84 protein-coding genes (1 of these 84 only partly in view) are annotated in these 102,389 nt (G+C 44.9%); 53 read left to right on the forward strand and 31 right to left on the reverse strand.

The window, feature by feature from the left end; translation table 11 throughout:
* Positions 1–441, forward strand: the 3' portion of a protein-coding gene (locus IW644_RS16045; protein ID WP_269918442.1) for an ATP-binding cassette domain-containing protein. Its footprint begins 1,146 nt before the window's first position; the window shows 441 of its 1,587 coding nt (coding positions 1,147–1,587); the start codon falls outside the window, past its left edge; the stop codon is at positions 439–441.
* Here IW644_RS16045 and IW644_RS16050 read toward each other — a convergent pair.
* From IW644_RS16050 to IW644_RS16060, 3 genes are read right to left on the reverse strand one after another with little or no spacing between them, the layout of a single operon-like run.
* Complete coding sequence (locus IW644_RS16050; protein ID WP_269918443.1) at positions 431–2,005, reverse strand: sugar porter family MFS transporter; 1,575 nt, start codon at positions 2,003–2,005, stop codon at positions 431–433. The two genes, IW644_RS16045 and IW644_RS16050, sit on opposite strands and share 11 nt — an antisense overlap.
* A gap of 1 nt (position 2,006) precedes the next feature.
* Positions 2,007–3,008 (reverse strand): LacI family DNA-binding transcriptional regulator, encoded by a 1,002-nt coding sequence (locus tag IW644_RS16055; RefSeq protein WP_269918444.1) that lies wholly within the window; start codon positions 3,006–3,008, stop codon positions 2,007–2,009.
* Positions 3,009–3,028: 20 nt separating this feature from the next.
* Positions 3,029–4,387 carry a GH1 family beta-glucosidase gene (locus IW644_RS16060; RefSeq protein WP_269918445.1) on the reverse strand — a complete coding sequence of 453 codons (1,359 nt, stop codon included), beginning with the start codon at positions 4,385–4,387 and terminating at the stop codon, positions 3,029–3,031.
* 205 nt (positions 4,388–4,592) lie between these two features.
* Between IW644_RS16060 and IW644_RS16065 the strand changes: the two genes are divergently transcribed.
* Positions 4,593–5,855, forward strand: coding sequence for a sugar MFS transporter (locus IW644_RS16065; protein ID WP_269918446.1), 1,263 nt, complete (start codon positions 4,593–4,595; stop codon positions 5,853–5,855).
* Between the two features lie 12 nt (positions 5,856–5,867).
* On the forward strand, positions 5,868–8,420 hold the full coding sequence (locus tag IW644_RS16070) for a glycoside hydrolase family 3 protein (protein WP_269918447.1): 2,553 nt from the start codon (positions 5,868–5,870) through the stop codon (positions 8,418–8,420).
* A gap of 122 nt (positions 8,421–8,542) precedes the next feature.
* On the opposite strand, the gene IW644_RS16075 is transcribed toward IW644_RS16070, so the two are convergent.
* The 3 genes from IW644_RS16075 to IW644_RS16085 all read right to left on the reverse strand — a co-directional run bounded on the left by IW644_RS16075 (position 8,543) and on the right by IW644_RS16085 (position 16,262).
* A complete protein-coding gene (locus tag IW644_RS16075) occupies positions 8,543–10,426 on the reverse strand; it encodes a GGDEF domain-containing protein (protein WP_269918448.1) in 1,884 nt (627 codons plus the stop codon).
* A 138-nt stretch (positions 10,427–10,564) separates the two neighbouring features.
* The gene (locus IW644_RS16080) at positions 10,565–13,510 is read right to left on the reverse strand and encodes a TonB-dependent receptor (RefSeq protein WP_269918449.1); all 2,946 of its coding nucleotides are present in this window, start codon (positions 13,508–13,510) and stop codon (positions 10,565–10,567) included.
* A gap of 67 nt (positions 13,511–13,577) precedes the next feature.
* Positions 13,578–16,262 (reverse strand): glycoside hydrolase family 16 protein, encoded by a 2,685-nt coding sequence (locus tag IW644_RS16085; protein ID WP_269918450.1) that lies wholly within the window; start codon positions 16,260–16,262, stop codon positions 13,578–13,580.
* A 393-nt stretch (positions 16,263–16,655) separates the two neighbouring features.
* Here IW644_RS16085 and IW644_RS16090 point away from each other — a divergent pair, with 393 nt between their 5' ends.
* On the forward strand, positions 16,656–17,600 hold the full coding sequence (locus tag IW644_RS16090) for a cation diffusion facilitator family transporter (protein WP_269918451.1): 945 nt from the start codon (positions 16,656–16,658) through the stop codon (positions 17,598–17,600).
* Between the two features lie 128 nt (positions 17,601–17,728).
* Here the strand turns inward: IW644_RS16090 and IW644_RS16095 are convergent, their stop codons facing one another.
* The 4 genes from IW644_RS16095 to IW644_RS16110 form a co-directional block, all read right to left on the reverse strand.
* Positions 17,729–20,137, reverse strand: coding sequence for a TonB-dependent receptor (locus IW644_RS16095; RefSeq protein ID WP_269918452.1), 2,409 nt, complete (start codon positions 20,135–20,137; stop codon positions 17,729–17,731).
* A gap of 291 nt (positions 20,138–20,428) precedes the next feature.
* The gene (locus tag IW644_RS16100) at positions 20,429–22,156 is read right to left on the reverse strand and encodes a solute:sodium symporter family transporter (protein WP_269918453.1); all 1,728 of its coding nucleotides are present in this window, start codon (positions 22,154–22,156) and stop codon (positions 20,429–20,431) included.
* Positions 22,157–22,172: 16 nt separating this feature from the next.
* Complete coding sequence (locus tag IW644_RS16105) at positions 22,173–24,239, reverse strand: glycoside hydrolase family 31 protein (RefSeq protein ID WP_269918454.1); 2,067 nt, start codon at positions 24,237–24,239, stop codon at positions 22,173–22,175.
* A 199-nt stretch (positions 24,240–24,438) separates the two neighbouring features.
* Positions 24,439–25,191: a sulfite exporter TauE/SafE family protein gene (locus IW644_RS16110; protein ID WP_269918455.1), complete on the reverse strand. Its 753-nt coding sequence runs from the start codon at positions 25,189–25,191 to the stop codon at positions 24,439–24,441.
* Between the two features lie 98 nt (positions 25,192–25,289).
* On the opposite strand from IW644_RS16110, the gene IW644_RS16115 reads away from it, so the two are divergent.
* The 9 genes from IW644_RS16115 (at position 25,290) to IW644_RS16155 (ending at position 35,698) form a co-directional block, all read left to right on the forward strand.
* Complete coding sequence (locus IW644_RS16115) at positions 25,290–26,039, forward strand: GntR family transcriptional regulator (RefSeq protein ID WP_179984874.1); 750 nt, start codon at positions 25,290–25,292, stop codon at positions 26,037–26,039.
* Positions 26,040–26,355: 316 nt separating this feature from the next.
* Positions 26,356–27,309: an aldo/keto reductase gene (locus tag IW644_RS16120; protein ID WP_081366557.1), complete on the forward strand. Its 954-nt coding sequence runs from the start codon at positions 26,356–26,358 to the stop codon at positions 27,307–27,309.
* Positions 27,310–27,318: 9 nt separating this feature from the next.
* A complete protein-coding gene (locus IW644_RS16125) occupies positions 27,319–28,326 on the forward strand; it encodes a TauD/TfdA family dioxygenase (protein ID WP_269918456.1) in 1,008 nt (335 codons plus the stop codon).
* 4 nt (positions 28,327–28,330) lie between these two features.
* Positions 28,331–29,335, forward strand: a complete 1,005-nt coding sequence (locus tag IW644_RS16130) for a YeiH family protein (protein WP_269918457.1) — start codon at positions 28,331–28,333, stop codon at positions 29,333–29,335.
* A gap of 67 nt (positions 29,336–29,402) precedes the next feature.
* The gene (locus IW644_RS16135) at positions 29,403–30,701 is read left to right on the forward strand and encodes a sulfite oxidase (protein ID WP_333473899.1); all 1,299 of its coding nucleotides are present in this window, start codon (positions 29,403–29,405) and stop codon (positions 30,699–30,701) included.
* Positions 30,702–30,830: 129 nt separating this feature from the next.
* Positions 30,831–31,145, forward strand: a complete 315-nt coding sequence (locus IW644_RS16140) for a hypothetical protein (RefSeq protein ID WP_442864457.1) — start codon at positions 30,831–30,833, stop codon at positions 31,143–31,145.
* A 150-nt stretch (positions 31,146–31,295) separates the two neighbouring features.
* Positions 31,296–32,378 (forward strand): methyl-accepting chemotaxis protein, encoded by a 1,083-nt coding sequence (locus IW644_RS16145; RefSeq protein ID WP_269918459.1) that lies wholly within the window; start codon positions 31,296–31,298, stop codon positions 32,376–32,378.
* A 76-nt stretch (positions 32,379–32,454) separates the two neighbouring features.
* Positions 32,455–33,960: a sensor histidine kinase gene (locus IW644_RS16150; protein ID WP_269918460.1), complete on the forward strand. Its 1,506-nt coding sequence runs from the start codon at positions 32,455–32,457 to the stop codon at positions 33,958–33,960.
* 154 nt (positions 33,961–34,114) lie between these two features.
* The gene (locus IW644_RS16155) at positions 34,115–35,698 is read left to right on the forward strand and encodes a methyl-accepting chemotaxis protein (protein WP_269918461.1); all 1,584 of its coding nucleotides are present in this window, start codon (positions 34,115–34,117) and stop codon (positions 35,696–35,698) included.
* Positions 35,699–35,723: 25 nt separating this feature from the next.
* On the opposite strand, the gene IW644_RS16160 is transcribed toward IW644_RS16155, so the two are convergent.
* From IW644_RS16160 to IW644_RS16170, 3 genes are all read right to left on the reverse strand, one after another.
* Positions 35,724–37,028, reverse strand: a complete 1,305-nt coding sequence (locus IW644_RS16160; RefSeq protein ID WP_269918462.1) for an ABC transporter permease — start codon at positions 37,026–37,028, stop codon at positions 35,724–35,726.
* Complete coding sequence (locus tag IW644_RS16165; protein ID WP_269918463.1) at positions 37,028–37,831, reverse strand: ABC transporter ATP-binding protein; 804 nt, start codon at positions 37,829–37,831, stop codon at positions 37,028–37,030. Before IW644_RS16165 ends, IW644_RS16160 begins: the two co-directional genes overlap by 1 nt.
* A 248-nt stretch (positions 37,832–38,079) precedes the next feature.
* Entirely contained in the window at positions 38,080–38,367 is a 288-nt protein-coding gene (locus tag IW644_RS16170; protein WP_269918464.1) for a YebG family protein, read from the reverse strand.
* 261 nt (positions 38,368–38,628) lie between these two features.
* Between IW644_RS16170 and IW644_RS16175 the strand changes: the two genes are divergently transcribed.
* The 8 genes from IW644_RS16175 (at position 38,629) to IW644_RS16210 (ending at position 49,192) form a co-directional block, all read left to right on the forward strand.
* Positions 38,629–39,870 carry a GAF domain-containing sensor histidine kinase gene (locus tag IW644_RS16175; RefSeq protein ID WP_333473902.1) on the forward strand — a complete coding sequence of 414 codons (1,242 nt, stop codon included), beginning with the start codon at positions 38,629–38,631 and terminating at the stop codon, positions 39,868–39,870.
* 185 nt (positions 39,871–40,055) lie between these two features.
* Positions 40,056–40,457: a 30S ribosomal protein S6 gene (gene rpsF / locus IW644_RS16180; protein WP_269918465.1), complete on the forward strand. Its 402-nt coding sequence runs from the start codon at positions 40,056–40,058 to the stop codon at positions 40,455–40,457.
* An 11-nt stretch (positions 40,458–40,468) separates the two neighbouring features.
* Entirely contained in the window at positions 40,469–40,696 is a 228-nt protein-coding gene (rpsR, locus tag IW644_RS16185) for a 30S ribosomal protein S18 (protein ID WP_012519954.1), read from the forward strand.
* Between the two features lie 26 nt (positions 40,697–40,722).
* Positions 40,723–41,175, forward strand: coding sequence for a 50S ribosomal protein L9 (gene rplI, locus IW644_RS16190; protein ID WP_012519953.1), 453 nt, complete (start codon positions 40,723–40,725; stop codon positions 41,173–41,175).
* A 411-nt stretch (positions 41,176–41,586) separates the two neighbouring features.
* The gene (locus tag IW644_RS16195; protein ID WP_269918466.1) at positions 41,587–44,766 is read left to right on the forward strand and encodes an efflux RND transporter permease subunit; all 3,180 of its coding nucleotides are present in this window, start codon (positions 41,587–41,589) and stop codon (positions 44,764–44,766) included.
* Positions 44,767–44,779: 13 nt separating this feature from the next.
* On the forward strand, positions 44,780–45,898 hold the full coding sequence (locus tag IW644_RS16200) for an efflux RND transporter periplasmic adaptor subunit (protein WP_269918467.1): 1,119 nt from the start codon (positions 44,780–44,782) through the stop codon (positions 45,896–45,898).
* Between the two features lie 95 nt (positions 45,899–45,993).
* Positions 45,994–48,039 (forward strand): TonB-dependent receptor, encoded by a 2,046-nt coding sequence (locus IW644_RS16205; RefSeq protein ID WP_269918468.1) that lies wholly within the window; start codon positions 45,994–45,996, stop codon positions 48,037–48,039.
* Positions 48,040–48,052: 13 nt separating this feature from the next.
* On the forward strand, positions 48,053–49,192 hold the full coding sequence (locus IW644_RS16210) for a PepSY-associated TM helix domain-containing protein (RefSeq protein WP_269918469.1): 1,140 nt from the start codon (positions 48,053–48,055) through the stop codon (positions 49,190–49,192).
* Here the strand turns inward: IW644_RS16210 and IW644_RS16215 are convergent.
* The 3 genes from IW644_RS16215 to IW644_RS16225 all read right to left on the reverse strand — a co-directional run bounded on the left by IW644_RS16215 (position 49,161) and on the right by IW644_RS16225 (position 52,626).
* On the reverse strand, positions 49,161–50,603 hold the full coding sequence (locus IW644_RS16215) for a sensor histidine kinase (RefSeq protein WP_269918470.1): 1,443 nt from the start codon (positions 50,601–50,603) through the stop codon (positions 49,161–49,163). The two genes, IW644_RS16210 and IW644_RS16215, sit on opposite strands and share 32 nt — an antisense overlap.
* Positions 50,600–51,289: a response regulator transcription factor gene (locus IW644_RS16220; RefSeq protein ID WP_269918471.1), complete on the reverse strand. Its 690-nt coding sequence runs from the start codon at positions 51,287–51,289 to the stop codon at positions 50,600–50,602. The genes IW644_RS16215 and IW644_RS16220 overlap by 4 nt, the downstream gene beginning before the upstream one ends.
* A gap of 686 nt (positions 51,290–51,975) precedes the next feature.
* Entirely contained in the window at positions 51,976–52,626 is a 651-nt protein-coding gene (locus tag IW644_RS16225) for an MOSC domain-containing protein (RefSeq protein ID WP_269918472.1), read from the reverse strand.
* A gap of 209 nt (positions 52,627–52,835) precedes the next feature.
* Here IW644_RS16225 and IW644_RS16230 point away from each other — a divergent pair, with 209 nt between their 5' ends.
* From IW644_RS16230 to dnaB, 5 genes are all read left to right on the forward strand, one after another.
* Positions 52,836–53,342, forward strand: coding sequence for an RNA polymerase sigma factor (locus tag IW644_RS16230; protein ID WP_269918512.1), 507 nt, complete (start codon positions 52,836–52,838; stop codon positions 53,340–53,342).
* The gene (locus IW644_RS16235) at positions 53,335–53,847 is read left to right on the forward strand and encodes a hypothetical protein (RefSeq protein WP_269918473.1); all 513 of its coding nucleotides are present in this window, start codon (positions 53,335–53,337) and stop codon (positions 53,845–53,847) included. The genes IW644_RS16230 and IW644_RS16235 overlap by 8 nt, the downstream gene beginning before the upstream one ends.
* Positions 53,848–53,859: 12 nt before the next feature.
* Positions 53,860–54,873: a DUF4097 family beta strand repeat-containing protein gene (locus tag IW644_RS16240; RefSeq protein ID WP_333473909.1), complete on the forward strand. Its 1,014-nt coding sequence runs from the start codon at positions 53,860–53,862 to the stop codon at positions 54,871–54,873.
* Between the two features lie 266 nt (positions 54,874–55,139).
* Positions 55,140–55,610 carry a hypothetical protein gene (locus IW644_RS16245; RefSeq protein WP_179984857.1) on the forward strand — a complete coding sequence of 157 codons (471 nt, stop codon included), beginning with the start codon at positions 55,140–55,142 and terminating at the stop codon, positions 55,608–55,610.
* A 115-nt stretch (positions 55,611–55,725) separates the two neighbouring features.
* A complete protein-coding gene (gene dnaB, locus IW644_RS16250; RefSeq protein ID WP_179984856.1) occupies positions 55,726–57,111 on the forward strand; it encodes a replicative DNA helicase in 1,386 nt (461 codons plus the stop codon).
* A gap of 153 nt (positions 57,112–57,264) precedes the next feature.
* On the opposite strand, the gene IW644_RS16255 is transcribed toward dnaB, so the two are convergent.
* The 5 genes from IW644_RS16255 to rsd form a co-directional block, all read right to left on the reverse strand.
* Positions 57,265–58,461 (reverse strand): OmpA family protein, encoded by a 1,197-nt coding sequence (locus tag IW644_RS16255; protein ID WP_269918475.1) that lies wholly within the window; start codon positions 58,459–58,461, stop codon positions 57,265–57,267.
* 101 nt (positions 58,462–58,562) lie between these two features.
* Positions 58,563–59,000 (reverse strand): secondary thiamine-phosphate synthase enzyme YjbQ, encoded by a 438-nt coding sequence (locus IW644_RS16260; protein WP_269918476.1) that lies wholly within the window; start codon positions 58,998–59,000, stop codon positions 58,563–58,565.
* A complete protein-coding gene (locus IW644_RS16265) occupies positions 58,990–59,454 on the reverse strand; it encodes a chemotaxis protein CheX (protein WP_118491578.1) in 465 nt (154 codons plus the stop codon). The genes IW644_RS16260 and IW644_RS16265 overlap by 11 nt, the downstream gene beginning before the upstream one ends.
* Positions 59,444–59,917, reverse strand: a complete 474-nt coding sequence (locus IW644_RS16270) for a transcriptional repressor (protein WP_118491580.1) — start codon at positions 59,915–59,917, stop codon at positions 59,444–59,446. The genes IW644_RS16265 and IW644_RS16270 overlap by 11 nt, the downstream gene beginning before the upstream one ends.
* A 35-nt stretch (positions 59,918–59,952) precedes the next feature.
* Entirely contained in the window at positions 59,953–60,417 is a 465-nt protein-coding gene (gene rsd / locus IW644_RS16275) for a sigma D regulator (protein ID WP_179984853.1), read from the reverse strand.
* A gap of 224 nt (positions 60,418–60,641) precedes the next feature.
* On the opposite strand from rsd, the gene nudC reads away from it, so the two are divergent.
* The 3 genes from nudC to IW644_RS16290 all read left to right on the forward strand — a co-directional run bounded on the left by nudC (position 60,642) and on the right by IW644_RS16290 (position 63,498).
* Positions 60,642–61,475 (forward strand): NAD(+) diphosphatase, encoded by an 834-nt coding sequence (gene nudC, locus IW644_RS16280; RefSeq protein WP_269918477.1) that lies wholly within the window; start codon positions 60,642–60,644, stop codon positions 61,473–61,475.
* Positions 61,476–61,741: 266 nt separating this feature from the next.
* On the forward strand, positions 61,742–62,833 hold the full coding sequence (hemE, locus tag IW644_RS16285; protein WP_179984851.1) for a uroporphyrinogen decarboxylase: 1,092 nt from the start codon (positions 61,742–61,744) through the stop codon (positions 62,831–62,833).
* Between the two features lie 23 nt (positions 62,834–62,856).
* Positions 62,857–63,498: a hypothetical protein gene (locus tag IW644_RS16290; protein WP_269918478.1), complete on the forward strand. Its 642-nt coding sequence runs from the start codon at positions 62,857–62,859 to the stop codon at positions 63,496–63,498.
* 41 nt (positions 63,499–63,539) lie between these two features.
* Here the strand turns inward: IW644_RS16290 and queG are convergent, their stop codons facing one another.
* Positions 63,540–64,682 (reverse strand): tRNA epoxyqueuosine(34) reductase QueG, encoded by a 1,143-nt coding sequence (queG, locus tag IW644_RS16295; RefSeq protein ID WP_269918479.1) that lies wholly within the window; start codon positions 64,680–64,682, stop codon positions 63,540–63,542.
* A gap of 6 nt (positions 64,683–64,688) precedes the next feature.
* On the opposite strand from queG, the gene IW644_RS16300 reads away from it, so the two are divergent.
* The 14 genes from IW644_RS16300 (at position 64,689) to IW644_RS16365 (ending at position 81,861) form a co-directional block, all read left to right on the forward strand.
* A complete protein-coding gene (locus IW644_RS16300) occupies positions 64,689–66,188 on the forward strand; it encodes an NAD(P)H-hydrate dehydratase (protein ID WP_179984848.1) in 1,500 nt (499 codons plus the stop codon).
* Positions 66,189–66,257: 69 nt separating this feature from the next.
* The gene (gene tsaE, locus IW644_RS16305) at positions 66,258–66,740 is read left to right on the forward strand and encodes a tRNA (adenosine(37)-N6)-threonylcarbamoyltransferase complex ATPase subunit type 1 TsaE (RefSeq protein ID WP_269918480.1); all 483 of its coding nucleotides are present in this window, start codon (positions 66,258–66,260) and stop codon (positions 66,738–66,740) included.
* An 85-nt stretch (positions 66,741–66,825) separates the two neighbouring features.
* Positions 66,826–68,175: an N-acetylmuramoyl-L-alanine amidase gene (locus tag IW644_RS16310; RefSeq protein ID WP_269918481.1), complete on the forward strand. Its 1,350-nt coding sequence runs from the start codon at positions 66,826–66,828 to the stop codon at positions 68,173–68,175.
* A gap of 110 nt (positions 68,176–68,285) precedes the next feature.
* The gene (gene mutL, locus IW644_RS16315; protein WP_269918482.1) at positions 68,286–70,151 is read left to right on the forward strand and encodes a DNA mismatch repair endonuclease MutL; all 1,866 of its coding nucleotides are present in this window, start codon (positions 68,286–68,288) and stop codon (positions 70,149–70,151) included.
* Positions 70,135–71,088, forward strand: a complete 954-nt coding sequence (gene miaA / locus IW644_RS16320; RefSeq protein WP_179984844.1) for a tRNA (adenosine(37)-N6)-dimethylallyltransferase MiaA — start codon at positions 70,135–70,137, stop codon at positions 71,086–71,088. The genes mutL and miaA overlap by 17 nt, the downstream gene beginning before the upstream one ends.
* Before the next feature lie 78 nt (positions 71,089–71,166).
* Positions 71,167–71,415, forward strand: a complete 249-nt coding sequence (hfq, locus tag IW644_RS16325; protein ID WP_014951092.1) for an RNA chaperone Hfq — start codon at positions 71,167–71,169, stop codon at positions 71,413–71,415.
* A gap of 17 nt (positions 71,416–71,432) precedes the next feature.
* On the forward strand, positions 71,433–72,722 hold the full coding sequence (gene hflX / locus IW644_RS16330) for a ribosome rescue GTPase HflX (RefSeq protein ID WP_269918483.1): 1,290 nt from the start codon (positions 71,433–71,435) through the stop codon (positions 72,720–72,722).
* A 67-nt stretch (positions 72,723–72,789) separates the two neighbouring features.
* Positions 72,790–73,941: an FtsH protease activity modulator HflK gene (hflK, locus tag IW644_RS16335; protein ID WP_269918484.1), complete on the forward strand. Its 1,152-nt coding sequence runs from the start codon at positions 72,790–72,792 to the stop codon at positions 73,939–73,941.
* 5 nt (positions 73,942–73,946) lie between these two features.
* Positions 73,947–74,828 carry a protease modulator HflC gene (hflC, locus tag IW644_RS16340; RefSeq protein ID WP_269918485.1) on the forward strand — a complete coding sequence of 294 codons (882 nt, stop codon included), beginning with the start codon at positions 73,947–73,949 and terminating at the stop codon, positions 74,826–74,828.
* A gap of 294 nt (positions 74,829–75,122) precedes the next feature.
* Positions 75,123–76,724 (forward strand): AbgT family transporter, encoded by a 1,602-nt coding sequence (locus tag IW644_RS16345; protein ID WP_269918486.1) that lies wholly within the window; start codon positions 75,123–75,125, stop codon positions 76,722–76,724.
* Between the two features lie 210 nt (positions 76,725–76,934).
* Entirely contained in the window at positions 76,935–78,014 is a 1,080-nt protein-coding gene (hemH, locus tag IW644_RS16350) for a ferrochelatase (RefSeq protein WP_269918487.1), read from the forward strand.
* 88 nt (positions 78,015–78,102) lie between these two features.
* Positions 78,103–78,510, forward strand: a complete 408-nt coding sequence (locus tag IW644_RS16355) for a DUF4112 domain-containing protein (RefSeq protein ID WP_269918488.1) — start codon at positions 78,103–78,105, stop codon at positions 78,508–78,510.
* A 248-nt stretch (positions 78,511–78,758) separates the two neighbouring features.
* Positions 78,759–80,399, forward strand: a complete 1,641-nt coding sequence (locus IW644_RS16360; protein WP_269918489.1) for an acetolactate synthase large subunit — start codon at positions 78,759–78,761, stop codon at positions 80,397–80,399.
* 31 nt (positions 80,400–80,430) lie between these two features.
* A complete protein-coding gene (locus IW644_RS16365) occupies positions 80,431–81,861 on the forward strand; it encodes an aldehyde dehydrogenase family protein (RefSeq protein WP_269918490.1) in 1,431 nt (476 codons plus the stop codon).
* Positions 81,862–82,007: 146 nt separating this feature from the next.
* On the opposite strand, the gene IW644_RS16370 is transcribed toward IW644_RS16365, so the two are convergent.
* Positions 82,008–82,373 carry a DUF2237 family protein gene (locus tag IW644_RS16370; protein WP_269918491.1) on the reverse strand — a complete coding sequence of 122 codons (366 nt, stop codon included), beginning with the start codon at positions 82,371–82,373 and terminating at the stop codon, positions 82,008–82,010.
* 175 nt (positions 82,374–82,548) lie between these two features.
* Between IW644_RS16370 and ubiG the strand changes: the two genes are divergently transcribed.
* The 5 genes from ubiG (at position 82,549) to IW644_RS16395 (ending at position 86,988) form a co-directional block, all read left to right on the forward strand.
* Complete coding sequence (gene ubiG, locus IW644_RS16375) at positions 82,549–83,298, forward strand: bifunctional 2-polyprenyl-6-hydroxyphenol methylase/3-demethylubiquinol 3-O-methyltransferase UbiG (RefSeq protein WP_269918492.1); 750 nt, start codon at positions 82,549–82,551, stop codon at positions 83,296–83,298.
* A gap of 252 nt (positions 83,299–83,550) precedes the next feature.
* Positions 83,551–84,525, forward strand: coding sequence for an esterase/lipase family protein (locus tag IW644_RS16380; RefSeq protein ID WP_269918493.1), 975 nt, complete (start codon positions 83,551–83,553; stop codon positions 84,523–84,525).
* Positions 84,525–85,523 carry a lipase secretion chaperone gene (locus IW644_RS16385; RefSeq protein WP_269918494.1) on the forward strand — a complete coding sequence of 333 codons (999 nt, stop codon included), beginning with the start codon at positions 84,525–84,527 and terminating at the stop codon, positions 85,521–85,523. Before IW644_RS16380 ends, IW644_RS16385 begins: the two co-directional genes overlap by 1 nt.
* A 197-nt stretch (positions 85,524–85,720) precedes the next feature.
* Positions 85,721–86,329, forward strand: coding sequence for a glutathione S-transferase family protein (locus IW644_RS16390; RefSeq protein ID WP_179984834.1), 609 nt, complete (start codon positions 85,721–85,723; stop codon positions 86,327–86,329).
* Entirely contained in the window at positions 86,329–86,988 is a 660-nt protein-coding gene (locus IW644_RS16395; RefSeq protein WP_179984833.1) for a glutathione S-transferase family protein, read from the forward strand. Before IW644_RS16390 ends, IW644_RS16395 begins: the two co-directional genes overlap by 1 nt.
* Here IW644_RS16395 and IW644_RS16400 read toward each other — a convergent pair.
* A complete protein-coding gene (locus tag IW644_RS16400; RefSeq protein WP_269918495.1) occupies positions 86,981–87,880 on the reverse strand; it encodes a LysR family transcriptional regulator in 900 nt (299 codons plus the stop codon). The two genes, IW644_RS16395 and IW644_RS16400, sit on opposite strands and share 8 nt — an antisense overlap.
* 119 nt (positions 87,881–87,999) lie before the next feature.
* Between IW644_RS16400 and IW644_RS16405 the strand changes: the two genes are divergently transcribed.
* Positions 88,000–88,761: a hypothetical protein gene (locus IW644_RS16405; protein WP_269918496.1), complete on the forward strand. Its 762-nt coding sequence runs from the start codon at positions 88,000–88,002 to the stop codon at positions 88,759–88,761.
* Positions 88,762–88,793: 32 nt separating this feature from the next.
* Here IW644_RS16405 and IW644_RS16410 read toward each other — a convergent pair whose 3' ends face one another.
* Together IW644_RS16410 and IW644_RS16415 are read right to left on the reverse strand one after the other, a co-directional pair.
* Positions 88,794–89,699: a homocysteine S-methyltransferase family protein gene (locus IW644_RS16410; protein WP_269918497.1), complete on the reverse strand. Its 906-nt coding sequence runs from the start codon at positions 89,697–89,699 to the stop codon at positions 88,794–88,796.
* A 27-nt stretch (positions 89,700–89,726) separates the two neighbouring features.
* The gene (locus IW644_RS16415; RefSeq protein WP_269918498.1) at positions 89,727–90,899 is read right to left on the reverse strand and encodes an ROK family transcriptional regulator; all 1,173 of its coding nucleotides are present in this window, start codon (positions 90,897–90,899) and stop codon (positions 89,727–89,729) included.
* Positions 90,900–91,166: 267 nt separating this feature from the next.
* Between IW644_RS16415 and IW644_RS16420 the strand changes: the two genes are divergently transcribed.
* Positions 91,167–92,135, forward strand: a complete 969-nt coding sequence (locus IW644_RS16420) for a carbohydrate kinase family protein (RefSeq protein ID WP_269918499.1) — start codon at positions 91,167–91,169, stop codon at positions 92,133–92,135.
* Positions 92,136–92,252: 117 nt separating this feature from the next.
* Here IW644_RS16420 and efpL read toward each other — a convergent pair whose 3' ends face one another.
* From efpL to IW644_RS16440, 4 genes are all read right to left on the reverse strand, one after another.
* Positions 92,253–92,828, reverse strand: coding sequence for an elongation factor P-like protein EfpL (gene efpL, locus IW644_RS16425; RefSeq protein ID WP_025257482.1), 576 nt, complete (start codon positions 92,826–92,828; stop codon positions 92,253–92,255).
* A 100-nt stretch (positions 92,829–92,928) separates the two neighbouring features.
* Entirely contained in the window at positions 92,929–94,659 is a 1,731-nt protein-coding gene (locus tag IW644_RS16430) for a cisplatin damage response ATP-dependent DNA ligase (protein ID WP_269918500.1), read from the reverse strand.
* Complete coding sequence (locus IW644_RS16435; protein ID WP_269918501.1) at positions 94,659–95,675, reverse strand: ligase-associated DNA damage response exonuclease; 1,017 nt, start codon at positions 95,673–95,675, stop codon at positions 94,659–94,661. Before IW644_RS16435 ends, IW644_RS16430 begins: the two co-directional genes overlap by 1 nt.
* A gap of 274 nt (positions 95,676–95,949) precedes the next feature.
* Positions 95,950–97,161 (reverse strand): DUF418 domain-containing protein, encoded by a 1,212-nt coding sequence (locus tag IW644_RS16440; protein WP_269918502.1) that lies wholly within the window; start codon positions 97,159–97,161, stop codon positions 95,950–95,952.
* A gap of 273 nt (positions 97,162–97,434) precedes the next feature.
* Here IW644_RS16440 and IW644_RS16445 point away from each other — a divergent pair, with 273 nt between their 5' ends.
* From IW644_RS16445 to IW644_RS16455, 3 genes are all read left to right on the forward strand, one after another.
* Positions 97,435–99,933: a ligase-associated DNA damage response DEXH box helicase gene (locus IW644_RS16445; protein WP_269918503.1), complete on the forward strand. Its 2,499-nt coding sequence runs from the start codon at positions 97,435–97,437 to the stop codon at positions 99,931–99,933.
* Between the two features lie 39 nt (positions 99,934–99,972).
* Positions 99,973–100,677 carry a ligase-associated DNA damage response endonuclease PdeM gene (pdeM, locus tag IW644_RS16450; protein WP_269918504.1) on the forward strand — a complete coding sequence of 235 codons (705 nt, stop codon included), beginning with the start codon at positions 99,973–99,975 and terminating at the stop codon, positions 100,675–100,677.
* A 66-nt stretch (positions 100,678–100,743) separates the two neighbouring features.
* Positions 100,744–101,433 carry a hypothetical protein gene (locus tag IW644_RS16455; RefSeq protein WP_269918505.1) on the forward strand — a complete coding sequence of 230 codons (690 nt, stop codon included), beginning with the start codon at positions 100,744–100,746 and terminating at the stop codon, positions 101,431–101,433.
* Between the two features lie 41 nt (positions 101,434–101,474).
* On the opposite strand, the gene IW644_RS16460 is transcribed toward IW644_RS16455, so the two are convergent.
* Positions 101,475–102,389 (reverse strand): IS4 family transposase (locus tag IW644_RS16460; protein ID WP_269918506.1); only part of this gene is annotated, 915 nt, incomplete at its 5' end.

Below are 102,389 nucleotides of genomic sequence, written 5' to 3' on the forward strand. Positions count from 1 at the left end.
GTGACAAATTGGCGTTATGTAGAGCAGGAACCTGTCGTGTTATCTGGGAGTATATCTTTAAACCTAGACCCAGCGGGTAACGATATTTCTCAAAATGAAATGTATGATCTGTTATCCGCGCTTGGCTTGGAAGAGATCCTGCCTTTGACGAGTTGGGTAGGAAAAGCTGGAAGGCCTCTATCTGGTGGCGAGCGAAAGCGTTTGGCATTAGCTCGCGCAATATTAGCAAAGCCGCCAGTTCTTGCTGTAGATGAGCCTTTTGAAGGGCTAGACTCTTATACACAACAAAAGGTGAGCAAGGTACTGAATAGTCTTTCTTCTACTGCTTTGGTTTTGGTAGCGTCTCACACAACACCAGATACGCTAAAGGTAAAAAAGCACCTTCAACTAGGCGAAGCAGACATTAAGACTTCACGACAAACACAGTGCGCTATTTCATAGCCTTGTGTTCAAAGGTTCTTGTAATGTCTTCTAAGCTTCTACCCTTAGTTTCCGGAAATAGCTTAGCAACTAAAATGAGGCTGATTAATGCAAAACAGCCGTAAATAGCAAATGTTGTGGCTGCCCCTAAGTTAGCTAGCTCCCATGGAAAGATAATTTGAACTAGAAAGCTGGTTAAGGAGTTAATCACGCCCACCAAAGAGATAGCCAAACCGCGAGTTTGATTAGGAAAAATTTCGGCTAGCATCGCCCACATCACAGGGCCTAAAGACATAGCGAAAGAGGCTACAAACGCGATAATGCCAAATAGCACTAAGGGCGCGTTCATTGTGATACTGCTAGTTAGCAATGGCTGTTGGTAAGTATCAAAGTCTTCACTTGATAAAACAGTTTTAAGTGCCCGTTTAAACTCCACGTCCGAATAATAGACTTGGGTGGTTAAAGGCTCTAATTTGCTTGCTGCGACGGGTGAGCTTTGTTGAATAGTGCTAACGGCAGTTTGTTGAACTTGGTAAGTGGCTTGTTTGAAACCATAGGTGCAGATAGCCATGCTAATTACAACACCGGTCAAACCCACAATGAGTAGTGGCTTTCTACCCCACTTATCAATAGTCATCATTGCCACAACAGTAAAGGCGACATTCACTACACCAATCCATACTGCCTGCATAAAGGCGGCGTTGGTACCCACGCCACTTTGTTCAAAAATAGTAGGTGCATAGAAAAAGATAACGTTGATGCCGGTAATTTGCTGCGCAATGGCAATTATGATTCCTACCATCAAAGGAAAGCGCATGGCTTTTGCTTTTAAAAAACCAAGGCGCTCGCGTAGCGTCCAAGTCTTCTCATCAAGCGAAGACGCAATATCCTTAACAAGTGCATGGGCTTGTGCCTTATCGAAAAGGCGGTTTATCACCTGCTCTGCTTCTTCTTGCCTACCTTTTAGTACTAACCATCGAGGGCTACGCGGAATGGTAAATAGTAGGCCAAACCACAGCGCGGCTGGAATGACTTCAAGCCCTAGCATGTAGCGCCATAGGTGAGTGTCTAAACCCCAATCGGCAACCCAAGCTGCTCCGCTGCCGCTAAGTTGTAGCAAGTAGTAGTTAGTGAAATAGGATAGGGCGAAACCGAATACAATGTTGAGTTGATTCACCGATACCATTTTTCCACGGTTTTCTGGTGAGCTAATCTCTGAAATATACAGTGGGGCAATGATGAGTGAGCAAAATGCTATGCCGCCAATAAAGCGAGCCAGCACTAGCAGTTCGAAACTAGGGGCAAGGGCAGAGCCTATGGAGGAAAGCAAATACAAGAAAGCCACTAGAATCAGGGCTTTTCGTCTTCCGATTGCATCGCTTATGCCGCCTGCAAAGAGCATGGCAATAAGTGCGCCCAACGTAGGAGAGCTGACTACAAAACCTTGCTGCCAATCACTTAGGTTAAATTCGGCGTCGATAAAGCCATTGGCTCCGGCTATTACGCTGGCATCAAAACCAAATATGAATCCACCAAGGGAAACAATGAGCGTGTAGTATAGCGAGGGAGTCAGGGCTTTATGCATTTTATAATTTGCCTAGTGTGTCCCTATCGACGACTTCAGGAACAAATAAGTGCTCAATTGGGATAGGACTTTTAATGTCATAAACATGTTCAAGTACCCAATAAGCGGCCATTTCTCCCATAGCGTGAATAGGGTTATTAATGGTTGTTAGCTTAGGATAAAGATAGCGCGAAAATAGCACGTTATCGAAACCAACAATGGAAAGCTGAGTTGGGATATCAAATCCAGCTTCTCGAGCCGCCGTCATTGCGCCAGAGGCCATTTCATCGTTTGCGCATACAAGGGCGGTAAAGTCTGGGAACGTAGCTTGAAGGTGATGCATCCCTTCCTGTCCTGTAGACTCATGGAAGTCGCCTTCAAACAAGCTGTTGCTGTCAAATGTAAGTCCTGCTTCTTCAAGGGCTTTTTTGTGACCAGCAAGGCGATCGCTCGCATCTTTTTTAAATAGCGGTCCGCTAATATAAGCTATCTTCGTATGACCCGCGTCAATGGCCGCTTTCGTAGCTAAGTAGCCACCTTTTACGTTGTCTACAACAAAGCAATGTTGCTCTAGATCGTCTACTTTTCGGTTAATCACTACAACCGGGACTTTGCTGTCGACCAGCTTTTTCAAGTAGTCGTCAGAGACGGCCTCAGCGTGCAAGATAAGCGCGTCACAACGGCGGCTTTTCAAAAACTCTATGGCTTCGTGTTCACGCTCTTCATCGACGTGTCCCGCGGTTATGATTACATGCTTACCACTTTTCTTTAGCACGTGTTCAACCGTACTCATCAAGTCACCAAAGTATGAGCCATGCAGTTCGGAAACAAGTAAACCCACACTATTGGTACGGTTTGATGCCAGAGATTGTGCAATGGCGTTGGGCTGATAGCCCAGCGATGCCATAGCGTCTTCCACTTTTTTACGGGTGCGTTCGCTTACTTTCGCGTTTCCATTCATAACGCGAGAGACGGTAGCCAGCGATACCCCAGCTGCTTCTGATACTTGGTAAATTGTTGCCATACGGTTTCTAGTAATTGCCCTTATTTAATACCGCTAATGTACCCATTTATACGACTCTTAACCAGTTTTGAATAGGCTAAAGCACTTTGTTTTAAGGTGCGTTTTTGGGTTTCGTAGTCAACATATACAATGCCGAAACGTTTTGAATAACCCAGCGCCCACTCAAAGTTGTCCATCAGGCTCCATGCAAAATACCCGCGAATGTCTACACCCTTTTCCATCGCTCTATTTACGGCATTTAAGTGAGTGTGAAAATAAGCAGTACGCGTATCATCTATAACTTCGCCGTTATTAAGAACATCATCCATTGCCGCACCGTTTTCGGTAATATAAATAGGCGGTAAGTCGTAGCGCTCATTAAGATCAACCAGCAGTTCGGTAAATGCGTCAGGGGTAATTTCCCAGCCCATAGCGGTTAGCTCGTTTGTTGCTGGTGGAACAATCTCAAACCAACCATTTCCATCACTTTGATACAGAGTGCGTGTGTAGAAATTAATACCCAAATAGTCGATAGGTTGAGAAATGATATCCATATCACCCTCAAGTATTTCTGGTTTGCTATCAGCATCGAGCATGTCGATAACATCAGGGTATTTACCTTCTATTATCGGCTTTAAATACCACTGGTTATGGTAGTCGTCGGCCAGCTTAGCCGCGTGCTTATCTTCATTAGAATTCGTTGTTGTATGGCAATTGCTAAAGTTAAGCACAATACCGTTTTGACTATTCGGGCAATGGTTATTAAGTACTTTCAATGCTAATCCATGCGCAAGCAGCAGGTGGTGCGCTGCTTTACGCCCGTTGCCCACCCCTGTTTTACCCGGCGCATGAATACCGGCTTCATAGCCTAAATAAGCAGAGCAAAATGGCTCGTTTAACGTGGCGTAAGAATAAACTTTTTCGCCCAATGCCTTTGCCACGGCCTCTGCGTATTTTTCAAATGCGTAGGCGGTATCGCGGTTTAGCCAGCCACCCTTGTCCTCTAGGTACTGTGGTAAATCCCAGTGATAAAGCGTAACGAACACTTTCATACCGCGTTTTACGACTTCGTTAACCAAATTGACGTAAAATTGCATACCTACTTCATTAACAGTGCCGTCTTGCATCATAACGCGGGGCCAAGAAATAGATAATCGATAGGCATCGACACCTAAGGCATCGATAAGCGCTACATCTTCCTTCCAAAGCGCAACGTGATCGCAAGCTACATCACCGTTAGTTGCATCTGAAATAGTTCCGTGTTTTTCACAGAAGGTGTCCCAAATGCAGTCCAACCTTCCTTTTCTGTCACCTTCTATTTGAAAGCTTGATGTTGCTACACCAAACAGAAAGTCTTTAGAAAGCATCATGGAATTGGATGGAAGGTTAATGTCTTTCATCGTAGAAATGTCCTAGCAATAACAATTTCGTCATATTTGCTTTGCTAATCACTAAGCAAATAACATCATATTTACATTGAATTCGATAACGCTTCATGTAATTATCTACTCAATGTAAGCGCTTACAAAATAATTTGAATAAGCATGTAAGCGCTTTCAAATGTAAATTTATCATTAATCAGAAAAATAGCAACAGAGGTTACTTGTGGACACACCAGTTCAGCCGAATATTTCATCCGCCCAAGAGCAAGGGGCAAACGGTGGCTACCGTTTTGCGCTAATCTCACTTACCACGTTGTTTTTCATGTGGGGATTTATTACATGTTTGAACGACATTCTTATTCCCTATCTAAAAGGAGCTTTTAACCTTAGCTTTACGCAAGCAATGTTAATTCAATTTTGTTTCTTTAGCGCTTATTTCATCGTTTCGCTCCCTGCGGGAATGGTTGTGTCGCGCATTGGTTACCAAAAAGGCATTGTGCTTGGCTTAGGTATAGCATGTGTAGGCTGTTTGCTGTTTTTCCCTGCTGCGTCTAGTCAAATTTATGGTGTTTTCTTGTTGGCGCTCTTTGTGTTGGCGTCAGGTATAACCATACTTCAAGTGTCTGCCAATCCATTTGTTACAGCACTTGGAGACCCGAAAACAGCATCGTCACGACTTACCATGACCCAGGCATTCAACGCGTTTGGTACCACAGTGGCGCCATTCTTCGGCTCTTATCTTATCTACGGTGCCACAGGTGAGCACGGTGGCGGCACGCCAAGTCCATCAGATGTACAGGTTCCTTATCTTATACTGGCGGCATCACTACTGCTTCTTGCTCTTGTATTCATGTACTTGAAGTTACCTAAGCTTAACCACACAGGCGCAAATGCAGGTGTATTTAAAGGCGGCGCATGGCATCACAAGCACCTTGTATTAGGTGCGGTGGGTATATTTATGTACGTAGGTGCTGAAGTTGCCATTGGCAGTATGCTAGTCAACTACTTAGCTAGCCCAGCCGTAGGCGGCCTAACTGAAGCTGGCGCGGCAAAACTGCTGGCGTATTACTGGGGCGGAGCCATGGTAGGGCGCTTTATCGGCGCTGTCGTTATGCAAAAAATCTCAGGTGGTTATGTATTGGCCTTTAATGCTTGTGTAGCAATTGGCCTTATTTTGCTATCGCTTTCAAGTACGGGTGACCTTGCGCTGTGGAGTATATTAGGCGTAGGTTTATTTAATTCAATTATGTTCCCTACCATTTTCAGTCTTGCACTACAGCAACTAGGTAAGGACACACCGCAAGGTTCAGGTATTTTATGCCTAGCTATCGTGGGCGGAGCTATCGTTCCACTTTTTCAAGGTATGCTGGCCGACTCGATTGGGGTCACGCTTTCATTCCTATTACCCGCTTCGTGCTATCTCTACATTGCTTATTACGGCCTTGTAGGAAGTCGCGTATCTAAATTTCAAACCACTGAAAAGTAACGAGGATTAATAATGCGAAAAAGTCTAATCGCGAAGGTTGTTGCAGGTGCATTGGTCAGTGTCTTAGTTAGCGCTTGTGCATCCGATGAAGACGCTTCTTCAGTTAACAGTGCCGTAGAAAAAACGAATAAAGCCAGTGAGATATGGCCTAAGCTAGATATCGAAGTAAAGTCAGACCCTGCGGTAGAGAAAAAGGTAGATGATATTTTATCTACCATGACGCTTGAACAGAAAATTGCGCAGATGATACAGCCAGAAATTCGCAATATCACTGTTGAAGACATGCGTAAGTATGGGTTTGGCTCTTACCTCAATGGTGGTGGCGCGTTTCCGAATAACGACAAGCATGCAACTCCTGAAGATTGGGTGGAACTTGCCGAAAAGCTATATCAAGCTTCCATTGACGACAGCCTAGATGGTTCAACAATCCCGACAATGTGGGGTACCGATGCTGTTCACGGTCATAACAATGTTATTGGCGCCACTTTATTTCCTCATAACATAGGTTTAGGTGCGGCAAATAACCCTGATTTAGTAGAGAAAATTGCACATATCACAGCGAAAGAAGTGATGGCGACGGGCATTGATTGGGTATTTGCGCCAACAGTTGCTGTTGTACGTGACGACCGTTGGGGTAGAACCTATGAAAGCTACTCTGAAGATCCGGCTATTGTAAGAGAGTATGCTGCATCAGTGGTTAAAGGTCTTCAAGGTGCTGCTGACAAAGACTTTTTAAGCGATCAGCGTGTAATCAGCACGGTAAAACACTTTGTCGGTGATGGCGGTACCGTAGGCGGAGACGACCAAGGTGATAACGTAGCTAGCGAGCAAGAGCTATTCGATATTCATGCCCAAGGTTATGTTGGCGGATTAACCGCTGGTGCGCAGTCTGTTATGGCATCGTTCAACAGCTGGAACGGCGACAAACTTCACGGTCATAAGTACCTATTAAATGATGTACTTAAAGACCAAATGGGCTTTGACGGCTTCGTAGTAGGAGATTGGAACGGTCACGGCCAAGTAAAAGGCTGTAATAACGAAGACTGCGCGCAAGCTATCAACGCGGGTCTGGATATTTTCATGGTACCTAACGATTGGAAGGTACTGTACGACAACACCCTCGCTCAAGTGAAAGATGGGACTATCGCGATGACGCGTATCGATGATGCTGTGCGCCGTATTCTTCGTGTGAAAGTACGAGCGGGCCTTTTCGATAAGCCTAGCCCAGCAAATCGACCACTTTCAGGTAACCGTTCATTAATTGGCAAAGCTGAGCATCGCGAAGTAGCAGCACAAGCGGTACGTGAGTCACTTGTACTGCTGAAAAACAAAGATAAAACTCTGCCTCTTTCTGCAAATAAAAATATATTAGTGGCCGGTGATGGCGCCGACAACATTGGTAAGCAGTCTGGTGGCTGGAGTATTACGTGGCAAGGTACCAACAATACTAATGCCGACTTCCCAGGCGGTAGTTCTATTTACGACGGTATACAAGAGCATGTCGAAAGTGCAGGTGGTAACGTAGAGCTTTCTGTTGAGGGCGATTTTGAAACTAAGCCAGATGTCGCCATTGTGGTATTCGGGGAAGAGCCTTACGCAGAAGGCCACGGCGATAGAGAAACGCTTATCTACCAATACGGCAGTAAGAAAGACTTAGCGCTACTTGAAAAGCTGAAGTCTCAAGGTATTCCTGTGGTATCTGTGTTTATCAGCGGCCGCCCAATGTGGGTAAATGCCGAGCTTAATGCATCTGACGCTTTTGTCGCCGCTTGGTTACCTGGCTCTGAAGGTGCTGCGGTAGCTGATGTGCTGTTTGGCGAACAAGACTTCAAAGGAAAGCTATCTTTCTCTTGGCCATCAGAGCCTCAGCAGATAGTTAATAAAGGCGATGAGGCTTACGAGCCGCTCTTACCTTATGGTTTTGGTCTTACTTTCAGCGATGAAAATGTATTAAGCAATACGTTAAATACTGAAATAAAAGTCAGCACTGACAGCAACAAGCCGATGGAAATCCTTAATGGTGCCGTGCAGTCACCGTGGGTTCTATGGCTGTATTCAGGTGATGAAACGTTACCTGTAAATGCAAGCACTCACACCCTTGGTGCGCTGTCCTACCGCACTGTAGACAAAGTAGTGCAAGAAGATGCACGAAAAGTCACCTTTGATGGCTCTGAATTTGCGGCTATGCGCTTTGCTAGCAAAAGCTTCTTCCGTGAAGATTTAAGTGCACAACTACTTACAGAAGGTGCGTTAAGCTTTAACGTTAGCCGTCACTCAGATATTAATGCGCCTGTTACCGTGGGCATGAACTGTGAGGGCGAAGGGGATGCTGCGGGCAGCTGTTCAACGCAGATTGATATTAGCGAGCAGCTAAAAGCAATGCCTGCTGATACATGGACAAACGTGAGTATTGACCTGCAGTGCTTTGTTGACGAGGGCATTGACTTCACTGGTCTTGTCGTACCGTTTGAGCTAGGCAGCTCAGGTAAGGCAAGTTTGAGCGTAGCAGATATTCAGTTTACGCCAAGTGCGGCAGAATCAGCGAGTATAAGCTGCCAAGAGTAAGTTAAAGCTCTATCACTAGACCTTAAAAAACGTCGCCGGGGCAAAGCCTTGGCGACGTTTTTGTTTGTAAACAACTAAAGCCACACACCTACTTCTATTAAACCCTCAATATTAGATGCTCTTTAATCATCGTCGCTAAAAATACAAACTCTATTCCTACCGAATCGTTTAGCTACGTATAGTGCATCGTCACATTGATTGATTAGTGTCGACGTTTCAATACCTTTTTGATATTCGGCGATGCCAGCGGAAAAGGTTTGTTCACTGATTTCAGTAGAAATACGCAATTGTCGATAGCTATCAAGGATTGAATCTACAACTTTTTTAGCTTCGGAAGCTGAGGTTTTTGGAAGGCATAAAATGAACTCTTCTCCGCCATAGCGTCCAAAAGTATCTGTTTTTCTAATGGAGTTAGATACATGCTCGCAAAACGCTTTAAGTAAATCGTCTCCGCATTCATGGCCGTAGTTGTCGTTGATGGCTTTAAAGTTATCCAAGTCAATCAACGCCAAAGATAAATTATTTTGATAGGCTTTTGCTTGGCTAATCTCTAACTGTACAGCGCCGAGTAAACTTCTTCTGTTGCGAACGCCTGTCAGTGTATCTACGGTTGCAAGTGTTTCTTGTTCTCTTTTCAGTCTTCGCTGGACAATGTATAGATAAGTTATAAGGGCTAAAAGTACTACTAAGGTCAGCACTCCAACACTCAGAATTAAATTTGTTCTGTTGCTGTTTGCGAGTTCCACACCTGCTAATTCATGCTGTTTCTCTAAAAGTTGCAGTTTTCGCTCAGCAAGGGCGCTTTCATAGTAGTCGCTAAACACTTCCTCTCGATCGTCCGTTTGGTAATAAAGGGACTGATAAAAGTCTTTGCTGTCGCGCAATGCTGATATAGCCGCTTCTTTGTTTCCTGACTGCTCAAAGAAAGAAGACTGAATAGATCTAAACTGCGCCCAGTGCAAATCTGATGAGCTGTAATCGGCGCTTAGGCTGTCGATAATATTATCCATCAGTGCTTTAGCTGTTTCTAACTCGCGTTTCTCTACTAGCGCTTTAAATCGAAAGATTTGATAGGTATTAGTATCGTATGAGTCAGGTAGTGTGGATATAAAGTCCTCGGTTTTTTCAATTAATGCATGGGCCGCGTTAACTTTTTCTAAGGTATAAAAATACTCAATTTTTGAGACAAGACCATAGGCATAAGTATCCCAATCTTCAATAGAGGTTGCGTAATCGATGTAACGTTCAAGCGTATTCAATGCTTCGTCTATGCGACCTGAATTTTCAAAACTTCTTCGTTGGCAATCAAGTGCAATTTGGTAATACCTGTGGGGACTTGCCTTTGGTCTATTACGAAAGAATGCTTCTGCTCGTGAACACAGTTCTAGCGCGTTTTTATCTTCGCCTAGGTAAGACATACTGAGCCCTATCTCAAGCTCCATGGTTTCGATTGCACCATCTCCAAAAAATTGTTTTTCAGATAGTGAGGGGAGTTCTTCTATAATTTTCGCGCTGTCATTTAGCGATGCTCTTATTAAGCCCATACGAGCAAGGAAAATGGATTTTGTGGCAAGGGCATCAAAATAAAGTTCTTTGTCTTTGTTGCGAGCAAACGCGATGATTTTATCAATTTCGCTGTGAGCTAAACGCCACTTTTCTTGTATAGCCAAGTTATAGGCTGACAGAATTTTATGTCGGTAGTACAAAGAGGGATGGGTATTTTTTACTTTTTCAAGGTGATGTGACGGAGCAAGGTAGTATTTTTCAAATCCAGTTGGATGGTCAATAATTGAATGTAGCAAAGCGATATAAACGGATGCAACAGGTGACGGTGTAGATAAGCTTTCAAAGTCAGAAACTAATGACACCAACGCTTCTTTACTATCGGGTTTACTGCTTATAATTTGGGAATATGCTTGGAAATATCTATCACCGCTAATCGCAAAAGTAGAATTAATTCCCATCAAAAATAGCACTAGCGCGCTAATACACTTCTTATACTTCACTTGCTTTCTTCTTCTACTACTCATACCTGAGCTTATGAAGTGAGGTTACCAAAAAATGGCAGAAATGTTTGATGATTTTAGTGGGTTGGAATTAAAAAAGGGCCTTAAAAAGGCCCTTATCGTAAGTGCTTACTATACTTAGAAGCTGTATCTAGCACCTAGCGTGTAGCGAGGGCCATACTGACGGGCAAATAAGAATTGCTCTTCAAATCGGCCGTAACCACGCTCGGTTTCGTCGTTGATGTTTACACCTTCTAGGAACACTGTTAGGTGCTCATTTACATCGTAGTTGATGCTGGCATCAACTTGACCAAAGGTGTCGAACTGGGTAGCTGGGTTATCTGATGAACCTTGCGCTTGACCAATACCAACAACATAGTCTGAACGCCATGCGTAAGTAACTTTTACAGACAAACCTTCCTTCTCGTAAAACACTTGGAAGTTAGCTGAATCACTGATACCTACTAGCGGGTTTTGCTGTTCTAGGTTGTATGGGTCGTACTCTACGTCACCGTCAACCAGCGTCGCGTTAGCGCCAAAACCGAAGCCCGTTTCACCAAATGTGTGTTGAACAGCAAGCTCGATACCTTCAACGGTTTTTGATTCGTTAAGGTTACGTGGCTTCACCACGTTCCACTCAATAAGAGGGTCATCTGAATTAGGCTCAACTACGCCTTCTTCGTTAGCATAACCTGCCGATAAGAAGTAGTCGTAAATGTTGCTGTCGGTGGCTTGAATCCCGTCTGCTTCAAGTGCAGATACCGCTTCTTGCCATCTTGGACCAAGATAGATGTCATTCAGTCCGTCAAAGGTTTCAAGTGCACCTTGCGTATCGATGTAGTTTTTAACCGACTTTCTAAATAGTCCGACTGACGCATAGCTCGCTTCGTCGTAGTACCACTCGAAAGATAAGTCTAAGTTAGTTGACTCATAAGGCTTAAGATCGGTACTACCTTCAGACACGGTTCTTGAACCAATTTTAGGGCTGCCGCTAAACGAACGTCCGCCTTGTAAGAAGCCGATAGGTGCACGAGTAATCGATTTACCCCAAGAGAAGCGGGCAACAATGTCGTCAGTTACATCAACTTTCACGTCGAACATAGGAAGCAATACATCGTACTTACCGGTAAAGTCCTGCTCTTCAACACCGTCTTGGAAAACAGTGATCCACTCACCAGCCGCAACCCAGTTTACCTGAATAGGTACGCGAACTTCAGCAGTGCTAGGTACTTCTGTTTCTTCGTAGCGAAGGCCGGCGTTAATTTGAACGTAGTAATCGCTAACGTCAAAGTCCCATTCGGTCTGAACGTAAATTGAGTCTGTTGTCTCTTCTACATTGCTTACCGAAGGGTCACCGCTGAAATATGGGTCAATAGAATACGCATTGCTTTCACCCACAACGTCGGCAGTGATGAATTGAAGCTGACGCGCAATGGCTTCATCAAAGTCAAAGGTGTAGTAGTAGCCTGGGTTCATACTTGCGCCGCCACCATCAAAGGCGTCTAAGAAGCCTGAGGTGTCGTTGCGAACGAACATACTGTCTGGGAAGATTTCCGTGAACGACGGGCTAAAGCCAGGACCGCCGCGTAGTCCGCTCCATGCGGTAAAGCCAGATAGAGACTGTTCTGTGCGTGCTACACCAAAATCAATTTTAACAAGCGGAATATCCCACGCAGAGTTATACCAAGTACCGTCTAACTGCAGTTGCTCAATGTCAGAACGTCCTGGTGAATAGATGAACTGACTGAAGTTAGAGTCAATTTCACCCGGCATAATTTCATTAGTGCCGTTATTCCAGTTTACATAGACTTGAGGGATTTCACCTTCACGGTAGTCATAAACTTTAGAATCTAATTGATTTGAACCAAGAATGATCTGCCCAGCGCTACCCAATCCTTCGTCATAACCATTGTCGGTTTTGTTGTAAGAATCATGGTAATCCAAACGGAAATGCCAATCGTCATTTACCATCCAGTCTAAGTTTACACCTAGTGAACGGGCATCAACGCGGGTAGTGTTGCGGCTTGCGGTAAATGAACCGTCATCGCCGCTGATATCTGCATAAACAGCAGTACCATTTTCATCAAGCTCGTAAGCATTGATGTTAGCACCAAAGTTGTTCCAAATACCCCAACCCACACTATTAGTGCCGGTAGTTGCACGAGACGCGGTGTAGTCTATGGTCGCGGTAAACTCATCTATAGGGCGGAACTGGAAGGTAACTTGCCCATTTGAACGTTCGCGCTGTACATCATTAATGCTGTAGTTCATGTCTTTTGGGAAGAACGCCGCATCGGTAATATTAGTGCGGTTGTCGACAACATCACTGGGATCTAGCTCAGGCAGTGCATCGTTCTCTTGAAGTACCCAACCTTGAATATTTGCCGACTGCTGTTGGAAATCACGCTCTTGGTGCGAAAAAGACACCCCGAACCCGAACATGTCATCGGCGAAAGTATTGGTGTAAACACCTGCGATCTCTGGGGTGACATCGTCACCTGCTTCATTAGACGTATCGTAAATACCTTTTACTGAAATAGTCGCGTTTTGTCCTGACTGGGAAAGCGGCTTCATAGTAATGATATTTACCGTAGCACCTAAGCCCCCACTCGGGTTTTCTGCACGGGCAGTTTTTTGAAGCTCTAGCGTGCTTACGCCTTCAGATGAAAGGTTAGCAAGGTCGAAAGAACGGGTAAAACCGGTACCCGGCATTTGGCGGCCATTTAGGGTTACCAGATTGAATTCTGGGCCGAAACCACGAACAGTAATTTGGCTACCTTCACCGTTATTTCGGCTAATAGTTACACCGGTAATGCGTTGCAATGCTTCAGCCAAGTTGGTATCAGGAAATTTACCTAGCTCTTCAGCTGATATGGCGTCTACTACACCGCTCGAACTGCGCTTTAGGTCCATTGAGCGGATCATACTGCCGCGAATACCGCTAACTTGAATAACTTCTACTTCGCCTTCTGCGGGCGTTGCTGTTTCTGCTTCTTGAGCGTACGCGGGTAGCACAAGAGAAGAGCCCATCAACAAAGCCATTGATGTGGCAAGCTGGGTCTTTTTAAAAGGTGTGTTTTTCATAATTGCCCTACTAATTCTTATCAATTTTGTATGCCGCCTAAGCACTGCTTAGGCGACACATGCTTTGCTATTGCGCTGCAATTTCAACATTATCAACGCGGTATACTGCGCCCTCACCAGAGCCCCATGCAGGGAACATCATGATGACGTTGATTGCACTGATATCCAGACCTAAGTCATAAAGCGTTTGAAGAGGGAAAGTATAGGTTTGCCACTCGCCTTCAACAGGGTCTACACCTTCAAGGCTAGCTGAAATAGGAAGTTCTACGGCTGATGACACGTTGATAGATTCAATTTTGAACAACCAAGGCGCTGAAGCATTATTAGGCATAGAGCTTACTTTCATTTCAAATCGCACAGCACCATCAGTTAGTAGTGCTGACGCGTCGTAAGAGTGACCATCATCAGCAATGATGCCCATTACCGTTGGCGTTGCGCCAATTCGAAACTCAGCAACTGTTCCGTGGTCTGCATCATCAACTTCCTCGGTAGGCGTTGAGCCACCGCAGCAATCCCAAATACGCCACTGATCTGCCGCAGTGTCAGCAAATAGGGTAATGCCAGACGCTGATGGGGCATCTTGTCCACTGTCAGGGTGGTATATTTTTACGTTGTCTAAGCGATACACAGCGCCTTCACCAGTACTCCAAGCAGGGAATACCATAATGACGTCAATGGCGCTAACATCTAAGCCACGAGCTTGTAGGTCAGAAATAGGGAAAGTGTAGGTTTGCCACTCACCTTCTACAGGCGCTTGACCTTCAACGCTATCCGCTAATGGTAGTTCTACCGCAGTTGATGCATCGTTAGACTCAACTTTAAATAGCCACGTAGAGTCTGGATTGTTAGGAGCGCTCACTACTCTCATATCAAATTGTAGAAGGCCACCATCTGTAAGTGCAGTTGCATCAAATGGGGTATCACCGCCACCAGCGGCAGAACGAGTAATAAAGCCCATTACGGTAGGTTCTGCGCCGATACGGAATTCTGCAGTTAAACCGTGCTCTTCATCATCCATTTCTTCAGTTGGCGTAGAACCACCGCAGCAGTCCCACATGGGCCAATCAGGGTTTTGGCCATCTTCGAAGATAGTAAGTTCAGGATATGCAACCGCACCGTCCTGTGAAATTTCTACATTAGTAATTTGATAAACGGCACCTTCACCTGCGCCCCAGTCAGGGAAAATCATAATGGTATCAATGGCGCTGGTATCTAGTTCTGCTTCAGCAAACATACTGATGGGAAATTGATAGCTTTCCCATACGCCCACTTGCGGTGTAGCAGGTGCAGTATCTGAAGGCCCAACGTAGCCGCTCATAAGTGAAAAAGAGGCGTCTGTAGTTGCTTCAGTACTTTCAACTTTCAGGTTCCAGTTTGCTTCAGCATTATTAGGTGCAGAAACAAGTTTTAAATCAAATTTTAAGCTACCAATGCCTTCAAGGGGAGATGCATCAAATGGAGAGGCTTCACCTTCTGGGTCAGTAAGAAACGCATCGCGACTGATAAAACCGACTACCGTAGGATCTGCGCCAAAGGTAAACTCATAAACTTGACCAAGCTCAGTATCTTCAACAAGTTGAGGTGTAGAGCCACCACAGCAATCCCAAGCTGCCCAGTTTGGATTAGGTGTACCATCAAAAATGGTTAAGTCTTGTGGAATACCGGTAGAAGGCGGTGACGGGATGGGGGCTGCGCCTTCTACCAATGCATCATCTACACTGTCGTAACCAGGGCGCACAGTCTCACAACCTTTACCAGTTTCAGGGTCTGAGGCACACTCATAAACGCGCACGTAGTCAATTTCGAACGTTTGACCGTCTGCGAATGCATCTGCATCTATGCCCGTTTCGTTAACTGCTTCAGGCCAGCTTCCGCCCACAGCGAAGTTAAGGATCATGAAAAACTCTTGATCGTAAGGGGCGTTATTCCATTGGGTTTCAAGTTCACCAGTAATTTGGTCAAAGTACTCAGTGTACCAACCGCGATGAGAAAGACCTGTGGCATCACCATTTGCGTTATAGCGCACTTCAGAGCGACGCTGAGTGGCATATAAATAGCCGTCCATGTACCAGCGAATTTCACCTTCCTGCCATTCTATAGCGTAGGTATGGAAGTCATCAGCTGGGTTCGCGCCATCAGGAAGAGAATAGGCTTGACCAGAGCTATCATTATTCGGCCATTCTTGACCATAGTGAAGGGTGCCGTAAATATGGTTTTCAGGGTTACCGTCTGCGTCTGCTGCTTTCAGGTTTACCGCTTCCATAATGTCGATTTCACCAGAGCGCGGCCAGCCGCCATAGACGGAATCAGTAGGCATCATCCAGAATGCAGGCCAGCTACCTTGACCTTCTGGTAGCTTAGCGCGCATTTCAAAACGGCCGTATTTGAAATCGGCTTTATACTGAGTAATTAATCGGGCTGACGTATAAGGTTTAGGTGCACCCTCTTCGGCAGGCAGTGCAACAATTTTAAGGCTACCATCAGACACAAATGAATTATCTTCGCTGTCTGTGTAGCACTGGGCTTCATTGTTACCGCCACCATCGCAGTTTACTTCATGGGTCCAGTTATCATCGTTAATACTGGTTCCATCGAACTCGTCGCTCCAAACAAGCTCCCAGTCGGTAACGGGAACCGTTGCGTCAACAACGTCGATATCTGTAGAGGTTGTTGCTCCACCTCCACAGCCAAATAGGGTTGTGACTGAGATCGCGGCAGCTATCCGCGAGAGTTGAGATGCTTTTTTCGTCATTGTTTTCAGCCCTGATCAAAAGAAATTGGGTTTTTATGTTGTGGCAAATGCCACGTAAAAAGCTTGTGTAAGCGCTTACAAAATGGGTCAAATAAAAATGGCTGTTTGAAAGCGCTTACATTACATTAAGCCACTGACACGTAAAGATCAATACTGTTCTCAAAAAATTAACATTTAGTAGAATAAGTATTTATCGGAAAAAATATAAAAATGTAAATATTATCAGTGGTTTGTATGATATTAATAGTTTTCTTCAAAAAGATGGTTTTAACGATTCACTCAGCATTTACAAATGAAAAGGCACGGTTGTTAATAAGGTGTTTGGAGTATTTCACTCGCACCAAATAGTGCTTCACGATAAGCTTTCTTTATAGTTTAAAAAGAGCATAGCCTATGCACAATCACCATCATCATGTCGACACTACTTCTTCTAAGGAAGATTCCACTCGTATCGGATGGGCATTCTGGCTGAACTTTACGTTTACTATTATCGAGTTTATCGGCGGTTGGCTCACTAACAGTGTGGCTATAATGGCAGACGCTGTTCATGACCTAGGCGATTCCCTCTCAATTGGGTTAGCCTGGTACTTAAGTAAACTAGGTCATAAAGCCTCTACCGAAAAGTATACCTATGGCTTTAAAAGGCTAAGTTTAATGGGAGCAATGATTAACGGTCTCATTTTAATACTTGGTTCAATTTGGGTAATGTCTCAGGCCATCCCCCGTCTCTATAACCCAGAGATGCCTGTAACGGAAGGGATGATAGGACTTGCTGTATTGGGAATATTGGTAAACGGGTTCGCGGCTTACAAGCTTCATGGTGGCCATACGATGAACGAGAAAGTGCTTAACTGGCACTTAATTGAAGATGCGATGGGGTGGGTGGCGGTGCTAGTCGTAGCTATTGTACTTCACTTTGTAGAATGGCCCATTCTCGACCCAATATTATCGATAGGTTTTACCCTCTTTATATTAATAAACGTAGTGAGATACGTTGTGCAGACAATGTCTTTGTTTTTACAAGGTGTGCCTGACGTATCTACGCGAAAGGCTATTAGCCAAGCGTTGCTGTCTATGGAGCATGTTGAAGAGCTTCATCATTTACATTTTTGGTCTTTAGATGGTGAACAACATGTACTTACCGTTCATGTCGTCATCAATTGTGCTGTGGACAATGAAAAGTTACGTCAGTTAAAAGCTGAGGTTCATAAACGTCTAGCGCCATTTGCACTTGCACATACAACCGTAGAGTTTGAACTACCGGGAGAGCCATGCCGCGATGAGAATGATCATTTGCATGCCCATTCTCATCATCATGAACACGACGAGATAAATTAACATGCAATAGAGGCAGGGGCAGGAAGCCGTTAGTTAATTGTGTATTTAACTGCTTTAGCGCTTAAGTTATCGCCTTCAAAAAAAGAGGGGCGTATACACGCCCCTTTAAACACACACGCTTTGAAGGTTTAGAATTGTGCCTTGAAGGCTACGCCGTAGTAACGGTCTGCATCGCGAGGGATTTGATAACGGAAGTTATCGCCGCTATACGTTGTTGCATAGCTTTCATCAAGTAAGTTTTTAGCAATCAAAGATACGCGGAATGCATCGTCTTTGAATGAGAAACTCACGCTTGCGTTAAGCATGCTGTAGTCAGGCAACAATGAGTGCGGATTAAATTCGCCCGTATTGCCTGGCAAGTCAGAGTACTGCTCGTCGGTGTAGATATACGATGCGTTATAGTAAACATCGAATCCGTGCTCTGTTTCCATAAAGTATTCAGCGGTTAGCGAGTATTTCATGTCAGGTGAGAAAGGAACATCCAGCCCTGAACGGTCAGTACATGTCGCTTCTTCAGGACAGTTAAACTCATCGATTTCTGCTTTCGTGTATGCAGCACCACCGATTAACGTAAGGTTGTCGGTTGCGTTCCACATCATATCAAGCTCGATACCCTGTGTTGTCACATCACCGGCATTGGTCAGACGGGTAATACACGCACCGTCCGAACAATCGAAGTTATTCGCTTGGAAACCTTCAATGTCGGTGCTAAACAAAGCAACGTTTAACAATAGGTCGCGGCTTGCGTACTTATAGCCTATCTCAAAAGCGTCAGATTCTTCAGCGCCAATAGGTCGACCGTCGTTGTCTGGGTTAAAGTTATAGTAAACATTAAAACCTGGGCCTTTGTAGCCTTGCGAGTAAGTAGCATAAACCATCTGATTTTGGTCAAGGTCGTATTGAAGACCAATACGTCCAGACAGATTGGTTTCATCTACTACGCCTTCGGCATCCGTGTTTTCGGTAGCAGGGCGAACACCAACGCCACGACGTCCATATTCGTCGTTGCTAATGCGGCGATGTTTATAAGACACTTCATCATCGGTATAGCGAAGGCCGAAGATAAGACGCATGTCATCACTCAAATCGTAAGTACCATCGCCATATACCGCCCAGTTATTAAACTCGGTGCTCATAAATGCAGTGGCAGAAACGATATCGTTTGCATTACATGATACGCCAAGTGAATCAGCGTAAGCGTCTAAGTCTGATAGCGCGTTGGTTAGGTCGTCTCCTGATAAATTGTTTTCTGCGTAAAAAGATAGTGCCTGATCAAGCTGACCATTATTGTTTTGGCAACTAGCATCACGAGTAAAGTTACGTTCAGAATCCATGTTCCAGTAGAACATACCAGCAAGGAAGTTAAATGGGCCTGCTAGATTAGAAGCAACACGGAACTCTTGAGAAAACTGACTCCACTCCTGTTCACCCACATCGTGCAGTTGGAACGGTACGCCGAAAACAGGCTGGTCGCTGTCGCCAGCAATTGACGTGAAGTCACCTTCGCGGAATTCAGTATTTTCCCATGAACGCTGGGCTGTGATTGAAGTAAAAGTATAATCGCCGACGGTCTTATCAACCTGAACAGAGAAGGCAGAATGGTCGTCGATGGTACGAGACTCAAAATCATGGTCAATTTGACGCTGCTCTAAATCAATACCATCAGCAATGGTTGCGCTGCTTGGTGCTGCTTGTGAGTCTGGGTTACGACCGCTTGATACGCCTTCTAAATCGGCACAACAGTCGTCATCAGCACTGTAAAATTCGCTAATAAATTTAACTTTTAAATCGTTGGTTGGTTCGTAAAGCACAACAGCTCGTGCACCTTCGCGGTCGTAGCCATTTACTGTTTCGTTGTTATAGACGTTGTCTATATAACCATCGAATTTACCTTGGAAAACCGTCAAGCTAGCTGAAAGGTCGTCTGTTAAACCACCACTCACTGTGCCTTTTAAACGGTATTCGTTGTCTTGGTAAAATTCAGTAGAAAGGCTACCTGTTAAGTCTTGTGACGGGTCTTTTGTGGTGATATTTACTACGCCCGCTGACGCGTTTTTACCGAAAAGTGTGCCTTGTGGGCCGCGCAGCACTTCAATACGGTCAACGTCGTATAGGTCGGCAAAAGCCTGTCCAGAGCGGCCTAATACAACGCCATCTACTACTGTTGCCACACTTGGCTCTGCTGCGATACTAAATGAAATTGTGCCAATACCCCGAACCGTTAATGCAGAGTTACGGGTTGTGGTACCTTTACGAAAACTTACCGATGGGACGAGAGCCTGAAGATTCTCAACATTATTTGCGAAAGCTGACTCTATCTGGTCACCGCGTAATACTGATACTGCTACAGGAACATCGCTAATACTTTGTACACGTTTCTGTGAGGTTACGACAATCTGCTCGAATGACTTATCGTCTTTTGCAGCTTCGGTTTGTTCAGTCTCTGCATCTTGCGCATAGGCATTTGCGTTAAGCAGCAATCCAGATGTCATAGCAAGGGTTACCGCCTTACTGATGATCGATCTTTTTGTATTCATGTTGTTCTCCAGGGTATTTCGCTTATCTCGCTCTAACTAACAATGGCCAACATTTTTCGGATATATCAACCGTTGTAAGTAGACGGTGTTTGGTTTTTTATTTTTCTTAGTTACACAAGGGGCATGATTTAAAACGCCGCACTATGTGATTTGTCATTACCAGTCTTTATAAAAGATATCTTTCGTCTGATGTCTTATATAAGAGTAATTAAGTTAAACAATTGTTAAGTCGTTTGCAAACGTTATGTTAACTTTTTTGTGTTTTTTCTATACAGGAGCGAAGCGTTCGTTTTAAGCCGGCTGAGAAGCAAGGCGCTTTAGGCCTTGCTCGTATTTTACCCGCCACCACTTAAGGCTAATGCCAATGGCGGCGAAACAACTTGCCCACAAGCCAATTAAAGCCGGTACAAAGGCGTTACTGATCCCGCCTACAAAGCCCACTGGGGAGAACATCAGATACAGGGTAGCGATAAGGCCTACCAGCACAATGGCGCAGGGGATAGCGTAGCGCCATGGGGTCATATTAACTTCAGCCTTAGGCGTAAAATGCCATGGCGTCGCCATTGGATACAGTTTACCTATAGTTAACATAATGGTCAGTTCTATAGCGAATAAAATGGCATATATGTGAATGAAATTGATATCCACTTCCCACACGAACTTCAATAGCCCATAAGCGATTACGTGGAAGATAATTGCCACTTTTGCGGCTAGGGCAGGCACTTTCTTAGTAAACAGTCCCACAAGCACAATGGTGATGACAGGAATGTTGTAGAACCCAGTGAATATGCGAATAATTTGCCATAAGCCTTCAGGTGCAAACATAAGCAGTGGTGCAGTGATAAAAGACAGCACAGCAATTACGATACTGGTGATTTTAGCCACGCGTATTAGCTTTTCGTCACTCACTTTATCTTTCTTGAAGGGCTTATAAACGTCTAAGCAAAATAGAGTAGCAGCACTATTAAGCAGTGAATTAAAAGAGCTAAACACCGCACCAAGCAATGCAGCTAAGAAAAAGCCTGACAAATACTGTGGCAGTACGTCTTTAACCAAATGGGGGTAAGCGAGGTCGATAGTTTGTAGGTTTTCATCCTGGTATAGATGGTAAGCAATAACGCCAGGTAGCATCATCATAAAGGGCACAAGCACTTTAAAGTAGCCTGAGAACAGCACGCCTTTTTGACCTTCAACCAGGTTTTTGGCCCCAAGGGTTCGTTGAATAACGTATTGATTTGTACCCCAATAGAACAGGTTAGCTAATATCATACCTGTAAAAATAGTACCGAAAGGGACTGGATCGTTAGCGCCGCCTATGGCATTGAGCTTTTCTGTTTCTGTTGTCGCAATAGTTGAAAGGCCGACACTAAAGCTTCCGTCGCCTAAAGCAATTAAACCAAGTATAGGGACTAGCAAGCCAACAATTAAAAGGCCTACACCGTTAATGGTATCTGATACGGCTACTGCCTTTAGGCCACCAAAAATAGCGTAAAGCGCGCCTATGGTGCCCACGATCACAATGGTTATGACTAAGCCTACTTCATAGCTTACGTTGAAAAGGCCCGGTACATCGAACAGTCGCAAAACTGCAATGGAGCCTGAATAAAGTACCGATGGAATAGTCACTAATGAGTAGCCCACCATAAACAGTACTACGGTCATTCTACGCACGCTGTCGTCGAAGCGGTCTCGTAAAAACTCAGGTAGGGTGGAAAAAGCCCCCGCTAAATAACGGGGTAAGAAAATAAGCGCCATAATTATGGTAGAGATACCTGCGGTTACTTCCCACGCCATGGCGCTAAGGTTATAGCCGAAGGCAGAGCCGTTTAAGCCAATAAGCTGCTCTGCAGAAAGGTTAGTAAGGATCATGGACCCGGCTATAAAGGTGCCGGTCAGCCCTCTTCCTGCGAGGAAGTAACCATCTTGCGTGTTAACTTCCCCTTTGGTTTTCATGTAAGAGATAGCAGCAACAATCGCCATAAATGCCATACATGACAGTAGGGTAAGGGTAATATCCATGAACAACTCCTAAGCGCTATGCTGGCCAGTGTGAGATATTCGACATATCCATATCGGTATGCTGAACATCAGGACCCATGACAATGCGACTGCCTTTTTGAATGAATACAGCAACATCATTAAGTGCCAATATCTCTTCTATGTATTGTTCACCCTGTACCACTTCATCGGTACCAAAGCGCACCCACTCGCCTTTAGGTAGGTAGTATTTAATTTTGCCGCCAGGCACGACACAAGGCACAACCAGCAAGTCATCACCACACATAAACTGGTGTTCAAAAGCGTGAGAAAGCGGCTGGTCAGGAAAGGCTAACGCCATAGCTCGCTGAACCGGCAGGCCCGTGAGAGATGCTTTTTCTGCGGTTTCTTTTAAATAAGGAATAAGCTTGTAGCGCAGCTTTAATGCGTCAAACACGGCATCTGATGCTTCATCACCATATGACCAGGGTTCACGAGGGCCAATACCATGTAATCGCATGTGGGCGCTAAATACTGATGCTTGCGCCCATCGTACATAGAGCTCTGCATCTCGGGTATCTTTGTAAAAACCGCCGATATCTGTAGCAAAGAAGGGTCCGCCTGACATGCCCCACGATAAGCTGCCACGTATACTTGCCGCGAGGCCGTGCCAATCAGCTTGCGGGTCGCCGCCCCACTGTGATGGATAGCGCTGGCTTCCCGTCCAAGCAGAACGGCTAAATAAGAATGGGCCAGTTTTGCAGTAAGCTGCAGCGGCCTCATAAACGCAGCGGTTATAAAGCATACTGTAAACATTGTGCAGGCGATTGCCGGAATCACCGCTATACGACAGCATATTGTCGTCTTCAAGTTGCTCACCAAAGTCGGCCTTGATCATGTCTACACCAAGGTCAAATAGAGGTTTGTGTGAGGTTTTCCAAAACTCATAAGCTTCTGGGTGGGTAAAGTCTAAGATACCTGAGTCTGGCAGTGGCGTAAGCACCTCCCCAAATGGGCTCAAGTCCCATTCATAGCGATACGCTTCGCCAGTGCGCTTATCTTTTATCAGCCAGCCTTTTTCTGCAGCTTTTTTATAAAGAGGGTTTTTCACTGAAATCATGGGGTATTCCCATACGCAGATTTTAAAACCTAACGCTTTGAGCTCATCAATAACCGGCTGTGGGTCTTCGTAACGCTTCGGGTCCCACTCAAAAGCAAAGCGAGTATCCGTGTCTTGCCATGCACGACCGTCAAGGGTAATTACATCACAGGGCATATTCTTTTCGCGTACTTCACGGGCTACTGCGAGCAGCTCATCAGCATCTTTATAATACGCTTTAGAAAGAATCACGCCTAAACTCCACGTAGGTGGTGTAGGGGCAAAGCCGGTTAATTCACTGTAGGTTTTAATGCTTTGGGCCGGTGAGTCTTGGTGGAACAAAAATACGTCAAGAAGATTATCTTCTACTAAGCACACATAAGCTCGCTGTGACCAGAGCGCATATCCTACGCCATGGGTGACAGGTGCAGGTGTATGTACAAAAAGGTTCCAACCTTCAGGGCTCCACGCATACGGAGTATTTTTGTACGACTTCTCAGCGTTTACGCCAAGGGCGTCGTGATTGTATGAACGAATAAGTTGGCCGCGTTTATCAAGCTTGCCCCATTTCTCGCCAAGACCGTAAACCGCCTCGTCATAACCAAGTTCCAGGCTTACTAACCATCCGCTGTCTGTTTTAGCAAAGGGCGGTAAACGATGCTGGCGCACAAAGTGGCCGTCGGTAGCGCTTTGTTGAACCAGCACATCATCTTTATACAGCTTAAAATGTAGTGGAGAAGCAAAAATCTCTAAACGATAATTGCCAGAGACAAGCGTGCTGTGCGACTTGTCACCTGAATATACTAACGTTTGCTTATCGGGCGACTGTGTAAGCATAGCAAAGTCATCAGTGGCGTTAACGTCACTTTGAATGCGTAAGCCAAACTGGCTGATACTTAAGCCCAACTCACCGTATTGCGTAGGGACGATAAGTGTTTTATCGTCTGACAAAAAGGGCTGCTCGGTGATGTCAGCAGCTTCAATATTGTTCCAATCTGGTTCAGTTACACAAAAAGCGTTACTCATTTCTACATTACCCTTGATGTCTTATATAAGACATAAGTTAATGAAATGTAACTTGGGTGTCAATCTGCAATTATCAAATTATAAAGATTTAGATCGGAGCTCTGTCTTTTTATTTAGACGTCTAGTTGAAGTTACACTGACCCTATTATTAGAGCAAAGCTGCGCCACAGTAAGCTTGTCTCATGTTTATGTTGAGACATTAGACACTGATATTTTTGATAATAAGTGTCACGCCACTTAACGCGAGCATGGTCAATGCTAACAATCTTACAGAGGCGGCGGGCACGCGTGCCGCAAGCATTCGTCCTATTCTTGTGAAAATCAGGATCACCGGGATAGCGAGTAAAGCAGAAAGGAAAACATCGCTCGAAGGTAAAGTACCAAAGGGGATTATAGCCAAGCGTAATAGCGACGTTATGCTAAACACCGCCAGAAGCGTAATTCTAATTTCGTTAATTGGCCAGGCTTGTCTGTAACACTGAAATACCACTGGCGGACCGAACGTAGAGAATAGCCCGCCTAACATTCCGCCGAGACCGCCCGCAACGGTAAAACCAAAGGCACTACCAGACGGCTGCCCCCGCTTTCTTTTAACCAATAAAAGTCCACAGCAGCTTAAAATAGCGAAACCAAGCAACAGGTTAAGCCATGTTGCCATACCAACGGACAAGTACTCCAACAGCGCATATCCTATTCCCATAAACGGAATACCGCTAAGAAGGAGAATGGAAAAAGCGCGTTTGTTTATTTGTTCGGTGTTTCTTGCTACCAGACTAACAGAGTTAAAAAGGCTCAAAAAACTTACCATAAATGTTGTCGCTGTGAGGGGTAAAATACCAAACAAGGTAAAGCTAGACACCACCATAAGCCCAAAGCCAAACCCACTTAATGTTTGCAGAAGTGTCGCAAGACCTAAAAGGGCGAACATGGGGAGTAGTGTTTCCAAGGGCATGTATGTTATTCCTACTATGTATGTGATTTAAGTCAAAAATGCGCTATAACTCTTGTGTATGATATAAAAACAATAATTAAGCGTTTAGGTTAGGGTTCATGTCTTCATCTCAATTCGATCACAAACTCAGCGGTCCAAGTCTCGCTTTTCAGCCTCTGTATCAACAGGTAGCTGAATACATTAAGCAACTTATTGTTGAGCGTCGATGGCAACCCGGTGAGATGCTGCCTAGTGAGTTTAAACTTGCAGACGAGTTCAAAGTGAGTCAAGGAACCGTTCGCAAAGCGTTAACACTTCTTACCGACACTAAAATTGTAACCCGCAGGCAAGGGGTGGGCACATTCGTTTCTGAACATACCGCTCAAGATGCATTGTTTCGCTTTTTCCCGTTACAAGCTGACGGAAAAGGCGCCGATTTACCTAAAGCAGAGCTCATCAGTAAAGAGCTGGTTGAGCCGAGTGAAACGGTTCAAGCAGCTCTTGCTTTATCGGCAAAAGATAAAACGGTAAAGCTTAAACGCAGACGCATACTTGAAAACGAATTTTGTATGCTAGAAACGATATTTTTGCCATTCAAAATGTTTCCCGAAATCCACCAGCGCGAAGATATTCCACATACCTTGTATCACTTTTATCAAACGGATTATAACCAAACCGTATTTAAAACCCGTGACAGCATCAAAGCCGTTCTAGCGTCAAAAAGTGATGCGAAAAGCTTAGGTATTGAAAAGGGAGCACCCTTACTTTTGGTCACTCGCGTCACAGAATCTATTGATGGCAAATTAATAGAGTATCGAGAGAGTAAATGCAGAACCGACCACTATCACTATCAAGTTGAACTTGACTAACTTGCTTCACCTCTAGTCTGCTCTAAGCCTTTTCTACCGCTCACATTACTGCCCTTTCCTAAAAAGCGGGCATTGATAAACGTCCGCTTAACATACCCGCCCCCGAAACCGGGGTATAAGCGTTGTCCAATCTCATCACTAAAAGCCAAACTCGATCTTTTAATTTAGTTTGTTAACACTTTGTTGACATAAGAGTGCCTGTGTAATAACTTATGTCTTATACAAGACTAAAGTTTGAAGCTGAAGTTATACAAGAGCATACTGTTAAAGTAAAACTAATTAACTTAATGCAACAAATTCTAAGGTGAATGAAGCAATGAATAAGATACCTGAGGTAGGTTTTGGCTTTTGGAAAGTAGATACTGCCATTTGTGCTGAAACAACATACCAAGCAATCAAAGCTGGATATCGCCATTTAGACTGCGCAGCAGACTATGGCAACGAAAAAGAAGTGGGCGAAGGCATTAAGCGCGCTATTGATGAAGGCCTGTGTACCAGAGAAGAGTTGTGGGTAACCTCTAAGCTTTGGAATACGTTTCACGCTCCAGAGCATGTAGAACTGGCGCTTGAAAAAACGCTATCTGATTTACAGCTAGACTACCTAGACTTGTATCTTATCCACTTCCCTATTGCGCAAAAGTTTGTGCCAATTGAAACACGGTATCCGCCAGAGTGGTTTTACGACCCTGACGCAGCTGAACCTAAGATGGAGCTTGCCCCTGTGCCGCTTCACAAAACGTGGGAGGCCATGGAAGCGCTCGCAGATAGCGGTAAAGCAAAACAAATTGGTGTGTGTAATTACAACACGGGCTTGCTTAATGACCTAATGAGCTACGCGCGCATTAAGCCAGCTATGCTACAGATTGAATCTCATCCTTACCTTACCCAAGAACGTCTAATTCGTTTAGCAAAAGACTACGGTTTAAATGTTACCGCGTTCTCACCTTTAGGTGCGCTTTCATACCTAGAGCTTGAAATGGCTGACCAAACTGAATCAGTACTTCAGCAGGACGTAGTAAAAGCCGCTGCAAAAGCCCACGGTAAAACGCCAGCGCAAATTGTGTTGCGTTGGGGCATTCAGCGCGGCAACGCGATTATTCCGAAGACGTCAAAAGTAGAACGCATGAAAGAGAACCTGGCGCTTTTCGATTTCTCATTAAGTGAAAGTGAAATGCAGGCTATTTCAGCATTAAACATGAATCGTCGATTTAACGATCCGGGTCACTTCTGCGAAGCTGCCTTTAATCGTTTCCATCCCATTTACGACTAGGAGTAAACTATGAAAAACGTCAATGACAGCTCTGCGGTAGCGTATGCAAGCGTACCTACTCAGCACAACTACAACGGCGGCGTGTTCCCTGAAATAGTCGTGAACAATGAAAGCTGTTCCACTGTAGAGGAAACGGTTGCTTTTGTTAAAGCGAATCAGGCAGAACTTGAAGCAAAACTTGCTAAATCTGGTGCGCTGCTATTTAGAGGGTTTCCTCTTGATTCAGCAGAGACCTTTGACGTTTTTTCAGCAGGCTTCGGCTATCCTAACTTTACCTATCAAGAGTCGCTGTCTAACGCGGTGCGCATTAACTATACCGAGCGTGTATTTACTGCTAACGAAGCACCTAAAGATGTAGAGATTTTCCTTCATCACGAAATGGCTCAAACACCTATTTCTCCAAGTAAGCTTTTCTTCTTTTGCAAAACTGCAGCAGATGAGGGCGGTGCTACGCCGCTGTGTCGTTCAGACAAACTGTTTGAAGCATTGAAAGCGGAAAACCCTGAACTGGCAAGGGACTTTAAAGAAAAAGGTCTGAAGTACACCACCACTATGCCTGCCGCTAATGACATCAATTCAGGGCAGGGCCGAAGCTGGAAAAGCACGTTAAGTGTTGAAACCGTAGAAGAAGGTGAAGCTAAGCTCAAAGAACTAGGTTACAGCTGGGAATGGTTAGAAGATGGTAGCTTAAAAGCGATTACACCTGTACTTCCTGCGGTAATCGAATTGGATGACGGTTCTGAAGTGTTCTACAACCAGCTTATTGCAGCTTACATGGGCTGGAAAGGCGTTCGCGAGAACCCATCTTCAGCCATTACGTTTGGTGACGGCAGCGCTATCCCAAAAGAAGGGCTAGAGCGTATTGCTGAGCTTTCTGAAGACTTCACGTTTGATTTAGAGTGGCAAGACGGTGATGTGGCTATTGTCGATAACTATCGTGCAATGCATGGTCGTCGCCCTTACTCTGGCGATCGCAAGCGTGTAGTGCTTGTAGCATTGGTTGCTTCAGAGCGTTAATGCAATGAATGACATAGCAGTAAAATGTAAAAACATTTGGCCAGGACTGGGTATTGCTACCATCACGGGCATGGCGGCCTTGTTTTTAAGTGAGCACTACAATGCCCCTGCTATGTTGTTTGCATTACTGTTAGGCATGGCGGTATCGTTTTTATACCAAAACGATACGCCATGCGCTTGCGGTATCGACTTTACCGCAAGTACCTTGCTGCGCGCGGGTGTGGTTCTATTGGGTTTAAGAATAGCGCTAGGTGACCTGGCAGTGCTAGGTTGGCAAACAGCGCTCATGCTCGCTGGCGCCATTTTTACGACCATTGTTTTGGGCGTGGGCTTGGCAAAAGCGCTGGGGCTTCAAAAACGCTTTGGTGCACTTACTGGTGGCTCTGTCGCTATTTGCGGCGCTTCTGCTGCGCTAGCCATCTCTACCATACTGCCAAAAGGTGAAAACCACGAGCGAGATACGCTACTCACCGTTATAGGTGTAACGGCTATGTCCACTATCGCCATGGTGCTTTATCCCATAATAGCGGGGCAGCTAGAAATGACAGATACCGAAGCTGGTATTTTTCTTGGCGGCACAATCCACGATGTAGCACAGGTAGTAGGTGCAGGCTACTCGGTGTCAGAAAGTGCGGGAGATATGGCGACCCTTACCAAGTTGGTGCGCGTAGCCATGCTGATGCCGGTGGTACTGATTATGATGCTTGTCATCAAAAGATTCTATAAAGCCAGTACCCAAGCAGAAGGCGGTGAAGTACCTAAAATGCCTCTGTTTCTCATCGGTTTTATTGCATTAATGTTGCTTAATAGCTTTGTATCGTTACCTGAATTTGTAATTGATGCAGGCACGCAAGTTTCTCGTTTCTTTTTAGTTGTTTCCATTACTGCAATCGGCATGAAATCAAACTTAGGAAAGCTTGCCGAAGTCGGCATGCTACCCATAGTCATGATAGTGGCTGAAACCCTGTGGATTGCACTGCTTATTCTCGGTTTTCTTTACACCATGTAAAGGCTGTTCATCATTTTGCAGCAGTATGTTTTAAATAAAAATCGTTTGTACTGATAAGGTGATCTAAGTGAAAAAACGCGGCCTTCACGAACTTTATGCCAAAGACCCTGTAAAAGCCGACGAGCAGGTTTTTCAAAGAACCAGCAATACACTGACTCGTCGAGGCTTTATCAAAGGTTTGAAATCACTGTCTTTGCTACTCGGTGCCGAAGTGGTGTACGGGCAATTTATGCCTGCGGGGCTTATTCCTGCAGCATTTGCTCAGGTCGACACGCCTTTTTCTATTAAAGGTAAAGATGGCTTAACCATACTTAATGACAGACCATTAAACGCAGAAACGCCAGCACACCTATTAGATGACGCAATCACACCTGCTTCGCGCTTTTTCGTAAGAAATAACGGTATTCCCCCTCAAGCACCCGATGCAAACAGTTGGACGCTTACTATTGAAGGGGAGTCTGCAGCACAGTCAAAAACCTTTACCCTTGAAGAGCTAAAAGCTCAATTTAAGCATTACACCTATCAGTTAACGCTAGAGTGCGGTGGAAATGGGCGTGCTGAGTTCTCACCGGCCGCCACCGGTAACCAGTGGACAACGGGAGCGGTAGGCTGCCCACGCTGGACGGGAGTGAGGCTAAAAGACGTGCTAAAAGCAGTGGGCGTAAAAGAAGACGCGGTTTACATTGGTTATTACGGTGACGACCAGCACTTGAGCCGAACACCGGGCAAGGCGGCTATTTCGCGAGGCGTGCCCATTGACAAAGCGATGGAAGATGAATCCTTAATCGCTTGGGCAATGAATGAAGAACCGCTTCCCTTAATGAATGGCTACCCGCTGCGACTGGTATTTGGTGGCTGGCCTGCCTCAACGTCAGGTAAGTGGCTTAAAAAAATAGTCATTCGAGATCGCGTGCACGACGGTGCGAAAATGCTAGGAAAAGCCTATCGGGTCCCATGCAAACCTGTTGCCCCTGGCGCGAAAGTTGCCGACGAGGACATGTGTATTATAGAAGCTATGCCAGTCAAGTCGCTTATTACCTTTCCAAAGTCTGGCAGCGATCACTCTCTCAAAGAAAAGCTAACCGTTCGGGGACATGCATGGAGTGGAGAGGGCAAAATTGCCAAGGTGTTTACCTCTATTGATTTTGGCCAAACCTGGCAACTAGCTCAGTTGAACGCACCGGCAAACAGACATGCATGGCAGCAGTTCAGCACGCAGATAAACTTCCCTCAGCAGGGCTATTACGAAGTATGGGCTAAAGCACAAGATGAGCATGGAAAGTCACAGCCTATGGTGTTACCTGGATGGAATCCAAAAGGGTATTTAAACAATGCCTGTCACCGTATCGCTGTGCGTGTGGTGTAGGTATATGAATGTGAGATTTTATGTATGTTAAGTGGGGCAATTGATATGGCTAGCATAACTGTTCGATTTATTGCCCTAGTAGGATTCCTTCATCTACCCGTTGCGGCAGCCGATATTGAGACAAATAATATGGAGAGCATGACAAGTTCATCAAAAGAGCATGTTCAGCCTGCTGTGGATCCTCAGTCAGGCCTCGTAAAAGCAGAAGGGTTTAACTTAGTGTTAGCCCATTGCAGTGCCTGTCACTCGACTTCTCTTATTACTCAGAATGCCATGAGCCGTGAAAGGTGGCTGGAGACTATCCGCTGGATGCAAAATACACAGAAGCTGTGGTCACTGGGTGAGGCAGAACCAACGATATTAGATTATCTATCAACCTGGTATGGCCCTAAAAAAAGCACCCGTCGTGCGCCTCTACCACCTCATTTATTGCCAGCTAACTAAAAACAGAGATAACAGTTTAATTAATCCCCACAGTTTTATAAATTCCTGCCGATAATCAAACAATAACGCTACTTCAGGCTAATGGCCGAAACCACATAATCTCTGTTAGTCTGAACAAAATAACTCTATAAAAATTATTGGTAACTAAACATGTTTGTATCACGCAGCAAATTCGAAGAAAAAGAAGCGCAAGTTCAGCTATTAGAAAAGCGACTTCAAGAAACGTTAGACAGAGTGTCTTTGCTTGAAGCCGAAAATGCAGAGCTGACTACGGCTTTAGAGACTGCCAAGCACGAAGATGTTTCATCTGCCAATGCCACAGTAGTTAAATGTTTAGTAGATTCACTGTCACAGGTTGAAGGTGTTCGCGAAACGGTTTTACATTCTTACGAACGCATTAATGCCGAGAGTCAGTCTATCGTTGATATAAATGATTTATTTAGTGAATCGGCCTCTACATTGAGCAAGATTGTATCTGACATGAGCGGCCTGAATGTTCAGATGGGAAGTATGAGCGAGCGTATTTCTGGTCTGTCTACTACAGCTGACAATATCAATAAGTTTGTAACCACTATCACCAGCATTTCTGATCAAACTAATTTACTTGCCTTAAATGCAGCAATTGAAGCGGCCCGTGCAGGTGATGCTGGACGAGGCTTTAGCGTTGTAGCTGACGAGGTAAGAGCACTGGCTACTGAGACAAATAAGTCTGCCACAGAAGTATCAGAGCTTGTAAACGGCATTATTCAATCAACATCGAAAGCGGTGTCGGGTGTTAATGAACTGCGTGGTAACAATGAAGAGTTAGAAACAGGCATTAACCAGCTTAATAGTAGTTACGAGACTATGGTGCAACATTGCGATAGCATGAAGACAACCATTAGTGAAGGCGCAATGGCTACGTTCATCCAAACTGTAAAGTTAGATCTCGTTGTGTGGAAGTCTGGCGTTTATGAAGTGCTTTGTGGTTTCAGCAATAAGACTGTTGCTGACTTCAGTGATCATGTGAGCTGTCGTTTAGGACAATGGTTCAATGAAAACGCGAATAGCCCAATTGGTCAAACTACAGCCTTTAGAGAGATTGAAGCGCCGCATGCAAAAGTGCATAGTAGTGGTGTTGCAGCAATAAGAGCAAAACAAGCTGGTAATATTGAAGAAGCAGATGCGAAACTGATAGAAATGGAACAGGCGAGCGAGCGTGTGATGATGCTTCTTGACCGTTTAGCCGGATAAAACTATCAAAAGCTAAAGCACACGTAAAAAAGCGTGCTCTTACGATTAAAGGGCACGCACAATGGAGGGCTTTTAGGTGAGTGAAACCTCGTATTCCACCGAAAACGAACGCATTCGTGCGCTTGAAGCCCGTGTTAATTCGCTAGAGCGTCAACTTAAGCGTCAAAAGATTGCACGTAAAAACGCTGAATCTTTCTTAGAAACTTATTCACAGGATGCCTATTTAGCCAATCAGGCATTACGCAAAGCACTAAAAGACTCTAAACAAAGGGAGCGAGAGCTTCTCTACCTCAATCGAACAGCATCCCAACTTACTCAAGCAACATCTGGAGAGAGTTACATATTTTCGGCGCTTGAATCTGCCGTAGAGTTCAGCGGTGCGTTTTGCGGCAAAGCCTTTACCTTAAAAGATGGCGAACTCATTATTGGCAACGATGACAGTGTTCTGGTTCAGGGGCAGGGCTGGATTACGTCCCCCTCGCTAGCGCAATTTATCAAGCAGGAAACACCACTAGATGTAAGAGAAAGCTATTCCCACTGGTGTGTTAGTGCAGTAATACAGCCTGAAACAGAAAAAGAGTCTCGCTTACTTCACTTTATGCATGAAATGTCGAAGGGGGAATATACGTGGTTAGTATTGTTGACCAAAGACGATAATCTAGAAGAAGAAACACTTTACGTATTAGATACCACGAAGCATTACCTCAACATTACCTCTCGATATCAAAATAAGAAAAGTGAACTAAATACCAGGCAACTAGAACTGAGTAACGTGAAAAAGGATCGGGACTTCCTTGAAGAAAGGTTAGTCAGTGCTGACAAAATGGCTATGTTAGGCCAGTTAGCCGCAGGTATCGCCCATGAAATTAATAATCCTATTGGTTATGTGCGAAGTAACACTGTCGTTGCAAAAGATATCTTTACCGATTATCAGCGTGCGCTTGAAGAAATAGGTAGCCTTTGTAAAGAAGCTGGTGGTGAAGTTGCAGCGCATTTCATGGCGCTAGAAAAGCGTTTTTCGCTTAAAGAAAGTGCAAATGAAATCGCGGAAATGTTTGATGAGTCTCATGAAGGTATTGAGCGTATTATCGAAATCGTGAAAGCGTTAAGAAGTTTCTCTTATCCAGGTTCGGGCAAGCATTCCGAAATTAGCGCTATCGAAGCCATGAACACAGCGATTAAGCTTACCAACAATTTGCATCGTTATCGCAATACAGTACGCTTTGAAGTACCAGAGGAAGACGCTTTCTTTAACGGCAACTCAGGGCAAATTCAGCAAGTGCTTGTAAATTTCTTAACTAATGCGATATATGCCACGCCTGAAGGGAAAAGCATAACCCTAAAAGTACGGAAGGAGGAAGGCAGTGTCTATCTTGTCGTTGAAGATGAAGGTACGGGCATGTCAAAAGAAACGCTTAGTAAAGTGTTCACTCCGTTTTTTACTACCAAACCGCCAGGTGAGGGCACTGGGCTGGGTATGTCAATTTCTATGACCATTGTCGAGGAGCATAATGGCAGGATTGATATTGTCAGTGCTGAGGGCAGAGGCACAAAAGTGTCTGTTGTATTGCCATTGGCCTAAAGTATAAAGTGCTTTCCTAACTCACTGATAAAATATAAAATTTCTCTAATTTTTTGCTCAAGCTAGACAGCGGCTGTTTATGTTCTAGTCTTATGAGAAAGCAAAGATTCTCTGCTTTAAGGACGAACGCTTTGCAAAATGGAGAAAGTATTCAATGAGAAATAACCAGCCTGTTACCCAAAAAGAGTATAAATTCCCCCCTCACCACCGCCTTATTTCATCAACCGACAAACGTGGTGTTATTCAACATTGTAATAGCGAGTTTGTGGAAGCAAGTGGCTTTACCCGCGAAGAATTAATAGGCAAAAACCATAACTTGATTCGACACCCCGATATGCCAGCGCCCGTGTTTAAGGAAATGTGGCGTACTTTAGAGTCTGGACAAAGCTGGCTGGGATTAGTTAAAAACAGAAGGAAGAATGGTGATCACTACTGGGTTTCGGCATTCGTGACTCCCGTTTATGAAGGTAAAACAATTGTGGGGTATGAATCTGTCCGAGTTCCTGCGTTAAATGATGAAATAAACAGAGCTACAAAGGTTTATGAAAGAATAAGAGAAGGCAAATCGCCGGTATCGCCAGCGGTTCGCCTCATACAAATGCTTTCGCATTTAGCACCATCATTAGTACTCAGTGCGCTAATGGTTTTGATATTGGCGTTTACACATGGCGCTGTTGCTGCTGGTATAGCGCTACTCGGCGCTATTATTTTAATGTTGGCTCAACAAACTAAAGCCAAAAAAGATTGGCACGGACTACTTGCGCTTAGTCCTGAAAGCTACGCAAATGAAACTGTGTCACAAACCTACTTTCCTGATCCACCTCATATAAGCCAGGCTAAACTCGCGCTAGGCTGTGAACTTGCGAGAAATCGCACGGCGTTAACCCGAATTAAAGATGCATCAACAGGTCTTGAGAACATAGCTAATACAACCCACCATCAGGCAGAAAGTACTAGCGCCGCCGTTGTACAGCAAAATCAAGCCACTCAGCAAATAGCGTCTGCCGTGACGCAAATGAGTCAGGCTATTCAAGAAGTGGCTGAGCGGGTTGAAGGAAATGCGAAAAGTGCTAAAACAGCCGCAGCTAACGTAGAAACAGGTAACCAAAAAGCTGAACAAGCCATGCAGGCAATTGTTGCTTTACGCGAGGCGGTAGAGTCAATTTCAACAACGGTAACTGAGCTCGCTCAGTCAACCAGCGATATAGGTGAAGCGGCCAACATTATATCCACCATTGCCGAGCAAACTAACCTGCTTGCGCTTAATGCTGCCATTGAAGCAGCTAGGGCAGGTGAGCAGGGAAGGGGGTTTGCGGTTGTTGCCGATGAAGTACGTACACTGGCTTCGAAAACCCGTGAATCAACCGACAAAATCCACAATATCATCAGTGAACTGGCTGAGCGTTCTGATCGCGCTGTGCGGGTATCTACAGAAGGGCTAGCTTCAGCAGAGCACGGCAGCATAATCGTGGAAGAAACACGTGGGGCATTATTTGAAATAAATAATGCGGTGAAAGGTATTGCTGATGCTACGGTAGAGATGTCTTCTGCTGTAGAAGAGCAAAGCACGGTGGCAGAGCATATTAACCAGCAGTTAGTGGAAGTGGCTGATGGCGCTTCTGAAACTCAGCGCTCCTCTGAGGCATCGCTAGCAGCGAGCCACGATTTACGCGCTACGGTAAATCAAGTTCACGAGCTGATTTTGCGTTTCAGTACAGACAAGCGGGTAGGAGAGTAGCCCTCTCCCCCCGTGTGGGCTTCGCCTAGTTCGTATTGAGTCCAGCATGTAGGCCGCGTTTATAGGCGGCGACGGCTGGGAACAGAGAAACTAAGTAGGTGCACCCTAGTATAAGTAAAATGATAATAACGCTGCTTTGCCCAAACAGCGGACTACTCAAAAACAATCCATAGGTGCTGCTTAACCAGGGTTTTAGCACGCTCATTAACCCGGCCACCAAACCTAAGCTTAGCAAAGCACTCAACATAGTAAGCAGCATAGCTTCAATTTGTATGAGTAGCAGTAAGGTAAATGGCCCTGCGCCTATAGTTCGTAACACGGCAATTTCTTGATAACGCTCACGCATAGTTGCAAGTAGCATAGTCGCAAGCCCAATTAGCGCGCATATAACGATAAGGCCAGATAACCCAAGCAATAGCGACTCTACATTTCCCATAATTTGCCAAAGCTCAGCGAGTGCCATTCCCGGTAGTATAGCCATAAGCGGCTCTTTCTTACTTTGGTTGATTTGGTACTGCAGCTGTAACGCTGTAACGCGATGCTTTAGCCCAAGCATCACAACTGATACTGACTCTGGGGCAAAGGCTTCGCTGTTGTATGTCTCATGTTCACCGGTATGCTCGTCGTGCTCGTGCTCGTCTGCGGTGGATTTATTACTCGATTTACGGCCTAACATTGAAGTGGGCGAATGCTTAGGCCCTGTGTGGGCTTCTTCAAGCCCCTGCAAGGTGACATACACCGCCTTATCTACCGGGGTGCCCGTTTTATCTAAAATTCCGGAAATAGTAAAAGGGTGGTCGTCGTGATTATTGAATGAGACACTGCCTAAACCGTGAGAAATAATAATTTTATCACCCACTTCATATCCCAATGATTCCGCTATATCAGCACCAACTACCGTAGATAGTGGCTGTGTAAATGTCGCTCCATCAGATAGCTGTAGTGACTGCATGTCACCGTATTTAAAGTGGTCAAAGAAGCTGTTGGTCGTACCTACCACCCTAAAACCTCGGTGAGTATCACCTAAAGAGAGTGGAATGAGCCACGACACCTGTTTGTTAGATTTAAGCGATGCAACACTCTTATATTCAATGCCCTTAGTGGGGGTTCCTATATTAAACACCGACGACAATAGTAGATTAAGCTGGCCGCTTGGAGCACCAACGATAAGGTCGACGCCGGACACTGTACGCGTAAAGCTGGTTTTCACTTGGCTGCGAATAATATCAACGCATAAAAGTAAACTAATGCTGATGGTAATGCTTAACAGCGTAAGTATTGCCGTTGTTTTCCTGCGCTTTAGACTTTCAATAGCAATGGTACTTAGCATTACGCACGCTCCTTTGCTTGTTCGATGCCACCGAATGAGGACATTGCGTGGTTCGTACTTGGGCTCAGATCACTGATACTGCAATGACGGTCAAAATAGCTCTCCATTGCTTTATCATGGCTAACGAAAATCATGGTGCTCTTACCTGCAACATCTTTTAACAACGACATAAAGCTATCTCGCGCATCACTATCTAACGCCGAAGTCGGTTCATCGACAATTAATAACTGTGGGTCATTAATAAGCGCTCGGGCTATTGCTACGCGCTGCTGCTGGCCAATACTTAAGGCATCGGCCTTCGCGTGTAGTACTTGTGAAGGAAGCTGTAGCTTGTCGAGTAAATGAAGAAGTTTATCATCTCCTGCCGTTTTACTTATTTTACTAGTTGCGAAGTACACTGCAGCGTTAATATTTTGTGCTACAGAAAGATACGGAATAAGATTGAACTGCTGAAAGACAACGCCAATATTGCGTGCTCTAAACTTATCTCGCTGACGGTTTGATAAGGAAGAGAATGGCTGCGATAACAAGGTTATGTCGCCTTGGGTGGGTGTCAAAGTACCGCATAGTAAATTAAGCAATGTACTCTTTCCGCTACCCGAAGGGCCTGATAGAAAAACATGTTCACCTTGTGGCACCTGCCATGCTTCTATATCTATGACGGGCGGGCTTTCTTTACTGTACGAAAACTGTAAATTATTTACTACAATTGCTAGGTTGCACTCTTCTATTAATGCGTTGTGCTTTTCAGACACTGCGTTGTGCTGGGAATGAGTGCTATTGTTTTTATTGATGGTATTCACGCTAAGCCCGACCTGTATATATGTCTTATGTTCACATTAGCAAAGGCGGTACTTTGTTTCTTACTTGTTTACCAACCTATTTCAGTCAGCAAGAAGCAAGTAACGGGAGGTAGTACCGCTTTAAAGTGATGTTATCAAATAACATCACTTTGCGAAGTTATGTTATCAGAACTTACGCATTTAAAGCGGCAGTTGCTCTTACTTATTGTTCATCATAACGACATAAAGGGCGAGTTGAGCTACGATTGTCAGCCGTTGGCCTGTAGCTTTACTACTTCTGCGCTTTCATCTTCTAATACGCTTTCTGCTGTAGCGCCTTTAAAGATTTTGCCGACTTTATCTTTGTTTTTCGCCAGCATAATTGTGAGTTCTTCAACTACGCTATCGTCTAGCTTTATGCCCATTGCGTGAATATAGTCAGCAAGGTTATCTGCTGCATCAAGCATCTTATCGTACTGATCCGCTTCTTTTTTGTCGGTAGTTACCAATTTTTCTACCCCTTTGTGCGTAACAACATACTGTGTGGTAATGGCCATGGTAGGTCCCCTGTTTATTAAAGACCCGAAAACTGTACAGTAAAATACTGTATAAATAAACAGTAAATAGAAAATATTCTTGTCATTATCGGTAACATTGCTGCTGATTATACTTTAGTGTAGTTTGGGAGCTTCATGTACGCTTGGATTCAAAGTCCTCGGAAACCGTAAATTAGTAATTTATTTCAGCGTCCTAAATACCTGGAACAGTAGAAATGTAGTGTTCATAAGCACACTCTCGAAAAAAGGAACTCTAAAGTTATGGTAGTGAGTGAAGCTGTTCAGCAAAATATTCAGGCTATCGACGCAATCGAAGCAGTCCCTTATATAATGCAAATATTAGCCAGTAGCTTAGATTTGCGTTTTATCTGTGTTGCGAGAGTCACCGAAGAAGCATGGACAATGTGTGCCGTATTAGATAATGCCGAATTTGGTCTAACGCCTGGCGATCATTTGGAAATTGAAACTACCTTTTGTAGAACCGTCAGAGCTAGCAAAAAACAGATAGTGATTAATCATGCATCTGCCGATAGTGAATATTGTGATAATCCCATTCCTATTATGTATGGCTTTGAAAGTTATTTCTCCTACCCCATATACGATGCAAATGGTAACTTTTTCGGAACGCTTTGCGGCCTAGACCCAGAGCCTAGGGAGTTACGCAACGAACTTGTTCACGGGCAAATTAGCGCTTTCGCTAAACTTATATCTAGTCAAATTTTATTAAAAGACCAGATGGAGCGTTCACAGGCACAGCTAACCGATGCAAGAAATATTGCTCGCCTTCAAGAGCAGTATATCGCTATTTTAGGCCACGATATTCGGACCCCTTTATCTTCCATTCAAATTGGTATCAGCTTTCTTGACGACATAATAAAAGACAGTCAAATAGCCAGCACTGTTCAAGTACCTGTATTTAAAGCTGTGTCGAGAATGAAAAATAGTGTGCAGAGGATGGCGCGTTTAATTGAAGATGCGATGGACTTTACTCATAGCCGAATGGGCGAAGGCTTACCTGTGAAAATGGCCGAAGCAACCAGTTTAACGCAACAATTGAATTACACGGCTGAAGAGCTAGCTACTAATTACCCTAATTGCACTATCAGAACGCATATTGATATCACCGAGCAGTTGGTCTGTGATGAAAAGCGGGTGTGTCAGCTTTTATCGAACTTGTTGAAAAACGCTCTGGTTCACGGCGACCAGGCGTATCCGGTATATGTGAAAGTCATCACCAACCGAAGCGATTTCATTCTCAGTGTGCGAAATAGCGGTACACCAATATCTGATGAGTCTAAGGCGCGTCTTTTTCAGCCTTTCTGGCGTAAAGAAAGCAGTGTAAAAAACGACGGGTTAGGGTTGGGGTTATTTATCGCATCAGAAATTGCAAGAGCGCACCAAGGTTCACTGAGCGTGACTTCTGATTTTAACGGCACAGAATTTACCTTTTGCTTTCCTTTAATCCGTGTTTCTTCTATTCCACATGAAAGCGTTTCGCATTAACCGCGAAACGTTATTGGTACAAACTACTTAAATAATGACAAGCGCAAAATGATTGCAAAAGTTGATTAATGCTTGTGCAACGATGTTTGTGTGCGTATAATGCGCGCCCTTACAGCCATCCCAATTCGTTCCTTGTCTCCATACAGTCGGCTGTACTGTCGAGGCTACAACCGTAAGGAGCTATAATGCGTCATTACGAAATCGTATTTATGGTTCACCCTGATCAGAGTGAACAAGTACCTGGTATGATCGAGCGTTATACTACTATCCTAAAGCAAGACGGTGGTCAGATTCATCGTTTAGAAGATTGGGGCCGTCGTCAACTGGCTTACCCAATTGAAAAGCTGCACAAAGCCCACTACGTACTAATCAATGCTGAAGCGTCTGCAGAAGCTGTTGATGAGCTGGAAAATGCTTTCCGTTTCAACGACGTGATCCTACGTAACATGGTTATGCGCACTAAGACTGCTGTGACTGAGCCTTCTCCAATGATGAAAGAAGAGCCTCGTCGTGAGCGTCGTGACGATTCTGCACCTCGCCAAGAGCGCGCGGAAAAGAAAACTGAAACCACTGAAGACAACGCTTAAGGAGATCACCCATGGCTCGTTTTTTCAGACGTCGTAAGTTCTGCCGTTTCACTGCAGAAGGTGTGACTGAGATTGATTACAAAGATATCGCTACTCTTAAGAACTACATCACTGAGAGCGGTAAAATTGTCCCTAGCCGTATTACTGGTACAAGCGCAAAATATCAGCGTCAGCTGTCTTCTGCGATCAAGCGCGCACGTTTTCTTGCGTTGCTTCCGTACACTGATTCACACAAGTAATTTGGCGAATATAAGGGTTAGCTAAGATGAATATCATCCTACTAGATAAAATCGCCAACCTTGGCGGCCTGGGCGACCAAGTGACTGTTAAGTCTGGTTACGCTCGTAACTTCCTTTTCCCACAGGGTAAAGCGGTTCCTGCAACTAAAGACAACGTTGAAAAGTTCGAAGCACGTCGTGCTGAGCTTGAAGCGAAAATTGCTGAGCAACTAGCTGCTGCTAACGCACGCGCTGAAAAAGTTGCTGAGCTTGCTGAAGTTACAATCGCAGCTCCTGCTGGTGACGAAGGTAAACTATTTGGCTCTGTTGGTACTCGTGACATCGCTGATGCAATCACTGCAGCTGGCGTTGAAGTACAAAAAGCAGAAGTTAAACTACCTACTGGTACTCTTCGTGAGACTGGTGAGTATGACATCGACTTACAACTTCACTCTGACGTTATCACTTCTATCAAAGTGATCATCATTGCTGAAGCGTAATCGCTGACGTATTTGAAGAAAGCCGCTCTAAGAGCGGCTTTTTTTTGGCTTCAAATTTTCTATCAATCATTAAAAATTAACGACACCACAACTTAACAGTCGTTTTTACATTAACTTTCGCTCTTTGGTTAATTTAGCGTTTAGCCGATTGCACCTTTTTAAAGCTTAGATGCGCTCACTCTCCCTCCAACCCGCTATGAATAACTAAAAGTGGGTATTACAGACAACGGTAAGTGTCGGCAAATAGCCTATTTTTTAGGTCCACTCATCTGCGATAAATAACGTTTTTTAAATGGTTTTTAAATAAAATGTTAATAATCGCCAAAAATCTTACTGTCATGGCTTTAAACTTTTTCTGTCATTCCCGCGACCTATAGTAAATCAAACAATAAAAAGCATAAGTGCCATCTTATGGACATCACTAAGCAAGCAATAAAAAACGCGACCGGGGTAGGTATAGGAATAACGCTACTTGTATTTTTAGGTTTATATAGCCTGTTAAATTTACCGGTACAGCTGTTTCCAGACATTGAAAGGCCTAATATTAACATCCAGACCTCTTGGCGCGCTGCGTCGCCTCAAGAGATTGAGTCGGAGATCATTGAACCTCAAGAGGAAGTGCTGCAGGGGATCCCTGGCCTTGAGTCGATGAATGCATGGGCAAACCAAGGCAACGCGTGGATTAACCTAGAGTTTGGTTTAGCGACGGACATGCAGAAGACACTCATTGAAGTGATTAGCCGTATGAACCGCGTGCCGCCACTACCTCGCGATGCCTTGTCTCCTAATATTATGCTTGCTGGAAGTGGGGGAGACGCGCCTGCTTTGACCTACTTCTTCCTTCAGCGCCTTCCAGGCAATCCAAACGAAATTAATACCTATGTGACCTTTTTTACCGATGTTATTAAACCTCAGCTTGAATCTATCCCGGGCGTTGCCAGAGCGCGTATGGAAAGCGGTGTTGGCGGCGTGGAAGAGTTTCAAATAGTTTTCGACCCGTTTAAGGCGGCCCAGTTAGGCATTGATCTGACGGCAGTCGCTAACGAGTTGGGTCGTGCGAATGATATTTCAGGTGGCTTTGTCGATGTGGGCAGAAGACGTTACACACTTCGCTTTGAAGGTCGTTACGAGCCTACGCAAATGGGGGAAATGATCCTTGAATGGCGAGACGGCAGCCCTATCACTTTAAATGACATTGCCGAGATTAAAATCACCCGCGCTGACGGTGCAAACTACAGTGTGCAAAACGGCAATCCGGCTATATCTATTCGCGTAGACAGACAAAACAACGCCAATGTTCTAGCTACCTTAGAAGCCGTAAAAGCAAAAGTAGCGCAAATAAACGAACAGGACTTGGCCCCTGAACAGTTAGTAATGGCGCAAAGCTTCGATGCCTCAGTGTTTATCTATAGAGCGGTGCAGCTAGTTACCAGTAATTTGTTTATAGGCGTACTGCTTGCTATTGCCGTGCTTTGGCTCTTTATGCGCCAGCTGCGGGCAACGCTCATTGTGGCATTGGCCATTCCTATCTCACTACTTAGCACTTTTGTGGTGCTTCAGATTACCGGTCGCTCGCTCAATATCATCTCGTTAGCAGGACTCGCTTTTGCGGTAGGTATGGTGCTAGATGCCGCTATTGTCGTGCTGGAAAATATAGTAAGAACCCGCAAGAGCGCCGAAGTCGAAAATAAAGACTCAAATTCACAAACGCTCATGGAGGATTGTGCCCATCGGGGAACGAAAGAAGTTTTTGGTGCTCTCATGGCGTCAACTGCTACCACCGTTGCTATTTTTATTCCCGTCATGTTCTTGGAAGATGTTGAAGGGCAATTGTTTGCTGATCTTGCACTTACCATCGCCATTGCAGTGTGTATGTCGCTAGTGGTTGCGGTAACGGTATTGCCTGTTGTTGCCGCTAGATACCTTAATGGCAACATGCCAGCTGATAGCCTACGAGAGGTATGGACTAAGATAACCCGAGCTATTATGTCGCTATCAAGCACGCCGCTTCGCCGCCTTGTATTAGTCATAACGCTTATGGGCGTGCCTATTACAGGCAGTGTTTTGCTTATGCCTTCTATGGATTATTTACCGCCCGTAAAACGCGATGCCGTTGACGCCTTCTTAAGTTTACCTGCTGGTGCCAGTGAAAACTTTATTAGCGAAGAAGTGATGCCAATTATCAAAGAGCGATTGCAGCCCTACATGGACGGAGAAAAGCAGCCTGCGCTCAAGAACTACTACATTATTACATGGCCAAATGGCGGAAATTTGGGCGTTCGCGCTAAAGACCAGTCTAAGGTCAAAGAGTTAGAAGCCATTGTTCGCGATGAAATTTTAAAGGATTTGCCGGATACACAAACGTTTTCACAACAAGGCAATTTGTTTGGTGGCTTTGGAAACGGTCGGTCTATCGACATTCATCTTCAAGGCACCGATCAGACCATGCTCGGCATTGCTGCGCAGGCAGGTTTAGATAAATTGAGAGAAGTTTTCCCTAACGCTAATGCGCGTTCGAATCCTCCACTAGAGCAAGCTGAACCAGAGCTTCGCTTCTACCCTAATGACAGCCGAATGATGGAAGTCGGGTTAAATCGCGGCAGTATGGGGAACCTAGTACGTGCCATGGGTGATGGTATGTATGTGGGGGAGTACTTCGATGGTACCAAACGCATGAATATTATCTTCCGCTCAGCACCCTGGTTTACACCTGAAGACTTGAACAGTACGCCAGTCATGACGCCATCAGGCGAGGTGGTGCAATTAGGCGAACTGGTAGGTATTGAAAGAGCGGTAGGACCAAGCCGTATTCAGCGTATAGATGGTCGCAGAACCCTTACGCTAAACGTTAATCCGCCAGAGGGCATGAGTTTAGAAGAAGCCATGAAAGTGATTACCTCTGAGGTTGAGCCTGCCATTATGGCTATGATGCCTGCCGATGGCGCTATTAATTACGGCGGCAGCGCGGATAGCTTAAAAGGGGCTATTGCCTCGATGGCTGATAACTTTCTTTTCGCCATGGTGTTACTACTGCTGTTAATGGCCGGGTTGTTTAAATCGTTGAAAGACAGCGTGCTGGTAGTACTTTCTATTCCGTTAGCCACGGTGGGCGGAATTATCGCTATTCGTATCATGAACATCTTTACCTTCCAGCCCATGGACCTGTTAACCATGATTGGCTTTATAATTTTGCTCGGGCTTGTAGTAAACAATGCCATTTTACTTGTGCATCAGACTCGTCTAGGCGAGCAAGAAGGACTGACCCGTGATGACGCGGTAGAGCAAGCCATCAAACTTCGTTTACGGCCTATTTTTATGAGCACCTTGACTTCCATCTTTGGCATGCTGCCCCTGCTGTTGCTACCCGGTGCAGGCAGCATTATTTATCGAGGTCTTGCGGCTGTAATTGTGGGAGGAATGACGGTAAGTACCATATTTACCTTGCTATTACTGCCTACCTTATTGCGTATGACGGCTTCAAAGTCACCTGCAAATATACTCAAACCCTTGGCCGAGCGTATGCAGAGCACTGGCGCATCGCCGACTACCTCATCCACCGTAAAACAAAACAAATATAACGACCATGTGTAAGGAAAAGATAACCATGAAAGCAATGACTTCTACTCTCGTCCTTAGTGTGTTTGCCTCTAGTTTTCTTGCTTTTGGTTTGTTTACCTTATTGGCAAGCAGTGTTTCGTTGAGCGCGCAAGCACAGGATAACAATCAACCACCACCTGTGCTGGTTCAAATAGATGAAGCCAGAGAGCAAGCGATTTCACAACTAACCTGGGTTCCTGGAACGGTACTAAGCGTTATCGATGCAAACCTCGCCTCTGAGGTAGACGGTCGCATCACTTGGATGGCAGAGGTAGGTGATGTGGTAAAAGCAGGGGAGCCTTTAGTTAATGTAGACGATACTCGCTTAACCATTACCCGCAATCAAAATGCTTCGAATATTGCCAGATGGCAATCGCAGGTTGAGCTGTTTACCAGACGTCTCGCGAGGTACAAAAACCTTCAGGCCAGTCAAAACACGTCCAGAGGTGAGTTAGAGGAAGTAGAAGCTGATTTAGAGAATGCTAAACAGGATTTAGCACAAGCAAAATTGGACTTAGAATTTACCGAATATCAGATAGCACAAAGCAGTATTCGTGCTCCTTTTACGGCCTTGGTGGTTGAAAGGTTGCAGTCGCCGGGTGAATACACAGGTGTAGGGCAAACCCTGCTTCGCGTGGTAAACCCTGATAGTGTTGAAGTTCAGGTGCGCGCCCCCCTTAGCGTATTACCCTATATTGTTAACGGCATGAGCGTAACCGTTCACAATAACGTGAACCAAGTAGAAGAATCTATTCGTGCCATTGTACCGGTAGGCAACAGTGCATCGCGTATGATGGAGCTAAGAATTGCCATCAACCCAGGCGATTTCCCAATAGGCAGTGCAGTGCGCGTGGCGCTGCCTAGCAGCGATACTCATGATGGTGTCACCATACCCCGCGATGCACTAGTACTACGAAAATCAGGCACCTTTATCTATCAGCTAAACGAAAATAACGAAGCTGAACAAGTGAAGGTGACAACCGGCGTGGGCATGGGCGATAGAATTGAAGTGTTTGGTGATGTGGACCCGAAGCGTTCGCTTGTTGTAAGGGGTGCAGAACGTTTACGTGCGGGCCAGAAAGTGCGCCACGACGATGAGCGGAAGTCTTTGACGGCGAAAAATTGAGGAAGTGTAACAATTGTAAAAGTGCTATCCATTTAGACAAAACTTAATGAGAATGTTTCTTATTTGTAATTGTTGATTGTCAAATGGAGTCACCCTTGAAAAAGTTAGTCTTAGCTGGTGCAGTGTGCACACTATCCAGCCCAGTAGTATTCGCGCAATCCTTAGAAAACCAAAACGAAGAAGCCAAGTCTATAGAGCGAGTTGCTGTGGTAGGCGCAGCAACTAACTTAAGCATTACTGCTGAAGATATTGACCAGTTTCAGGCAAATGACTTAGCGGATATTTTCCGAGAGTCGCCGTCGGTCAGTGTTGGCGGTTCAGTGGGTGTAGCACAAAAAATCTTTATTCGCGGGCTAGAAGACGCGTACTTGAATGTAACCGTAGATGGCGCACAGCAAACCTCGACGCTATTTCACCACATTGGTCGCGTTACTTTAGACCCTGATCTTTTAAAGCAAATTGATGTGCAGGCTGGTGCCGGCGAAGCGACAAGCGGCCCAGGTGCTATAGGCGGTTCAATTCGCTTTAAGACCAAAGATGCACAGGATTTATTAAAAGACGACGAACAATTTGGCGGTCGAGTAAAGGCGAGTTATTTCTCAAACGATGGTACCCGATATAGCGGCAGCCTTTATGGGAAGTTAAGTGATTCCTGGGGCTTACTGGGTTACTACAGTACGGTAGATAGAGATAACTTTGAAGATGGTGACGGCAATGAAGTACTAGGTACTGCCGCAGATCAAGATCTCATGTTCCTTAAGGCCAGTGGTTACATTGCGGATAATCAATACCTTTCATTAAGTGCAGAGCAGCGCGATGAAGAAGGTGAGTTTTCGGCAAGACCTAACTGGGTAGTACTTGAAGGTGCTCCGCTTTACCCTAGTGAAGCAGAGCGTGATACTTATGTTGCGAACTACCGTTTTGACCACAGTGCGATGGTGTTTTTAGAAGCTACAGCATATCAAACTTCATCGTCATTCCGTGGCGGACGTTTTGACTGGCTGTCTGAGATTGACACCTATGGGTTTGATATTAGAAATACGAGCGACGTTACCAATCATGTATTTACCTATGGTATCGATTATCGCAAAGATGAAGTTGAGAGTGGCCCTGGAACAGGCCCTGTTCAAAATGCAGAAGAAGGTAGTGTCTTAGGTATCTATGCACAGGCTCATAGCAATATTACGCCAGAGTTGTTGCTAAGTTACGGTGTTCGCTACGATAACTTCGACTTCCAGCAGCAAATTTTAATTGATGACTATTACGGCACACCAGTTACCGATGAGCCATCTGGACTAGACGACAATGAACTTAGTTTTAACGTCGGTCTTGAGTATCAACTTACCGAAGCTTGGACCCTTGGCCTTGGCTACGCAGAAGCGGCTCGTGGCAAACAAATTGGTGATGGTTTCACGCTAGATGAGTACTTATACGATGGGGAAGACATTCCTGTTGTTGGTAGCGAGGTTGTGCCTGAAACAGTCACCAATATCGAAGCGTCAATCGAATACAGTGCTAATAATCTAAATGCGCGCCTTAGCGCTTATGAATCTACCATTGATGATGTGCTATTTAGCGGTTATCAAGGTAACTCGGTATTTAATAATATCGGCGACCTAGAGTCATCTGGCGTAGAGTTTAACCTTGCGTACCGCTGGGATTCTGTTGACCTGTACTTTGGGTTTTCAAGCGTAGACGTTGAGTTGATGCCTCGTGAAGATCTATACAGCGTGCCTTATAACAGCATCGATATTAACGGGTACGAGTTTGTTGGCTTAGGTAATAGCCGCGGCGATACCTGGGTACTCGGTGCAGATTACACGGTTACTGCTGACATCAGCATTGGCTTTAACATTACTATGGTTGATGATATCAATATAGATACCCTTCATCAGGCCTTAGAAAATGGCTGGACTGATTCGCTTTATTCACTTAACAAAGCAGACTACACCCTAGTGGATATTTATGGCGAATGGGAAGTAACAAATGATCTTAGCGTCAACCTTGCTGTTACTAACCTGTTTGATGAAGCCTATATCGACCATTCAAGTGTGGGTGATTACAGCGAAGTATTCCCGAGCGTTGTTGGCCCTCAAGAAGCTGGGCGTGATATTCGTTTGTCACTGACTTACGATTTCTAAGTAACGCCTTTAGATGAACTTTTCCACGTTTAAAAGGTGGGTCTTTTGGGCCCACCTATTTGCTGGCTTATTGGCCAGCATTGTCGTTTTTATCATGGCTTTTACTGGGGTATTGCTAACTTACGAGCGCCAGTTTAAAGAGCTCAGTGAAATGGCTTATGCGCAAACCATTGATATTGAAAAGTCGGTGATCTCGACTGACCAAGTTGTATCAATACTTCGCGAAAAGCACCCTGACGAAGCGCATATTTTCGTTCGATGGCTAAATAGCGAAGGAGCGGCCATTCCTGCGTGGGCGGGCGAGCATAGCTATCTTATTCACCCCTATACCGGAGACATATTAAGAGAGGGTGAAGGGGTTGTTGAAGAAGTATTTCATGTCATCACTGACCTCCATCGATACCTCTTAATGGAAGGCGATTACCAATTAATTGGCAAAACCATAACGGCTTATAGCAATCTTATTTTTATTTTTTTGCTGTTATCGGGTGTCATCATTTGGTTGCCGAAACACATATCGAAAAAGTCCTTAAAGCAGCAAATGTGGCTGCGACAAAAATACGCAAACAAACAACATCGACGCCGACATTGGCATTTTGTTTTTGGTATGTGGTCACTGCCTTTTTTACTTGTGATTGGAACGACGGCTACGCTGTTTTATTTTGAATGGGCTAACAAGGCACTGTATGGCATGTATGGTGAACAAGTACCTGCACGCGAAAAGAAGGCAATGCCCGAAACGCTAGACGCCGACGTTGTCAGTTACCACATGTTATTTAATAAAGCGCAGCAACACGCCAATGAGCATGGCTATCAGGATTGGTACTCCATGTGGATGGAAATTGGTAAAAGTGAGGGCGTTGCACGATTTTATATTGATAAGAGTATCGGTCACCGCCAAGAGCTAGCATATTCTCTGTATTTCGACACAGGTACTGGTAAAGTCGCTAAAGTTCTACACAAAACAGATTGGCCAAAAGGAAGCCAGGCTTGGGGCACTTCTCGGTTTCTACATACCGGAGAATACTTTGGCTTTGTAGGCCAGACTATAGCAGGATTGGTTAGCCTGCTTTGCTGTATCTTAGTTTATACCGGCACACTACTTGGTGTGAAAAGGCTTCTCAACTTGCGAAAGCAGCATCAGAAAACTTAGGCAGGGTGATGGTTACCGTCAGCCCTGTCTGCTTGGTTGCGCTTGCATCTTTATTTAGATAAGCGTTATTGAGCTGCTTATCGCCTTTACTTGCGCGATTGCATGCTGATATGTCGCCGCCGACCGCGGCAATTTGGCGTTTCGCCAGTGCAAGCCCAAGGCCAAACCCAGAGCGCTTTGCAGCATGAACATAGTTTTTCGTTGCACGCGCCTTGTCTACCCTGAAAAAAGGTTCAAATATGGCGTCAAGCATTGATTCAGGGACGCCGGTGCCCTCGTCTGTAACAGTGATAACGTAGTTATTGTTATCGCTGACCAAGGTCACGCTTACTTTGCTTTGCTGCGGGGTATGGCGCAAAGCATTGCGGACAATATTCTCTAATGCCTGCCCCAAAGCAAGCTGACTGCTTTTTTCTATACTCGCACATTCCGGCGTGCTTACGCATAATGTTCTATCAGGGTATTCAAAGCGGGCATCTTCACAAATAACGTTGATAAGCTCTACAAGATCAAAATCATCGCTGTTTAATTGAGGTGACTCTGTATTTAGCCAGGCAAAGGTTAGGGTATCTTCAACAAGCTCTCTCATTGTGCTTGCTTCATAGCGCAGGCGGGAAAGGGCTTGTTCACGGTTAATGTCTTGTTCTACAAAGTCTATCGCCATATCAATGCGAGCAAGCGGCGTGCGAAGCTCGTGAGAAAGGTCTGCAAGCAAACTTCTTTGGTTATAAATGAGACTGCTCGTTCTTTGTGCCATTTTATCGAAGGTTTGAGCAAGTGTAGTAAGTTCATCATTTCGCTCGGGCATCGTAGCCATTGCACGGGCTTCTAAGTTACCGTTAGCAAAATCTTTTGTTGCCCTTTCTAACTGCTTAAGTGGTGTCATAACATGTCGATAAAGCATAAAGCTCAATAGACTTAGTATGACTAAAGGTAATGCAATTTGTAATGATAGACGGGTGGCGAGTAATAATGAGCCTGGGCGCATCCGCTGTGGAAGCTGAATCAAAAAGTGCGTGTTGTTGTCTACAAAAGGCACTTCCATTACGGGGTTTTCAGAGAAATACAAATGTATTTTCCATTCAGGGCTTCGCCCAATTTGAAACCTATCAGCAAACTCATCTAACATCTTGGTATCTGCGAATGTTGTCATTTCAGAGTTAAGCACAGCAAGCCAGGTGTTCTCTTTCGCTCTTATCTCTTTTAAGAAAACGGCTAACCCTTCTTCTCCCTTTTCCAGATAGATTTTTTCGGCTTCCTTCCCATAGGCGTAAAGGGTTTCTTGATGAACCTTATCTAGAAAGCTCATGCTAGTTTCGGTGTGATTAGTAAGCCAAGCAATGGCCCAAAATAGCAAAACAGTACCAACCGCGATGAATGCACATAGCCGCCAAAGCAATTTATTTTTCACGAAAAGCGGTATCCTTGTCCATGAACCGTGGCAAGGCGCTCAGGGGGCATACCCGTTTCAACTAACTTTTTGCGTACTCTAGAAAGGTGCATATCTAGGCTTCGGTCATATCGAGAAAAGGGTTTATTGAGCACACTGTGGTAAAGAAATGCTTTACTCAAGGTTTCGCCCTTGTTTTCTACGAGCATCCAAAGAAGCTTGAATTGTATAGGTGTAAATTCGAGTAACTTAGCGTGGTATTTAGTCACCTGTTGAATGCGATTTAGATAAAGCACATCCACCAATATTTCTGACTTTTGCGTACCTGAACTATTCATCGCTTTGCTACGCCGTAGTATAGCGTCGATGCGAAGCATCATTTCTGTAAAATTGAAGGGCTTAGGTAAGTAGTCATCTGCGCCTTTGCGGTAGCCTTCAATTCGCTCTTGCTCGGCACCAGATGCTGTAATCATCATTACAGGGGTTTGTTTAATTTGCCTAAGTTGATGCAACAATGAGAGACCATTTAACGATGGAAGGCGTATGTCGAGCAATACAAGGTCAAAGTTTTCCTCAAGCGCAGCGTGCAATCCGGCATGACCATCGTTTTCATGGCGAGTGTCAAACCCTCGAGCCTGCAGTAGTTGAGTTATTTGTTCACTTAACGTCGCGTCATCTTCAATAATGAGTATTCGTGTTTTACACATAACGGCTTAAGAAATAAATTTTAGTTTATATTATTAATAATAATTATCATTTGCAACTTCTCTATTTATGACGATAGTACGCGCTTTGTGCGTTATTCGACTGATGAAAATGAAAAAGCAACTAGTCCCCGCTATGTTTGGGGGTAATTTTAAATGAAGGTGAGAAGGTGTCTTTTTAACCGTTGTCTATCATTCGGGTCTTATCACTAACAAACTTGCCATTGTGGTTATTCTTTAGTCAAATAAGAACTAATGTTATTTTCAAGGATTGAAGGTGTCTGAACTAAGAAGTAGTGCTTTTATTGCTTTATCTATTGTTCTTTGCGGTTATATAGGGGTTTGGGCATACTTGATAAATGAGCGGCCTGCTCAACTCTCAGCGCCTTATAAAAGCTGCATTGACAGTTGCAGGGCGAATATGGAGTACCTGCTTTCTGATTCCGAGAGTTATCAATACGCTTCAATGCATAACGCACTCAATCAAATTTTCAAGCCGTACGCTGAAGAAGAGGTGGGTTATTACATTTCCTGTAACTCAAAACGGTGTGCACTTTGGGTTTATGTAAATACGCCATCAAAATTGCCTCCCATACTTCGCCGCCTAGAAAATGAAGTTTCTCCGTTTTTTTACACTGAATCACCTCTTTTTCAAGAGGGAGACGGCAAAGCTATCTACTCAAATTATTCTATTTATCCGCAACTTTACCAGCAATCTTTTGGCATTTTCCACGCCACTCATCATCAAGCGGTTCCAGCTTAGCTAGCTTTTGAGCAAGTGCTTTGTCGGCTTTCGTATGGGCACATTGCATTAAGGTGTGGACATTAACGGTATCGTCCTCACGGTGCAGCAGTGTTACTTCGTCGCCAACGTTAATGGTGCCGGTTTTAATAACTCGGTAGTACCAGCCAGTAATGCCTCGTTCTCCAACAAATCTATCTAAGTTGGGGATGCCAAAGCGGTGAGATATTTTATTGCAAGGGGCACGCGGTGCACTTACTTGCAGCTCTACATCGCCGAACTTCCAGATATCTCCAATATAAACAGTGGCATCGTCCATGCCTTCTACACTGATGTTTTCGCCAATACTGCCTAGCGAGAATTCGCCTTCAGGAAAGTGTTTTCTTAATGTCAGGTAGTTGGTCGGATTGAACTGATGCAGCACTTTTTCCGGTCCACCGTGAAGGCGTTTGTTGGCCTGCTCGTCTTCATCGGTTCTGTCTGTATGTACCGTTAACTTTTCGACGGAGGTTTTAACAATGCTACTTGGTGCCCCACGAGGCCCAAGTGGCTGAGGTCTTCCAGCAAACAAAGCGTTAACAGTAAAGGTGGCAGACATGGCAACTCCAAAAAATATTTTTGTGTATTTAAACCTTTCTACTATAGGGTACGACTAACCTTATAACACTAACAAGTGCTAATGCTAATCAGCATCACAAATAACAAAGAGAAAAGAATGGAACACACACAACAACGTGTTGTACACGCCAATGTGGTGTTTGGTAACAAAGGCGAACACGAGCTTATATGTAAGGCGAACACGAGCTTATATGTAAGGCGAAAGAGGGCGACAAACAAGCGTTTAGAGCTCTTTACGACGAATATGTTGGCCGAGTCTACGCACTGTGTTATCGGCTTACTGGTGAAAAAGGAATGGCAGAAGATGCGTCTCAGGAAGTCTTTATTCAGCTGTGGAAAAAGCTTGATAATTTCGACGGGCAAAGCCAGTTTTCTACGTGGCTACATAGCGTAACGGCAAACATTACCATCTCTTACATGCGCAAACAGAAAGGCTGGGTGCAGCGCATGTTTAACTTGGAAAATAGCGGCATTAGTGAAATGCCGGCTCAAGAGAATAGTACCGATGTGGATTTAGAAGCATTGATTATTCGCCTACCAGAGCGTGCCAGAATGGTTTTTGTACTCCATGCACTTGAAGGATACCGCCACGAAGATATTGCCAACATGTTGAACATGGCTGTGGGCTCAAGCAAAGCGCAATTTTTTCGTGCTAAGCAATTATTGAAAGATTTTATGGGAGTCGATGATGAGTGATTTTGATGACAAGCTTGCTCAGCATGTGTCTGGGTTAGCGAAAGAGAAATATCCAGAACGGGATCTATGGCGTGGAATTGAGCTAGGCATAGCGTCTCAACAGGGCGATGCTTCAAATGAAGAGACCTCGCCTTCTAGGGTAACTTCAAGTCAATGGATGGCTATAGCTGCCAGTGTTTGCTTGGTCACTGTCTTGTGGTTTGCTGCTCCCTTTGCTTTCAAAAGCGATGAAAGTCGAAGCAGTGGATACGCGTTGATTGATGCAATGAGCAGCCAACAGCAAAAGCAGGTTAACAGCCTGCTAGCAAGTTATGAAAGTACTCCTGCGCTAACCCAAGACTGGCAGGAACAGCTGAAAGAATTAGATGATGCCGCAGATGTTATTAAGGCGGCGTTAAAAGACGATCCAGACAACTCAGCATTGATAAAAATGCTGCATCACGTATATCAACAGCAAATTGCCTTAATTGAGCGAGTGCACGCGCCAAAGTGGCAGCAAATTTAATAAGGGCTTCAAATGAATACAAATATGAAAAACACAATATCGGATAAGTTAACGCACACGTTCAGCTCATCTAACGGGGTTAAAGCTTTACTAACTACAGCATTATTAAGCATCGCTACTGCCGCATTCGCGGGCGAAAAAGTTGATAAAACCATCGATACCTCATCCTCTCCTAAAATTGATATTGAACATATTGATGGAAAGGCTGATATCCGTGTCTGGGATAAAGCTCAGGTTCGGGTAACAGGAGAGCTCGGCGACCAGACCGAAGAATTTATTTTCGAAAAGCGCGGCGATGTTGTTGTTATTCACGTAGAGGTGGAGCACCACTCAAAGAGTTGGTATCAGAAGAGTCGAGATGGTGATGATCTAACTATTTACGTGCCATCGGCAAGCGATCTTCATTACACCGCAGTCAACGCAGACGTTAAAGCTGAAGGAATAACAAAAGCGGTAGATGTAGAGGTCGTTAACGGCAATGTGACATTAGAAAACATTGGTGAGCGCGTAGAGGTTGAATCTGTGAATGGCGATATTCTATTAAAGAACGTTAAAGGCCGGTTAGAAGCTGGCACGGTTAACGGCGATTTAGAAGCTACTCACGAAGGCACTACGCCTGTGAGTTTTACAGCAGTAAATGGAAAGCTTGATATCGCATCGAGCAGCCCTGATGTATCCGTTGAGACAGTGAATGGACGTATTGAGCTATCGTTGCAAAATATTGATAGCCTGCAGATAAATACCGTTAACGGTCGTACTTTTGCTAAATTGGGGCTGAATGCGAATGGCAGTATTAAAGCTAATTCGGTTGGTGGTGCGATGGAATTTATTTTTCAAGATGAAGTATCAGCCCAGTTTGATATAGAGACACATGCAGGTGGAAATATTGTGAATAATATTAGCGGCGAAAAAGCACAAAAGCCAAAGTATGGGCCTGGAAGCTGGTTGCGCTTTATACACAATGGTGGTGCTGCGAGCGTCGATATTTCAACGGTACACGGGCGTATAGAAATAGATCGAAAATGAATAAGCTATAGTAAGCTTGATAGGGACTTTAGCTTGAAAAAAGCAATTTAGACCACATTTATTAATTAGCGTATGTGGTGGTGATAGAAAAGCTGCGTATAAACGCAGCTTTTTTTGTTTAGTCGCTAAATGTTGATATTTCGACGCTTAGTTAGAACTATAGGGAAAGTTTAAAACTCTATACTCAAGTGGCTTCAAGTGAACTTTTTATATAGCTTTTACGTTAAACTACCTGATTTTAATAAATTTTATGTACGGAGAGTAAATTGAGTATTGTTGGACACGTCAAAAGGTTTTGGCGATTTCATAGCCTAATTATCGGTGCGTTTGGGATATGTGCGCTAACCTTAGGTTGTGCTGTTCAAGAGCCCGCTTATTACGAAGGAACCTGGGTTGTTACTAAAGCTTACAACGTAGGCATTACCGCTCACTCAACTGCTGAATCAGAGCAGTTTCTTGGGCGTTCTGTAACCTACGAGAAAGAGAAGGCGAAACTTGATCAAGCCTTTTGCGAGTCGCCTATTTATACATCCAAAGAGTTGAGTGGAAGTGACTTTCTCGCTACTTTTGGCGCATCGCCCTCGTCACTAGACTTCAGTGATGACAACATCACCCAAGTGAGTTTGGCTTGTTCAGATAACAACGCAACCATGGGGTCGACACTAGTTTTTCAAGAAAATATCAACACTTACACCTTGATAGATGGCACCTTTTTGAAGCTAGAAAAAACACTTTAGCTTAAGCGGCCTTTTTAGGCTCTCGTGATAAAAGACCTGCTTCCTTTGTTGAGAGATGTGCGTTAAAAGCGCATAATATCCAACTGACTTTTGTGCATTGGAATAGGCTTTACTTGTGGCGTCTGCGTCTAACAACGATAAAAATGTTGATAAATTGAAGGTTCCCCCTCATAGCATTGAGGCCGAGCAGTCTGTTTTAGGCAGCATGCTTATCGACCCCGAAAGCTGGGATAAGGTCGCGGAACTTGTTACCGATAACGACTTTTACAATCGTTCACACCAAATAATCTTTCGTGCTATCACGCGATTGCTTAATAGCAGTCAGCCGATAGATCTTATTACCGTATCAGAAGAGCTTGAAAAGCACGATGAACTAGAAGATGCAGGTGGTTTTGCTTATCTCGGCGAGCTAGCGAAAAATACCCCAAGTTCTGCAAACGTAGTCTCTTATGCGCAAATTATTAGCGAGCGTGCTATTACCCGTGAACTTATCGGTGTTGCACACGAAATTGCTGAAGTAGGCTATAACCCTGAAGGCCGTGACAGCGCAGATATTCTCGACCTTGCTGAAAGTAAAGTCTTTGAAATAGCAGAGCGAAGAACCGGCGAAAACGAAGGCCCTCGCGATGTCGAGTCTATCCTAGGTAAGACCATCGACCGTCTAGAAGAGCTGGTAAAAACCAATAAAGAAGTAACGGGTGTTACAACGGGCTTTACCGACCTAGATAAAATGACCAGTGGTATGCAGCCGTCGGACCTTATCATTGTGGCAGCGCGTCCATCAATGGGTAAAACCACCTTTGCCATGAACTTGATTGAAAACGCCATGATGGCAGAAGAGAAGCCAGTACTGGTTTTCAGTCTTGAGATGCCGTCTGAACAAATCATGATGCGTATGTTGGCGTCATTAAGCCGTGTTGATCAAACGAAGATCCGTACCGCTCAGCTAGACGATGAGGACTGGGCGCGTATATCTAACACTATGGCTATGCTTAAAGATAAAGATAGCCTGTTCGTTGATGACTCTTCGGGTCTAACACCTATGGATGTGCGAAGCAGAGCCCGTAAACTCGCGCGGGAGCGCGGCGGGATAAGCCTTATCATGGTGGATTATCTTCAGCTAATGCGAGTACCGTCGCTAAGCGATAACCGTACATTAGAAATTGCCGAAATATCACGGTCATTAAAAGCGCTGGCTAAAGAACTGGAAGTGCCCGTAGTTGCACTGTCGCAGCTTAACCGTACGCTAGAACAACGTGCCGATAAGCGCCCCGTTAACTCTGACCTTCGTGAATCTGGTTCAATCGAGCAGGATGCCGACCTTATCATGTTTATCTATCGTGATGAGGTTTATCACGAAAACAGTGAATATAAAGGCATTGCAGAAATCATTATTGGTAAGCAGCGTAACGGTCCAATTGGTACCTGCCGACTTACCTTCCAAGGCCAGTTTTCTCGTTTTGATAACTACGCAGGCCCAGCCATCGCAGATGAGTACTAACGCCCTATCGTTGGTCGAGTTAATTGTCTAACTAACTTTCAACTAGCGATTGAATAGCGTGCTGCATTCGTTTCTGCAAAACGCTATTTAGGGCGGGTCGATAGATACAAAAAAGGCGCCTTTCGGCGCCTTCTTCAATTCATACTATATGAATTACTTTTCTTCAGCTACTTTCACTGTGTCTTTAACTGTCACTGAAATGCGACGGTTAACACGGTGTGCTTCAGCATTATTGCCTTCGTCTAGAAGCTGAGTTTCACCGTAACCGATAGTCTCTAGGCGAGAGCTGTCGATACCGTACATGTCTACCATTACTTCTTTGAAGTTAGCAGCACGACGCTTAGAAAGGTCCATGTTGTACGCTTCAGAACCTGGTGCAGAAGTGTGACCTTCTACTACGGCAGTTGTTGAAGGATACTGCTTCATGAACTCAGCAAATTCAGAGATTTCTGGATCTTTAGGCATTTTAACAACAGCGCTTTCGTTGTCGAATAGAACGCGTAGTGTGATTTCTACCGTCTCTTCGTCAAACACTGTACAACCTTTAGCGTCTACTTTTACGCCAGCTGGTGTATCAGGGCACATGTCTTTGCTGTCTACAACGCCATCGTTGTCAGCATCTTTAAGCGCACAACCTTTAGCATCTACTTTAGTGCCAGCTGGAGTGTTAGGACACTGATCAACGCTGTTTAGAACGCCGTCGTTATCGTTATCAACGCTACAGCCAGTCGCATCAACGCGAACGCCAGCTGGAGTCATTGGGCACTGATCTTTGCCATCTACAACGCCATCGTTGTCGCTGTCTTTAGGAGCAGAAGGAGTACTCTTGCCAAATGGAATCGCAAGACCAACTTTTACACTGAAGTCGTTATAGCTTTCACCGAAATCGTGATACGTAGCAATCTCTGTGATTAGGCGAGCTGTCTCACCAACTTTCCAGTGTTTACCGATACCAATGTTGCCAAGTGTTGTAGAGTCACCAACTGATTGGCGCTTAACACCACCAAAAACAAACCACGCGTCATCCGGCATAAAGTATAGCGCGTCTACGCCAGTCATTTCGCCGCTGTCATCGCCGCCGTCACGGAAGTCTACAGACAATTTCGTGAATTCTACACGGGCAGCCCAGCTTTGAGTGAAACGGAATCCGTATTCGAACGTTGCACCTAAACCGTCGTCGTATACTTCACCTTCGGTAAGAGAAAGAGGGCGCGATTCGTCAGTATTGTAATGCATGCCCGAAATACCAAACCAGCTTTTGTACTCTGGCTCAGAAGAGTCTTGAGCAAATGCACTGGTAGATGAAAGTACAGCTAGAGATAGCGCTGCCATTTTAAAGTGTTGTTTCATAGTCACATCCTGTTTAACGTTGAGTGATTATCGATTTTAGATAATTTTGTGTTGTGCTTAGCGATATACGCCAGCACAAATTGTGCCATTTATAATATGGGTTAGGCTGCGATCCCTTGTAATGTGGCAATAATTGTTCGTCTTCCACCATGATCTCGGTGTTCACCGAGCATGATACCCTGCCACGTACCAAGTGCAAGTTTGCCTTGTTGGACAGGTATGGTAAGTTGACAGCCTAGTATACTCGATTTTAAGTGAGCAGGCATATCATCTTTACCTTCATAAGTATGCCTGAAAAAAGAAAGTTCTTCTTTTACACTATGGTTGAAGAAAGCTTCCATATCATGCCTTACAGTAGGGTCGGCATTTTCGTTTATCGTTAAGCTTGCGCTGGTATGCTGAAGCCATAGGTGTAGCAGCCCAACTTCAACATGGCGAATATTCGGTAGCGCAGATTCCACCTGGTCGGTTATCAGGTGAAATCCTCTGGGGTAACTGTCGAGTGTAATTTTTTCAGAGTGCCAGAAATTATTTGTCAAAACAGATTTCCAAGTGCGCTAAGCCTTCATCGCACATAAAGGGCAGAATAATTTTAGCGCCATCAACCTGATGGCTGATAGTGTGTTGCTTTCCCGATACTACGATAGGTGTCGCCATTCCGAACTCGAACCCGCGCTCTGCAAGATCTCGTTTTGCGTTTCCGCAAATCATATTGGTAACTTCACCAACCATATCACCCACTTCAGCATCGAGTTTTTCAGGGCGCTCTCCAACCATTCGCTCCATAATAGTAAGGGCAAGTGATTCATCAAACGTGATAGACATAGAGCCACGAACATCTGGACCTACCATGCCTATCAAGCCAGAAACGTCACCTTTAGCGATATCGCTTTGCTTGCGTTTGGGCTTGCCCGGGGTCAACTTTGTTTGTGCCATGGTCTCTAGCACGTTGAGCAGGCCGGCAATAAAAGGGTTCACAAAATCAGCATTCATGTACACTCTCCTGGGCAGTGTGCTCTTCGGTTTGTTGACAGTCGGCACATAATCCATGGGCCTCAATGGTTTGTTTTGAAACTTTAAAGCCGTGTTGTTTGGCTTGATTATCGAGGGTATCTTGAAGACCTTCAGATTGAATCTCAGCAACATCACCGCAGCTGTCACAAATTAAGAACTGAACGGGGTGGTTACATCCAAAATGGTAACAGGCTACGAACGCATTGGTAGACTCTAAGCGATGAATGAAACCAAAATCGAGAAGAAAATCCAAAGCGCGATACACAGTGGCAGGTTTTGCACTGGATTCTGTCTCTTTTAATGAGTCGAGTAGTTCATAAGCACCCATGGGGCCGTGCTTTGATACAAGAATCTCGTACACCTTTTCTCTAAGCGGTGTAAATCTAGCGCCGCGCTGTTCACAATACGCGCGTGCCTTATGAATAAGTGTGGTTTTGTTCATTGATGATAACCGTAAACTCGACTTTCATTGTTATATTAAAGCGCTACTTCTGGATCACGTTTGTTTGTGTGAACGTGAGCAATTAACTCATCTTCCAAGGCAAAACGCTCTTCTAATGTTTCTCCAAGCTTAGCTAAGGCGGAATCAAAGCCTGCAGCCTGCTCTGGCGTCACTGCTTGCGCAAACGTATCATTGAATTCAAGTGCGGCGTCAGTGGTTTTTGTCAATCTGGGGTAAAGTTTATCACGCAGTTTTATACCTTCGCTGTCGCTTTCAACTAAAATATCGAAAACTTCGAAATGTCCTGCAGAAAGATAATCGAGTAAAGCACCACAAAAGTTTGCTATTTCATCGGCATCGGGCAAACATTCGCTATGGTTGTTAATGCCGGCAAGTTCACAGTACGAGACTAATAAGGCTTGCCTATCTAATAGCCAACGGTCTATGACCTGACTTTTGCCACCCCATTTAGATTTTACGCTTTCCAACTGTTGCAACATTGTATGTGCTACCCGTTTAGCGACAATAAGTTTCAGTATAACACCGTGCACTAGCGACACAAATTTTGCACGAAAAAGTTTGCAGTAAAAACATAGTGCTAAGGCAGACTAACGCGAAGTGAACGAGTTATTGGTCTTGAATTTAGAAATTTTGAGCTGAATGTACAGTAACCTTTATCAGCCCTAGTGTATTATGAAGTACAGAAGCGCAGGAGTAACACTATATGATGATTAAATTAGATGAAGGGAAGTTGACCTTTCAGCAGGCAATGTGGGTGGTTTTTAGTCGTGGAAAAGTTCTAGTACAAGAATCATCTGAGTCTATTCCCGTTGCTTATCTGAGTGAAATTCCTTTCCTAGCGTCGTACGTAAATGAAATACATCAACTTCCGCCACTAAACGAAACTGCACACAGAGAATTACCTGTCTTCGTTGTAGATTTAGGCGCTGAACATGTAGAGGAACCCGGCTGGGAAAAAGTATCACTTAGACAACTTCTTTTTGCTGAATACGATATTGCTTTTTCTGTTATTGGTAGAGCATGGCAATACATTCATTTTTTGCGGACACACCAGTTTTGTGGCCAGTGTGGTGCGAAAACCGAGCGTGTAGATTGGGAGATGGCTATGCAGTGTTACCGCTGTCAGCATCGCACCTATCCAAGGGTGTCCCCATGTATTATCGTTTCTATTCACAATAATGAGAAAATACTATTAGCGAAAGGGGTTCGCCACAAAGAGTCTAATATGTATTCGACCCTTGCCGGCTTTGTTGAAAGCGGGGAGAGTTTAGAGCAAGCCGTTCATCGAGAAGTATTTGAAGAGGTTGGTGTAAAAGTTAAAAACCTGCGCTACTACAATAGCCAGCCTTGGCCGTTTCCCCATTCTCTTATGGTAGGTTTTATTGCTGAGTATGATGGTGGAGAAATTCGTTGCCAAGAAAACGAGATAGATGACGCACAGTGGTTTGAAGTGGATGCACTGCCGACTATTCCGCCTAAAGTGTCTATCGCAGGGCAGCTAATCGAGAAAACAGTGTCTCTCATCGGCGACAAATAAAAAACCCTACCGAAGCAGGGTTTCAATACGTTTAGCACGGTCCCATAAAGGGCTTCTTTTATTTAACGGTTATAGTAATAGCAAACACTCACTTTAAGTGCAAGTTACTTTTTAAACAGTATGCAAGGAATGTTCGTCTTTAATTATCGACACTACGTCGATTTGTTATTAAACCAGCGACTTTTTAATACAGGTTTTAGCACACCTCGTTCAGAATGCTGGTATACTTCGCGATTCAAATATATACAGTTATTTAGGTGAGTTATATGTCGCAAAATTTCCCCAGTGTTGATAAGCCCGCGTTGAAGAATGATCGTTACTTACGTGCATTACTTAAGCAGCCGGTTGATATGACACCTGTATGGATGATGCGACAAGCAGGGCGTTACCTTCCAGAGTATAAAGCGACCCGTGCAGTAGCGGGCGACTTTATGTCGTTGTGCAAAAATGCAGAGCTTGCCTGTGAAGTAACGCTGCAGCCTTTACGCCGCTTTCCACTCGATGCCGCTATTCTTTTCTCTGATATTTTGACTATCCCAGATGCAATGGGGCTTGGTCTTTACTTCGAGACCGGTGAAGGCCCACGTTTTAAAAACCCAATCACATGCAAAGCGGACGTAGATAAAATTGGTCTGCCGGATCCAGAAGGTGAGCTTCAGTATGTAATGAATGCTGTTCGCACCATTCGCCGAGAGCTAAAAGGTGAAGTACCATTAATTGGATTTTCTGGAAGCCCTTGGACACTAGCTACCTACATGATCGAAGGTGGTTCAAGTAAGGCCTTTACCAAAATTAAAAAAATGGCATTCGCGGAGCCAGCGACGCTGCACGCATTGTTAGCCAAACTAGCCGACTCGGTAACTGAGTACCTTAATGCTCAAATCGCAGCGGGCGCACAATCTGTCATGGTATTTGATACCTGGGGTGGCGTATTGTCTCCTCGTGACTATAAAGAATTCTCGCTTCAATACATGGAGCGCATTGTAAGTGGGCTAACCCGTGAAAATGAAGGTCGTAAAGTGCCTGTTACCTTGTTCACGAAAAACGGTGGTATGTGGCTTGAGTCTATTGCGGCAACAGGTTGTGACGCAGTAGGTTTAGATTGGACTATCGATATTAAAGAAGCCCGTGCACGTATTGGCGATAAAGTAGCGCTTCAAGGCAACATGGACCCTTCTATGTTATACGCTCAGCCGCAAAGAATTGAGCAGGAAGTGGCGTCTATTTTAGAAGGCTACGGCGAAGGAAGCGGTCACGTCTTTAACTTAGGGCACGGAATTCATTTAGACGTACCGCCTGAGAACGCCGGCGTGTTTGTTAACGCGGTGCACGACCTTAGTAAGCAATATCACAAGTAAGCGACTTCAGTAAAGGAAGTGGAATGAAAACGTGGCTTGTGTTGTTGCTGATAGCGTTTGCATTGGTAGCGGGGTATAAATTCTCTGGCTATCAACACCAACTCAGTGAATCCAATGCAGAGAAAGAGCGACTAACCAATGTGTTAGCGCGCTCTCGTGCCACGGAAACCAGTGAACTTAAAGTCATTAAGCCTGCTGCTAAGCTAGTAAAGAACGAAGTCGCCACAACGAACTCCGACACCAGCGTTGTGGATGAAGAGAAAGCTAGCGTTCAAGTTGTCACTCCCGACCCCTTTTATACGAAAACAGAGGGGTCACTTAATACCTTTTTTGCTTTACCTCCTAACAAAGAGCGCTTTGTGTTGGAAACGGTAAAATGTGGAAACGGGCTTTGCGAAATAACCGGAGAGTACGATGGCTCTGAAACCGAATTATCTTTGGTTATAGAAGCCTTAGAGAGAGAACCATGGTGGCAATTTGGCTCACCGACTATTACCACTGAGGTTGCACAGCGCGGCTTGAGACTCAATGTTTCTTTTGTTGCTTCACAGTTACCAAGCGCTCGCGTACAAAATCGAACTCGTGCCCAAGAGCGAACTCAAAATAGTGTTCAGACCGACTCTGACAACCAAATTGCATCAGCCCAAATAACATCTGCGGGATAGCCTTTAACCTTGGGTTTATTGCTTGGATTTACACGTAAATCTTATGCGTCTCTGGGTAAGCCTTTTTCAACAACGCGAATAAGTCGAGCTTGCTGTCTACTGTCGCCGCTAGAGGCCTGTTGCTTGCTTTGCTGTTGCGCAATAGCCCAATCAATGTGCCTATCTACTAGGTCGCTTACACAGCCCCGTCTTTCTTTTAAGAGCCGAATACTTTCTTCATTATAAGGAGCATTGCCTAACGCCACGGCGATATTTCTCTGCCACTTCTCAAAGCCGATACGCCTGATAGGTGAGCCTTCGGTATTGCGTAAAAAGGTTTCTTCAGACCAACTAAACAAATCATTAAGACTTTGACCATGCAATACCTGCCTAGGATGAAAGTCTTCTTCATTAGTGATATCGGCGAAACGATTCCAAGGACAGACAAGCTGACAATCATCACAGCCGTAAATGCGATTGCCCATCTTTGGTCGAAGCTCTTCAGGGATGTCCTTATCCGATTCAATGGTGAGGTATGATATACAGCGTCGACCGTCCACTTTATAAGGGGCTACAATCGCGCTCGTAGGGCATATAGTCAAACACGCTGTGCAGCTTCCACAGCCTTCTTCGATAGGGGCATCCACTGGCAGCGGTAAATTAATAAAAAGCTCACCTAGAAAGAACCAAGAGCCCGCTTCTTTATTGAGTGTCAGGCTGTGCTTACCGGTCCAGCCAATCCCCGCTTTTTCGGCGATGGCGTGTTCCAGAACAGGTGCTGAATCCACAAACGGGCGGTATTGGGTATGCGCAAGGGAGGCGGTTATTTTTTCGCCTAGCTGCTTTAAGCGCTTACGTAACACTTTGTGGTAGTCACGGCCTAACGCATAGCGGCTGATATAGCCTATTTCTGGCTTTTTTAAATGCTTAGCAAACGAGGCATCAGGAGGTAAGTAATTCATGCGAACACTGATAACACGCAGTGTACCTGGGACCAGTTCATCTGGCCGGGCACGCTTCATCCCATGGCTTTCCATAAAGGCCATATCACCGTGGTAGCTATTGTCTAACCATTCCTGTAGGTGTGACTCGTGCTGATGCAGATCAATATCGCTGATGCCAACCTGTTGAAAGCCTAGCGCTGTACCCCAAGCCTTGATATTGTTGGTCAATTCAACAAGGTCGATAGAACTAATTTCGGACATTTGCTTATGCTAGATACTCAATTAACGTCAAGTTTATCATACAAACTATTTCGGGCCGATCAGGTTAGGGAAAATGAAGGGCAAGCCGCCGCCGACTCTGGCTGTGACATGTTCACCTTAATGCAAAGAGCCGGTGACGTGGTATTTAAACAATGTTTAGAGCTAATGCCTAATTCAGACGTTTATTTAGTATTGGTGGGCCAAGGTAACAATGCAGGCGATGGCTACATTGCAGCCATCAACGCAAAACTCGCAGGTAAGCAAGTGCATCTATGTGCGGTGGAGCCTGAACGTACTCTCGACGGCGATGCGGGTAAAGCACAGCAGCGCTGGCTTGATGCCGGCGGCAGCATTAATGGGTTTGATGCGGCGTTATTGGACAAATCAGATGTAGTTATTGATGCGCTTCTTGGTACAGGTATTAACAGTTATATACGCAATGAGTTTGCTGATGTTATCGATGCCGTTAACTCGTCATCGACCCCCGTGGTGAGCGTGGATGTCCCCTCAGGACTCGATGCTAACACAGGTCAAAGTCTAGGACGCTGTGTTCAGGCTGATATAACGGTGACCTTCGTGGGTATAAAGCCCGGGCTTGTCACAGGAGCGGGCAAACAATCATGCGGCAAACTGGTTTACGCTGATTTAGGCATAGGCAAAGCCTTTCAAGCATTAGCCAAAGCTAGCGCGACCATGCTGAATATCGATCACTTCAAGGGGATGGGGCCTCGGGAGATCAACAGCCACAAAGGCACTTACGGGCGACTGTTATGCATTGGTGGAAACCGAGGGACTGCAGGGGCAATTCGACTTGCCAGCGAAGCGGCCCTTCGAAGTGGCGCGGGTATGGTGCGAGTGTATACCCATGAATCGTCGGTGGTTCAGGTAAGTGCAGGCAGACCTGAGCTTATGGTGACCGACTTCAATTTAGAAGATGCATTAGCTTGGGCGACTTGCGTGGTTATTGGCCCGGGTCTTGGTCAGGATGAATGGGCTGAAGAAGCATTTGAAACCACAATGAAACATTGCCAAAACCAAAATAAGCCTGTGGTTATCGATGCTGATGCGCTTAACCTTTTGTGTCAGCAGTCCACAGCGTACACCTTGTCGGACAGTATCTTAACGCCTCATGCGGGTGAAGCAGCGCGCTTACTGGGTGTTTCTATTGACGATGTAGAAAGTGACCGCTTTAACTATGCAAGACAGTGCTCACAGCGATACCACGCCGTCTGCGTACTTAAAGGGGCGGGCACGCTTATCGATAACGAAAAGAAAACCTGGGTTTGCCGTCACGGTAACCCCGGCATGGCCACGGCAGGAAGCGGTGACGTACTAAGCGGAATTTTAGGCGCATTGCTTGCGCAGGGTGTGGAAACGGATATTGCAGCAAAATATGGCGTAGTGCTTCATGCAAAGGCAGGTGATGATATTGCCCAACTGTATGGTCAACGTGGTATGATAGCGAGTGATTTGTTCGACGCAGTACGTGCGCTTATCAACCACTAAATAGGTTGGTTTTGTCTTGAACGGGCAGGCATCTACTGTGTTTCTTTACATTACTGTGGAATATTGTTGATGTCTTACCCGCACACCTCTTTTTTTGCTAATGAAGTAGATGACACCGCTCAGCTTGCCAAGGACTTAGCGCAAGCGGTTTCGAGTCAACTCCCTACCGATGCCGTTATTTATCTTGACGGCGACTTAGGGGCAGGGAAAACAACATTTAGCCGTTATTTTATTCGGTCTCTAGGTCATTCAGGTAGCGTTAAAAGTCCAACCTATACATTGGTTGAACCTTATGAGTTGGATAGCGTCAATATTTATCACTTCGACCTGTATCGCTTGTCCGATCCGGAAGAACTAGAGTTCATGGGAATTCGAGATTACTTCGGATCCGGAGCTATCGCGCTTATTGAATGGTCGGAAAAAGGCGGCGAATACTTGGCATCCCCAGACTTAGTGATTAGTATAAATATTACACCAGCGGGTAGGCAGTTCAATTTGGAAGCGAAAAGTGCTCACGGTGCTAAATTGCTTCAGCAATGTAAACGCGTGTAGCGAACATTTGAACTGAAAGAAACATTGAACAATTAGCGGCTCCGATGTTTACGAGAGCGGCATGACAATAACATAAAGGCTAATTATGGTGCGCAGTATAGTTTCGGTATTATTCTTGTGTTTCGTGGTGCAGTTCGCATACGGCGCACAAAATAACATCGACGGAGTAAGAATATGGCCGTCGCCGGACAATACGCGTGTCGTTTTCGATATGAAGGCTGCGCCAGAGTTCACCTACTTTACCCTCAAAAATCCCCTTCGATTAGTTATCGATCTTAAAAACACCAGTGATTCGGCAAAGCTGTCAGGCGTAGAAAATAGCGGTGATTTAATTAAAAAGTTGCGCTATTCAACCCCTAAAAATAAGTCATCGGCTAGGGTAGTTGTTGAACTCAACAGAAATACAAAGCCCTCATTGTTTGCTGTAACGCCTAACGGCTCTCTTGGTCACAGGCTTGTGGTTGACCTGCCCGACAGTGCGCCCAAAACATCTGCTACACTGTCGGCATCGTCATCAACGGGCTCAGTGGTGATTGACGATACAAGTAGCGCCCGTGATAGAGATATCATTGTTGCCATTGATGCCGGACACGGTGGACACGACCCAGGCTCAGTTGGTCCCGCAGGAACGTATGAAAAGCACATCACGCTGAGTATAGCCAAAAAGCTTGAAAGCAAAATCAACCGGGAACCCGGTATGCGTGCCATAATGACGCGCAGCGGTGACTATTATATTTCTCCTAATCGTCGCCCAGAGATTGCCAGAGAGAAAAAAGCCGACTTACTTATTTCAATTCACGCCGATGCGTTTAGTCAACCACAGCCGCGAGGTGGCTCGGTATGGGTACTATCAACACGTAGAGCCGACACTGAATTAGGTCGTTGGTTAGAAAAATCAGAGCGTCACTCTGAGCTGTTAGGCGGAGCTGCTGAAGTTATCAATGATAAATCTAGCGAACGATACCTTACTGAGACCATTCTTGGCCTATCTATGGATCACAGCATGGCGACTAGCCATGATTTAGGCAATAAAGTGGTAGAAGAGTTAAAGCAAGTGACCAGTCTTCACAAAAGAAAGCCACAAGCTGCCAGCTTTGCTGTGTTAACCGCGCCCGATATCCCTTCAATTTTGGTTGAAGTTGGTTTTATATCGAATCCGCAAGAAGAGAAAAACCTGAACTGGTCTAAACATCGCGAGCGTTTAGCGAACGCAATGTTCAATGCAGCTAAGCGCTACTTCAAGCAAGTACCCCCTGATGGTACACTGTGGGCTCAGGAAAGAGTGAATAATCGAACGCACAAAGTCAGAAGTGGTGAATCGCTTTCGTTATTAGCACAGCGTTATAACGTGAAAGTAAGCAGTATTAAAGCCGCTAACGATCTTTCAAGCGATGTTGTTCGCGTAGGGCAGGTATTAAATATTCCGAGAACATAAACCGAGGGTTTGTTTTATCGGCGTTCGCCATTGCGACTACGCGCTTACATATAAAATCATCACCAATTCATATAGTGAATACTATACATTGAATATCATAGGGTAGCCCTTTGCCTATACAGCTTTTATCTCCCCAACTCGCTAACCAAATTGCCGCTGGTGAAGTGGTTGAACGACCTGCATCTGTCGTGAAAGAGCTGTTAGAAAACAGCCTCGATGCCGGCGCTACCAAAATAGAGGTCGATATTGAAAAAGGCGGCCACAAGCGCATTCGAATAAAAGACAATGGATCAGGCATTGTAAAAAGTGAACTGCAGTTAGCGTTGAGTCGCCATGCGACAAGCAAAATTACTACCCTTGATGACTTAGAACAAATTTTGTCTCTTGGTTTTCGCGGTGAAGCACTTGCTAGTATTAGTTCGGTGAGTAGGTTGACTCTGACATCTCGTACAGAGTCTCAAGCCGAGGCATGGCAGGCGTATTGTGAGGGCAGGGAAATGGCGGTAAATATTCAGCCAGCGGCTCACCCTGTGGGAACCACAATTGATGTGGCAGACCTTTTTTATAATACGCCTGCAAGGCGCAAGTTCTTACGTACTGAAAAAACCGAATTTCAGCATATCGAAGACGTTATTAAGCGTATTGCGTTAAGTTACCCAAAGGTTTCTTTTATTTTAAAGCACAACGACAAAGTGATAAAACGCTTTATTGCTGACAAAGAAGGCAGCTTACAAACGCGTATTGGCGCCGTAGTTGGGCAGAAGTTTGTTCAAAATGCTGTGCACATAAATACGGAATATGACGGTCTCCACATAGACGCATGGCTCGGCAACGAAGCTATGCTGCGCAGCAGCAATGATTGCCAGTTTAGTTTTGTGAACGGTAGGGGCATGCGCGACAAGCTTATTATGCATGCTATCCGGCAAGCGTATGAAAGTGTATGGGGCGTTATCGAGCAACCGAGCTTTGTGGTGTATTTAGATGTTAATCCTAAAGATGTTGATGTTAATGTTCACCCTGCTAAGCACGAAGTTAGGTTTCAGCAAGGCAGGCTGGTGCATGACTTTATCTGTAAAACGGTGAGTGATGCACTACACGCCATGACCGACGAGCAGCCCTTGACAGGAATGGACACAAATCGCACTTCGGGCTCTGATTTAATGGCTACACAGGTAGAACACGACTACATTAGGCCCCTACAAGAACAAGCGCCTGATAACGCACGCGCTTTTAATGAAACCTCTCATTATCCTGCAGGGGCGTATTCGCAAAATGCGACGCAGGGTCACGGTCAATATCCCGGTAGTGTGAAACCGTCGTCAGCGGGAAGCTTTAGTGGGGGCGGCGGCGCTAAGCTTTTGCAAGGCAGAGGGCAAAGTCGAGGGCCAGGCGCTGCTTATCAATCTAGTTATAACGCTTTGATGACGCCAAATAGTGACATCATTGATAGTGATAATGGCGAACAGCGGACTAATGCTCACGTTAATCTTTCTCCCTTGTGTAGAATTTACCCAAAATCAGAAAAAATTTACCTTCTTTTTGCGACTAAAGTTGCAAGTATCTGGTTAAGCGAACTATTTTTAAAAGCGAAGCATGGACAGCCGCTATTGATGCCTGTTGCGGTTTCACTTGAAAATGTGGATGAAAAGCTTGTCGAATTATTAAACGCATCGCATTTTGAAATTAACAAAGTAGCCGGAAAGTACCGCTTGCAGCAGGTGCCTGCCGGAACAAGGCATTTACCTTGGCTAAAATGGTTTGAATCCTTTTTATCCATGAAGGGTAGCGGTGAATTAGATTCTCTTGAAGATGCGATGACATCGCTCGTTTTAAAAGAGCAAGTGTTCGACGACGATGTATCAAATATGCTCTGGTACTGGTTGGATCAGCAAAGCGAAGCGAAACAATGGGAAATTATTGAGCAATTTGCTAAAGTGCGCCCCTTAAATTTAGTGCTAGATGTGTGGGGAGAATAACGTGTCCAATGGCATAAATTCTGCATTACCTGTAATAGCAATTATGGGCCCCACAGCGTCAGGCAAGACGGGGTTGGCGTTAGATATAGCAGCTCAGGTCGATAGTGAAGTAATTAGTGTAGATTCAGCCCTTGTATACAAAGGCATGGATATTGGCACAGCGAAGCCGACGCAGGAAGAGCAAGCGGGGGTAGTGCACCACTTAATTGATATTATCGACCCGGCAGATAGCTATTCGGTGTCGCAATTTGTAAACGATACGAATGGGCTTATCGGCGATATTTTAGCTCGAGGCAAGGTGCCAATTTTGGCTGGAGGTACAATGATGTACTTTAATGCCTTGATAAATGGAATTTCGCCACTACCTAAGTCAGATGAAAAGATACGAGATGATATAACACAGCAGGCACAACGCTTGGGTTGGTCTAAATTACACGATGAATTACGTGGTGTAGACCCAATCAGTGGTGAGAGAATCCACCCCAATGACCCACAGCGTATTACTCGTGCACTGGAAGTGTATAGAAGTACCGGCAAGACGTTGACATATTGGCAACAACAAGAGGGTGAAAAGTGCCCTTATAACATTGCACAATTTGCCATAGCGCCCGCAGACAGGGCAGTGTTGCACGAACGGATCGCGACCCGGTTCGATATGATGCTAGAGCAAGGGTTCGAAAAAGAAGTATCGAAACTCTATGAACGCAGTGATCTACATGAAGATCTACCTTCTATACGTTCTGTAGGGTATCGACAAATGTGGCAGTACCTAGACGGCCAATTGAGTTACGCAGAAATGCGTGAAAGAGGTATTATCGCTACAAGGCAGCTTGCCAAGCGCCAGCTTACGTGGTTACGGGGCTGGGAGCAGGTTACATGGCTTGACACATTTGCTAACGATAATTTGATTAAAATTACAGCGAAAGTCACACTTTAAATGTTTGAGTGTGGTATACATTAGACGTGCAGTGATAGTGAAATTTCTATCATGAATAATAAAAACTAAGGATATCAAATGGCTAAAGGGCAATCTTTACAAGACCCATTCTTGAACGCTTTGCGTAAGGAACGTATTCCAGTATCAATTTATCTGGTAAACGGTATTAAACTTCAGGGGCAGGTTGAATCATTCGACCAGTTCGTTATTTTACTGAAGAACACAGTAAGCCAAATGGTGTATAAGCACGCGATTTCTACTGTTGTTCCAGCACGCGCTATCACTATGCCTAGCGCAGGAGATTCTGAAAATACTAAAGGTGAATAATTTAAAAGGTAACGCGCTTGTTTGACCGTTATGAAGCCGGTGAACAGGCTGTACTTGTTCATGTTAATTTTTCCGACGAGAACAGTAAAGAAGACTTAAGTGAGCTTGAATTACTTGTGTCTTCAGCAGGGGTAAATGCGGTCGAAGTCATCACGACGTCCCGCAGTGCGCCTCATGCTAAATTTTTTGTCGGATCAGGTAAGGCAGAGGAAATAGCAGCAGCGGTAAAAGCACACGATGCTAACGTTGTTATTTTTAACCACGCGCTTTCTCCTTCTCAGGAGCGTAATTTAGAAGCGGTGTGTAAATGCCGGGTGTTAGATAGAACCGGGCTTATTCTCGACATTTTCGCGCAGCGCGCGCGAACTCACGAGGGTAAGCTTCAGGTTGAACTAGCCCAGTTGAGACATATCTCAACCCGTCTCATCAGAGGATGGACTCACCTTGAGCGTCAAAAAGGTGGTATTGGTCTTCGCGGTCCGGGTGAGACACAGCTAGAAACTGACCGTCGATTGCTTCGTGGTCGTATAAAAGCCATTCTTCGTCGCTTGGAAAAAGTGCAAAAGCAGCGTGAGCAGGGTCGTCGCTCGCGTAAACGCGCTGAAATTCCAACGGTATCCTTAGTTGGCTATACGAATGCGGGAAAATCGACGCTATTTAACACCATTACCGACTCACACGTTTACGCTGCTGACCAGTTGTTCGCAACGCTAGATCCTACGTTACGTAAAATCGAGTTAAAAGATGTTGGCCCCGCAATTTTGGCCGATACGGTTGGTTTTATTCGTCATCTTCCCCACGACCTAGTTGCTGCGTTTAAAGCGACGCTTCAAGAAACGCAAGAGGCTGATTTACTGCTTCATGTTGTCGATATTGCCGATGCAAAATATCGTGAAACCATGGACGAGGTGAACGATGTACTTGAAGAAATTGAAGCAGGTGACATTCAACAATTACTAATCTGTAATAAGATTGATAAACTAGACGACGTTCAGCCGCGTATAGAAAGAAATGACGAAGGCGTGCCTGTTAGAGTGTGGTTGTCTGCACAAACGGGTGAAGGAACGGAATTGTTAAGCCAAGCTTTGACTGAATGTTTAGCTAAAAGCATGGTGAACTATACATTGAAGATTCCACCTGCACAAAGTCAATTGCGTGGCGTGTTGTACGAGCTAAACTGTATTGCAAGTGAAGAATACGACAGTCAGGGAGACTGGGTAGTTGATGTAAGAATGCCCACTGCCGATTGGAACAGGCTTGAAAAACGTCTGGAAAACGGAATATCAGAGTATGTTGTGCGACATTAAGCAGTGTTAAACACTGTATTGAGCATGCAAAATTCAAAAATATAACAGTAATCTATGGAGTATCAGCATGGCTTGGAATGAGCCGGGTGGCAATAATAACGACCCGTGGAAGAATCGCGGTGGGAAAGAGCAAGGTCCCCCAGATTTGGACGATGTTTTTAAAAACTTATTTGGTAAGTTTGGAAAGTCAGGTGGTAACGGTGGTGGCTCGGGCAAAAGCCTAGGCGGCATCGGTGCTGGTATTCTAGTAGGTTTACTTGTCGTGATCTGGTTCATTAGTGGTTTTTATACCATTCGTGAAGCTGAGCGCGGCGTAGTCCTTCGCTTTGGTGAGTATCACCAGCAGGTTGAGCCTGGTCTTCGCTGGGCACCTACGTTCATCGACTCTGTTATTCCTGTTGATGTTCAGTCAATACGCGATCAGTCTTCATCAGGCTCCATGCTTACTGAAGATGAAAACGTAGTGAGCGTTCAAATGGAAATGCAGTTCCGCGTTGTCGATCCATACCGTTGGACGTTTGCCGTTGAAAGCCCTGAGCAAAGCTTAAGTCAATCTCTTGATAGCGCAATTCGTTATGTGGTTGGTCATTCAACAATGGATGACGTTTTAACTGACGGACGGGAAGTAACCCGTCAGCGCGTATGGGAAGAACTACAAGCTATCATCGAACCATATAACATGGGTGTTTCTATCATTGATATGAACTTCCGTGATGCTCGTCCACCTGAGCAAGTTAAGGATGCATTTGATGATGCCATCGCTGCACAGGAAGACGAACAGCGTTTCATTCGTGAAGCAGAAGCTTATGCTAGAGAAATTGAGCCTCGTGCACGCGGTCAAGTGAACCGCATGAACGAAGAAGCACAAGCCTATAAAGAGCGTGTAACGCTAGAGGCGCAAGGTGAAGTGGCGCGTTTTGAAGAGCTGCTTCCTCAGTACGTACGTGCACCTCAAGTTACTCGCGAGCGTATCTACCTTGAAACTATGGAAGAGGTACTTAGCAATACCAGCAAAATCATGGTTGATAGCAAAGGTGGCAACAACATGATGTATCTCCCGCTAGATAAAATCATGGAACGCCAGCAATCTACGAACAACAAAAATACGCGCAACACGCTGGAAGGCTTACGAGCACCAGTAACCGATGCTAATGGCCGCAGCCGCAACAGTTCGCCAAGTTCAGGTTTGCGCGGCGATAGCTACAGAGAGGGGAGATAAGCACAATGAAGAATATATTAATTGCAGCATTCGTTCTTCTTGTTTTGCTTGCATCAGGTTCTCTGTTTGCAGTTAAAGAAGGCGAACGCGCCATTGTTATTCAATTTGGTAAAGTGCAAAGAGACGACGCAACTGGCGACACAAAAGTGTTCGAACCGGGTCTTCACTTTAAACTTCCGTTCATTGATTCAGTACGTGTGCTTGATGCACGTATTCAAACGCTGGACGGGTCACCAGACCGCTTTGTAACAAGCGAGAAGAAAGACCTTATCGTTGATTCTTACGTTAAGTGGCGTATTGACGATTTTGCACGTTACTACCTATCAACAGGCGGCAACAAGCTTCAAGCCGAAGCACTACTTAAGCAAAAAGTGAACAACGGTCTACGTTCAGAGTTTGGTACTCGTACCATTGCGCAAATCGTTTCTGGCGAGCGTTCAGCATTAATGAACCAGGCAATGGAACAGGCGTCTACATCATCAGACGAGCTAGGTATTGAAATTGTTGACGTACGCGTTAAGCAAATCAACCTACCTACTGAAGTGAGTAACTCTATCTTTCAACGTATGCGCGCAGAGCGTGCGGCTGTTGCTCGTGAGCACCGCTCAGAAGGTCAAGAACAGGCTGAAGTAATTAAAGCTAACATTGACGCAAAAGTAACAGTAATGCTGGCAGATGCTGAGCGTAATGCTCGTCAACTGCGTGGTGAAGGTGATGCGATTGCAGCGCAAATCTACGCTGACGCTTACTCTAAAAATGCAGACTTCTACAGCTTCTTGCGTAGTATGGATGCATATAAAGAAAGCTTTAACAGCAAACAAGACGTTATGGTAATTGCACCTGACAGTGACTTCTTTAAGTATATGAATCAGTCTAACGGCAACTAAAAACCAAACGTTTTTATGAATATAAAGGCCAGTCACTTAGACTGGCTTTTTTATACCTGATTTAAAAGTAACTTGCTGATAAAAAACAGTTATTTGTGAATATGCGACGCTAATTTAGCAAAGTGTACAGTGAGTTTACCTCTCATTTTCCCTATCCACTGCCAAATTTTCACTAAATCGGGTAAAATACCGCCAGAATATTATTAAAACACGTCACTCATTAAGTACGAAGTTAGCGCCGTCCCAGCGTTAACTTTGATGTAGTAGGCGTAAATAAACGACAGAGGGAAGATTTTGACAACGGAAAACAAGAATACAGCGTCTGCCGATAATAACGGCGGACAAGGTGGGTTATTCTCGCGATTTCTCGCTACGGTGGAATGGCTAGGAAATCTACTTCCACACCCAGTAACATTATTTGCGCTGCTTTCACTTTTCATAGTGGTACTAAGTGGCATATTAGGATACTTCGATTTAGCTGTTGCCGACCCACGCCCTGTGGGTGCGAAGGGCCGTGAAGAAGACGGCATGATTGAAGTAATATCTTTGATGAGTGCCGAAGGTCTGCAGCGAATAGTGACTGGGCTTGTCACTAACTTCACCGGATTCGCACCATTAGGTACCGTGCTTGTTGCCCTTCTTGGTGTATCGGTAGCTGAACATTCGGGCCTTTTGTCCGCAGCAATGCGCGCATTGGTTATGAACGCGTCAAAACGCGCTGTAACCTTTGCTATTGTTTTCGCCGGCATTATTTCAAACACTGCCTCTGAGCTCGGTTATGTGGTACTCATTCCACTAGCAGCGATGATTTTCCACTCCTTAGGACGCCACCCGCTAGCGGGTCTTGCTGCGGCCTTTGCTGGTGTTTCTGCTGGTTACAGTGCAAACCTATTGTTAGGTACGGTTGACCCACTGTTGTCCGGCATAACAGAAGCTGCAGCGCATATGATTGACCCTGACTACATGGTTGGGCCAGAAGTAAACTGGTACTTTATGTTTATCAGTACTTTTGTGGTAGCCACTATGGGGGCGCTAGTTACTGAAAAAGTGGTAGAGCCAAGGTTAGGTAAATTTGACCCATCTGAGGCTTCAATAGATTTAGGCAAGCAATCTATGGATGCGCCTACAGACTTAGAAAAGAAAGGTCTGCGTTGGGCGGGAATATCTTTTGTTGTGGTTTGCGCAATACTGGCGTTAACGGTAGTACCTGAAAACGGTATTTTGCGTCACCCTGAAACGGGTGAAGTGGCGGGCTCTCCGTTTCTTAAAGGCATTGTTGCTTTCATCTTCATTACCTTTGCAATTCCAGGCTTTGTTTACGGTAAAGTGACCAAGTCGATGCAAAACGACAAAGATGTCATTGATGCTATGGCGAAGAGTATGGGAGCCATGGGGCTTTACATAACGTTAGTATTTTTCGCTGCACAATTTGTTGCTTTCTTTAAATGGACAAATTTAGGCACTGTGCTGGCTGTTAAAGGCGCCGCTCTTTTGCAAGCTGCCGGATTAGATGGCCCCGCCGTGTTTATCCTATTCATATTGATGTGTGGTGTGGTTAACTTATCGTTAGGTAGTGCATCTGCGCAGTGGGCGGTAACGGCGCCTATTTTCGTACCTATGCTTATGCTAATTGGGTACGCGCCAGAAGTTATTCAGGCGGCTTATCGTATCGGTGATTCAGTGACTAACGTTATAGCACCTATGATGAGCTACTTTGGGCTTATCCTAGCCATGGCTGCTAGATACAAAAAAGACTTAGGTATGGGCACGCTTATCGCCATGATGTTGCCTTACTCTATGGTCTTCATAGTAGGTTGGACTATCTTATTTTACATCTGGGTATTTTTACTTGGCATGCCGGTAGGTCCAGGTGCAGCCACTTACTATCAGCCCTAAATAAATAGTTAGCTTTATTGCCACAATATTTATTAGGTGGTAATTAAACAGCGGTATGTGTTTTTAAATATTATTTTTAAACATATGCCGCTTTTTTAATGCCTAAAATCTATTGGTGCAATCGTAGTTTTTTGGCGTTATAGCAGATCATAATCTAAGGTAATTCAGTATAATACGGATATAGCGCAGTACTTCTCGGACTATGAATACATGAAATACAAATCAAACAAAGGCTTTACCCACGGGCAATCAGATAAGATTGGTGTACTTGTAACGAACCTGGGGACGCCAGAAGCGCCAACTAAACAGGCTCTACGCCCATATTTGAAAGAATTTCTATCAGACCCTCGCGTGGTCGAAGTACCTAAAGCAATTTGGTGGTTTGTATTAAATGGCATCATCTTAAACTTTCGGCCCAAGCGTTCGGCAGAGGCTTACTCTACTGTATGGAGCGAAGAAGGTTCACCGCTAATGGCTATTACGAAAGCACAAGCATCCGCGATTGCAGAACGTTGTAAAGCACAATACGGCGATGATGTTATTGTCGACTTTGCTATGCGCTACGGTAAACCTGCTATAGGCGACACTATCGATGCTATGCTGGCAAAAGGCGTACGCAAGCTTGTAGTGCTTCCGCTCTATCCACAGTACAGTGCATCGACAACGGGTTCTACTTTTGATGCTATTGCAAAAGACTTTACGTCGCGCCGCTGGCTTCCAGAGCTTCGTTTCGTTAACCACTACCACGACCGCGAAAATTTTATTACTGCACTTGCCAACAAAGTAAAAGCGCACTGGGAAGTACATGGCCGCGCAGATAAACTCATCTTGTCTTATCACGGCATTCCGAAGCGCTACTTGATGAACGGCGACCCCTACCACTGTGAATGCCATAAAACATCGCGTTTGCTTGCCGAAAAGCTCGGGCTCTCGCACGACGAGTATATGACAACGTTTCAGTCTCGTTTTGGTCGTGAAGAGTGGTTAACACCGTATACAGATGAAACATTGAAATCATTACCTGAAAAAGGGGTTAAATCGATTCAGGTTATGTGCCCCGGTTTTTCAGCCGACTGTTTAGAAACCATTGAAGAAATTGGTGAAGAGAATCGCGAATACTTTATGGAAGCAGGCGGCGAGCGTTATGAATACATAGCAGCATTAAACAGTGATGAAGAACACATTGATGTGTTGTTTGACATAGTGCAAGAAAATCTACATGGCTGGACGGTAGAATCTGACAATGGTTTGCGCGCAGGATTAGCCAGAGCGCTAGGCGCTGAACGCTAATTTGTAGCAACTTAAGAATTGATAGTGAGAAGTGACAAGCGAGAAAGTCGCGCTTCTCACGCACAAGGAAAGAAAGGGAGAGCACCACGTGGACGTAAAAGCACCAAAGGCACTACTTAAAGCGCAGAAGCTGGCGAACTTATTAGATACTGCCGTTAAGCTCCCTTTCTTCCCCATAAAAATAGGCCTGGATTCAATAGTAGGCCTTATCCCCGGTGCCGGTGACGCCATCATGTTATTCGTTTCTTTGCGCATTGTTTGGCTTGGAAAAAGTTTAGGCATGCCTAAAGCCCTAGTCGCTCAAATGGTAAAGAATTCTGCTATCGACTTCGGGTTAGGTTTTATCCCGTTTGTTGGTGACATTGTGGATGTGTTTTACAAAGCTAACCAAAAAAATGTGCGTATTATGGAGCGTTGGTGGGTAAGTGAAAACAAAGGCAATGTTGATGCAGCCACACAGGAAAAGCTTGCCCAGTGGGAAAAAGAAAACCTCTAAGAATCAGTAAAGTCTTGTACAAAGACCATTACGCCAAATCACGTCTCCTAGCAGGAAGCCTACGCTGATCTCACACCAAAATACCTTATAGCTGGTTTAATGGCGCTACAAAAGATATTCATTGGCAGTAGCGAGCATTAAAGGTAAGTTAAAAACGTCATAAAAAATTACCAATCGTTTTTTATGCTGAAGTCGTAGCAAACAGTCACTATCCATCGAAATACCTCTCTACAAGGAGCGTGCAGTAAATGAAAGCGTCCGACTTATTTGTGAAAGCGTTAGAAGCTGAAGGCGTTGAATACGTCTTTGGTATCCCTGGTGAAGAAAACCTAGACTTACTTGAATCGTTGCGAGATTCTTCCATAAAATTAGTGCTGACCCGCCATGAACAGGGCGCAGGCTTTATGGCTGCCACCTATGGCAGACTTACCGGGAAAGTAGGCGTTTGCCTATCAACTTTAGGGCCAGGCGCCACTAATTTAGTGACACCTGCGGCCTATGCTCAGTTAGGTGCTATGCCTATGCTGATGATCACAGGGCAAAAGCCGATAAAAACCAGCAAACAAGGTCGTTTCCAAGTCATCGATATCGTCGACATGATGCGACCTATCACCAAATTCACCAATCAGGTTGTCAGTGGAGACAGAATTCCTTCAACGGTTCGAGAAGCTTTCCGTCTTGCTTCTGAAGAGCGACCTGGAGCGGTGCATATCGAATTACCCGAAGATATAGCAGCAGAGCAAACTAGCGCGCAGATATTAACGCCAAGCAGTACGCGAAGACCGATAGCTGAATATAAAGCGATTACTTCGGCAATTACGATGATAGAAGAAGCGCAGTCTCCGCTTTTGCTTATAGGCGCAGGTGCGAACCGTAAACTTACTGCAAAAATGCTAAGGGAGTTTGTCGATAAAACCTGTATACCCTTTGTTACCACACAAATGGGTAAGGGTGTGCTTAATGAAAGCGATCCCCGCTTTGCCGGGAATACGGCATTATCTGATGGCGACTTCGTGCACCGCGCGATAGAACGTGCTGACCTTATCATTAATGTGGGTCATGATGTGGTAGAGAAGCCGCCGTTTTTCATGCATCACAACGACAAAAAAGTTATTCACGTTAACTTCGACTCAGCAGCCGTTGACCCCGTCTACTTTCCTCAATTGGAAGTCGTTGGCGACATCGCTAACAGCATTTGGCAAATTAAAGAAGGCATCACCCCCCAAGATGATTGGAAGCTAGATTTCTATAAAGATGTGCATCAGGCGTATGTAGAACATCGCGCTGAAGCAGAAGATGACAATCGTTTTCCTATTTTACCGGAAAGGTTGGTTAGAGATATTCGCAAGGTCATGCCAGATAACGGTATTGTTACCTTAGATAACGGTATTTACAAAATTTGGTTTGCGCGAAATTATCCTGCTTTTCATCCCAACACCCTGCTCTTAGATAACGCTCTTGCTTCGATGGGTGCGGGCTTACCATCTGCCATTGCGGCTAAATTAGTAAAACCGGAGGCGCCAGTACTCAGCGTTTGTGGCGATGGTGGTTTTATGATGAATAGCCAAGAAATTGAGACCGCTGTAAGGCTCAACCTTGACCTGGTGGTGATCATCTTGCGTGACGATGCGTACGGAATGATTAAGTGGAAGCAAGCAAACATGGAGTTTGACGAGTTTGGTTTGGACTATGGCAACCCAAATTTTGTTAAGTATGCGCAAAGCTATGGTGCTCAAGGCTGGCGTGTGGACGATACAGACGTGCTTATTCACATGGTAGATAAGTGTTTAAACACAAAAGGTGTGCACATTATCGATTGCCCTGTTGATTACAGCATGAATGACGAAACATTAAACCACACGATTAAAGAGCTGAGTGCCAAGCTTTAAACACAGTATTGAAAAGGTAAGGAGTTAAAAAATGTTGAAGGAAAGCTACCCATACTATTTAGCCAGTGAACCCGAATACGCGAACACCGACCTAGAGGTAACCAACAAATACACCGGCGAAGTTGCAACTAAAGTTGCTATGGCTGGTGCTGATACCATTGATAAAGCAATAGCTGCGGCAGAGAAGGCGCAGCCGGCCATGGCCGCAATGGCACCTTTTGAAAGACAGGCAGTGCTAGAGCACTGTGTTAAACGATTTACTGAGCGTGCAGACGAACTGGCCCAAGCTTTGTGTATTGAAGCAGGTAAACCTATTAAAGATGCCAAAGGCGAAGTGACCCGATTAATAGATACCTTTAAAATTGCTGCGGAGGAGTCGGTTCGTATCAATGGAGAAACGGTAAACTTAGAGATATCAGCGCGGGCAAAAGGTTATCAAGGCATGACCAAAAAAGTCCCCATTGGCCCATGCTCGTTTATATCACCCTTTAATTTCCCGCTAAACTTGGCTGCCCATAAAGTGGCACCTGCCATTGCCGCAGGTTGCACATTTGTGCTTAAACCGGCCTCGCGTACACCTGTTGGCGCACTTATTATTGGCGAAGTATTGGCAGAAACAGATTTGCCTAAAGGGGCGTTTTCAATTCTGCCGTGTAGCCGTGATGGCGCTGATTTATTTACCACAGACGAAAGACTAAAGCTGCTCAGCTTCACCGGCTCTCCAGATGTGGGTTGGGCACTTAAAGCAAAAGCCGGTAAAAAGCCAGTTGTACTGGAACTAGGCGGTAATGCAGCCTGCGTAATTGATGAAGATGCTGACATTGAAGACGCTATCGAACGGGTGATTGTGGGGGCTTACTATCAGTCTGGTCAAAGCTGTATCAGTGTTCAGCGCCTTTTAGTACATAGTAAAATATACGATGAATTTAAGTCGCGCTACGTAGAAAAGGTAAAAGCATTGGTGTCTGGTGACCCTTCAAACGAAGATACTTTCATCGGCCCCATGATTTCTGAGGGCGAAGCTGAACGTTTGCATGGTTGGATTACAGAGGCCAAAGAAAAGGGCGCAACTATCTTATGTGGCGGTACTCGCGAAGGCGCAATGCTTGAAGCTACGGTTATGGAAAACGTACCTAAAGACTGCGATGCCAGCGCCGAAGAAGCGTTTGGCCCGCTATCTATCCTAGTGCCTTTCGACAGCTACGACGACGCGCTTAAAGAAGTAAATAACAGTCGATACGGACTTCAAGCTGGTGTATTTACCCGCGATATTTATAAAGCGCATAAAGCTTGGGATGAGCTAGAAGTAGGCGGCGTTGTTATTGGTGATGTGCCTAGCTGGCGCGTGGATAACATGCCTTATGGCGGCGTTAAAGATTCAGGTCTAGGTCGAGAGGGTATTCGCTACGCGATAGAGGATATGTCTGAGACCCGACTTATGGTTATCCGAACGCCCCAGTAAGCTAAGAAAGCTTTGTATTAATAAATAAAAAGAGCATGTTTAGGCAAACATGCTCTTTTTTATGGCTAGTATTTTTTCATCAACCAATATTTGGTGTGAAAAGCTCGCGTTGAAGCTCGTCAGTGGAAGGTATCTTGTTCAATCCCCTAGTTTTTGTCAGCCGCATATTCTTCCAACAAAGATAGTGGAATAATATCTAGGGCTTTTTCATGGGTAGCTTCAAGTCGCACTTTGGGCGCAACACCGGCTTCGTAAGCTTCTAACCAACGAGCAGCGCACAGGCACCATCTGTCGCCGTCGAGTAGACCGGGGAAAGACATGCTAGGCCAGGGAGTTATCAAATCGTTACCCTGTCGTAAGGAAAACTGTAGAAATTCATCGCTAACCACAGCGCATACACTGTGATTGCCCACATCAGCATCGGGTACATAGCAAAAACCTTCACGGGTAAACCCCGTATTTCCACAGCATAGCTGGAGCGGTCGACCATATACATTTTTTGCGTTTGCCAAAATCAGAACCCTCTTTCACAACGTATATTCTTATAATGTGTTTTTATCTAGGTGCCTGTTTAGAATATAAAGGTGTACGTCTTAAATGCTCACCATAATGTATTCACCTTATGACCCTGAACGTTTTGGGTCAATAGAAAAGCACTAGTGTACTTACGTTTGAAGGTAAAAAATCGTGCTCGATAAAAGTAAAAAAACCGGGGAAATTAACTTTTCTGAAGAAGAAATTTCGCGCTTTGACTCGCTGGCAGAGTCATGGTGGGACCCCAACGGGAAATATAAAACAGCCCTTGAGTTTAATCGAGCGCGCTTGGATGTCATTAAAGCGCAAATAGAAGATCATTTCGGCAGAGGTAACCTCCCACCGGATTATTCGTCTTTGTCTATTGTTGATATAGGAAGCGGCGGCGGGCTTATTAGCGAGCCTTTGGCCAAGCTTGGTGCAAAGGTAACTGGCATTGATGCAAGTGCGGTAAGTGTGGAAGTGGCAAAACGCCATGCTGAAAAAAGTGGAGTATCGGTAACTTATAAACACATGTTGTCCAGTGAACTAGTTAAAGAAGCACAGCAATATGACATTGTTATAAACGCTGAAGTGGTAGAGCATGTGCCTGATCAGCAGCAGTTAATTGATGAATGCGCTAGCTTGGTCAAACCGGGCGGGCTGCTTATTCTTGCCACTCTAAATCGAACACTTAAAAGTTTTGTAATTGCTATTGTGGGGGCTGAATACGTAATGCGGTATTTGCCTGTGGGAACCCATGATTGGCAAAAGTTTGTAAAACCTAGTGAATTAGAAAAATGGGTCGGTGAAGACTTTACACTGAAGCATCAGATAGGTATGAAACTCAACCCTTTCAAGGGAGAGTGGCTAACCACTTCTAGCCTTGCGGTAAACTTTATTCAAGCCTATTCCAGAAATTGATGACGGTTTATTAATTGTGTTTATGCTTTGTATTTCGAGTGAAAATGGTATGGGCGAGTTTACTCTTGCGTGAGTACTATCTTGTTGAATTTAATAGTTATTGATAGTTAGCTGACGATAAATATCACAACTTAATGTTTATCCTCCTTATTGAAATTTCAACATAAAGGTTGATCTTTACAGTATGTTTACATAATTATAACAAAGGTCTGACCACAGACCACAACGTTATAATTATGAGGCACACACACGATGAGAATATCCAAAAATAATAGAGCAAGGAATGCTCTCATTGTTACTTTGCTTGTCATAACAAGCGCTGTCAGTTCACTAATTGTAGGGGCAGGACAAGTCTTCGCAGGAACATACGCAAAAACTGAAAACCCCATAGTATTGGTCCACGGCCTGTTCGGCTTTGAAGACATACTCTTTGTAGATTACTTTTATAAAGTTCCGCATAAACTCAGCCGTAACGGCGCTGTGGTATACATTGCTGAAGTTTCACCAGCAAATTCCACAGAAGTGCGCGGCGAGCAGCTACTTGAGTATATCGATGAAGTACTCGCCCTATCAGGCGCAGACAAAGTGAATCTTATTGGGCATAGCCACGGCGGCCCAACGGCACGTTACGCCGCAAGCGTGGCGCCAGAAAAAGTTGCTTCGGTAAGCTCTGTCGCCGGTGTTAATTGGGGCAGTAAAGTCGCAGATGAATTACGGGATGCTTTCGCTGAGGGCTCAGTGGGAGAAGGCGCCGCTGGCGTCGTTGTTAATGCATTTGCCAACATTATTGAAATTGCGTCTGGGTCAGATCCACGTGACAAGCCAACCGACTCAATCGCAGCACTTGATTCTCTGTCAACTGCAGGCTCAGTAGCGTTCAATCAAAAATACCCTGAAGGCATGCCTACCGCCTACTGTCGCAACGACGGTAAGATGTTGGCTGAAAATGGCGTGTATTATTTCTCATGGAGCGGCGGAAGAACTTATACCAATGCTTTAGACATTGTCGACCCTTTCCTAGCTATTACTGGCACTGCGTTTAAAGAGCCAAACGACGGTCTAGTATCAACCTGTAGTTCCCACTTAGGTAAAGTGCTGAAAGACAATTATAAAATGAACCACATGGACGAGGTAAACCAGAGTTTTGGTATAACCCATTGGTTTGAAACCGACCCGGTAGACGTGTTTGTACGTCAGGCTAATCGTCTTAAGAGATTGGGCTTGTAGTGACACAAGGTAAAGTACGCCATGCGTACCCAATACTTACAGGGCTAGTTGCTCTGTTAGTATTGGGCGGTATTGTTTATTTCCAATTTGCACCTGACACCCAAAAAAATGGTGCAGGGTCTTCCACCGAACGCGTGGAAGTTAACAGGCAGAAAGAAACCAGTGAAAAGCTGGGCGAGAAGGGAATAAAACATAAAGTGGCAGATGCGCGCCCCTCTCTAAAAAGCGAAGCAGCAAGCGCAAATAAAAGCCTTACTCCCTTTGAGCTTAACTATTCAACCAAAGACGCTTTCGACCGCTTTATATTTACGCGTACAACAAAAGAGCCGCAAACCGTTAAGTTTGCCTATGCCACTTACGTTAGCACCGTGTTTACACCAACTACCCAAGCGGTAGCGTCTGACTTATTTACCCGTTATGTAGATTATAAAGTGGCGCTTTCTTCCATCGAGACGGAGGTCGACTTGGCTACTCATAGTTTACAGGATGTGTCTTACAAACTTGATGAGCGCGAGGAGATAAGACGAACCTACTTCAACGACACCGAATACCATTATTTATTTAGCCAAGAAGCGCAGGTGGACGAGGCCGCACTGGAGCGCTTGCGTGTCGCACAAGAAAACTCGCTACCCAAAGAGGAAAGAAAAGCGTTAATTGTCGCTTCTATCAAAGCGGGGAATGAAGCCGAACGGGAAGCCTTTCAGCCAACGCTTAATATGCATCGCATCAAAGAGATAAAACGCAGTTATAGCAATATTAACGATCGCTACAACGCTGTGGCGGCCGAGTTTGGTAGTACAGTGGCAGAGCGCTTCGCGAAAACCTGGGAAAAACAGGCTAGCTGGGAAAGCAAAATTGCTAACTATGAAAAATATCGCGACAACTTATCGAAGCAGTCAATTGCGGTTAGCGAGTTAGAAAGCGCGCTACGGGAATACCGGTCTGCACATTTCACCGACAATGAAATAAAGCGTCTAAACGTTATTACTGGGTCGTAATTTGTCAGGAGCGCAATAAAGTCGTCATAGACTAGGCGTTAGCCTTTTCCCCTGCAAATGGTAATGCAGAGGTATAACCATAAAAGTACTGAATAGTTCTATACATAGGCAGAGTGATTTGAAAGCGGATTGTGCAGTTACTAATCTAGAACGAACCCTATATTTAACATTCTGTCATAAGGTTTGTGGCAATCATTATGAAAATCTACGAAACGAAAACCGCGCCCAACCCACGTCGAGTACGCATGTTTTTAGCCGAAAAAGGCATTGATGTTGATTACGTTCAGGTCGACATTCAAAAAGGCGAAAACTTAAGTGCAGAAATGCGCGCTAAGAACCCGTTAGGTAAAATACCCATTTTAGAGCTTGATGACGGTACATGTATTGCCGAAACGGATGCCATTTGTACTTACTTTGAAGCATTGCAACCAGACCCGCCTTTAATGGGAACAACGCCCGTTGAAAAAGCCACAATATCCATGTGGCAGCGCCAAGTAGAATTGGCCTTCATGATGCAAATTGGCATGTGCTTTCAACACACCACAGGTTACTTTAAAGACCGTATGACACCGGTACCTGAATATGGCAAAGAAGCGGGTATCAACGCGTCTAAATATCTCAATATTTTAGAGCGCCGACTTGGTGTAAAAGAATACATCGCAGGGGATACTTTCTCTATCGCAGACATAACCGCGCTATGCGCCATGGATTTCGCCCGAGTGGTGAAAATACGAATGACTGACGACCACGTTAATTTAGCGCGCTGGTATGAGTCAGTGAGTAACAGAGCGAGTGCAAAAGCCTAATGATAGATTTATACACTGCCGCTACGCCGAATGGCTGGAAAGCCTCGGTAGCGCTTGAAGAAATGGGGCTTGAATATACCGCCCATGCCGTAAATTTAATGAAGGGCGAACAGAAAACACCAGAGTTTTTAGCGATGAACCCCAATGGACGCATACCGGTTATTATTGATAGAGAGGCCGACGGTCACGTGGTTTTTGAGTCTGGCGCCATTATGGTTTATCTGGCTGAAAAGACGGGAATGTTTTTACCCAGTGACGCTAAGCGCAAAAGCCAGGTTATGCAATGGGTGATGTTTCAGATGGGGGGCATTGGACCTATGATGGGACAAGCCAACGTGTTCCATCGTTATCTAGAAGAAAAAATCCCTGTAGCAATAGCGCGTTACCAAAACGAAGTGCGACGTTTATTCACCGTACTGGATGGCAGGTTAGAAAATCGCGAATATCTGGTAGACGACTATAGTATCGCCGATATGGCCAACTGGTGCTGGGTGCGTACCTATGAATGGTCTGGTGTTAGCATTGAAGGCTTAGATAACCTAATACGTTGGAAGAACAGTATTGAAGCGAGACCTGCAGCAAGGCGTGGCGTAGAAGTACCCAATAAAATTGATAAAGAGGCGCTTCTTAAAGGCGCCAAAAATGTGGTTACTAAATAACGCTTTTAACTGAATCGACAAACCGATTAAGCCAGCCTGATGCCATACTCGGTTTGTAAATCAACTCAAAATGCTCTTCATGGCAAAAGTCATAATCTGATACGTACGCGCAAGTAAGATCATGGCTTTTCGCTATGAAGTCAGGTACGTAGGCCAAAGCCAGCCCTTGCCTGACAATAGACAGCAGGGTGCCAAAATCATTACATCGATAGTGTATGGAGCGGGGGACTTTGTCGTCTCGCCACCCATCAGAACCTATACCCCGCTTTATTCCACAAAAAGGTGAGACATCAGGGCAAGCAAAAGCATAAGCGTACAAACTTTGACTTGTTAATGTACCGTTTTTTGCTTCAGTTACCGCAGGGTGATTTTTTGCGGCTGCAACCACATAGGTAGACGACCCTAATGATATGCGATGCAATGACGGGTCTTGCTCTTGTTCTTCCATTGCAAAAGAGGTGGCAATAGCCACGTCGCTTCCCCCTCTAGAAACGCTTTCCAGCGCTTTCCCTTCCCAGCAAGCGTTGATATTAACGTGAAAGCGATCTTGTACAGAGGATGGTTTAGCAAGCAAAGTTGGCAAATAATATTGAAGCAAGAGCGATGGGCCAGAAACAGTAATGTTGTATAAAGCAGTATTGCCCCTAAACTCACTGAGCGCCTGATCGGCTTCGTGCACAAGATGAGTGGCATAAAGAAGGAATTTGTTTCCCCGTTGGTTGAGTCGAATATGCTTACCTACTCGGTCAAACAATTGGCTTTCTAACTTTTGTTCTATCCTTTTCACCACTTTAGACAATGCGCCTGTGGTGACTGATAAATGCATAGATGCTTTATTCAAATTCTCATGTTGCGCAACAACAATGAACTTTCTTAAGTCTTCAATATCCACAGGTTTATAGCCCTATTATTTCCTGTTGGGAATTAAATGCGTATTTATTGTAGCTTAATTGTAAGTGGTTATTATGCCAGTATCGTCATAATAAAATTGTTATTAAGCGTAAAAGGTTTATGAAGCGTCTTTATTTTACTGTCTTGTGTTTATATATGGCGTGCTCGGGGGCAACAGCGACAACCACAGAAGAACTAAGTGCAAATGGCATGAGTAAAGCACCTAAGGCTAATACTTCAATACACGCTGATCATAAATATCATACAAGAGTTGGTTCTCACGGTATGGTGTTGTTTACAGATGGCGCTGAACTCTATGCCAGTCACTTACCCCTTTATTATTCGCCACACGATTACCAACTTATTTATGCCGTAGGAAGTCCGCATAAAGCTACGCTAATTGCGTATCTACAAGCAGGCTCAACGTCTCACAGCAACATGGTGACCCTGTTACCAGAAAATTTTGATTTAAATAAACTCGTTGATGGTGAAAGATTTTCTATTTCAGCACAGTTTTATAAAGGTCATTTTGAGCGAGGTGGCACTAAGTGGTTGGGTAAATCGGAACTGACATTTGAAAAGCTATTGTTTAAACGTTGCTTGGTAAAACAATACAAACCATCACGTTCTGACGACGATAGCGTTAAAGATAACCTAGATGAAAAGTGGACGCGTATCAGGCTCGGCGACAAGTATTTATACATTCACCTTATTGGCGAACGTCCATCGTTTGATGCACTATTTATCGTCGACGATTGTCAGAGAGCTTTAAAAAACAGGCTGGTCGAAAGTGTGCCGAGCAAGACTCAAATTAAAGAGATTTTTTCCCACTGCGGCACGTCTGGGCTAGTGTACTTCGAAACACAGGATTTTGCGCACTGACGCCGCTGATCTGCCCTAGCGTGATTTCAGCTTTAAGATTTTACGCCATCACTTATGGCTTTGATATGTTCAGGGCCTATGCCGCAACAGCCTCCAATGATACTGGCGCCTGCCGCTAGCCACGATTGAGCGTAATCCGCATAGCGCTGCGGTGTTATATCGTTGCGCAGTTCTGACAAAAGCGCGTTAGCTTCATGCTGACGCTTCCTTTCTGAAAAGCTATTGGCGTATGCACCTGTAGCAATGTTTTCATTCAACTCTCGTGTGATTGTCAGTGCACTTTCCATTTCTTCAGGTTGTGAACAATTAAATAGTACGCTATCAACACTTTCCAGCAAAGGCGCGATTTTTTCTAGCGGCTCGCCTGAACGAAGAGTCACAGGTTCGTTAGAAGACGCTCTATTTTGCAAAGAAAACGACAGCCAAATGGGATGGGAAGAGAGTGTTTTTATTAGTGAAACTACAGCTTCCGCTTCTTCGATGGAGCAAGCCGTTTCAATTAGCCAAACATCAATAAAAGGGGCTTGCGCTTTAATCAACGGTGTTAAAATCTCTGCGACACGTTTTGCATCGAATAGGTCTGGACGGTATGAGCCAAAAGCAGGTGGCACACAGCCCGCGACCGACAGCTTATCGCTTTTATTCTGCTGCAAAGTGACGGCTTCCCTTGCTAGCTTAGCTGCTGACTCGGCCAGCGAAAATGCTTGTTCCTTAAACGCGGTTTCACCAATATGAAATGGAACGATGGCATAGGCATTTGTAGTAATGACAGTGGCACCAGCGTTTAGAAAGTGGGTATGAACCTCACGCACTAGTTCCGGGGTCTGCATTAATGCTAGTGCTGACCATTCCGGCTGTTTAAAAGGCGCGCCGATCTTTTCAAGTTCACGACCCATACCACCGTCTAGAATATGAATCACTTTACTACTTACTGTCATGAAAACCTTAACTGTACATCTGAATAATTAAAAATAGTTAGCCTGAAGTGCTAAGTTTGCGCTTCCAATCGATTGGGCCTTCACGCCCACGTGACCGGGACTAATTTGCGCAGGAGTAATACCTCGCATATCCAAGTCTTTCAACGCTCTCTGGGTTGCTTCAACTAGTAATTCTTTTATGTTGCTGGGGATGGCGCCGTCAATGATTACGCCATCTAAGTCCAAAAGGCTCATAGCGCACTGTGAAGCAAACGCCAGCCCTTTGGCTGTCTCGCGCACCCAGTTTTCTACCAGTGATTCATTACACTGCCAGTAAGAGGGGGACTCATAAATATGCTTGGCGTCTTCCCCTGCTTTTTCAAGCTCGCTTTCTAATAGATAAAGCGAAGATTGCGTTATTAACTGACGTTGATGATTTTGGCTAAGAAAAGGTAGCGAGCCAATAGCACCGGCATTACCCGTTTTGCCATTGATAAGCTGATTGTTAAGTACCAGTCCGCCGCCTAAAAACGTACCAACAAAAATGTACAAAAAGCTATCGTAACGCTTCGGATTACCGAAAGACATTTCCGCGCTACATGCCGCTCCGGCGTCATTTTTAATAAAAACGGGTAGTTTTAATAAGCTTTCAAGCGCGGTTTGCGGGTCGAACTCTTTCCATTCTTCTAACTCTTTTTTCGGCGCGCCTGCTTCCTCTGCCCAACTCCAAATTTCAAAAGGCATGGCTACGCCTAACCCTCTAACCAAGTTTTGCTGCGCTTTATCTAAATTTTTAGTTAAAACACCGAAGGCGCGCTCTGCGAAGTTAAGTAAATTGCTTACCGTGGGGTAGTCAAATTTTTCATGAAGGGTTGCTTTAACATTGCCTTTCAAGTCGAGTAAGGTCATGTCAAAACCGCGGCGACCTACTTTGAGGCCAATGCTGAATGCCCCGTTAGCATTCAAACCGAAAGGTACTTTTGGCTGGCCGACGCCACCTTTAATAGGCGCTAAGCGTTTAACTAAGCCATCGGTTTCCAACTTCTTGATAATTACCGTTGCAGACTGCGCCGACAGCCCGGTCAATTGTGCAATTTCAGCTTTAGGTAATGCAATGCGTTGTCGAATTAAGGTTAAGATCGCGCGCTCATTCGCGGAGCGATTATCGAGTAACTCTGGTGCGCTTTGTGAAGGAAGGTGAAAAGCCGATTCAATATTCAAAGTAATTACTATCTACCGTTAAAAGTGAAGTGAGTTTAACAATACCAATCCGCATAGAGAATGCCTACTTCTGTTCAAAAATGTCTACAGTTTCTAATGCAGTATCTAGACATCCTACAATTCTTTGATAAAAATATAAATCAATTGGGTTGATTTAATGGTTGTGTTCGACAATACTATGCTCCAATTAATTAACGATTCGTTAACTTTGTGTATTGTTCACGCAAAGTAAACGTCTTTTATTTACATTTTTTGAGTGAGGCTGGTATGAAGATTTTGTGTTTAGGTGAAGTGCTTATTGATATGTTAAGCCAAGGTGCAGCGCCCAAAGATGGCAACATACCAGCCATGAAGCCTTTCCAGCCTTACGCTGGTGGCGCGCCTGCTAACGTGGCGGTTGCAGTTGCCCAACTAGGTGGTGAGAGCGCAATGGTATCTAAAGTGGGTGATGACACTTTTGGGGCGTTCCTTAAAGAAATGCTTGAACACTATAAAGTGAACACTGACTTTGTGTGGACAACTCAAGAAGGCAATACGGCGTTAGCGTTTGTAAATTTAGATGAAGACGGTGAGCGTTCGTTCGATTTCTACGTAGATAATGCCGCGCATAAGCACATTTCAGAAAAAGACTTATCTACCATTGATTGCGACAAAAATACGGTACTTCACTTCTGTTCGGGTTCAATTTCTGGCCCTGAACTTATTCCTGGCACTGAGTTTATTTTAAACAAGGCAAAGGAAAACGGCATGATGGTGTGCTTAGACATTAACTATCGCCCAGCATTTTGGGATGATACTGCTAATGCACCAGCGCGTATTGATGAGGCGGCTAAGAAAGTCTCTGTGTTAAAGGCAAGCCGCGAGGAACTTGCAGAGCTTTACGGCGAAGAAAATGCCGATGCAAAAGTACAACAGTGGCTTGATAGTGGGGTTAAGGTTGTATTGGTGACCGACGGTGGTGAGCCAATTCACTATATTACTAAGTCTTTCAGCGGCACGTTAGCGTCACCAAAAATGGATGTGAAAGACACGACTGCAGCCGGTGATTCTTTTATCGGTGGGTTCCTGTATTTCCTTTCGACCAAAGTTAAAAACGCCGATGAGTTCGATGCGTGGGCCGAAAACTTTGAGAATGTAAGCGAGGCCACTGAGTTTGCTATTCGCTGTGGGGCTTATACAGTAACCCAGTATGGCGCATTTAGCGCACTGCCTACGCAGGAAAATATCGCCAAGTAGGAAGCGTTAAAAAATCGCTTTCAAAGCTGTGAAGCAGGCAATAAAAAAGGGTTCGATTGAACCCTTTTTTGTCTTTTAAAGCTATACCAGCAGCACAAGCTAATGCGTTAAGTCGGCCTAGTGCTTATCGGCTCTGCTTTGGAACTTACGTTCTTCGGTATTAACCTTAATCCATTCACCGGTGCTAATATATTCTGGCACTTGTACTACTAGGCCGGTCGAAAGCGTAGCCGGTTTAGTGCGAGAAGTAGCAGACGCACCTTTAATAGACGGGTCGGTTTCAACTACCTCAAGCTCCACGCTCATTGGTAAGTCTAAGGCAACGGGTACTTCGCTAACAATAACAACTTGAATGCCATCGGTTTCTTCGTTGATGAACAGAGCTTCGTTCTCAATGCTCTCTTTGTTCAAGTGATAAGGGGTGTAGTCTTCCTTATCCATAAATACATATTCTTCGCCATCGATATACGAAAACATAGCGGGGCGACGAATTAAGTCTGCCATATCTAGGGTATCTGAGTCTTTAAAGGTCTCATCGTATTTGGCGCCCGTTACTACATCGTACATGCGCATGCGATAGATGCTGCCACCAGCACGACCTTGGGGGACAGAGCGTTCAATGTCTCGCACTATGCAAGTTTTCCCATCAAATACTACAGTGTTATTCTTTTTAATTTCACTAGCCTTAGGCATGGCGATTTCCTATTGTTTTATTTTCTTAAGATGCAAGCCTTGTTTCTTCCTCGGCCCATTCTCTGCGATTTTACACGACTAAGAAAGTGTTTTTGCTGGCTCAGCCTTCTATTAGCGATTTAACATTCGCTAAGGTATCAGCTTCACTGGCGGGCTTGTCCCAACGAATTCTATGTATACGGGGAAAGCGCAGCGCGACTCCTGATTTGTGCCTTGACGAAGGGTGTACAGCGTCGAAAGCCACTTCAAGCACTAGCTCTTTTTTCACTTCTCTTACCGGGCCAAACCGTCCTACAGCATTGCGCCTTACCCAATTATCCAGTTTTTTGAGCTCTTCATCGGTGAACCCGGAATACGCCTTCCCGATAGGCAGAAGCTGACTGTCCTCCCAAGCGCCAAACGTGTAGTCAGAATAAAAGCTGGAGCGCTTGCCGTGCCCTCGCTGCGCGTACATCATTACCGCATCCACAACTAGCGGGTCGCGCTTCCATTTAAACCACTGGCCTTTAGGTCTGCCAGGAACATACTTACTATCTAAGCGCTTTATCATGAGCCCTTCTACCGCACGGTTTTGGCATACTTGGGCGTGAAGCTGGCGCAAGGTTTCAGGTGAAGTGGCATTGAGTGTTTCAGAAAGAAACAAACGGCTGTTATTCGTGTTGCTAAACCATTCTTCAAGGGCGTGGCGCCTTGCCTTTAGTGTTTTATCAGTTAAATCTTCACTATTAAGCACTAAAGCATCGTAAACGATTAGTCCAACCGGTGCGGAAGACTGTAAAGCTTTACTAGGTTTCTTTTTATTAAGACGCTGCTGAAGCGCATTAAAGGTATCCACGTCTGGCTGTGTGACGGATGAAGCCTGTTCATCGCTTTTATCACTACTGGTACGTTGACTAGCCGCACTTTGGGCAGTCGATTCTTCAGATTGATGTAGGCCATGTTCTGCATTATGAATAACCAGCAGTTCTCCATCTAGCACCATATTGCCGCTTACAGACTCAAGCAGATCAGGAAATGAGTGGCTAATATCATCGCCAGTACGAGAAAAAAGGGCTTTTTCGGGCTTATCGCCATCGGCCCCACTACCGTTCTGAGTCTTATCATCTACAGGGTTATTTGACTTAACGACAAGCTGCACACGAATGCCGTCGTACTTGTTCTCAATTTGCCAAGTGTTCTTGGTGAAAGCGTCTATATCGCTATCTTCAATGGGGTGAGAAAGCATAACTGGATGAAAGGTGACGGCATTTTCAATATCAGGCTTGTCAGCTTTTCCTTCTAGCCAACCAAGCATATCGACATAAGGCGGAGTAACCGCATGCCAAAGTGTCTCAACTTCTTTAATGTCTTTATTGCCATAATCGGCCAATATTTGTTTTATAGAGCGCGCCGACACGCCTATACGTAACCCCCGAGTGCCCAACTTTAGTAACGCCCAGCGTTGAGCCGGCGTCATTATTGTTAGGTAATGGGCTAGCGTCTCAGAAACTTTCTGCTTACTGACCGAAGCGAACGTTTCTACCACTTCGGTAAGCGAGGGTAGCGAATTTGTTGGCTCGCTATAAGGCCATAAATGGGCTACGGTTTCACTAACCTCACCCACATAGTCATAGCTCATGGCAAAAAGCGCAGGATCGGTATGTTCGGTAATAAGCTTTTTTACCGTATTGCGCTTAAAAAAGTCGAATCGCAATGTACCTGCCATAGCAGCAATTGCCCAGCCTCGGTCAGGGTCTGGTGTATTGGCTATGTAGTTAGCTATAAGCTGCGCTTTGGCTTTGTTTCCAGACGTGAAATACAGCTGCTCAAGTAAGTGACTGAATGCTTCCACTAATCGCCTCCTTGCTCTTCTTCATCATAACCGACTAGCGATAGCGCTCTGGCTTTAAACCCCATTTTTTCAGCCTGATACATCAGCGCATCTTCTCTGCCGTGAGTCACCCACACTTCTTGCGGATTGACTTCTTTAATGGTTTGCAGCAATTCGGGCCAGTCGCAATGATCAGAGATAATAAGCGGTAGCTCGGCATTTTTTTGCTTAGCGCGAGCGCGAATTTGCATCCAGCCAGATGCCACAACAGGTCGCACGTTAGGCAAACTTCGCGACCACCTGTCGGCAAGTGCCGAAGGGGGCGCAATGACTATCTCACCGTCTAAGGTCTTTTTATCTGCAACCTCAGAGACTGGAATTAATTCACCTAAGTCTATTCCTAATTGCTTGTATAGGTCACACAGTTTTAGCTGCGCACCATGTAAGTAAATTGGTTTGGAGTAGCCTGCTTCTCGCAGCGCTAATATAACCCGTTGACATTTACCCAATGCATAAGCGCCTACTAAGTGGCACCGCTCGGGAAACACGCGTAATGAGTGAAGGAGTTTTTCAATTTCATGTTCAATAGGCGGGTGCTTAAAGACAGGAAGCCCGAAGGTGGCTTCGGTAATCAATACATCGCAAGGGACAACTTTAAAGGGCGGGCAAGTAGGATCGTGACGGCGCTTATAATCACCGGAAACTACAACGCGGTAGCCTGCATATTCGATAAGAATTTGTGTAGAGCCAAGAATATGGCCAGCAGGGTAAAACGTGGCTTTTACATCGTTAAAAGTAATACTTTCACCCATAGCTACAGGGTGCTGATGAATAGCCATATCTTCACCGTAGCGGGTTTGCATAATTGCCAGTGTTTCCGAGCTTGCGTACACACTGTTATGACCTGCCCGTGCATGGTCAGCGTGGCCGTGTGTGACAAGCGCGGTGGCGACTTCATTCATTGGGTCGATGTAAAACTCACCCGGCTCGCAATAAAGGCCAGTATCGTCAGCTTTTAACCACGTTGATGGATGCACTTCTTGTAGTCCTGCCAAATCAGAGAATGCTTGTTACTACGTATTTAACCCCCCGAATCGACCACTTGAATTAGGCACTTACTACTGTTTTAACTCTCATTCATCTATTGGGTTTGGGTTGGGCTATGATACTGACGAAAGCCAATTAGGCTCGGCTACTTTGCTAGTTACTTTCAGGTTCTAGATAGTTGCGCCATTATGCTACAGGACCAGGCTTTACCTGGTCCTTTTGGCTGAATCGGATTTATATAACTTCTTTTAGTACGGATGTTAGCTATGAGGTTTTGTTTGCCTCTGTCGCCAATTCTTGCTCTTCTACCAAACCGTGATCCATCTTGCTTTGTTGCTTCTTATAAAAGCTGCGCAGATACAGTCTTCGCCATGCCGCTTCAAATGGCCCTTGATCAAAGTGCTTAGTAATAAAATTCGCCAGCAACATTTGAATTGCAGTAAGCGCAAGGGTAATTAACATCAAATCGAGCAGCGTCACATTATAGGCAAATTCGGGGTAGTAAGCGGGCATAATTACACGAAACAGCACAGCCAAAACAATAGACTGTGTTAGATACAGGGTAAACGCCACCTTGCCGCAGTTAATAAGTGACTGATACCACCAGCTGGTTGTATTTTTCACTTTGATTAACAGATGAGCGTAGGCAAAAGCACAGAAAATAGCGGGGATACTGGTAAACATGGGAATAACATCTGAGGTTACTTGCTCAAACATTATCTGAGGAATAACAGTAATAACAGAGGTGGCTACGGCAACTATAGCTACTTTTTTAAATACAGCAGAAGAAAAACCAAGGTTAAAGAAATCGCTTCTATAAAGGTAGGCACCAAACATCATAAGCCCCATCGACTGCCACAGCATGGAAAAAGGGGCTGCAATAACGGTAGCAAGAACAAAAGATGCTTGAACGCCAATTTGGAACAAATAACTACTATGCCATTCCGTAACCTCTTCGGCGTAAGCTTCGCTAGACCTTAATGGAGGTGCGCCACCGTAGTCGTATCCAAGCGTAAGTACTATGCCAAAAACAAGCATAATGATGCTTCCCACAATAAGATATTTAACGCTTTTCGCGCGAAGCGCTTCTTGGTCTAACGTTAAGTGCTTTAGTACAAAGTAGGCGCAAAGGCTGTAATAAAGCAGTATGTCGCCGCCAAATATAAACACGCCATGTATTAACCCAAATAAAAATAGCCATTTAAGCCGAGATTTAGAAAAGTCTAAAAAGTTGTGCCCACGCTTTTGACAAGCATCGAATTGAATAGCTAAACCTGCTCCAAAGAGCAGGCAGAATAAGGTGCGAAATCTTCCATCTAAGAAAAGCGCGCTAAATGTTGAGATAATCTCATCAGATAAAAGAGGATCTTCAAAAAACGCGTAGCCGGTGTGAAAATTTTGATGGTATGCAATGTTTAAAAACAATATGCCAAGGATTGCTAAACCTCTAATGGCATCTATGGATTGAATTCGCATTTACGTTCCCTGTAATCATATTTTGTAGTTTAACGAGTGTAGTGTACTCGTTTTCGAAGTGTCGATACTTAAAGTGTATCCGAATATTAACTATTGCTAATAACTTTAATCCACTAATAAATAAAAAGTACAGGAGATACTTATTTTTTCAAGCAAGTTATATTGCGCTTAGCCTTGATGGTTATTGCAAAGGCAAAAAGTAAGGTGTTGGCGTATATAAACTTAACTAAAGAATTGGCGTATAAAGCGGAAAAGGCATAACAGATACTGTAAATGACATTACTTCCCTCCGCTTTCGCTAAGTGGTTTAAGCAAAAAGGCTGGCAACCGCGTGATTATCAACAGACCATGTTGGTGGAAAAAGATAAACATGACTGTACGTTACTGATAGCACCGACAGGGGCGGGTAAAACCTTGTCAGGTTTTCTGCCGAGTTTGGTAGAGCTTAGTGAACTCAATGAAAGTAATTCGCCAGCTGAAAACAAGGGTAATCAGAGTGGGTTTAATGGTTTACATACCCTGTACATTTCACCACTTAAAGCGTTGACTCAGGATATCCATCGCAATCTGTTACAGCCTATTGAAGAAATGTCGTTGCCTATAACTGCGGAAACGCGTACCGGCGATACGCCTTCTCATAAGCGTCAGCGACAGCGTAAAAAGCCGCCTAATATTCTACTTACTACCCCCGAATCCCTCATGCTGATGCTAAGTTACGCCGATGCCGATAAGCTTTTCGGCAAACTAAAACGCGTGATCATTGATGAAACTCACAGTTTAATGGCAAATAAACGCGGCGACTTTTTGTCACTCGCCCTAGCGCGCTTGAGCGTGTTTTCACCAAGCTGTAAACGCATAGGCCTGTCAGCGACCGTAGCGTTTCCTGAAACTTTGGGCGCGTGGCTAGCAGGCAGTGACAGTGTTGCCAATATCATCAAAGTAAAAGCGGGGGAGAAGCCAAAAGTTGAGATGCTGCACTCCAAAGCGCGCATGCCTTTTGGCGGTTTTATGGCCCGTTACGCCATTGATGATATCTATGAGGCCATAGAGAAGGCACAGACCACGCTGGTTTTTGTCAATACACGCGCTCAGTCTGAACTGCTATTTCAAATGTTGTGGGAAGCAAATAAAGCTGCGCTCCCCATAGCGCTTTATCACGGCAGTTTGAGCAAAGAGCAAAGGCGAAAAACCGAAGCTATGATGGCAAGCGGTATGCTAAGGGCAATTGTGTGTACTTCTGCGTTAGAGTTAGGTATCGATTGGGGTGATGTAGATAAGGTCATTCAAGTAGGTGCGCCTAAAGGCGTAAGCAGGCTGCTGCAAAGGATAGGGCGAGCGAACCACAGGTTAGATGAACCTAGCGAAGCGTTACTTGTACCAGCAAACCGTTTTGAAGCGCTGGAATGCCAAGCGGCCATTACGGCTATTGAAAAAGGTGAACTTGATGGCGAAAGCCCTCAGCCAGGCGCCCTAGATATCATTCCGCAGTTTATCTTGAACTGTTTATGTAGCAAAGCTGATAGGCCGGATGCCTTATATCAAGAGATACTTACCGCTACGCCTTATCAAGGGTTAGATAGAGACGATTTCGATAAGCTGTGGCGCTTCACCCAAGACGGAGGCAGTGCCCTGAATGCTTATGAACGATATCAGCGCTTAACCAGAAATGATGATGGTACTTTTGCGCCCGCAAATCGGCGAGTTATACAAAGACACAGGCAAAACATAGGCACAATCGTTGAGGCAGGGCGTTTAAAGGTAAAGCGTATCCGAAGGGGAAACCAAGGCAAGATCATTGGTGAGGTAGAAGAATACTTCGCCCAGCAGTTAACGCCTGGAGATACCTTTTATTTCGGCGGAGAAGTACTGCGCTTTGAAGCAATCCGCGACATGCAGCTTCACGCCAAGCCGGCAAAAGCCAAAGAGCCTAAAATACCAAGCTACGCAGGTGGCCAAATGCCGCTATCTACCTATCTAGCAGAAGGGGTACGGGCAATCTTGGCTAATCAAAAATCCTGGAAGGCACTGCCCGCGCAGGTACAAGAGTGGCTGAAGCTTCAGCAGGCGTTCTCTCAGCTACCTAGCCCTGAAAAGGTGCTGGTGGAGCAGTTTCCATTTAGACAGACGCACTATACCTTGTACTACACCTTCGACGGGCGCAAAGCGAACCAAACCTTAGGTATGTTGTTAACGCGGCGAATGGAAAAAATGGGCATTAAGCCTTTAAGCTTCAGCGTGACTGATTATGGTTTGTCGGTAGCATCAGTGAACGCCATCACCCAAGGGCAGTTACAGCAACTGTTTCAGCCGGATATTCTAGGCGACGAATTAGAAGATTGGATGTTGCAAGCGCCAATGCTAAAGCGTTCCTTCAGACAAGTAGCGGTAGTTAGCGGGTTGACCGAACAGCGTTATCACGGCAGTCAAAAAACTATGAAACAAGTAACGTTTTCTACCGACCTTATTTACGATACGTTGCGAGAGCACGACCGCGACCATATATTACTTAAAGTAGCGCGTGCTGATGCTGAGCGCGAGCTACTCGACTTACGGCGACTCGCTAACTTACTCATTCGCTACGTAGATTCAGCGATATTAATGAACCTTGAAAAACCGTCTCCTATGGCCATTCCTATTGTACTTGATGTGCGCAGTGAGCAAGTAAAAGGCGCTGGTGCACAGGCCATCATCGAACAGGCTGATTTGTATGCGGAAGCTGAAACTATGTTGGATGAAGTTCGCGCACTACTCTCAGGGACTAGCGTTGAATAGGTAATATGAGCTCACAAATGAAAAGAACAAGAGGGTAAGTTGGCAATAACCGATTCGTGGCTGACGGAGAAAGTCAGTCAGCGCCACATTACAATTACGAAATATGTAGACTACCTGTGGTTATTAGATGCGCGTGGTGTGGCATATTTACCCGCATGCGACTGGCTGATTGTGTCTGATCTTCACTTAGAAAAAGGCAGCTATTTACGCAGCTATGCGAACCCCATACCTAGCTTAGACTCCACCGCCACACTTAAACGCTTAGAAAGCATTATTAATGATTATAAGCCTAAGCGGGTAATCAGCTTAGGCGATAGCTTTCATGACAAGCATAGCATGTCTCGTATGACTAACGAGGACCGGCAGCACTTATGCAGGCTTGTTGATAAAGTGAAAGAGTGGATGTGGGTAGAAGGTAATCATGACCCAGACCTGCCGGAAGGCATTCCTGGAACGCCCTGTTTTGAAATAGTGCTAGATAATATGGTGTTCAGACATGAACCAGAAATGAGCGAAACTCGTGCTCAGGTTATCGGTCACTATCATCCCAAAAAGCGCACCACTATTTCTCGCCGCCGTTACTCTGGTAAATGCTTTACTAACAACAACAGCCTATTTGTGATGCCCGCCTTCGGGCAGTTCACCGGCGGGTTAGACATAGACGAAGACGTAATGCTAGCGCTTCTTCCCAAGTCCACCCGTCAGGTTTTCATGCTCTGTGAAGGTATTATCTTTAAAGTATAGTCCAGCAAAGTATATAAATGGTACTGTGTCTTTTTTGACCTAATAAACAGATGAGTGAGCCGTCACATGGATAGTGCAATTAGAATGTTTGCTTCTTTGATTCTCACGGGAATTATGTCCTGTTGTGCTATAGGAAAAGAGCAAACTACGACTGAAACGGTTATTGATAAAAGGGGAGAAAACCTCTTTTTACTTGGAAATTTTGATAGTTTCACTTTAGATGCTGTTGTCAAAGAAATAGATAAGTCACCACAAATTACTCGTATCGTGTTTACAGCTAATGGTGGTTCTAACGACGATAATGTCACTCTTCAATTAGGACGTTTCATACGGCAAAAAAAGCTAGAAACTCATGTATTGGAAGGAGGTGTAATTGCATCAGGAGGAGTAAGCTTGTTCTTAGCAGGAGTGAAACGCTCTATAGGTAAAAATGTATATATTGGGGTTCATGCATGGCAACACTGCAGTGGAAGTGGCACTGTGAACTGCAAATCTGCAAAAGAATACGCACTTACAGATTCTGCGCATCGTCTACATAATGACTACGTAAGTGAGATGCTATCAACTGACAGTTTCTATTGGTTTTCAATTAACGCTGCGCCACCAAATTCAATACATTGGTTATCATCATCAGAAATAAAAGCTTTTAAATTGGTGAATCATTCAATAAATGAAAACTTTGAAATCCCGTTTTTTCGTGCATTTCAAAACGAATACGAAAACGTATGTCATAACTGTCCAACGAAAAATCACTAGCTAATGGGGTCAGAGTCTGAGGGATCCCCACGAATTTAATTTCATGAGGCTCCGGCCCAGGCCCCGTCTACTATGGAGCTGTACCATTGGAGTGCAGCTTTCCACTGTCGCATAGTGAATCGTATCCGGCAAGCGACAGCCCTAAGTCCAAGGTAATGGAATGACAGCACGCTTCTGGTTTCGGTATTGGCTTGGAAGCGCCGATGTTTGTTGGAAGAGACGAGCACTATACCCAGTAGTATAGCCACTAATGATGCTAACGTCGTCAGCAATACCAGTATTGTTAAGCGCTGCTTCTTCACACTTTTATTTTGCTCATAGCCAAGCCCGAACTTCGTGCTTTTCATGTCTCTAAACCCTTCTTCAATCTGCATGCGCTGGCGATAAATAGCAACTACCTGTTTCGATAAGCTTCGGTGAGATTCTAGTGAAGTCGCTAACAGCCTCGGGTCTTTCGCTCCTTGTGCATGGACTTTTGAGCGTTTTGAAGCTTTGCGTGTACCATCGGGGTTTAAAGCATGACGCCCTTTCGTTTTCTGTTTGAACAGAACTAGCGTACAGGCAAAGGGATTACCTCTTACTATTTGGCTGTTATCAAAACGTTTAGGCCGACAGGTCGCTTGAGCGTAAAGGTGTCGAATACACTGCCACGTATTTCCTCTATCAAGCGAGTAAAAATGTGGCTTGCGGATACGCCCAACAATGTCCCATCCTAGTGCCTTAACTTCTCTAAACCAAGGCGCTTTATACCCTGCGTCAGTAACGATAATAGGGCGACAGTGAGAAGGTAATATAGCGTGCAACCTCTTTAAAAATGTTTTGTGGGTGACGGGTTTCTCTTTGGTCTTGTTGCAGTGTACTTCTTGATAAAGTGTGATGGGCCGACCTTTCAGAGATATTGCCGCGCGTAAAAGAAAATGCGCTTTACGGTCGTCTAAATCTGACCAATCAATTGA

It is taken from the genome of Alteromonas sp. PRIM-21 (genome assembly GCF_027563165.1).
Classification (GTDB): Bacteria; Pseudomonadota; Gammaproteobacteria; order Enterobacterales; family Alteromonadaceae; genus Alteromonas; species Alteromonas macleodii_A.

Excerpts from the sequence above, each read along its gene's own strand:
- IW644_RS16050 (WP_269918443.1), bottom strand. The coding sequence starts at position 2,005 with ATGCATAAAGCCCTGACTCCCTCGCTATACTACACGCTCATTGTTTCC.
- IW644_RS16055 (WP_269918444.1), bottom strand. The coding sequence starts at position 3,008 with ATGGCAACAATTTACCAAGTATCAGAAGCAGCTGGGGTATCGCTGGCT.
- IW644_RS16060 (WP_269918445.1), bottom strand. The coding sequence starts at position 4,387 with ATGAAAGACATTAACCTTCCATCCAATTCCATGATGCTTTCTAAAGAC.
- IW644_RS16070 (WP_269918447.1), top strand. The coding sequence starts at position 5,868 with ATGCGAAAAAGTCTAATCGCGAAGGTTGTTGCAGGTGCATTGGTCAGT.
- IW644_RS16080 (WP_269918449.1), bottom strand. The coding sequence starts at position 13,510 with ATGAAAAACACACCTTTTAAAAAGACCCAGCTTGCCACATCAATGGCT.
- IW644_RS16085 (WP_269918450.1), bottom strand. The coding sequence starts at position 16,262 with ATGACGAAAAAAGCATCTCAACTCTCGCGGATAGCTGCCGCGATCTCA.
- IW644_RS16090 (WP_269918451.1), top strand. The coding sequence starts at position 16,656 with ATGCACAATCACCATCATCATGTCGACACTACTTCTTCTAAGGAAGAT.
- IW644_RS16095 (WP_269918452.1), bottom strand. The coding sequence starts at position 20,137 with ATGAATACAAAAAGATCGATCATCAGTAAGGCGGTAACCCTTGCTATG.
- IW644_RS16100 (WP_269918453.1), bottom strand. The coding sequence starts at position 22,156 with ATGGATATTACCCTTACCCTACTGTCATGTATGGCATTTATGGCGATT.
- IW644_RS16105 (WP_269918454.1), bottom strand. The coding sequence starts at position 24,239 with ATGAGTAACGCTTTTTGTGTAACTGAACCAGATTGGAACAATATTGAA.
- IW644_RS16110 (WP_269918455.1), bottom strand. The coding sequence starts at position 25,191 with ATGCCCTTGGAAACACTACTCCCCATGTTCGCCCTTTTAGGTCTTGCG.
- IW644_RS16115 (WP_179984874.1), top strand. The coding sequence starts at position 25,290 with ATGTCTTCATCTCAATTCGATCACAAACTCAGCGGTCCAAGTCTCGCT.
- IW644_RS16120 (WP_081366557.1), top strand. The coding sequence starts at position 26,356 with ATGAATAAGATACCTGAGGTAGGTTTTGGCTTTTGGAAAGTAGATACT.
- IW644_RS16125 (WP_269918456.1), top strand. The coding sequence starts at position 27,319 with ATGAAAAACGTCAATGACAGCTCTGCGGTAGCGTATGCAAGCGTACCT.
- IW644_RS16130 (WP_269918457.1), top strand. The coding sequence starts at position 28,331 with ATGAATGACATAGCAGTAAAATGTAAAAACATTTGGCCAGGACTGGGT.
- IW644_RS16140 (WP_442864457.1), top strand. The coding sequence starts at position 30,831 with ATGGAGAGCATGACAAGTTCATCAAAAGAGCATGTTCAGCCTGCTGTG.
- IW644_RS16145 (WP_269918459.1), top strand. The coding sequence starts at position 31,296 with ATGTTTGTATCACGCAGCAAATTCGAAGAAAAAGAAGCGCAAGTTCAG.
- IW644_RS16155 (WP_269918461.1), top strand. The coding sequence starts at position 34,115 with ATGAGAAATAACCAGCCTGTTACCCAAAAAGAGTATAAATTCCCCCCT.
- IW644_RS16160 (WP_269918462.1), bottom strand. The coding sequence starts at position 37,028 with ATGCTAAGTACCATTGCTATTGAAAGTCTAAAGCGCAGGAAAACAACG.
- IW644_RS16170 (WP_269918464.1), bottom strand. The coding sequence starts at position 38,367 with ATGGCCATTACCACACAGTATGTTGTTACGCACAAAGGGGTAGAAAAA.
- IW644_RS16175 (WP_333473902.1), top strand. The coding sequence starts at position 38,629 with ATGGTAGTGAGTGAAGCTGTTCAGCAAAATATTCAGGCTATCGACGCA.
- rpsF (WP_269918465.1), top strand. The coding sequence starts at position 40,056 with ATGCGTCATTACGAAATCGTATTTATGGTTCACCCTGATCAGAGTGAA.
- rpsR (WP_012519954.1), top strand. The coding sequence starts at position 40,469 with ATGGCTCGTTTTTTCAGACGTCGTAAGTTCTGCCGTTTCACTGCAGAA.
- rplI (WP_012519953.1), top strand. The coding sequence starts at position 40,723 with ATGAATATCATCCTACTAGATAAAATCGCCAACCTTGGCGGCCTGGGC.
- IW644_RS16195 (WP_269918466.1), top strand. The coding sequence starts at position 41,587 with ATGGACATCACTAAGCAAGCAATAAAAAACGCGACCGGGGTAGGTATA.
- IW644_RS16200 (WP_269918467.1), top strand. The coding sequence starts at position 44,780 with ATGAAAGCAATGACTTCTACTCTCGTCCTTAGTGTGTTTGCCTCTAGT.
- IW644_RS16210 (WP_269918469.1), top strand. The coding sequence starts at position 48,053 with ATGAACTTTTCCACGTTTAAAAGGTGGGTCTTTTGGGCCCACCTATTT.
- IW644_RS16220 (WP_269918471.1), bottom strand. The coding sequence starts at position 51,289 with ATGTGTAAAACACGAATACTCATTATTGAAGATGACGCGACGTTAAGT.
- IW644_RS16225 (WP_269918472.1), bottom strand. The coding sequence starts at position 52,626 with ATGTCTGCCACCTTTACTGTTAACGCTTTGTTTGCTGGAAGACCTCAG.
- IW644_RS16235 (WP_269918473.1), top strand. The coding sequence starts at position 53,335 with ATGAGTGATTTTGATGACAAGCTTGCTCAGCATGTGTCTGGGTTAGCG.
- IW644_RS16240 (WP_333473909.1), top strand. The coding sequence starts at position 53,860 with ATGAATACAAATATGAAAAACACAATATCGGATAAGTTAACGCACACG.
- IW644_RS16255 (WP_269918475.1), bottom strand. The coding sequence starts at position 58,461 with ATGAAACAACACTTTAAAATGGCAGCGCTATCTCTAGCTGTACTTTCA.
- IW644_RS16265 (WP_118491578.1), bottom strand. The coding sequence starts at position 59,454 with ATGAATGCTGATTTTGTGAACCCTTTTATTGCCGGCCTGCTCAACGTG.
- IW644_RS16270 (WP_118491580.1), bottom strand. The coding sequence starts at position 59,917 with ATGAACAAAACCACACTTATTCATAAGGCACGCGCGTATTGTGAACAG.
- rsd (WP_179984853.1), bottom strand. The coding sequence starts at position 60,417 with ATGTTGCAACAGTTGGAAAGCGTAAAATCTAAATGGGGTGGCAAAAGT.
- nudC (WP_269918477.1), top strand. The coding sequence starts at position 60,642 with ATGATGATTAAATTAGATGAAGGGAAGTTGACCTTTCAGCAGGCAATG.
- hemE (WP_179984851.1), top strand. The coding sequence starts at position 61,742 with ATGTCGCAAAATTTCCCCAGTGTTGATAAGCCCGCGTTGAAGAATGAT.
- IW644_RS16290 (WP_269918478.1), top strand. The coding sequence starts at position 62,857 with ATGAAAACGTGGCTTGTGTTGTTGCTGATAGCGTTTGCATTGGTAGCG.
- queG (WP_269918479.1), bottom strand. The coding sequence starts at position 64,682 with ATGTCCGAAATTAGTTCTATCGACCTTGTTGAATTGACCAACAATATC.
- IW644_RS16300 (WP_179984848.1), top strand. The coding sequence starts at position 64,689 with ATGCTAGATACTCAATTAACGTCAAGTTTATCATACAAACTATTTCGG.
- tsaE (WP_269918480.1), top strand. The coding sequence starts at position 66,258 with ATGTCTTACCCGCACACCTCTTTTTTTGCTAATGAAGTAGATGACACC.
- IW644_RS16310 (WP_269918481.1), top strand. The coding sequence starts at position 66,826 with ATGGTGCGCAGTATAGTTTCGGTATTATTCTTGTGTTTCGTGGTGCAG.
- miaA (WP_179984844.1), top strand. The coding sequence starts at position 70,135 with ATGTGTGGGGAGAATAACGTGTCCAATGGCATAAATTCTGCATTACCT.
- hfq (WP_014951092.1), top strand. The coding sequence starts at position 71,167 with ATGGCTAAAGGGCAATCTTTACAAGACCCATTCTTGAACGCTTTGCGT.
- hflK (WP_269918484.1), top strand. The coding sequence starts at position 72,790 with ATGGCTTGGAATGAGCCGGGTGGCAATAATAACGACCCGTGGAAGAAT.
- hflC (WP_269918485.1), top strand. The coding sequence starts at position 73,947 with ATGAAGAATATATTAATTGCAGCATTCGTTCTTCTTGTTTTGCTTGCA.
- hemH (WP_269918487.1), top strand. The coding sequence starts at position 76,935 with ATGAAATACAAATCAAACAAAGGCTTTACCCACGGGCAATCAGATAAG.
- IW644_RS16360 (WP_269918489.1), top strand. The coding sequence starts at position 78,759 with ATGAAAGCGTCCGACTTATTTGTGAAAGCGTTAGAAGCTGAAGGCGTT.
- IW644_RS16365 (WP_269918490.1), top strand. The coding sequence starts at position 80,431 with ATGTTGAAGGAAAGCTACCCATACTATTTAGCCAGTGAACCCGAATAC.
- IW644_RS16380 (WP_269918493.1), top strand. The coding sequence starts at position 83,551 with ATGAGAATATCCAAAAATAATAGAGCAAGGAATGCTCTCATTGTTACT.
- IW644_RS16390 (WP_179984834.1), top strand. The coding sequence starts at position 85,721 with ATGAAAATCTACGAAACGAAAACCGCGCCCAACCCACGTCGAGTACGC.
- IW644_RS16395 (WP_179984833.1), top strand. The coding sequence starts at position 86,329 with ATGATAGATTTATACACTGCCGCTACGCCGAATGGCTGGAAAGCCTCG.
- IW644_RS16405 (WP_269918496.1), top strand. The coding sequence starts at position 88,000 with ATGAAGCGTCTTTATTTTACTGTCTTGTGTTTATATATGGCGTGCTCG.
- IW644_RS16410 (WP_269918497.1), bottom strand. The coding sequence starts at position 89,699 with ATGACAGTAAGTAGTAAAGTGATTCATATTCTAGACGGTGGTATGGGT.
- IW644_RS16420 (WP_269918499.1), top strand. The coding sequence starts at position 91,167 with ATGAAGATTTTGTGTTTAGGTGAAGTGCTTATTGATATGTTAAGCCAA.
- efpL (WP_025257482.1), bottom strand. The coding sequence starts at position 92,828 with ATGCCTAAGGCTAGTGAAATTAAAAAGAATAACACTGTAGTATTTGAT.
- IW644_RS16440 (WP_269918502.1), bottom strand. The coding sequence starts at position 97,161 with ATGCGAATTCAATCCATAGATGCCATTAGAGGTTTAGCAATCCTTGGC.
- IW644_RS16445 (WP_269918503.1), top strand. The coding sequence starts at position 97,435 with ATGACATTACTTCCCTCCGCTTTCGCTAAGTGGTTTAAGCAAAAAGGC.
- IW644_RS16455 (WP_269918505.1), top strand. The coding sequence starts at position 100,744 with ATGGATAGTGCAATTAGAATGTTTGCTTCTTTGATTCTCACGGGAATT.